This window comes from Cyanobium sp. Maggiore-St4-Cus (genome assembly GCF_024345615.1).
GTDB classification, from domain to species: Bacteria; Cyanobacteriota; Cyanobacteriia; order PCC-6307; family Cyanobiaceae; genus Cyanobium_A; species Cyanobium_A usitatum.
This window is the reverse complement of record NZ_JAGQBL010000011.1, coordinates 1-99951: the sequence shown is the minus strand read 5'-3', so window position 1 is coordinate 99951 and position 99951 is coordinate 1. Positions and strand designations below refer to the sequence as shown.

At 63.6% G+C, this 99951-nt stretch carries 108 protein-coding genes, 1 tRNA gene and 3 pseudogenes; 59 read left to right on the top strand and 53 right to left on the bottom strand.

What is annotated here, in order from left to right:
- Nucleotides 1-92 precede the first annotated feature (92 nt).
- Nucleotides 93-557: a hypothetical protein gene (locus KBY99_RS11260; protein ID WP_254999109.1), complete on the top strand. Its 465-nt coding sequence runs from the start codon at nt 93-95 to the stop codon at nt 555-557.
- Nucleotides 558-598: 41 nt separating this feature from the next.
- On the opposite strand, the gene KBY99_RS11255 is transcribed toward KBY99_RS11260, so the two are convergent.
- Entirely contained in the window at nt 599-1804 is a 1206-nt protein-coding gene (locus KBY99_RS11255; protein WP_254999107.1) for a phosphoglycerate kinase, read from the bottom strand.
- A 158-nt stretch (nt 1805-1962) separates the two neighbouring features.
- Here KBY99_RS11255 and KBY99_RS11250 point away from each other — a divergent pair, with 158 nt between their 5' ends.
- Genes KBY99_RS11250 through KBY99_RS11240 form a run of 3 tightly spaced genes read left to right on the top strand, consistent with a single transcriptional unit; the run spans nt 1963 to nt 4189 of the window.
- Nucleotides 1963-2337: a universal stress protein gene (locus tag KBY99_RS11250; RefSeq protein ID WP_254999105.1), complete on the top strand. Its 375-nt coding sequence runs from the start codon at nt 1963-1965 to the stop codon at nt 2335-2337.
- Entirely contained in the window at nt 2337-3248 is a 912-nt protein-coding gene (gene ylqF, locus KBY99_RS11245; protein ID WP_254999104.1) for a ribosome biogenesis GTPase YlqF, read from the top strand. The genes KBY99_RS11250 and ylqF overlap by 1 nt, the downstream gene beginning before the upstream one ends.
- Complete coding sequence (locus KBY99_RS11240) at nt 3245-4189, top strand: RluA family pseudouridine synthase (protein WP_254999102.1); 945 nt, start codon at nt 3245-3247, stop codon at nt 4187-4189. Before ylqF ends, KBY99_RS11240 begins: the two co-directional genes overlap by 4 nt.
- 6 nt (nt 4190-4195) lie before the next feature.
- On the opposite strand, the gene KBY99_RS11235 is transcribed toward KBY99_RS11240, so the two are convergent.
- A complete protein-coding gene (locus KBY99_RS11235) occupies nt 4196-5797 on the bottom strand; it encodes an ABC transporter ATP-binding protein (protein ID WP_254999101.1) in 1602 nt (533 codons plus the stop codon).
- A gap of 52 nt (nt 5798-5849) precedes the next feature.
- On the opposite strand from KBY99_RS11235, the gene KBY99_RS11230 reads away from it, so the two are divergent.
- Nucleotides 5850-8177, top strand: a complete 2328-nt coding sequence (locus tag KBY99_RS11230) for a RelA/SpoT family protein (RefSeq protein WP_254999123.1) — start codon at nt 5850-5852, stop codon at nt 8175-8177.
- Here KBY99_RS11230 and KBY99_RS11225 read toward each other — a convergent pair.
- Complete coding sequence (locus KBY99_RS11225) at nt 8174-8323, bottom strand: hypothetical protein (RefSeq protein WP_193486314.1); 150 nt, start codon at nt 8321-8323, stop codon at nt 8174-8176. The genes KBY99_RS11230 and KBY99_RS11225 overlap by 4 nt on opposite strands.
- Nucleotides 8324-8462: 139 nt before the next feature.
- On the opposite strand from KBY99_RS11225, the gene KBY99_RS11220 reads away from it, so the two are divergent.
- The 3 genes and pseudogenes from KBY99_RS11220 (at nt 8463) to KBY99_RS11210 (ending at nt 10710) form a co-directional block, all read left to right on the top strand.
- Nucleotides 8463-8651: a hypothetical protein gene (locus KBY99_RS11220; protein ID WP_254999100.1), complete on the top strand. Its 189-nt coding sequence runs from the start codon at nt 8463-8465 to the stop codon at nt 8649-8651.
- A gap of 96 nt (nt 8652-8747) precedes the next feature.
- A pseudogene (locus tag KBY99_RS11215) lies at nt 8748-8979 on the top strand (TGS domain-containing protein); the annotation flags it as partial.
- Nucleotides 8980-9240: 261 nt separating this feature from the next.
- Nucleotides 9241-10710 carry an alpha/beta hydrolase family protein gene (locus KBY99_RS11210; protein WP_254999122.1) on the top strand — a complete coding sequence of 490 codons (1470 nt, stop codon included), beginning with the start codon at nt 9241-9243 and terminating at the stop codon, nt 10708-10710.
- 38 nt (nt 10711-10748) lie between these two features.
- Here the strand turns inward: KBY99_RS11210 and KBY99_RS11205 are convergent, their stop codons facing one another.
- On the bottom strand, nt 10749-12044 hold the full coding sequence (locus KBY99_RS11205; protein ID WP_254999099.1) for an FAD-dependent oxidoreductase: 1296 nt from the start codon (nt 12042-12044) through the stop codon (nt 10749-10751).
- Between the two features lie 331 nt (nt 12045-12375).
- Between KBY99_RS11205 and mnmE the strand changes: the two genes are divergently transcribed.
- Nucleotides 12376-13788 carry a tRNA uridine-5-carboxymethylaminomethyl(34) synthesis GTPase MnmE gene (mnmE, locus tag KBY99_RS11200; protein WP_254999098.1) on the top strand — a complete coding sequence of 471 codons (1413 nt, stop codon included), beginning with the start codon at nt 12376-12378 and terminating at the stop codon, nt 13786-13788.
- A gap of 54 nt (nt 13789-13842) precedes the next feature.
- On the top strand, nt 13843-14619 hold the full coding sequence (locus KBY99_RS11195; protein WP_254999097.1) for a hypothetical protein: 777 nt from the start codon (nt 13843-13845) through the stop codon (nt 14617-14619).
- Here the strand turns inward: KBY99_RS11195 and KBY99_RS11190 are convergent.
- Entirely contained in the window at nt 14610-16181 is a 1572-nt protein-coding gene (locus tag KBY99_RS11190; protein WP_254999096.1) for an NCS2 family permease, read from the bottom strand. The genes KBY99_RS11195 and KBY99_RS11190 overlap by 10 nt on opposite strands.
- Nucleotides 16182-16253: 72 nt before the next feature.
- Between KBY99_RS11190 and nadC the strand changes: the two genes are divergently transcribed.
- The 5 genes from nadC to argS all read left to right on the top strand — a co-directional run bounded on the left by nadC (nt 16254) and on the right by argS (nt 21634).
- The gene (nadC, locus tag KBY99_RS11185) at nt 16254-17123 is read left to right on the top strand and encodes a carboxylating nicotinate-nucleotide diphosphorylase (RefSeq protein WP_254999095.1); all 870 of its coding nucleotides are present in this window, start codon (nt 16254-16256) and stop codon (nt 17121-17123) included.
- 73 nt (nt 17124-17196) lie between these two features.
- Nucleotides 17197-18213, top strand: a complete 1017-nt coding sequence (gene grrP, locus KBY99_RS11180; protein WP_254999094.1) for an extracellular substrate binding-like orphan protein GrrP — start codon at nt 17197-17199, stop codon at nt 18211-18213.
- 31 nt (nt 18214-18244) lie between these two features.
- Complete coding sequence (gene grrA / locus KBY99_RS11175; protein ID WP_254999093.1) at nt 18245-18643, top strand: GrrA/OscA1 family cyclophane-containing rSAM-modified RiPP; 399 nt, start codon at nt 18245-18247, stop codon at nt 18641-18643.
- Nucleotides 18644-18663: 20 nt separating this feature from the next.
- Complete coding sequence (gene grrM, locus KBY99_RS11170) at nt 18664-19818, top strand: cyclophane-forming radical SAM/SPASM peptide maturase GrrM/OscB (protein WP_254999092.1); 1155 nt, start codon at nt 18664-18666, stop codon at nt 19816-19818.
- A 40-nt stretch (nt 19819-19858) separates the two neighbouring features.
- The gene (gene argS, locus KBY99_RS11165) at nt 19859-21634 is read left to right on the top strand and encodes an arginine--tRNA ligase (protein ID WP_254999090.1); all 1776 of its coding nucleotides are present in this window, start codon (nt 19859-19861) and stop codon (nt 21632-21634) included.
- A gap of 39 nt (nt 21635-21673) precedes the next feature.
- Here the strand turns inward: argS and KBY99_RS11160 are convergent, their stop codons facing one another.
- From KBY99_RS11160 to KBY99_RS11150, 3 genes are all read right to left on the bottom strand, one after another.
- The gene (locus KBY99_RS11160; protein ID WP_254999088.1) at nt 21674-22480 is read right to left on the bottom strand and encodes a hypothetical protein; all 807 of its coding nucleotides are present in this window, start codon (nt 22478-22480) and stop codon (nt 21674-21676) included.
- A gap of 73 nt (nt 22481-22553) precedes the next feature.
- Entirely contained in the window at nt 22554-23564 is a 1011-nt protein-coding gene (locus KBY99_RS11155; protein WP_254999087.1) for a hypothetical protein, read from the bottom strand.
- Between the two features lie 83 nt (nt 23565-23647).
- Nucleotides 23648-24478 carry a glycosyltransferase family 32 protein gene (locus tag KBY99_RS11150; RefSeq protein ID WP_254999086.1) on the bottom strand — a complete coding sequence of 277 codons (831 nt, stop codon included), beginning with the start codon at nt 24476-24478 and terminating at the stop codon, nt 23648-23650.
- A gap of 39 nt (nt 24479-24517) precedes the next feature.
- On the opposite strand from KBY99_RS11150, the gene KBY99_RS11145 reads away from it, so the two are divergent.
- Entirely contained in the window at nt 24518-25630 is a 1113-nt protein-coding gene (locus KBY99_RS11145) for a pyridoxal phosphate-dependent aminotransferase (RefSeq protein WP_254999085.1), read from the top strand.
- A gap of 25 nt (nt 25631-25655) precedes the next feature.
- Here KBY99_RS11145 and KBY99_RS11140 read toward each other — a convergent pair whose 3' ends face one another.
- From KBY99_RS11140 to prfB, 7 genes are all read right to left on the bottom strand, one after another.
- A complete protein-coding gene (locus KBY99_RS11140; protein WP_254999084.1) occupies nt 25656-26060 on the bottom strand; it encodes a hypothetical protein in 405 nt (134 codons plus the stop codon).
- Between the two features lie 556 nt (nt 26061-26616).
- Entirely contained in the window at nt 26617-27354 is a 738-nt protein-coding gene (locus tag KBY99_RS11135) for an MBL fold metallo-hydrolase (protein WP_254999083.1), read from the bottom strand.
- A gap of 24 nt (nt 27355-27378) precedes the next feature.
- On the bottom strand, nt 27379-27996 hold the full coding sequence (locus KBY99_RS11130) for an anthranilate synthase component II (protein ID WP_254999081.1): 618 nt from the start codon (nt 27994-27996) through the stop codon (nt 27379-27381).
- Between the two features lie 23 nt (nt 27997-28019).
- A complete protein-coding gene (locus KBY99_RS11125; protein WP_241518315.1) occupies nt 28020-28457 on the bottom strand; it encodes a diacylglycerol kinase family protein in 438 nt (145 codons plus the stop codon).
- Nucleotides 28454-28987, bottom strand: a complete 534-nt coding sequence (gene ybeY / locus KBY99_RS11120; protein WP_254999080.1) for an rRNA maturation RNase YbeY — start codon at nt 28985-28987, stop codon at nt 28454-28456. Before ybeY ends, KBY99_RS11125 begins: the two co-directional genes overlap by 4 nt.
- A 1-nt stretch (nt 28988) precedes the next feature.
- Nucleotides 28989-29159, bottom strand: a complete 171-nt coding sequence (locus KBY99_RS11115; RefSeq protein ID WP_254999079.1) for a DUF3285 domain-containing protein — start codon at nt 29157-29159, stop codon at nt 28989-28991.
- Nucleotides 29152-30280 (bottom strand): peptide chain release factor 2 gene (gene prfB, locus KBY99_RS11110; RefSeq protein WP_254999078.1). Its coding sequence is split into 2 segments (ribosomal slippage): nt 29152-30204 and nt 30206-30280, totalling 1128 coding nucleotides; the frame shifts between segments, so codons are not numbered across the junction. The genes KBY99_RS11115 and prfB overlap by 8 nt, the downstream gene beginning before the upstream one ends.
- A gap of 189 nt (nt 30281-30469) precedes the next feature.
- Here prfB and grxC point away from each other — a divergent pair.
- Together grxC and gshB are read left to right on the top strand one after the other, a co-directional pair.
- Nucleotides 30470-30730, top strand: coding sequence for a glutaredoxin 3 (grxC, locus tag KBY99_RS11105; protein WP_254942413.1), 261 nt, complete (start codon nt 30470-30472; stop codon nt 30728-30730).
- 3 nt (nt 30731-30733) lie between these two features.
- Nucleotides 30734-31696, top strand: a complete 963-nt coding sequence (gshB, locus tag KBY99_RS11100; protein ID WP_254999076.1) for a glutathione synthase — start codon at nt 30734-30736, stop codon at nt 31694-31696.
- On the opposite strand, the gene KBY99_RS11095 is transcribed toward gshB, so the two are convergent.
- Complete coding sequence (locus KBY99_RS11095) at nt 31666-33123, bottom strand: isochorismate synthase (RefSeq protein ID WP_261352597.1); 1458 nt, start codon at nt 33121-33123, stop codon at nt 31666-31668. The genes gshB and KBY99_RS11095 overlap by 31 nt on opposite strands.
- 71 nt (nt 33124-33194) lie before the next feature.
- Between KBY99_RS11095 and menA the strand changes: the two genes are divergently transcribed.
- Genes menA through KBY99_RS11070 form a run of 5 tightly spaced genes read left to right on the top strand, consistent with a single transcriptional unit; the run spans nt 33195 to nt 36779 of the window.
- Nucleotides 33195-34142 (top strand): 2-carboxy-1,4-naphthoquinone phytyltransferase, encoded by a 948-nt coding sequence (gene menA / locus KBY99_RS11090; protein WP_254999075.1) that lies wholly within the window; start codon nt 33195-33197, stop codon nt 34140-34142.
- A complete protein-coding gene (menC, locus tag KBY99_RS11085) occupies nt 34139-35128 on the top strand; it encodes an o-succinylbenzoate synthase (protein WP_254999073.1) in 990 nt (329 codons plus the stop codon). Before menA ends, menC begins: the two co-directional genes overlap by 4 nt.
- Entirely contained in the window at nt 35125-36363 is a 1239-nt protein-coding gene (locus tag KBY99_RS11080) for an AMP-binding protein (protein WP_254999072.1), read from the top strand. Before menC ends, KBY99_RS11080 begins: the two co-directional genes overlap by 4 nt.
- The gene (locus tag KBY99_RS11075; protein ID WP_254999071.1) at nt 36347-36613 is read left to right on the top strand and encodes a TM2 domain-containing protein; all 267 of its coding nucleotides are present in this window, start codon (nt 36347-36349) and stop codon (nt 36611-36613) included. Before KBY99_RS11080 ends, KBY99_RS11075 begins: the two co-directional genes overlap by 17 nt.
- Nucleotides 36591-36779 (top strand): hypothetical protein, encoded by a 189-nt coding sequence (locus KBY99_RS11070; RefSeq protein WP_106632696.1) that lies wholly within the window; start codon nt 36591-36593, stop codon nt 36777-36779. Before KBY99_RS11075 ends, KBY99_RS11070 begins: the two co-directional genes overlap by 23 nt.
- On the opposite strand, the gene KBY99_RS11065 is transcribed toward KBY99_RS11070, so the two are convergent.
- On the bottom strand, nt 36776-37231 hold the full coding sequence (locus KBY99_RS11065; RefSeq protein ID WP_254999068.1) for an acyl-CoA thioesterase: 456 nt from the start codon (nt 37229-37231) through the stop codon (nt 36776-36778). The genes KBY99_RS11070 and KBY99_RS11065 overlap by 4 nt on opposite strands.
- Nucleotides 37221-38405: an NAD(P)H-quinone oxidoreductase subunit H gene (locus KBY99_RS11060; protein WP_254962066.1), complete on the bottom strand. Its 1185-nt coding sequence runs from the start codon at nt 38403-38405 to the stop codon at nt 37221-37223. The genes KBY99_RS11065 and KBY99_RS11060 overlap by 11 nt, the downstream gene beginning before the upstream one ends.
- Before the next feature lie 138 nt (nt 38406-38543).
- Between KBY99_RS11060 and KBY99_RS11055 the strand changes: the two genes are divergently transcribed.
- From KBY99_RS11055 to KBY99_RS11045, 3 genes are read left to right on the top strand one after another with little or no spacing between them, the layout of a single operon-like run.
- Nucleotides 38544-39146, top strand: a complete 603-nt coding sequence (locus tag KBY99_RS11055) for a hypothetical protein (RefSeq protein ID WP_254999066.1) — start codon at nt 38544-38546, stop codon at nt 39144-39146.
- A gap of 6 nt (nt 39147-39152) precedes the next feature.
- On the top strand, nt 39153-40037 hold the full coding sequence (rsmH, locus tag KBY99_RS11050) for a 16S rRNA (cytosine(1402)-N(4))-methyltransferase RsmH (protein ID WP_254999065.1): 885 nt from the start codon (nt 39153-39155) through the stop codon (nt 40035-40037).
- 52 nt (nt 40038-40089) lie between these two features.
- Nucleotides 40090-40311 (top strand): hypothetical protein, encoded by a 222-nt coding sequence (locus KBY99_RS11045; RefSeq protein ID WP_254999064.1) that lies wholly within the window; start codon nt 40090-40092, stop codon nt 40309-40311.
- 32 nt (nt 40312-40343) lie between these two features.
- Here KBY99_RS11045 and KBY99_RS11040 read toward each other — a convergent pair whose 3' ends face one another.
- The 4 genes from KBY99_RS11040 to KBY99_RS11025 all read right to left on the bottom strand — a co-directional run bounded on the left by KBY99_RS11040 (nt 40344) and on the right by KBY99_RS11025 (nt 44368).
- Nucleotides 40344-41003: a phosphatase PAP2 family protein gene (locus KBY99_RS11040; protein ID WP_254999062.1), complete on the bottom strand. Its 660-nt coding sequence runs from the start codon at nt 41001-41003 to the stop codon at nt 40344-40346.
- Nucleotides 41004-42749, bottom strand: a complete 1746-nt coding sequence (locus tag KBY99_RS11035) for an ArnT family glycosyltransferase (protein WP_254999060.1) — start codon at nt 42747-42749, stop codon at nt 41004-41006.
- The gene (locus KBY99_RS11030) at nt 42730-43314 is read right to left on the bottom strand and encodes a phosphatase PAP2 family protein (protein WP_254999059.1); all 585 of its coding nucleotides are present in this window, start codon (nt 43312-43314) and stop codon (nt 42730-42732) included. Before KBY99_RS11030 ends, KBY99_RS11035 begins: the two co-directional genes overlap by 20 nt.
- Before the next feature lie 286 nt (nt 43315-43600).
- On the bottom strand, nt 43601-44368 hold the full coding sequence (locus KBY99_RS11025; protein ID WP_254999057.1) for a hypothetical protein: 768 nt from the start codon (nt 44366-44368) through the stop codon (nt 43601-43603).
- A 324-nt stretch (nt 44369-44692) separates the two neighbouring features.
- Between KBY99_RS11025 and KBY99_RS11020 the strand changes: the two genes are divergently transcribed.
- Entirely contained in the window at nt 44693-47425 is a 2733-nt protein-coding gene (locus KBY99_RS11020) for a Calx-beta domain-containing protein (protein ID WP_254999056.1), read from the top strand.
- Nucleotides 47426-47501: 76 nt separating this feature from the next.
- Here KBY99_RS11020 and KBY99_RS11015 read toward each other — a convergent pair whose 3' ends face one another.
- Nucleotides 47502-48635, bottom strand: a complete 1134-nt coding sequence (locus KBY99_RS11015) for a cysteine desulfurase family protein (RefSeq protein WP_254999055.1) — start codon at nt 48633-48635, stop codon at nt 47502-47504.
- Nucleotides 48636-48654: 19 nt separating this feature from the next.
- Here KBY99_RS11015 and KBY99_RS11010 point away from each other — a divergent pair, with 19 nt between their 5' ends.
- Genes KBY99_RS11010 through KBY99_RS10995 form a run of 4 tightly spaced genes read left to right on the top strand, consistent with a single transcriptional unit; the run spans nt 48655 to nt 51531 of the window.
- Nucleotides 48655-49155, top strand: coding sequence for a hypothetical protein (locus tag KBY99_RS11010; RefSeq protein WP_254932172.1), 501 nt, complete (start codon nt 48655-48657; stop codon nt 49153-49155).
- Nucleotides 49156-49204: 49 nt separating this feature from the next.
- On the top strand, nt 49205-49933 hold the full coding sequence (locus KBY99_RS11005) for a response regulator transcription factor (protein ID WP_254999053.1): 729 nt from the start codon (nt 49205-49207) through the stop codon (nt 49931-49933).
- The gene (locus KBY99_RS11000; RefSeq protein ID WP_315857987.1) at nt 49923-50894 is read left to right on the top strand and encodes an RluA family pseudouridine synthase; all 972 of its coding nucleotides are present in this window, start codon (nt 49923-49925) and stop codon (nt 50892-50894) included. Before KBY99_RS11005 ends, KBY99_RS11000 begins: the two co-directional genes overlap by 11 nt.
- Nucleotides 50887-51531 carry an alpha-ketoglutarate-dependent dioxygenase AlkB family protein gene (locus KBY99_RS10995; RefSeq protein ID WP_254999051.1) on the top strand — a complete coding sequence of 215 codons (645 nt, stop codon included), beginning with the start codon at nt 50887-50889 and terminating at the stop codon, nt 51529-51531. The genes KBY99_RS11000 and KBY99_RS10995 overlap by 8 nt, the downstream gene beginning before the upstream one ends.
- Before the next feature lie 6 nt (nt 51532-51537).
- On the opposite strand, the gene bchM is transcribed toward KBY99_RS10995, so the two are convergent.
- Together bchM and KBY99_RS10985 are read right to left on the bottom strand one after the other, a co-directional pair.
- Nucleotides 51538-52251, bottom strand: a complete 714-nt coding sequence (gene bchM, locus KBY99_RS10990; RefSeq protein ID WP_254999049.1) for a magnesium protoporphyrin IX methyltransferase — start codon at nt 52249-52251, stop codon at nt 51538-51540.
- A 26-nt stretch (nt 52252-52277) separates the two neighbouring features.
- Nucleotides 52278-53447 carry an N-acetylglucosamine-6-phosphate deacetylase gene (locus tag KBY99_RS10985; protein WP_254999117.1) on the bottom strand — a complete coding sequence of 390 codons (1170 nt, stop codon included), beginning with the start codon at nt 53445-53447 and terminating at the stop codon, nt 52278-52280.
- A 26-nt stretch (nt 53448-53473) separates the two neighbouring features.
- Here KBY99_RS10985 and purE point away from each other — a divergent pair, with 26 nt between their 5' ends.
- On the top strand, nt 53474-54055 hold the full coding sequence (purE, locus tag KBY99_RS10980; RefSeq protein WP_254999048.1) for a 5-(carboxyamino)imidazole ribonucleotide mutase: 582 nt from the start codon (nt 53474-53476) through the stop codon (nt 54053-54055).
- The gene (locus KBY99_RS10975; RefSeq protein ID WP_254999047.1) at nt 54055-55167 is read left to right on the top strand and encodes an AI-2E family transporter; all 1113 of its coding nucleotides are present in this window, start codon (nt 54055-54057) and stop codon (nt 55165-55167) included. The genes purE and KBY99_RS10975 overlap by 1 nt, the downstream gene beginning before the upstream one ends.
- Here KBY99_RS10975 and cysC read toward each other — a convergent pair.
- Nucleotides 55124-55780, bottom strand: coding sequence for an adenylyl-sulfate kinase (gene cysC / locus KBY99_RS10970; RefSeq protein WP_254999045.1), 657 nt, complete (start codon nt 55778-55780; stop codon nt 55124-55126). The genes KBY99_RS10975 and cysC overlap by 44 nt on opposite strands.
- Before the next feature lie 133 nt (nt 55781-55913).
- On the opposite strand from cysC, the gene KBY99_RS10965 reads away from it, so the two are divergent.
- Together KBY99_RS10965 and KBY99_RS10960 are read left to right on the top strand one after the other, a co-directional pair.
- Nucleotides 55914-56156, top strand: a complete 243-nt coding sequence (locus KBY99_RS10965) for a type II toxin-antitoxin system VapB family antitoxin (RefSeq protein WP_254999044.1) — start codon at nt 55914-55916, stop codon at nt 56154-56156.
- On the top strand, nt 56153-56524 hold the full coding sequence (locus KBY99_RS10960) for a type II toxin-antitoxin system VapC family toxin (protein ID WP_315857986.1): 372 nt from the start codon (nt 56153-56155) through the stop codon (nt 56522-56524). Before KBY99_RS10965 ends, KBY99_RS10960 begins: the two co-directional genes overlap by 4 nt.
- A gap of 19 nt (nt 56525-56543) precedes the next feature.
- On the opposite strand, the gene KBY99_RS10955 is transcribed toward KBY99_RS10960, so the two are convergent.
- Entirely contained in the window at nt 56544-56888 is a 345-nt protein-coding gene (locus KBY99_RS10955) for a translation initiation factor (RefSeq protein WP_254999042.1), read from the bottom strand.
- Nucleotides 56889-56997: 109 nt separating this feature from the next.
- On the opposite strand from KBY99_RS10955, the gene KBY99_RS10950 reads away from it, so the two are divergent.
- Both KBY99_RS10950 and KBY99_RS10945 read left to right on the top strand, forming a co-directional pair.
- Complete coding sequence (locus KBY99_RS10950) at nt 56998-57234, top strand: AbrB/MazE/SpoVT family DNA-binding domain-containing protein (RefSeq protein WP_254999041.1); 237 nt, start codon at nt 56998-57000, stop codon at nt 57232-57234.
- An 8-nt stretch (nt 57235-57242) separates the two neighbouring features.
- Complete coding sequence (locus KBY99_RS10945) at nt 57243-57632, top strand: type II toxin-antitoxin system VapC family toxin (RefSeq protein WP_254999040.1); 390 nt, start codon at nt 57243-57245, stop codon at nt 57630-57632.
- Between the two features lie 41 nt (nt 57633-57673).
- On the opposite strand, the gene KBY99_RS10940 is transcribed toward KBY99_RS10945, so the two are convergent.
- Nucleotides 57674-58045 (bottom strand): diacylglycerol kinase, encoded by a 372-nt coding sequence (locus tag KBY99_RS10940; protein WP_254999038.1) that lies wholly within the window; start codon nt 58043-58045, stop codon nt 57674-57676.
- A 108-nt stretch (nt 58046-58153) separates the two neighbouring features.
- On the opposite strand from KBY99_RS10940, the gene trpB reads away from it, so the two are divergent.
- Nucleotides 58154-59425, top strand: coding sequence for a tryptophan synthase subunit beta (trpB, locus tag KBY99_RS10935; RefSeq protein WP_106632724.1), 1272 nt, complete (start codon nt 58154-58156; stop codon nt 59423-59425).
- A 16-nt stretch (nt 59426-59441) separates the two neighbouring features.
- Here the strand turns inward: trpB and KBY99_RS10930 are convergent, their stop codons facing one another.
- From KBY99_RS10930 to KBY99_RS10920, 3 genes are all read right to left on the bottom strand, one after another.
- Nucleotides 59442-59675: a hypothetical protein gene (locus KBY99_RS10930; protein WP_254999037.1), complete on the bottom strand. Its 234-nt coding sequence runs from the start codon at nt 59673-59675 to the stop codon at nt 59442-59444.
- 303 nt (nt 59676-59978) lie between these two features.
- Entirely contained in the window at nt 59979-60887 is a 909-nt protein-coding gene (locus tag KBY99_RS10925) for an HrcA family transcriptional regulator (RefSeq protein WP_106632723.1), read from the bottom strand.
- A 126-nt stretch (nt 60888-61013) separates the two neighbouring features.
- Complete coding sequence (locus KBY99_RS10920; RefSeq protein WP_106632675.1) at nt 61014-61370, bottom strand: rhodanese-like domain-containing protein; 357 nt, start codon at nt 61368-61370, stop codon at nt 61014-61016.
- Between the two features lie 30 nt (nt 61371-61400).
- On the opposite strand from KBY99_RS10920, the gene KBY99_RS10915 reads away from it, so the two are divergent.
- The 9 genes from KBY99_RS10915 to KBY99_RS10875 all read left to right on the top strand — a co-directional run bounded on the left by KBY99_RS10915 (nt 61401) and on the right by KBY99_RS10875 (nt 69089).
- Nucleotides 61401-63032: a DUF3352 domain-containing protein gene (locus tag KBY99_RS10915; RefSeq protein WP_254999035.1), complete on the top strand. Its 1632-nt coding sequence runs from the start codon at nt 61401-61403 to the stop codon at nt 63030-63032.
- On the top strand, nt 63032-63529 hold the full coding sequence (locus KBY99_RS10910) for a SixA phosphatase family protein (protein WP_254999034.1): 498 nt from the start codon (nt 63032-63034) through the stop codon (nt 63527-63529). Before KBY99_RS10915 ends, KBY99_RS10910 begins: the two co-directional genes overlap by 1 nt.
- Nucleotides 63530-63543: 14 nt before the next feature.
- On the top strand, nt 63544-64713 hold the full coding sequence (locus KBY99_RS10905) for a citrate synthase (protein WP_254999033.1): 1170 nt from the start codon (nt 63544-63546) through the stop codon (nt 64711-64713).
- Between the two features lie 24 nt (nt 64714-64737).
- Nucleotides 64738-65868, top strand: a complete 1131-nt coding sequence (nuoH, locus tag KBY99_RS10900) for an NADH-quinone oxidoreductase subunit NuoH (protein WP_254999032.1) — start codon at nt 64738-64740, stop codon at nt 65866-65868.
- Between the two features lie 80 nt (nt 65869-65948).
- A complete protein-coding gene (gene ndhI / locus KBY99_RS10895) occupies nt 65949-66545 on the top strand; it encodes an NAD(P)H-quinone oxidoreductase subunit I (protein ID WP_106632670.1) in 597 nt (198 codons plus the stop codon).
- Nucleotides 66542-67144 (top strand): NADH-quinone oxidoreductase subunit J, encoded by a 603-nt coding sequence (locus tag KBY99_RS10890; protein ID WP_254999031.1) that lies wholly within the window; start codon nt 66542-66544, stop codon nt 67142-67144. Before ndhI ends, KBY99_RS10890 begins: the two co-directional genes overlap by 4 nt.
- A 68-nt stretch (nt 67145-67212) precedes the next feature.
- Entirely contained in the window at nt 67213-67542 is a 330-nt protein-coding gene (nuoK, locus tag KBY99_RS10885) for an NADH-quinone oxidoreductase subunit NuoK (RefSeq protein WP_106632668.1), read from the top strand.
- A gap of 13 nt (nt 67543-67555) precedes the next feature.
- A complete protein-coding gene (locus KBY99_RS10880) occupies nt 67556-68491 on the top strand; it encodes an NAD(+) kinase (RefSeq protein WP_254999030.1) in 936 nt (311 codons plus the stop codon).
- Nucleotides 68492-68522: 31 nt separating this feature from the next.
- Complete coding sequence (locus tag KBY99_RS10875; protein WP_254999029.1) at nt 68523-69089, top strand: adenylate cyclase; 567 nt, start codon at nt 68523-68525, stop codon at nt 69087-69089.
- On the opposite strand, the gene KBY99_RS10870 is transcribed toward KBY99_RS10875, so the two are convergent.
- Entirely contained in the window at nt 69086-69367 is a 282-nt protein-coding gene (locus tag KBY99_RS10870; protein ID WP_106632665.1) for a helix-turn-helix domain-containing protein, read from the bottom strand. The two genes, KBY99_RS10875 and KBY99_RS10870, sit on opposite strands and share 4 nt — an antisense overlap.
- 50 nt (nt 69368-69417) lie before the next feature.
- Here KBY99_RS10870 and KBY99_RS10865 point away from each other — a divergent pair, with 50 nt between their 5' ends.
- Nucleotides 69418-70332, top strand: coding sequence for a methylenetetrahydrofolate reductase (locus tag KBY99_RS10865; protein WP_254999027.1), 915 nt, complete (start codon nt 69418-69420; stop codon nt 70330-70332).
- On the opposite strand, the gene KBY99_RS10860 is transcribed toward KBY99_RS10865, so the two are convergent.
- The 6 genes from KBY99_RS10860 to KBY99_RS10835 form a co-directional block, all read right to left on the bottom strand.
- Nucleotides 70329-71510, bottom strand: coding sequence for an NDP-sugar synthase (locus KBY99_RS10860; protein ID WP_254999025.1), 1182 nt, complete (start codon nt 71508-71510; stop codon nt 70329-70331). The two genes, KBY99_RS10865 and KBY99_RS10860, sit on opposite strands and share 4 nt — an antisense overlap.
- A 23-nt stretch (nt 71511-71533) precedes the next feature.
- Nucleotides 71534-72424: a segregation/condensation protein A gene (locus tag KBY99_RS10855; RefSeq protein ID WP_254999024.1), complete on the bottom strand. Its 891-nt coding sequence runs from the start codon at nt 72422-72424 to the stop codon at nt 71534-71536.
- A gap of 93 nt (nt 72425-72517) precedes the next feature.
- Nucleotides 72518-72907: a lipopolysaccharide assembly protein LapA domain-containing protein gene (locus KBY99_RS10850; RefSeq protein WP_254999023.1), complete on the bottom strand. Its 390-nt coding sequence runs from the start codon at nt 72905-72907 to the stop codon at nt 72518-72520.
- A gap of 79 nt (nt 72908-72986) precedes the next feature.
- Nucleotides 72987-74567, bottom strand: a complete 1581-nt coding sequence (locus KBY99_RS10845; protein WP_254999022.1) for an NAD(P)H-quinone oxidoreductase subunit 4 — start codon at nt 74565-74567, stop codon at nt 72987-72989.
- A 279-nt stretch (nt 74568-74846) separates the two neighbouring features.
- The gene (locus KBY99_RS10840) at nt 74847-76865 is read right to left on the bottom strand and encodes an NAD(P)H-quinone oxidoreductase subunit 5 (protein ID WP_254941391.1); all 2019 of its coding nucleotides are present in this window, start codon (nt 76863-76865) and stop codon (nt 74847-74849) included.
- 100 nt (nt 76866-76965) lie between these two features.
- The gene (locus KBY99_RS10835) at nt 76966-77667 is read right to left on the bottom strand and encodes an NnrU family protein (protein WP_254999113.1); all 702 of its coding nucleotides are present in this window, start codon (nt 77665-77667) and stop codon (nt 76966-76968) included.
- 140 nt (nt 77668-77807) lie between these two features.
- Between KBY99_RS10835 and KBY99_RS10830 the strand changes: the two genes are divergently transcribed.
- Complete coding sequence (locus tag KBY99_RS10830; RefSeq protein WP_254935567.1) at nt 77808-78782, top strand: LysR family transcriptional regulator; 975 nt, start codon at nt 77808-77810, stop codon at nt 78780-78782.
- 6 nt (nt 78783-78788) lie between these two features.
- Here KBY99_RS10830 and KBY99_RS10825 read toward each other — a convergent pair whose 3' ends face one another.
- The gene (locus KBY99_RS10825; protein WP_254999020.1) at nt 78789-79475 is read right to left on the bottom strand and encodes a DUF3172 domain-containing protein; all 687 of its coding nucleotides are present in this window, start codon (nt 79473-79475) and stop codon (nt 78789-78791) included.
- Nucleotides 79472-79864 (bottom strand): NAD(P)H-quinone oxidoreductase subunit M, encoded by a 393-nt coding sequence (locus KBY99_RS10820; protein WP_254999018.1) that lies wholly within the window; start codon nt 79862-79864, stop codon nt 79472-79474. Before KBY99_RS10820 ends, KBY99_RS10825 begins: the two co-directional genes overlap by 4 nt.
- A 107-nt stretch (nt 79865-79971) precedes the next feature.
- Here KBY99_RS10820 and pds point away from each other — a divergent pair, with 107 nt between their 5' ends.
- Together pds and KBY99_RS10810 are read left to right on the top strand one after the other, a co-directional pair.
- Nucleotides 79972-81345 carry a 15-cis-phytoene desaturase gene (gene pds, locus KBY99_RS10815; protein ID WP_106632657.1) on the top strand — a complete coding sequence of 458 codons (1374 nt, stop codon included), beginning with the start codon at nt 79972-79974 and terminating at the stop codon, nt 81343-81345.
- An 8-nt stretch (nt 81346-81353) separates the two neighbouring features.
- Complete coding sequence (locus KBY99_RS10810) at nt 81354-82259, top strand: phytoene synthase (RefSeq protein ID WP_396111988.1); 906 nt, start codon at nt 81354-81356, stop codon at nt 82257-82259.
- On the opposite strand, the gene KBY99_RS10805 is transcribed toward KBY99_RS10810, so the two are convergent.
- From KBY99_RS10805 to KBY99_RS10795, 3 genes are all read right to left on the bottom strand, one after another.
- Nucleotides 82247-83167 carry an alpha/beta fold hydrolase gene (locus tag KBY99_RS10805; protein ID WP_254999017.1) on the bottom strand — a complete coding sequence of 307 codons (921 nt, stop codon included), beginning with the start codon at nt 83165-83167 and terminating at the stop codon, nt 82247-82249. The two genes, KBY99_RS10810 and KBY99_RS10805, sit on opposite strands and share 13 nt — an antisense overlap.
- A gap of 65 nt (nt 83168-83232) precedes the next feature.
- Nucleotides 83233-83661, bottom strand: a complete 429-nt coding sequence (locus KBY99_RS10800; protein ID WP_106632655.1) for an RNA recognition motif domain-containing protein — start codon at nt 83659-83661, stop codon at nt 83233-83235.
- A gap of 68 nt (nt 83662-83729) precedes the next feature.
- Nucleotides 83730-85028 carry a CCA tRNA nucleotidyltransferase gene (locus tag KBY99_RS10795; RefSeq protein ID WP_254999015.1) on the bottom strand — a complete coding sequence of 433 codons (1299 nt, stop codon included), beginning with the start codon at nt 85026-85028 and terminating at the stop codon, nt 83730-83732.
- Nucleotides 85029-85056: 28 nt separating this feature from the next.
- Here KBY99_RS10795 and KBY99_RS10790 point away from each other — a divergent pair, with 28 nt between their 5' ends.
- Genes KBY99_RS10790 through KBY99_RS10780 form a run of 3 tightly spaced genes read left to right on the top strand, consistent with a single transcriptional unit; the run spans nt 85057 to nt 86598 of the window.
- Nucleotides 85057-85308 carry a Ycf34 family protein gene (locus tag KBY99_RS10790; protein ID WP_254941425.1) on the top strand — a complete coding sequence of 84 codons (252 nt, stop codon included), beginning with the start codon at nt 85057-85059 and terminating at the stop codon, nt 85306-85308.
- A 10-nt stretch (nt 85309-85318) separates the two neighbouring features.
- Complete coding sequence (gene tsaB, locus KBY99_RS10785; RefSeq protein ID WP_254999013.1) at nt 85319-85933, top strand: tRNA (adenosine(37)-N6)-threonylcarbamoyltransferase complex dimerization subunit type 1 TsaB; 615 nt, start codon at nt 85319-85321, stop codon at nt 85931-85933.
- Nucleotides 85933-86598 carry a YdcF family protein gene (locus KBY99_RS10780; RefSeq protein WP_409996563.1) on the top strand — a complete coding sequence of 222 codons (666 nt, stop codon included), beginning with the start codon at nt 85933-85935 and terminating at the stop codon, nt 86596-86598. Before tsaB ends, KBY99_RS10780 begins: the two co-directional genes overlap by 1 nt.
- On the opposite strand, the gene KBY99_RS10775 is transcribed toward KBY99_RS10780, so the two are convergent.
- The 5 genes from KBY99_RS10775 to rpaB form a co-directional block, all read right to left on the bottom strand.
- Nucleotides 86540-87253 (bottom strand): lysophospholipid acyltransferase family protein, encoded by a 714-nt coding sequence (locus KBY99_RS10775; RefSeq protein WP_254999012.1) that lies wholly within the window; start codon nt 87251-87253, stop codon nt 86540-86542. The genes KBY99_RS10780 and KBY99_RS10775 overlap by 59 nt on opposite strands.
- Entirely contained in the window at nt 87250-88143 is an 894-nt protein-coding gene (gene fabD, locus KBY99_RS10770; protein ID WP_254999011.1) for an ACP S-malonyltransferase, read from the bottom strand. Before fabD ends, KBY99_RS10775 begins: the two co-directional genes overlap by 4 nt.
- A gap of 38 nt (nt 88144-88181) precedes the next feature.
- Nucleotides 88182-89174, bottom strand: coding sequence for a beta-ketoacyl-ACP synthase III (locus KBY99_RS10765; protein ID WP_106632649.1), 993 nt, complete (start codon nt 89172-89174; stop codon nt 88182-88184).
- Between the two features lie 79 nt (nt 89175-89253).
- Nucleotides 89254-90585, bottom strand: coding sequence for a phosphate acyltransferase PlsX (gene plsX / locus KBY99_RS10760; protein WP_254999010.1), 1332 nt, complete (start codon nt 90583-90585; stop codon nt 89254-89256).
- A complete protein-coding gene (gene rpaB, locus KBY99_RS10755; RefSeq protein ID WP_254999007.1) occupies nt 90566-91336 on the bottom strand; it encodes a response regulator transcription factor RpaB in 771 nt (256 codons plus the stop codon). Before rpaB ends, plsX begins: the two co-directional genes overlap by 20 nt.
- A 112-nt stretch (nt 91337-91448) precedes the next feature.
- On the opposite strand from rpaB, the gene radA reads away from it, so the two are divergent.
- Nucleotides 91449-92918 carry a DNA repair protein RadA gene (gene radA, locus KBY99_RS10750; protein WP_254999006.1) on the top strand — a complete coding sequence of 490 codons (1470 nt, stop codon included), beginning with the start codon at nt 91449-91451 and terminating at the stop codon, nt 92916-92918.
- A gap of 6 nt (nt 92919-92924) precedes the next feature.
- Here the strand turns inward: radA and KBY99_RS10745 are convergent, their stop codons facing one another.
- Nucleotides 92925-93446 (bottom strand): photosystem I assembly protein Ycf3, encoded by a 522-nt coding sequence (locus tag KBY99_RS10745; RefSeq protein WP_106632645.1) that lies wholly within the window; start codon nt 93444-93446, stop codon nt 92925-92927.
- 38 nt (nt 93447-93484) lie between these two features.
- On the opposite strand from KBY99_RS10745, the gene KBY99_RS10740 reads away from it, so the two are divergent.
- From KBY99_RS10740 to KBY99_RS10730, 3 genes and pseudogenes are all read left to right on the top strand, one after another.
- The gene (locus tag KBY99_RS10740; protein WP_409996562.1) at nt 93485-95839 is read left to right on the top strand and encodes a heavy metal translocating P-type ATPase; all 2355 of its coding nucleotides are present in this window, start codon (nt 93485-93487) and stop codon (nt 95837-95839) included.
- Nucleotides 95829-96509 (top strand): dTMP kinase, encoded by a 681-nt coding sequence (tmk, locus tag KBY99_RS10735; RefSeq protein ID WP_254999005.1) that lies wholly within the window; start codon nt 95829-95831, stop codon nt 96507-96509. The genes KBY99_RS10740 and tmk overlap by 11 nt, the downstream gene beginning before the upstream one ends.
- Nucleotides 96506-97456, top strand: a pseudogene (locus KBY99_RS10730) (DNA polymerase III subunit delta'). The gene tmk and the pseudogene KBY99_RS10730 overlap by 4 nt, the downstream one beginning before the upstream one ends.
- Here the strand turns inward: KBY99_RS10730 and KBY99_RS10725 are convergent.
- The 4 genes from KBY99_RS10725 to KBY99_RS10710 all read right to left on the bottom strand — a co-directional run bounded on the left by KBY99_RS10725 (nt 97457) and on the right by KBY99_RS10710 (nt 99535).
- A complete protein-coding gene (locus KBY99_RS10725) occupies nt 97457-98182 on the bottom strand; it encodes a response regulator transcription factor (protein WP_254999004.1) in 726 nt (241 codons plus the stop codon). It abuts the pseudogene before it with no gap.
- 271 nt (nt 98183-98453) lie between these two features.
- A tRNA-Asn gene (locus KBY99_RS10720) sits at nt 98454-98525 on the bottom strand.
- 29 nt (nt 98526-98554) lie between these two features.
- Nucleotides 98555-99238 (bottom strand): ABC transporter ATP-binding protein, encoded by a 684-nt coding sequence (locus KBY99_RS10715; protein WP_254999003.1) that lies wholly within the window; start codon nt 99236-99238, stop codon nt 98555-98557.
- A 33-nt stretch (nt 99239-99271) separates the two neighbouring features.
- A complete protein-coding gene (locus tag KBY99_RS10710; protein ID WP_254999002.1) occupies nt 99272-99535 on the bottom strand; it encodes a hypothetical protein in 264 nt (87 codons plus the stop codon).
- A gap of 178 nt (nt 99536-99713) precedes the next feature.
- On the opposite strand from KBY99_RS10710, the pseudogene KBY99_RS10705 reads away from it, so the two are divergent.
- Nucleotides 99714-99951, top strand: a pseudogene (locus tag KBY99_RS10705) (photosystem II D2 protein (photosystem q(a) protein)); the annotation flags it as partial.

The following is a 99951-nucleotide window of genomic DNA, read 5'->3' as shown; positions in this document are numbered from 1 at the left end:
CCGCCGGTTTAGTCACATTTCAGTGAAAAGGAGCGTCCAGGATTCAGGGGTGTAGCCGCTTGGTGCGGATCCACCCCACCTCACTTACAGCCATGAACTTCTTGCACACCTTGTTGCCTAGAGCCCGACAGCGCCCTGCCTCCCTGCTTCTGGCAGGCGCCTTGTTAACCATGGGGGTGAGTGGGGCCGGTGCTGCGGCCTTCGCCGAAGGCACCGGTTACGGAAGGCGCCCCAGCCCTGAGCGCCGCGAAGCGATGCAACTGCAGCAGGCCGAGGCGATGGCCAAATTGAGCAGCCAGGAGCGCCAGGCCTATTTCGCCGCCCGCCGACAGCTGGAGCAGCGGGTTTCCGTCGAACGCCTGGACCAACTGAGCCAGGCTGAGCGCTGCATGGTGCCGGCCCGTGGCGTCGATGCCTTGCAGACCTGCCAGCGCAACCTGAAGGACCAGGCGATGGAGCAGCGTCGCCGCTGGATGAGCGAACGGGCCGAGCTTCAGCGCCGCTTTGGCTTGCCGGGCTGGGAAAATGACCAGCGCCAACAAAAAAAGGGGGCCTGAGCCCCCCTGTCGCGGTCATCCTGGATCAGGCCACATCCAGATCAGGCTTCATCTAGTGCTGCCACGCCGGGAAGAACCTTGCCTTCCAGCAGCTCCAGGCTGGCGCCACCGCCGGTGGAGATGTGGGACATCTTCTCGGCTACGCCCACCTTCTCTACGGCTGCCACGGAGTCGCCACCGCCGATGATCGTGCAGCAGCCCTTGCCGCTCAGGTCGGCCAGGGTGTGGGCGATGCCGTTGGTGCCGGCGGCAAACTTGTCGAACTCGAACACGCCCATGGGGCCGTTCCAGATCACGGTTTTGCAGTCGGCCAGGGCTTCCTGGAAGGCTTTGAGCGAGTCGGGGCCGATGTCAAGGCCCATCCAGCCATCGGGGATGGCGTCGATCGACACGGTCTGGCTGTTGGCGTCGGGGGCGAAGTTGTCGGCCAGCACCACATCGGTGGGCAGCAGTAGCTGCACGCCCTTGGCGGCCGCTTTGGCCTCGAGCTCCTTGGCCAGCTCAAGCTTGTCCTCTTCCACCAGGCTCTTGCCCACCGCTAGGCCACGGGCTTTGTAGAAGGTGAAAATCATGCCGCCGCCGATCAGCACCTTGTCGCACTTGTCGATCAGGGCCTCAAGCACGCCGATTTTGGAGCTCACCTTGGAGCCGCCCACGATCGCCGCCAGGGGGCGCTTCGGCTCGTCGATGGCGCCCTGCAGGTACTGCAGCTCCTTCTCCATCAGGTAGCCGGCCACGCTGGGGCTGAGCGCCTTGGTGACGCCCTCGGTGGAGGCGTGGGCCCGGTGGGCGGCGCCGAAGGCGTCGTTCACGTAAACATCAGCAAGGGCGGCCAGCTGGGCAGCGAAACCGGCGTCGTTCTTCTCTTCTTCGGCGAAGAAGCGCACGTTTTCGAGCAGCACCACATCGCCTTCGGCCATGGCTGCCACCTTGGCTTCGGCATCGGGGCCGATGCAGCTGTCGGTTTTCACTACGGGCTTGCCGAGCAGCTCGCTGAGGCGGGCAGCAACGGGGGTGAGGCGCATGGCTTCGTTCACCTGGCCCTTGGGACGGCCGAAGTGGGCCGCCAGGATCACCTTGGCGCCCTTGCTGCTCAGGTCATTGATCGTGGGCAGGGCGGCCCGGATGCGGGTGTCGTCGGTGATGGCACCGGCGTCATCTAGCGGTACGTTGAAGTCAACCCGCACCAGCACGCGCTTGCCGCGGAGCTCATCGGCCGAAAGGCTGGCCAGGGATCGCTTCGCCATGGGTTATGGAATAACTGAATTGCCGGGGGACATTAGCCCCCGCGGGCCCCAGCCAGCCCAGGCTTCGGATTCCCCCCTGCCATCCGCCCTGGCCGGGCGACGAATCGACCCCCAGACTGAAGCCAAGGGCTTGCATCTGCCCAGCCGCATTACGCCCCATGTTTGACACCGTTCTCTTTCCCATCGACCAGAGCCGCCAGGCGATGGAAACGGCTGCGGTGGCCTTGAAACTGGCCCAGCAGCACGACAGCAAGCTGGTGTTGCTGTCGGTAGTGGAGCCCGAGCAGGACGACCCAGCGGCGGTCGCTGCCCTGCTGCAGCAAGCCCGCGCTCGCTTTGAAGAGGCCGGCGTGAGCTGCCAGGTGATCGAGCGGGAGGGCAAGCCCGCTTTCGTGATTGGCGATGTGGCAGATGAGATCAACGCCGACGTGATCGTGATGGGCACCCGCGGCATTGCGATCGAGAGCGATCAGCAGAGCACCGCCGCCCGGGTGATCCAGCTGGCTCCCTGTCCGGTGCTGGTGGTGCCCTGATGCCCCAGACGCTTCCGCTCAGCGTCAACGCTCCAGCGATTCAGTGGTACCCAGGCCACATCGCTAAGGCGGAGAAAGCTCTCAGCGCCAATCTGGCCAAGGTGGACCTGGTGATCGAGGTGCGCGATGCCCGCATACCGATGGCCACCTCCCACCCGCGGCTGCAGCGCTGGATCGGCAATAAGCAACACCTGCTGGTGCTCAATCGGGTCGACATGATCCCGCCGCCGGTGCGCCAGGCCTGGACCGCCTGGTTTCGAGCCCAGGAGCAGACCTGCTGGTGGTGTGACGCCAAGGCCGGCACCGGCGTTAAGCAGCTGCAGCAGGCGGCTATCCGAGCCGGCATAGCCCTCAATGTTCGCCGGGCGGGGCGGGGCATGAAGCCACGGCCGGTGCGGGCGCTGATGCTGGGCTTCCCCAATGTGGGTAAATCGGCCCTGATCAATCGGCTGGTGCGTCAGAAAGTCGTAGACAGCGCCCGCCGTGCTGGTGTGACTCGCAGCTTGCGCTGGGTGCGGCTGGGCCAGGACCTCGACCTGCTCGACGCCCCCGGCGTGCTGCCGCCCCGCCTCGACGACCAGCAGGCAGCCCTTCGCCTGGCTCTGTGCGACGACATCGGTCAGGCGGCCTACGACAACGAGGCCGCAGCCCGGGCCTTCCTGCAGCTACTCACCCTGCTTGAAGCCGAGCCAGCTGCTGGCGTTCCGGCTGGGCTGGTGGGCAAGCGCTATGGCATCCCCCTGGGTGTGCTGCCCGGTGGCGGCCCGGATGTGGAGGGCTGGCTGGTGACCGCTGCGGAGCGCCACACCAGTGGCGACAGCCTGCGCATGGCCACCAAAGTCCTCGATGATTTTCGCTGTGCTCGCTTGGGTGCCATTGCGCTTGAGCTGCCGGTTTTGACTCCTCCATGAGCGAATTTGGCGAGGGCGAAGGTGAGCTGCTGACGCTCACCTATCCCAAGCCGCTGCCGATGCGGCTGGATCGCTGGCTGGTGGCCCAGCGGCCGGAGCAGAGCCGCGCCCGGATCCAGAAGTTTATCGAGGCGGGCTACGTGCGGGTGAACGGCGTCACGGGGCGGGCCAAGACGCCGCTGCGCCAAGGCGACAGCGTGGCGCTGTGGATGCCGCCGCCCGAGCCCCTTCCCTACCTGCTGCCCCAGGCGATGCCGCTTGATGTGCTGTTTGAAGACGCCCACCTGATCGTGCTCAACAAGCCCGCCGGGCTCACGGTGCACCCGGCCCCTGGCAACAAGGACGGCACCCTGGTGAATGGCCTGTTGCACCACTGCCCAGACCTGCCCGGCATCGGCGGCGAACTGCGGCCCGGCATCGTGCATCGGCTCGATAAGGACACCACGGGCTGCATCGTCGTGGCCAAGAGCCAGGAGGCCCTGGTGAAGCTGCAGGTGCAGATCCAGAAGCGCATCGCTTCTCGCCAGTACCTGGCGGTGGTGCACGGCCAACCGGCTGGCGACTCCGGCACGATCGTCGGGGCGATCGGCCGCCATCCCGTCGACCGCAAAAAATACGCCGTGGTTCACGACGACTCGGGGCGTCATGCCTGCACCCACTGGCGCCTGGTAGAGCGCCTGGGGGATTACAGCCTGCTGCGTTTCAAGCTCGACACCGGTCGCACCCACCAGATCCGGGTGCACTGCGCCCACGTCGGTCACCCGATCGTGGGCGACCCCACCTACTCCCGCTGCCGCAAGCTGCCGCTCGAGCTGCCAGGCCAGGCTTTGCACGCCGTGCAGCTGGGACTTGATCACCCGATCACCAAGCAGCGGCTGGTGTGCGAAGCGCCGCTGCCGGAGGCGTTCGAGCGTTTGCTGGCGGTGCTCAGGCGGCGCTAGGCAGGGTCACGCAGCTATGGGCAGTCGCGGGCAGGCTTCCACCAGGATTCGGGTGATGGCGGTCTGGGGATCGCTCAGCAGCCGGGAGCCGGGGCCCTCCTCCACGATCTTCCCCCCCTCCAGCACCAGCACCCGGTGGCAGAAGCCACTGGCCACCGACAGGTCGTGGGTGACAAACAGCATCCCCAACCCCAGGCGCTCCTGCAGCTCCCGCAGCAGGGCCAGCACATCTGCCTGCACCTCGGCATCCAGCATGCTGACGCTCTCATCGCAGAGCAGCACCTGGGGCTCCAGGATCAGGGCACGGGCAATCGCTACCCGTTGCTGCTGACCACCAGAGAGTGTGCGGGGCAGGCGGTTTTCAAAGCTTTCCGGGGGGGTGAGCCCCACCGCTGTCAGCAGTTCGCGGGAGCGTTGACGGGCCTGGGAGCGGTTGGCCAGGCCGTGGATCAGCAGGGGATCGGCAATCGCCTCACCCACCACCATCTGGGGGTTGAGGCAGGCCAGCGGGTCCTGAAACACCATCTGAATGCCGCGCCTGGCCTGGCGCAGGGCTCGGCCCCGCAGGCTGAGCAGGTTTGTGCCCTGCAGCCGCACCGTGCCACCCCGCACCGGCGCCAGCCCCATCAGGGCGCGGCAGAGGGTGCTTTTGCCGCAGCCGGAGGCTCCCACCAAGCCGATGGTTTCGCCCTGCTGCAGGCGCAGGCTGACGCCATCCACCGCCTTAAGCCAGCGGGCTTGCCAGGGCAGGGATGGCAGTGGATGCCAGCTGCGCAGCTGCTCGATTTCCAGCAGTAGCGGTGCTGGCGGTGGCGGCAAACTTTCGGCGCCCTCCCGCTCCCGTGCCTTGGCCACCAGCCGTTGGGCCAGGGCGGAGGCGGGGGCCATCAGCAACTGCCGGGCTGGCGCCTGTTCCACCAGGCGTCCCTGATCAAGTACGGCGATCTGGTCGCACCAGCGGCCCGCCATGGCCAGGTCGTGGCTGATCAGCAGCAGGGCGCTGCCCGCTTCGCGGCAGAGGTTGCTGAGCTCCGCCATCACCTGGCCGGCTACGGCCACATCCAGGCTGGTGGTGGGTTCATCGGCGATTACCAGCGGCGGCTCCAGGGCCATCGCCAGGGCGATCGCTAAGCGCTGGCGCATGCCGCCACTGAATTCATGGGGATAGCTGCCGTAGCGCTCCGGGCCGATGCCCACCCGGATCAGAAGGGTTTCCACCCGTTGCCGCACCTGGCGCCTCTGCCAGCGGGGCCGGTGGGCCGCCAGGGTGTCGGCCAGGTGATCGCCGATGGTCAGCAGTGGGTTAAGGCGGGTCATCGGGTCCTGGAACACCAGCCCCACCGCTTCACCGCGCAGTTGGCGCAGGGCCGGACGGGCCATTTGGCTGGGGTTCTGACCCGCTAGCAGGAGGGAGCCGCTGCACTGGCTGCCCGGGGGCAGTAGTTGCAGTACTGCTCGGGCCACGGTGCTTTTGCCGCAGCCGGAAGGACCCACCAGGGCCAGCCGATCGCCGGCCGCCAGGGTCAGGTTTAGGCCGTCGAGGGTGGGGCGCTCCGCTGCGGGGTAGCGCACCACCAGGTTCTCAATTGCGAGCACGGGGCTGGTCATGGCCACCAGCTTGGCCCCACTTGCCTACGATGGGGGGAACCCGCAGGCTGAAATGCTCAGGGCGGCCCCGAATCTGGATGCAACAGCCGTAGCTACTCGAGTGGCGGCAGCTCCAGCTCTGGTGCGCAAGCCCATTCGCACTCCTGCCGACTACGGCGTGCCCCTGCCGGACTGGTTGCAGCGCTGCATCGAGCATGTGCCGCCGGGACAGGGGGTGAGCTGCCCAACCGATGCCGAGGCCCTGCTGGCCTCTGCTTTTGACTTCGCCTATCAGCTGCACGAGGGCCAGTTTCGGGCCAGTGGCGAGCCCTACATCATTCATCCGGTCGCCGTTGCCGACCTACTGCGCGATATCGGTGCCAGCGCCGGCGTGATCGCTGCGGGCTTCCTGCACGACGTGGTGGAGGACACCGAGGTCACCGCTGAGGAGATCGAACAGCACTTCGGCGCCGAGGTGCGGGCGCTGGTGGAGGGGGTTACCAAGCTCGGCGGCATTCACTTCACCAACCACACCGAAGCCCAGGCTGAAAACCTGCGCCGGATGTTTCTGGCCATGGCCAGCGACATCCGGGTGGTACTGGTGAAGCTGGCCGATCGGTTGCACAACATGCGCACCATCGCGGCGCTCAAGCCCGAAAAGCAGTTGCGCATCGCCCGGGAAACCCGGGAGATCTATGCCCCCCTGGCCAATCGCCTCGGCATTGGCCGGCTGAAGTGGGAGCTGGAAGATCTGGCTTTCAAGATCCTCGAGCCCGAGGCCTACCGGGACGTCCAGCAGCAGGTGGCCACCAAGCGCAGCGAGCGCGAGGAGCGCCTGGCGGTCACGGTGCAATTGCTGCGCGACCGGCTTGCTGCCGTTGGTTTGGCCAATTACGAAGTGAGCGGCCGGCCCAAGCACCTCTATGGCATCTGGAGCAAGATGCAGCGCCAGCAGAAGGCGTTCCACGAGATCTACGACGTGGCGGCTCTGCGGATTCTTTGCCCCAACTTCGAGAGTTGTTATCGGGCTCTGGCGGTGGTGCACGACACCTTCCGGCCGATCCCGGGGCGCTTCAAGGATTACATCGGCTTGCCTAAGCCCAATGGCTACCAATCTCTGCATACGGCGGTGATCGGCCGGCATCGGCCGATTGAAGTGCAGATCCGCACCACCGACATGCATCAGGTGGCCGAATACGGCATTGCTGCCCATTGGAAATACAAGGAGGGCGGTTCACCTGCCGCATCTGGAGCCGATGCCGAGCGGTTCAACTGGCTGCGGCAGCTGGTTGATTGGCAGAAGGATGACGGCGGCACCGACAGCAACGACTTCCTGCGCTCGATCAAAGAAGATCTGTTTGACGAGGAGGTCTTTGTATTTACTCCCAATGGCGATGTGGTGGGTTTGCGTAAGGGTTCTACGGCCGTAGATTTCGCCTACCGAATCCACTCGGAAATCGGCAATCATTGCCAGGGCGTGCGTATTAATGATCGGCTATGCCCGCTCGCCACGCCTCTGCGGAATGGTGACTTCGTGCAGGTACTTACAGCCAAAACGGCACACCCAAGCCTCGACTGGCTCAATTTCGTGGCTACCCCCACGGCGCGCAATCGCATTCGCCACTGGTACAAAACCAGCCATCGCGAAGACAACCTCCAGCGCGGCACCGAGATGCTCGAGCGCGAGCTTGGCCGCGATGGCTTTGATGCCCTGCTCAATGGTGAGGCGATGGCCAAGGTGGCCCGCCGCTGCAATCTCACCGGCACCGAAGACCTGCTGGCCTCCCTCGGCTTTGGTGGGGTCACCCTGCATCAGGTGCTCAACAGGCTGCGGGAGGAAATGCGCCTGGCCAGCGAAGCCTCCGCTCCCGTGCTCAGCAATGAGCAAGTGGCGGCCAAGGTGGCGGCCCACGCCCAGGTGGAGCCCCAGGCTCCGGTGGGTGGTGCTGGCACCAGCTCAATCCTCGGCCTTGAAGGCCTCGATTACAGGCTCGGGGGCTGCTGCAGTCCCCTGCCCGGCGAGCAGATTCTTGGGGCGGTTGCTCTCGGCAACCACGGCATCACCATCCACCGCCAGGACTGCTCCAACGTGGCCCAGGTGCCGGCCGAACGGCGGCTGCCAGTGCGCTGGAATTCCGCCTCCGAGTCGCGGCCGCGTCGCTACCCGGTGCAACTGCGCATTGAGGTGCTCGATCGCGTTGGGGTTCTTAAAGACATCCTCACTCGCCTTTCGGATCACCGCATCAACGTCAGCGATGCCCGGGTGCGCACCAATCCCGGCAAGCCGGCCCGCATCGATCTGCGGGTGGAGCTCGACAGCGCCAGCCAGCTAGCCAGCACCATCAATCAGATCCGCTCCATGGCCGATGTGCTCGACATCGCCCGCACGGGGATTGGCTAGGGCAGGGTGAACCCCGAGGTGTTGAGGTGCTTGAGGTCGAGCATCACCAGCGTCAGCCACACCAGCAGGGCCAAGCCGCCGACGGCGCCGAAGCCAAGCAGCAGGGTCGACAGTGCTGAGCGCGCAGATCCCTTGCCGTTCGTCACGAGTGCCCCTGAATAGAAGTTGATTCTCTCACTGCTGGGGCGTTTGCCTGCATAGGCGCGGCTGGCGCGGTCGTGATGTCCGCTACAGCGTGCCTTTGAAAGCCCAGTTACAACCTGCCCATTCCCCGGATTCCCCACCATGACCTCCGAGCAGGCGGCCCAGCTGATAGACGACACCTTGGACTTGGTGCACCAGCGGCTCCAGGACCTGCAGGCCCAGGCCCTGCCCCGCGAGCAGCACGCCTTGGCCGAGGAATTCCGCGAATGGCGCCATCCCATTGGCGGCCATATCGATTTGATGGTGTTTCCCGGCCTGGCCAATCCCTGAGCCGGGTGCTCGATCTGCGGGTGCTTTGGCGCTGAAATGGGGTCATGCCAGACCCCGCCGGATTTGCTGACACCATCGCCGCCGTGGCCACCGGCTGTGGATTGGCAGAAAGATGACGGGAGCCAGGACAGCAGCGACTACCTGGCGTCGATCAAGGACGACCTTTTTCGATGAGGAGGTGTTTGTGTTCACCCTTAACGGCGATGTGGTTGGCCTGCATAAAGTCTCCAGAGCCGTGGATTTCGCTTACCGGAGCCACTCCGAGATAGGTAACCATTGCCATGGAGTCCGGATCAACGATCGGCTTTGCCCTCTGGCAACGCCCCTCAGCACCTGGTTGGACTGGACCTCCATGGAACTAAGGCTCAAGATGGCGGATCGTTCACGCAAGCCTCAAGTTGTGGCCAGTACTCGACAACGAATGATTGGCAGGAATGATCAGCCTGGTTGTGGGGAAATTGCCGGTACAGTCCATTGGCTCCGCAGTATCTATTGCCGAATGAATTGGGACTACGGAATGCATTGGAGCCCCCGGTTTCGTGGCCTCTTGGCTTATTTAAGTTGTCTTGGGGCGCTTTCTGTAACGGCCATGTCCTTGCCGGCACGGGCGATTGAAGTGGTGCAGGTCAAGTTTCCTTTTGATTTGGGTACCTATACCGTCAAGGTTTCGGAGCTTGCCAATTCGAAAGCCTTGCTTAATGGCACCAGTGATTTGGCAGAGCTTGACCGTGCTACTGATGGCAAGATTGGTCAACTGTTGGCCAAGGGATTTCTCACCCCCCTCCCCCTGAGCAAGGCAACATTTCAAGGAGGTGGCGGTACCGCCATCGTTGATCAGGTGATCGCAGGCTTGGCGGCTCTTGGCCAGCTTCAAGGGCTTACTTCCCAACAGCAATCACAGCAAGAATTCAAAGCAGCGATTAAACGGGCAGCGGAGGCAGGCCCCGTCACCTTGTCATCGATCCTGCAGCAGTTGCCAGGCCAGAGCGCCAGCTTTGATTTGGACAAGATGCTTGCCAACATGCAGCGAAATGTGGGATTGATGCGGGTGGCCAACCAATTGGTTGCCAGCCTTCCTCCGGCAACCACTGACCCCCAGCTTCAGAAGCCAGGGCCGCTGCCGATTGCCACGCGCCGGCCTCAGTTGGTTGTGACCCACCGGCAGGCGCCCGTTGAGATGGAGGTGATTGCCCCCACGCGGAACCCCAACGGCAAGCTTGTGGTGATCTCCCATGGATTATGGGATTCGCCCAATAGTTTTTGCGGTTGGGCTGAACACTTGGCCTCCCATGGCTACACCGTGATTCTTCCGGTTCATCAGGGGAGTGATAAAGGCCAGCAAGCCGCAATGTTGGATGGATCGGCACCGCCTCCTTCCCCTGCTGAATTACGACTCAGGCCCCAGGATGTGAAATCGATTCTCGATGCAGTGGCGGATGGACGTCTTGCTGGATTCCAGGGTATTGATACTAAAAATGTTGTAGCGATAGGCCATTCATGGGGTGGGGTCACTGCAGGCCAGTTGGCGGGTATGCGCGCCAACGGTGACTTACTGCGACTGCGTTGCCCCAATCGCAATGATCCTGACGAGAGTATTAGCTGGGTTTTGCAATGCTCCTTTGTCAATGCGATTGCCGATTTCAATATGTCTGATTCGAGGGTCAAGGCCATTGTTGTGGTGAGTCCACCGATTGGCTTGATAGCTGATCCTCGTATTGGTCAAGACGGTCTCCATGCGCGCATTCTCTTGATCTCCGGAACTCGTGATTTTGTTGTTCCTCCGGATCCCGAAGCGATAGGTCCCTTTGGGATGGCTCCTGATGATGGTCACCATCTTGTGCTAGCGAAAGGCGGTGACCATTTCAATTTGCGTGCCCCAAAAGGTGAGAAGTCGGTGGCTGTTCTCTCGCCAGTGATTTTGGCTTGGGTGAATGGAGCCTTTGCGGCGGGTGCCTCGGTAGCGCCAGGGCCCAATGCGCCTGATCTGCTTCCAGCCAAGGGTTGGGGCAGTCCAAGCATGGTTTTGGTGGATGTGCCGAGGGAGAAAGCCAAGCGATAGGCAAGTGGGCTTAAAGGGCAAGTCCCTTGCCCTTGTATCTAGCCGGGGATCAGCCAACGCAGGGGGCAAAAGCGCAATCTTCGCTCCCAAGTGCGAAATTTCATCCAAGCTTGTTGGTAGCTCAGTTCCTCCTTCTTGGAATTTGCCACCCCCGAATAGCCAAGAGCACCTGCTAGCAAAAGGCGCTTCGACGTGTAGCTTTTCGAAAGGTCCACGGTGAGGGCGATCTCCCGCAAGGCGTCTGCTTCCGGGGTCCATCGCGTCAGAAAGTGGTCCTGGGCCCGGGCCACAATGGCGTCAGGCTCAAAGCCCTGCTCCTGGGCAAGCGCTAGACATTGGTCAAGCACCATGGCGCTTTCCATTGCGGCATTCACGCCCTGGCCGATGGGGGGCACCGGCGCTCCCGCATCGCCGAGTAGCACCACCCGCCCACTGACGAGGGAAGAACAGCGCTTGGATTTGCCTGTGGCGATGCAGTCCCGCTGGCTGAACTCTGTGATGCGTTCTGGTGAGGCATAACGAAGAAGCAAAGGCTGGGTTTGCTGAAGAAACTTCTTTGCTTCATCTGCAGAGGAAAAACTACGAGATCCTGAAAATCCAAGCTGGCAAAACCATCGAGGATCCTTTGGCCCGTTTGGCCCATTGATGGCGCCGGTCACTGCCGCTACAGGGCGAACTGCATGCACATACAGATACTCAGGATTCAACTCGTCAAGATGTTGGTCTAGATGCAGCATGATTGAGTGATTCCCTAGGTCCATCGATGACACAGAAAAGGATGGATCAAGTTGTTGCAATGTGGAGCGGATTGCACTGCCGCCGCCATCGCAGCCAACGATCATGTCAAATGTTTCTTCATGGGAGCTCTTGCTGTCTGTTGACTCCAGAAGAAGGATGCCTTTTCTTGCGTTGATGAGATGCGCCTCTGTGTAAAAGAATAGGCGTGTGTTAGCTGAGCCCACTTGGGCTAGCTCAGCTTGAAGAACCCTGCAAATGTCACCCCGGCTTCCAGTCCAGCCTTGTCCTGGATAGGCCTCCGTCATGGTCCTTTTGGGCGCTCGATTTGTCCATGCAGGGAGTGCATATTTGAGACCACGAAATCGAATCAGCTCCTGGTCAAAGCGTTTGCTGGCTCCCACATGGTCTGCGGCTTTTTTCCCATGACCTGTGATATCTATTGTGTAGCTGCGATTGGGGTTGTAGGTGGCTGTCTCTAGATGATTGCCGCCCCTTTCAAAGATCGTGATGTCAACCCCACGTCTTGATAGTGCCAATCCACAGGTGAGTCCGGCAGGTCCGGCACCAATGATGGCTATTTTGAGAGGGGTTGGCATTTCGACGCTTTGCTTCCGCAATAGTTTAGGTGTTGTGAGGAGGGTGCTTTTGTCGATAGGGTCCGATAGGGGCCTTGGCTGTCTTGTGAACCTCTAATTTGTCAACCAATATGTTGTGCTTTTTTGACTTGTTTGCATCCAGCGTTGTGTGATTTTGACTTAAGTAGGGATTTGATTCTGGGCTTTGTTCTCCAGCAGGCTTCGCGAGCCCAGCCATGACCGCTGCGGAGATGACCCAACTGATTGGCACCACCCTCGACCTGGTGCACCAGGGCCTTGAAAACCTGCAGGCCCAATCCCTGGCTGGCCAGCTAACCGCTGAAATGGGGTGATGGTTTCTTCTATCGGCACCTACCACGACCATTCCCGCGATCACGGCTTCGACACCATCGCCGCCGTGGCCACCGCTGTGGCTCCAGGGGAGGGCAGTGTGGCGATCGTGCGGATTTCTGGCCCCGAGGCCGAGCCGATCGGCCATCAATTGTTTGTGGCCCCCGGCCAGCAGAGCTGGGAGAGCCACCGGGTGCTTTACGGCCATGTGGTGGATCCTGCTAGTGGCGAGCGGCTCGATGAGGCCCTGCTGCTGCTGATGCGGGCGCCCCGCAGCTTCACCCGGGAAGACGTGGTGGAACTGCACTGCCATGGCGGCCTGGTGGCGGTACAGCGGGTGATGGAGCTGGTGCTGGCGGCTGGGGCACGGCGGGCCCTGCCGGGGGAATTCAGCCAGCGGGCCTTTTTAAACGGCCGGCTCGACCTCACCCGCGCCGAGGCGATCAGCGAAATGATCACGGCCCGCAGCCGCCGGGCGGCCCAGCTGGCCATGGCTGGCCTCGATGGCGGCCTGCAGCTGCGCATCGGCGCCCTGCGCGAGCGGCTGCTGGATCAGTTGGCGGAGCTGGAGGCGCGGGTGGACTTCGAGGAGGACCTACCCCCCCTCGATGGCGCGGCAGTAACGGCCGAATTGGAGGCGGTGCGGCTTGAGCTGGAGCAGCTGGTGGCTGAGGCGCGGCAAGGGGAGTTGCTGCGCCGGGGCCTGAGGGTGGCGATCGTGGGCCGCCCCAACGTGGGCAAATCCAGCCTGCTCAACCTGCTCAGCCAGCGAGAACGGGCGATCGTGACCGACCTACCGGGCACCACCCGCGACCTGCTGGAAAGCGAGCTGGTGCTCGACGGCGTGCCGCTCACCCTGCTCGACACCGCCGGCATTCGCCCCACCAGCGACCGGGTTGAGCAGCTGGGTATCGAGCGCTCCCGCCAGGCCCTGGCCGCCGCTGATGCGGTGCTGTTGCTATTTGATCTGGAGGCGGGCTGGAGCCTGGAGGATCAGGCCCTGCGGGAGCTGGTGCCCGCGGGCGTCGTGCTGCTGGTGGCAGGCAACAAGGCTGATGGGGCTGGCCTGCCGGTGGGTCTGGTGCCCGCGGGGGATGGGGAGCCGGCAGATGTGCGCTTCAGCGCCATCACTGGCGCCGGCCGCGACGAGCTGGTGGCGGAGCTACTGCGCCGCTGCGGAGCTGGCTGCCTTGAAGGGGTGCAGGTGGCACTCAATGCCCGCCAACGGGATCTGGCGGCAGCGGCAGCCCTGAGCCTGGGGGCGGCCCTTGAGGCTGCGGCGCAGCGGCTGCCCTGGGACTTCTGGACGATTGACCTGCGCGCCGCCGTGCGTGCCCTCGGTGAGATCACCGGCGAGGCGGTGAGCGAGGCGGTGCTGGATCGGGTGTTTTCGCGTTTCTGTATTGGCAAGTAGGGCTCTAACCAAACTGCCTCTTGCCAAACTGCGACCACTTGATGAAGTGCATCGATGGCCAGCCCCCGCGCCCTCCTCGCTGCCGTGGCTATTTGCGTTGGCCTGGTGCCAGGGGCAGGAGCTGCTGAAAAGTCGGCCGCGGCGGGCCTGGCCCAGTGCAAAGCACCCGCGGCTGGCACCTTTGTGGTGCTCGGCAGCGGTCAGCAGCGGGGCGAACCCACGGCCCTGCTTATGCAGGAGCGCTGGTTTGCCGATGGCCGCATCGAAGGGGTGCGCTACCTGCGGGAGGGGCGCCGTTTTGCGGAAGATCGCTACAGCGGCCAGGTGAAAGCCGATGCCAACTGCTGGGCATTAGTTGAGCGCCAGGGTTCGGCCGGTGCCATGGCTGACGCGGTCGCCCTGGATGGCCTGGGCCGGCCCCGCACTTCCCTGGTGGTGGCACCAAGTGAGGTGTTGTCGTTGCGCTATGTGGCTCAGGCCCCAGGCGCTTGCCGGCCGGAGCAGCTCGATGGCCTGGTCACCAGCCAGCAGCAGGGCCAGAGCTGGCTGGCTGGCAGCTGGCAGCCAAATGCCGTAGTTCAGCGGGAGTGGTGGCAGGCAGGGGCGGTGCAGGGCCTGGCCGTGTCCAGCTATGCCGGCCGCCAGGACCGGGTCACCTACAGCGGCAATCTCAAGCTGGCTGCCAGCTGCCTGGGTTCAATGACCCAGAGAGATTCTGCGGGCGTCTCCTACAACTACAAAGTGGTGTTGCTCGCCAATGGTGGTGGCTACGTCTACCTGCAGACCGACCCAGACAACCTCACCCTCGGTTTGCTGCAGCATCAGCGCTGAGGCCGCAGACCCCAGCGGGCTGTCAGAAACACCAGGGCCATCACCCCGTAGCCGAGGGCCCAGCTGCGGCCAACGCCCCAGCCCAGCTGCAGCACGGTGTCGGAGCTGGTGAATTGCCAGGCGTGGATCACCCCAAACCAGGACAGCAGGGCTGCGATGGCCGCGCAGGCCGCCGCCGCCAGCAGGCGGGCCTCGATCAAGTACACGAGCATGCCCGCCAGCAGCATCGCCGTGATGATCTGGCCTTGCTCAAGGGCGAAGGCCCCGGCGGCCCACACATCGGCCTGGGCCAGGGGCGCCAGCATGGCTGGCCCAAAGGGGTTGGCGGCCGTGCCACTGCCACCGGCCCGCAGCCCCGCTTTCAGCATCAGGGCGCCCCAGCCGGCCAGCCCGGGCAGCAGCCCCAAGGCAACTGCCGGAGCATGGCGAGGCGGCGTGGCCTGGAAGGCCTGGGCAGCGATCACCAGGCCGATGTAAAGCACGATCGCCATGCCGGCTTCAATCGGCACCAGCTGGCCGACCACGCCAAACAGGCCCAGCAGGCAGGCTCCGCCCATCACCACCCCATTGAGCCAGGAGTAGCCGATGCGGGCGCCCATGGCCTTCCAGCCCGGGTGGCCGATGTAGATGGTGGTGGGAAAGCAGGAGCCCAAGGTGGCAGCGGCCAGGGTGCCGATGCCATTGATCAGCATCGAGCTGGGCACCGGATAGCTATCGCCGGCGGCTTCGGCGCTCTCCAGGTTTTGCAGCGAGCCGATCACATTGAAAAGTCCCATCGGCACGATTACCCCCAACCAGGGCACTAGCTGGCCGCGCGCCTGCCATAGGTCTGCCAGTTGCAGCTTGGGTATGTGCAGCCCAATCAGGGCCGTGCTGCTCTGCCACCGCACTGGATCTAGGTCGATCAAACCATTGGCCCAGGCCAGGGCTATGCCCAGCAGCACGGCCACCAGGCCGGCGGGCACCGGCCAGCGCACCGGCGCGTAGTAGCCCACCAGGATCACGGCCAGCACTGCCAGCCCCACCACCGGTTGGGCGTAGGTGCGTAGCAGGAAGCCCAAGGCGATGTAGCCGAGGGCAATGCCCGCCAGGGTGGAGAGCAGGGCTGCGCGAGGCAGCCAGCGCTGCAGGCTGTTGCCGATGAAGGCCCCGGAGCATTCGATCAACCCCGAACCCAGGCAGGCGATCAGCCCGGCTCGCCACGAGAGGGTTACCGCTGCGGCTGGATCCAGGCCCTGGCTTATGGCCGTCAGCTTCACCGGCAGCATCACCAGAAACACATAGGCGAACAGGCTCACCGTGTTGATCCCGTAGGGGAGGGCGGTGCGGTCGTCGCGCCCCTCGCGCTGGTCGAGCTGAAAGGCCTGGCGGGCGTAAGCCAGGTTGCCCACCACCAGGCTGATGCCAGTAGCAGGCAGGATCGCGCCGAAGATCAGGCTGTCGGGATAGCCGAGTACGCCGCGGCAAAGGGCCACGATCAACAGGATCTGGATCAGGTTGTCGAGCCCAAGTCCGAGGAAGCCATCGAGGTCACCGGCGGTCCACCAGCGGGGTTTGGTCATGCCAGCGCTCTGATGCGAACTGCCCATCAGACTGGCACCACCCATCATGGGAAGGCCTGCCCCGGAGGGGTAATGCCTGCTGCCCATCTGCCTTTTACCCCCGAGCTGGAGCTGCAGCTGCGCGCCTGGCTGGCAGAAGATATTGGCCGTGGCGATCTCACGGCTGTGGCGCTGGCTGGTCGCCCTGGCCGGGCCCACTGGCTTGCCAAGGCGCCAGGGGTGTTTTGCGGCGGGGTGCTGGTGGAGCCGCTGTTCCGCTTGCTGGATCCGGCGCTGCGGCTGCAGTTGCTGGTGGCTGATGGTGAGCCGGTGGTGGCAGGCCAGCGCCTGCTGGAGCTGGAGGGTGGGGCCGCTGCCCTGGTGGCCGGCGAGCGCACGGCCCTAAACCTGGCGATGCGGCTCTCCGGAATTGCCACCGCCACTGCCGCCCTGGTGGCCGAGCTCGAGGGCACGGGCGTGCGCCTTGCCGACACCCGCAAAACCACGCCAGGCCTGCGCCGACTTGAAAAGTACGCCGTGCGCTGCGGGGGCGGCAGCAATCACCGCCAGGGCCTCGATGACGCCGCCATGCTCAAGGAAAACCACCTGGCTTGGGCGGGTGGGGTGGCAGGTGGCTTGGAGGCGGCGATCGCGGCGGTGCGGGCCAATGGTCCATGGCCGGCCGCGGTGATTGTGGAGGCGGAAACGGCGGCAGAGGCGGCGGCGGCGGTGCAAGCGGGCGCCGATGGGGTGCTGCTGGATGAATTCCCGCCGGCCCAGTTGCGGCAGCTGGTGCCCGAGTTGCGCAGCCTGGCCGGCGGCCGCCGGCTGGTGCTGGAAGCTTCCGGCGTGCAGCCCGAGCAGCTAAGCGACTACGCCAGCAGCGGCATCGACCTGATCTCCACCAGCGCGCCGATCACCCGCAGCGCCTGGCTTGATCTCAGCATGCGGTTTGATTTTTGAGCCCAGTTGGCAGAGCAGCGTTGGCAGTGGCGCCGAGCCTCTGCATACTTCTGATAGTTCATGTCGAGGTTGGGTGGCAGCACCAAAGCGCAGCTTTTCCAAGCGCAGCCCTCGCTTAGCTGGCCTTGGTCGCCAGCTAGCTGCTGGCGTGGGAGCTCTCGGACTGCTGGCCGCAATGCCGGCGGCGGTCCAGGCCCAATCCCAAACCAAAACCCCGGCCCAACCCCCGGCCAAGCCCCAGCTCGAGGGGGCGGTGCAGCGGGCAGCTCGCAGCGGCCAGCTGGTGCTGAGTGGTTTCGCCGACGTCCCACCTCTAATGATGCTGAGCCCCCAGGGCCAGCCCTCCGGCTACGGCATCTTGGTGGCTGAACGCATTGCCGCTGAGCTCAGCCAGGCCGTGGGCCGTCCTGTGAGTGTCCGCTTTGCGCCGATCAGCGATCCGGCCAGCCTGGTGAACAGCATCACCAGCGGCAAGGCGGATCTTGCTTGCGGTCTGCCGTTCAGCTGGGCGGTGGACATGCAGGTGGATTTCTCCCTGCCGATCGGCCTTTCCGGCGTGAGATTGCTGGCGCCCACCGGGCGTTTTGATGGCAGTCCGGCCGCTCTGGCGGGACGGCGGATTGGGGTGGTGCGCCAGTCCCTTGGTGAAACCGAACTGCGGGGCATGCAGCCCAAGGCCACGCCCGTTGCCTTCGACAGCCTCAAGGCTGCCGTTGCCGCGATGCAGGCCGGCACCGTGGAAGGCGTAATTGGCGACACGATCGTGCTGGCGGGGCTGGTGCGCCAGCAGGGGCTGCCAGGCTTACAGCTCAGCCCGGATTTGCCTTACGAGGCCTATGCGGTCAGCTGTGTGCTTGCCGAAAACGACTCGGCCTTCCGCAACGTCGTCAATCTGGCGATTGCCCGGCTGCTCCAGGGCTACCTCGATGGCCAGCCAGATACGGTGACCGCCGTGAACCGCTGGCTCGGTCCGGCGAGTGCGCTGGGATTGCCTGAGTCTGCGATCCGCGCCAGCTTTGAGGCTGTGCTGTTGGGGGTTGAGACGATTCGCCCCGTTCTTGAAGGTCAGGCTGCTTCGACCGGTCGCTGATCCCCTCGCTGAAACCCTTTTCGCAGTTGTTATGGCGTTCTTGAACCGCTCCCATCTCTTCGGCCTGTTGCTGCTGGCCTCCCTGCCCCTCGATGGGGCGGCGGCCCTGGCCTTGGCCAGCGCCCAGCATGAGCCTTCAGCCCAGGACCAAACCGCAGCTAAACCAACCTCCCTCAGCATTGAGGAGCGGCTGAGCCGAATTGCGGCGGCAGTGCAGGAGCGCGAAGGCACCGAAGCCTCTGGCTTGCCCGATGACGCCGTCTCCTATGTGTTCGTCAACGGCGGGGGCATGGGCTGGGGCAACGGCGGCTTTCGCAACGGCGGCTTTTATAACGGAGGTTTCAATAACGGAGGTTTTTATAACGGGGGCTTCCGTAATGGCGGCTTCCGCAATGGGGGCTTCCTAAATGGTGGTCGCTACTGGCGCTGATCGCTCCCCGGGCTGCTGAATTGGAAAGCCAGGCTTACGGCCCCGTGCGGCTGCTGGTGGTACAACCCACCCCCTATTGCAACCTCGATTGCGATTATTGCTATCTGCCCGATCGGGGTGATCGCACCCAGCTCTCACTTGAGCTGCTGGAGGTGGCGGTGGAGCGGGTGCTCGATAGCCCCTATTTCGAGGGGCAATTCACCCTGCTCTGGCATGCGGGCGAACCGTTAATGGCGCCAATCGCCTTCTACGACCAAGCCAGTGCTCGCCTGCGCCAGCTGCTAGAGCGGCGCGGCCTGCCCGCCAGCACGATCGTCCAGTCGCTGCAGACCAATGCCACCGTGATCAATGGGGCTTGGTGCGACTGCTTTGAGCGCAATGACATTCATGTGGGGGTGAGCATGGACGGCCCTGCCTTCCTGCATGACGCCCACAGGGTGACCCGCACCGGCTTGCCCACCCATGGGGCGGTGATGCGGGGGATCGACTGGCTGGTGCGGCGCCAGATTGCTTTTCAGGTGATCTGTGTGCTCACCGCCGACGCCCTCGACCATGCCGATGGCCTGTTTGATTTCTTCCTCGAGCACGGCATCACCGACGTGGGCTTCAACATGGAGGAAACCGAAGGTGAAAACGCCGCCTCCAGCCTCAAGGCCCCCCGCGCGGAGCAGGGCTATCGGGTGTTTTTAGAGCGGTTTTGGCAGCGCTGCATGGAGCAGCCAGGGAGCCTGCGCCTGCGGGAATTTGACGGGATCGTGAGCCTGGCCTGCAGCAATGCCCGCATGGCCCAAACCGACATGAATGCGCCCTTCGCGATCGTCAATGTGGACGCCCGCGGCAATGTGTCGACCTTTGATCCGGAGTTGCTTTCGGTGCCCACCGCCGAATACGGCGATTTTGCTTTTGGTCATGTGTTGCACGACAGCCTGGAAGCCATCGCCGCCACTGACAAATTGCAGCGGGTGTTGCAGGAAATTCGCTCCGGTGTGGAACGCTGCCGCCAGGAGTGTGAGTACTTCGGGCTGTGCGGGGGTGGTGCGGGCAGTAACAAATACTGGGAGCACCGCAGTTTCGACTGCACCGAAACCCAGGCCTGCCGCTATCGCATCAAGCTGGTGGCCGATGTAGTGCTGCAGGGAATGGAGTCAGACCTGCAGCTGGCTGGAGAGGGATGATCAAAGCAAGTGCCTGCCGCCACTGCGGCCCACCGTTGCCATGCTGACCGTTCTCCACGCCCTGCAGGGCCAGCTCCTGGCAGCGATGCAGCGGGCCTTCCCGGAGGCGGGCCAGCCCCTCGATCCCCAGCTGGCGCCGGCGTCTAAGCCGGAATTCGGCGACTTCCAGGCAAATGGGGCCCTGCCCCTGGCCAAACCCCTGGGCCAGCCGCCCCGGGCTATTGCCACGGCGATCGTGGCGCAACTTACGGCCGATCCCGCCTTTGCCGAGCTCTGCCTGGAGCCCCAGATTGCAGGGCCCGGCTTCATCAACCTCACCCTGCGGCCCGAGCGGCTGGCGGCGGAGCTGCAGGCCCGCCTTGGCGATCCGCGCCTGGGGGTGCCAAAGGTGGAGCTGCAAGCCCCGGTGATTGTGGACTTCTCCAGCCCCAACATCGCCAAGGAGATGCATGTGGGGCACCTGCGCTCCACGATCATTGGTGATGCTTTGGCGCGGGTGCTGGAGTTTCGCGGCCACCCGGTGCTGCGGCTCAACCATGTGGGCGATTGGGGCACCCAGTTTGGGATGCTGATCACCCACTTGAAGCAGGTGGCGCCAGAGGCTCTCACCATGGCGGATGCGGTGGATCTGGGTGATCTGGTGGCCTTCTATCGCCAGGCCAAGGCCCGCTTCGACGACGACGAAAGCTTCCAAAACACCTCCCGGGAGGAGGTGGTGAAGTTGCAAGGGGGCGATCCGGTGTCGCTTAAGGCCTGGCGATTGCTGTGCGACCAGAGCCGCCGCGAATTTCAGAAGATCTACGACCAGCTCGGCATCCGTCTCACCGAACGCGGCGAATCCTTCTACAACCCCTACCTGCAGGCTGTGGTTGACGACCTCAGGGCTGCCGGGCTGCTGGTGGTCGATGCCGGCGCAGGTTGTGTGTTTCTTGAGGGTGTGAGTGGCAAGGACGGCCAGCCCCTGCCGCTGATCGTGCAGAAGAGCGATGGCGGCTTCAACTACGCCACCACCGACCTGGCGGCGATTCGCTATCGCTTCGCCCCTGGGCCGGGCGGCGATGGAGCCAGCCGAGTGATCTATGTGACCGATGCGGGCCAGGCCAGCCACTTCGCTGGCGTATTCCAGGTGGCCCAGCGGGCGGGCTGGATTCCCTCCCACTGCGGTGTCGAGCACGTGCCCTTCGGTTTGGTACAGGGCGATGATGGCAAAAAGCTCAAGACCCGCTCCGGCGACACGGTTCGCCTCAAGGACCTGCTCGATGAGGCGGTGGAGCGCACAGAGGCTGATCTGCGTCAGCGCCTTGCCGATGAGCAGCGCAGCGAAGACGAGGCCTTCATCCAGCAGGTGGCCACCTCCGTGGGCTTGGCGGCGGTGAAGTACGCCGACCTCAGCACCAATCGGATCACCAACTATCAGTTCAGTTTTGATCGGATGCTGGCACTTACGGGCAACACGGCGCCCTATCTGCTCTATGCGGTGGTGCGCATCGCCGGCATCGCCCGCAAGGGCGGCGATCTGGGGGCTGGCACCGTTGCTTCACTCACCTTCAGCGAAGCGCAGGAGTGGGCGCTGGTGCGGGAGCTGCTCAAGTTTGATGGGGTGATTGCTGAAGTGGAGCAGGAGTTGTTGCCGAATCGGCTTTGCAACTACCTGTTTGAGCTCAGCCAGGTGTTCAACCGCTTCTACGACCAGGTGCCGGTGCTCAAGGCCGAGGAGCCGGCCCGCTCTTCCCGCCTCGCGCTCTGCCGTCTCACCACCGACACCCTCTCCCTGGGACTTGGCCTGCTGGGTATCCCCACCTTGGAGCGGATGTGAACACTTGGATGTAAATGATTGAAGAAAATTTCTCGATATTTAACGTAAATCCCCTTCTAGCTGATTGTATTTCATTTTTAGTCCGCCGGTAAGCGCAGCAAATCTTGAGAATTCAGATGGTACAGATCGCAGCAGAAATCCGCATTTTGAGAGTGCGAAAAAATCAGTAATCATGTCGTCTGAATTGGTTTGGCGAAGCCTGTCACTGTTATATGAAGCGGAGTTGTGAATAACCCGTAGATCAGTATTCGCCGTGATTATATCGCTCCATATATTTCTTGCTTCTAGGCTGTCGCAAGCAAGATAGACATGGCTGCAGCCATTGAGCGTGGATAAGTTATTAATCGCTTCAAGCATTCTTCCTGTCACGTCTTTTGGCGCGTGACTGGGGCTATTTGCATGAATAGAGTCGGTCGTTCTAATGTGAACCCCAATGCAATGGGCCCCAAGGGGCATTGAATCAATTTTTGTTTTTACTACAGGGGATTTTGGCTTTATCTTTTTCATGCCCTCATAGCCAAATTTCTTAATGATTGTTCCCTTGGCGCTATTATGATTAACCTTGAGAAAAAATGAGCCATCTGCGCTGTCTTCGCCTTGAATAAAGCGAATTCCTTTGATTTCAATTAGATCAGTTATGTTCCAGGGGAATGCATCGCTGCTTTTCTCTTCATAGTAAAAACAATCAACCTTGTATAATCTCGATAAAAACATTAATAGTGAGATTCCGCGAAGGCGGTCGCCGAAGCCAGTTGTGCCAACTTCTTTAAAGTGAATAACTCTATTTGAGCCGAAAAATTGCGTTAAAGGTGGAAGAATTTTGGCTATTTCAGTCAATGCGCGCATGCAAGAGCTCTTCGGCAAGCGGGGCTATCATAGTACTTGTTATGGCGAAGCATGATAGCTGGTCAGGCTGAATCTATAAATTTAGCCATTGGAGCTTGGCTATGTTTGAGAGCCATCTCTTAAGCCGCATGATTGGCTTCTTAGAAATATAATCATTTATAATTTCTGATGGAGGTGTGCAAGGCAACTCTGCAAGGAGCAATGGGAGGTCAGAATGCTTTATTGCATCTTTGGGTAGATCAAGGCTGTCAGCAGGAACAATAGCCCAGATTTCATGATGCGCTTCTTTGCGAAAAAGCGAGGATCTATCTCTAATTAATTGGTGCACGCTTGATGGCTGTGCTGTTTGTATTTTAGCTTCTTGATGAGAAAAGCTTTTGAATTTATTTGCCAAGGAGCTGTCGTTGCCTAAGTATGAAAAGTGCCAGCCGCCATGAGTGATTCGTTTCCTGACCAGGCTGTGATCGAATAGATGCCTATGCTTGCGCCCTTGCAGATTTCTGCCAGTTACTCGCATGCCTGCAGTGCTAACTTTGTGCCCTGCTTTGATTGCGGTGGTTCCGAGCCAAGGTAATTTTTTAGAGTAAACTAGCTCGTAATTGAGGCGGAAGTAAAAAAGCCTTTGCTCGAAAACTGCAAGTAGCTTGTCGCTGCTGCTTTGAATCTCTTCAATTGCACGTCCAATTGCTTTGGGGGAAGGTATTTCGTCAACGTCTGATAGCAGAATAATGTCTTGGCTATGGGTGGCTAATGCCTGGGCTGTAGTGTAAATAGCCTCACGTTGGTAATTTTCCCTCTCCCATGCCGAGTCGCAGTGGCAGGGAAGGTCAATTATTTTTATGGTTACCTTGGGATTGCTTGCAATGTCGTGGGCACATTCTGTATCTAGGATGCACTTTTTGGGAAGGCCCGTGAATGTTTGCCTGGCTTCGACTATCACAAAATGGTCTACGTATTCGCCTAGAATTCTTATTCGTAGCCTAAGTAAGTCAAGCTCATTGAAAAAAATTGAGCAGTCGATAATTTTGAAATCTGACTTGCCCTGGAGGTATTGTTGGGTGCTTCCGGGTTGAATGTCATTCAAGATCTTGCCTCTTTTGATTTGGGCTGGCTGCAGCTGATTGTTTTGTGAAAGCAGGTGGAATGCTGCTCACCTTGTTAGGGCCTTCATTGCTTGGGCTGAACAACGCGGCGACGTTTCTGCTCTTGTGTCCAGCATCCTTGAGGCTTGTCAAGGTACTGGAAAAACTTGTTTGAGAGGTTTCCTTGCAAGCAGGTATGTTGAGCTAGGCGCCAAGCGTGACTCTTGTTTGCAAGAATATCTTGAAAGGGGGATGGGCCTGTTATCTCGTAGACATTGTTGCTTTGTGAGGTTTCGATTCGATAAAGTACCTCATCAAGCAATGACTTAATGTTGGGATTTGCGGCAGCGCTTGCAATAAAGTAGTTGGTAGCATCTTTGCTTTTGTAGCGTAGAAACATTTCAAGTGTCCCAGCTTCGATGAATCGATCCAGTGGCCAGATTAAGTGAGAGTCAATATCCATGTAAATGCCACCGTGCTTGTAGAGCACCATTAAGCGCCAGACGTCGTCTTGGGCGGCCCCAATGGTTAGCCGCTTGTAAAGTTCTGTGGGCTTGCCAGGAAAGTTTTGCTCTACAAAAGCATGACGATCTTCGGTAGAGTGGAAGCAGTATTGGTAGCTTCTAGAGAGAAGCCGATTCCAGCGCCAAGCAGCCTTGATGGGCAGGCCAACTTTATTTGTGTAGTTAGTTTGCCAGATTATTTTAGGGATCAGTGTCGCAGTTGATTGGCGATTGTCATTAATTATTTTTCCTGGGCTGGTTGATATGGCCGCGCTATTTTCTAGTTTGAAGCGTTGTTGCGGTAATAGCCAGTAATGGAGATAAAAAAGAGGGCGCATCGCGTTGGCTACTAGTTTGACCATGCGACCTGCAAGGAAGGCTGCGAAGTCATCGAGTTTGGATTGCCGAGACAAAAGTTCATTGCTTATGCTGCTAATTCTACGGGCAGTTCTATGTTGATTCCAGGCCTTCCCCAGGCGCGCCCGGAGGTTGAGAGCCTCCATGCCTACAGCGCTCCACTTGAGGGCCGCCGGGGCCTGCTTCGGCTCGACTTCAACGAGAACACCGTGGGGCCGAGTCCGCAGGTGGTGGAGGCAATCCGCGCCATCCCCCCCGATCAGTACGCGGTCTATCCCGAGTACGACGGCCTGCGGGAGGCGGTGGTTGCCAATCTCACTGCAACTGGCCTCGGTCAACCGCTCACCCCAGAGCAGATCGGCCTCTTCAACGGCGTAGACGCGGCACTTAATGCCATTTTTCATGCCTATGGCGACCGGGGCGACACGCTGCTGACCACATCGCCCACTTTCGGCTACTACACCCCCTGCGCCCAGATGCAGGGCATGGCGATTGAGGCCATCCCCTACCGGCTGCCGGATTTTGGCTTCCCCCTGGAGGAACTTCGGGCCGCATTGCTCGGGGATGGGACTCCCGCTTGGCAGCCACCCCGCATCCTGCTGATTTGCAATCCAAACAACCCCACCGGCACCCGGCTAGCTCCGGAGCTGATCCTTGATCTAGCGGCCTCGGCGCCGGGCACTCTTGTGGTGGTGGATGAGCTCTATGAGGCCTTCACTGGCGACAGCGTCCTGCCATCGGCCGATTTCGCTGCCACCCCGAATCTGCTGGTGTTGCGCTCACTCGCTAAAACGGCTGGCCTGGCGGGGCTGCGCATTGGTTTTGCCATTGGGGCGGCGCCGGTGATTGATCGCATCGGGCGCGTCACGGGGCCTTACGACATCAACAGCTTTGCGGTGACTGCCGCCCATGCGGCCTTGGCGGACCAGGCCTATGTGGATAGCTATGTGGCCGAGGTGCTGCGGGCCCGCGACTGGATCGTTCAGAAACTACAGGCGGCTGGGGTGCGCCACCACGCCGAAGGGGGCAACTACCTGCTGATCTGGCCCGAAAGCCCAGCTGCCGAGGTGGAGAAGCGGCTGCGGCAGGCGGGCATCCTGGTGCGCCCCATGACGGCAAAACTTCTGATCGACGGCTCCTTGCGGGTGAGCATCGGCACCACCGAACAGATGCAGCGCTTTTGGAAGACCTACATACAGACTTATTAAAGAAGGACGATCCGCTTGGATATATCTATTTCTTCCTTAATGGCCGGGAGAGCTCGTAAATGAGTTTTGCTTTTATCATCAAAAAGAAACAGGTTAATGTGTCTTCTTTTCCGCGAGCGTGGCGCACCATTAAAGCTTTGAATATTCCGTGATAATGGATAAACTTTGCTTGCACGAGGCGGTTGTTTGTATCGTGAGCATATGCACGAGTATCTTGAAATGATAGTTTTTTCCATTTTTTTACCACACCTAGATGGAAGGCGGAATGTGTAAATCCTTCTGTACGGCCGACTGAGGGATCAAAGTAGCTATTTTTCGAAGGTTGTTCTTCGTATATGGCCAGCTTAAAGTGTGGGTTTTCCTGGCTCCATTTCCAAAAAAGTAGCATGTCGCATATCCATGTTCGGCCTCCGCCTGCAGAGCTTTCCATCGATAATTTTTTGAGTCGGGATTGGTTTTTGTATATCTCTACGGCAAATGTGCAAAAAGATTCTAGCGCGTCTCGCCTTTGTATAAGGTTAAAGTGAGGTAAGAGCATTTTTTGATCCCATCTCCCGAAGCTCATTGCGAGCCCTGGGATTTCGTTAAGGATGTCTTGCGCCCCACTAAAAAATAGAACGTCAGAGTCAATTGCGCAGCATGTCTCGAGGTCGAGGTATACCATTAAATTGCGGATAAGGAGCCAGCGCTCTATGCAAAATCTCTCAAATGAACTGCTTAGGCCTGATCTATGTGTATAGAGCCTTCTAAAGGCGGCGACGTCTTTGAGTAGGGGCGAATTCTCACAGTCAATATTATAGTGAATCTGCGCGAGGTCGCTATTGGAAGTGTCTCCAATGAGAATTATCGCGCTATTTCTATTGTGCTGCTTGGCTTTGCTAATGCAGGCCTTCAAGTAATCCTGGCGACCCCTGTGGACGATGACAATGGGGACTCCCTCCGTTTTGTGGGAGGTCATCTTGGTTATGGCGGCAGTTCCTTTGGTCTCAGCGCATCACCTCGATCACCATGCCATCGCCGAGCTTGCCCGGCAGGCTGAGGGTGCGGCCAGGTCGCTTCACCGGGGTGCCGGCCATTGCATCAAGGAAAGGTTGCAGCGTGGTTTGGTCGCAGTCCTTGGGGGTTTTGCCGCTGACAAATTGCACCGGGATCACGCGGCGGGGCTGGAGCTCGCGCACCACCTCGGCGGCTTCGGCACCCGTGTACACCTTGGCGCCGCCACCCACGCCGATGATCAGCACGTCTGGGCGACCCAACATCACCTTGTCGGCGGGGCTGAGCCGGGCCGCGGTGCCACCTAGGTGGGCGATGTCGAGGCCGCCCTGCTTCCAGCGCCACAGGGTGGATTGGCCGAAGCGGCGCCCACCAACGCGATCGTGGGGGCCGGCAATGCCTTCGATTGAAAGGCCACTCACCTTGAAGGAGCCTGGATCCACCAGCATCTTGCCCTTGGCCACCGGGGCACCCTCATCCAGTAGTCGGCTGCTGGCCAGGATCACCGTGGCACTCACCCGGGGTTCGGCCAGTCCGGCGGCACAGGCCACTGCTTTAAAGGGGTTAACCAGCACGCTGGCCCCGCCACCACTGATCAAAAGGGCGCTGTGGCCGTAGCTGGTGATCGTGACGCCGCTGCCTGCGAGGGCGGCTGGGCCAGTAGCCAGCAATGCGGCGCCCAGGCCGAGCGAACTCAAGCTGAGAGCAGCGAAGGTGGGCAGCGGGCGCATGGAGAAGCGGCAATCGCTGTGAAGCTAACCCAACTGACTTGCTGTGGCTGGCTGGCTGGCCTGGCGCAGGAAGTTGGCCAGCAGGGCGTGACCCTCTTGGGTGAGCACGCTTTCGGGGTGGAACTGCACCCCCTGAATGTGGGGGAATTCGCGGTGGCGCAGGCCCATGATCGTGCCGTCGTCGAGCCAGGCGGTGATCTCGAGGCAGTCGGGCAGCGATTCGCGCTCGGCGATCAAGCTGTGGTAGCGGGTGGCGGTGAGCGGGTTGGGCAGCCCCTCAAACACGCCTTGGCCGCTGTGGTGCACCGGCGAGGTCTTGCCGTGCATCAGCTCTTTGGCGCGCACCACCTTGCCGCCATACACCTGGGCGATCGACTGGTGGCCCAGACAAACCCCCAGGGTTGGGATGGTGGGGCTGAGCTCCCGCAGGACTTCAAGGCACACCCCCGACTGGTCGGGGTCGCCGGGACCCGGTGAAATCAAGATCGCGGCGGGGGCCAGGGCGCGGATCTGCTCCAGGGTCAGGGCGTCATTGCGCTCCACCCGCACCTCTGCTGCAATCGGGTGCTCGGCGGCCAGCTCGCCTAGGTACTGCACCAGGTTGAAGGTGAAGCTGTCGTAGTTGTCGAGAACGAGAAGCATCGCCGCGCCAGGCCTGCCCCCATTCAAAGGCCCAGCCGGCTCAGCAGCGGCGGCACAAGCAGCAGCAGGGCGATCATCAGTGACGACAGGGCCGCCACCAGCACCGCCGCCGCGGCGCAGTCCTTGGCAATCCTGGCCAGGGGGTGGAACTGGCGGCCGATGGCCAGATCCACCACCGCTTCGGTGGCGGTGTTGAGCAACTCCAGCACCAGCACGGCCGCCACGGTGAGCACCAGCACGGCCAGTTGGGCCGTGGGTAGTTGCAGCCACAGCCCCAGGCCAAAGACCACCGCCCCGGTGATCACATGGATGCGGAAGTTGCGCTGGCTGGCAAAGCCGTAGGCCAGCCCTTGGGCGGCATAACGAAAACTCGCCGGCAGGTCACTGGCCACAGTCCAGGCCCGGGCCCTGAGGCGGCGCCCACGAGTTTCTGGGGTCGGTAAGGGGCGCAGGTTGATCATGGCTCCGCCGGCACCTTAACCAGCCTTTCCTGGCGCGCCAGCATGGCGGCGAGGCTGGTTTCGTCGGGGTGGTCCCAGCCCAGCAGGTGCAGCAGGCCATGGCTAGCCAGAAACAGCAGTTCCTGCTCCAGGTCGTGGCCATGCTCCGGTGCCTGGCGGGCTGCCGTTTCTATGGAGATGACGATGTCGCCCAGCTCCAGGGGCTCCGCCTCCCCGGATGCCGGCATTGGCGGGGCGCCATCGGTTGCTTCGTCCTGGGCGGCGAAGGCCAGCACGTCGGTGGGGCCTTCCTTCTGGCGCCAGTCGGCATTGAGCTCGGCGATTTCGGCGTCAGTCACCAGGCTCAGCCCCAGGCTGTAGGCGGGCGCTTGCAGGGCGGCGGGGAGTTCCGGGGCCAGCTGGTGTAGCCAGGCGCTCAATCGTGTCTGCCACTGATCGGCATCTAACAGCAGCGGGGCCACTTCCAGATCGGGATCGGCCAGATCGGGATCAGCGCTAAAGGCCAGGTCGAGATTGGTCGAGGTGGCCATCTCAGCCTCCGGGTAGTTGGGGGCGGCCGAGCCAGGCGATGAGCACCAGGAAGCCCGTGAGCCCGATGGCGGTGAGGCCGAAGTGAAACAAGCTTTGGCGGCCCTTGCGCACCATGTTGCGCATCGCCAGCTTGATGAAGCTGGGGTTTTCGCTGGGTTGGGGATCAGTCATCGCTGCCGCCTCCAGCTACCTCGACGCCCGCATGCAGCAGGCTCTGGATAAAGGGATCGAGATCGCCGTCCATGACGCCCTGCACGTCGGTGGTTTCCTGCTGGGTGCGCAGATCTTTCACCATCTGATATGGGTGAAACACGTAGTTGCGGATCTGGTTGCCCCAGGCCGCTTCCACAATGTCGCCGCGGATGTCGGCGATTTCGGAGGCCCGCTGCTCCTGGGCAATCACCAGCAACTTGGCCATCAGCAGGGCCATCGCCTTCTCTTTGTTTTGCAGCTGGGAACGCTCCTGGGTGCAGCGCACAAACAGGCCGGTGGGGATGTGCAGGATGCGCACGGCCGTTTCCACCTTGTTGACGTTCTGGCCGCCAGCGCCGCCGGAGCGCGAGGTGGTGATCTCCAGGTCCTTGTCGGGGATGTCGAGCTTCACGTCCTCATCGATCTGGGGCATCACCTCCACGCCGGCGAAGCTCGTCTGGCGTTTGTCGTTGGCGTTGAACGGCGAGATCCGTACCAGCCGGTGGGTGCCCTTCTCGTTGCGCAGGTAGCCGTAGGCATAGCGGCCCTCGATCTCGATCGTGCAGCTCTTAATGCCGGCTTCTTCCCCTTCGCTGAGCTCGTCCACACTCACCTTCATGCCGTGGTCTTCGGCCCAGCGGGTGTACATCCGCATCAGCATCAGGGCCCAGTCCTGGGCGTCGGTGCCGCCGGCACCGGCGTTGATGCTGATCACGGCGCCCTCCTTGTCGTAGGGGCCGCTCAGCAGGCGCTCGAGCTCCCAGCGATCCAAATCGGCTTTGAGGGACTGCAGGGCCTGGTTGGATTCGGCCAGCAACTCCTCATCGGGCTCGAGGTTGTAGAGCTCCACGGTGGCCTCCCCGTCGGAGACGCTGGCCTGCCATTTCGCCAATTGCTCAAGCTGAGCCTTCACCTCGTCGAGCTGGCGCATCTTGACCTGGGCCTGCTTCTGGTCGTCCCAGAAGTCGCCCTGGGAGGCCAGCTGCTCAAGGTCCTGTTGGCGGGCTTTCAGGGCCGGTACGTCAAAGACAGTCCTGGGCGTTGCCCAGGCGGTCAGTGAGTTCGGAGAGGTCGCGCTTGAAGTCGGTGAGATCGAGCACCGGTGCAGCTGGATAGTTGCTTGACGGTATCAGCGCCGGCCAGCTCCGCCGCTAGGGGGCGGGGCTGGGGGAGCGGTTTTGTTGATTGGCTAAGTCATGGCTTAGCTAATCGATATAGGTGTGAGGCTCCCGGGCCCGCGCGCCCGGGCCCGCTTCTACGATCAACAAAACCTGACCGGAGCCGTCTAAATGGCCGCCACCGTTGAGATCTACACCTGGCGGGCCTGTCCCTTCTGTGTGCGCGCCAAGGCCCTACTCGACCGCAAGGGAGTGGCTTACGCCGAATTTGCCATCGATGGCGACGAGTCGGCCCGCTCGGCGATGGCGGCTAAGAGCGGCGGGAGCCGCAGCGTGCCCCAGACCTTCATTAATGGCCAGCACGTGGGTGGTTGCGACGATCTGCATGCCCTCGAGCGCTCCGGCCAGCTCGACGTTCTGCTGGCGAGCTGAGCGGTGGCATCCCAACTGTTTGTGATCGATCCGATCGCCCGGCTCAATCCAGCCAAAGATTCCAGCGTTGCCCTGATGCAGGCAGCCCAGCGAGCAGGCGAGCAGGTGTGGGTTTGCACCATCGCCGATCTTTCTGCCGCCGCGGTGCCAGGAGACCCCCTGCAAGGCCCTCCCCCGCAAGGCCATGGCGCCTGGGTGGTGGCCACCCCCGTGAATTGCGAGCCCTGGTTTGAACTTGGCGATCCCCAGCTGCTGCCCCTCACCGCCTTTCCGCGGGTGTGGATGCGCAAGGACCCCCCGGTGGATGAGGCCTATCTCTATGCCACCCATCTGCTGGAGCTGGGGGAGCGTCAGGGAGTGCGGGTGCTCAACCGGCCCGCTTCGCTGCGATCCTGGAACGAAAAACTCAGTGCCCTGCGCTGGAGCCAGCTGATGGCACCCACCCTGGTGGCTAGCCGGGTGACGGCGCTGGCCGCTTTCACCGCCGAGCACGGCGAGGTGGTGCTTAAGCCCCTGGGGGGGCGGGCTGGCCAGGGGGTGGTGTTTGCTTCTGCAGCAATGCCGGGGTTGCGGGCCCTGCTGGAGCTGGTGACTGGCCAGGAGCAGCTGCCGGTGATGGTGCAGGCCTTCCTGCCCGGGGTGAGAGCTGGTGATAAGCGCATCCTGCTGGTGGATGGCGAGCCCCTGGGGGCGGTGAATCGCATCCCCGCCGGTGGCGAGTTCCGCAGCAACCTGGCCGTGGGCGGTGCTCCGGAGGTAACGGAGCTCACGGAGCCGGAGAGGGCTATCTGCGCTGAGTTGGCGCCAGCGTTGCGGGCTGAAGGTTTGTTTTTTGTGGGCATCGATGTGATCGATGGCCGCCTCAGCGAGATCAATGTGACCAGCCCCACCGGCGTGCGCGAGGTGGAGCGGCTGGCCGGGATTCCCCTGGCGGATCAGACGATGGCGCGGCTGCTGGCTGCTTGATGGTCGGTGGCGCAGCTGAGCTGCTGCTGCAGTACGCCCAGTTTCAGGGCCACCTCCTGCAGCTCCCGCTCCACCGTTGAACCCCGCACTAGGCCGGCACCGGCTGTGAGCTCAAGCCGGTCGCCCCGCAGGGTGCCGCTGCGGATCGCCACCCGCAGGTCGGCGTCACCGGCGCTGTCGATCCAGCCGATTGGGGCGGCGTAGTGGCCGCGCTCGAAGGGCTCCAGGCTGCGCAGCCAGGCCATCGCCTCGCGCCGCGGCAGGCCCGCCACAGCAGGGGTGGGATGGAGGACGGCGGCGATGCTCAGGGGCTGGTGCTGGCCCAGGGCTGCCGTGATCGGGGTGTGCAGATGCACCAGTTGGCCGTGGCGGGCAAGGCGCGGATGGCGCGGTCGCCGCGGGTTGAGGCCCGCTCTGGCGAGTACGGCGGTGATCGTGTCCACCACCAGCTCATGCTCATGGCGATCTTTGCAGGAGTGCAGCAGCCCTGCGGCCTGCTCTCCAGCTGGGGCGGTGCCCGCTAGGGCATCACTGCGCAGTTGCCCCTGGCGCACCGTGAGCAACCGTTCGGGGGAGGCGCCGATCAGGGCAGTCCCGCGGGCCTGTTGCCACAGAAAGCGGCAGCTGCCGCTCTGGTGGCGCCGTAGGGGGGCCAGTAGGGCCAGGGGATGGGGCGCGGCCTCAAGCTGCAGCTCCTGGCGCACGGCCAGCACCACTTTTTCCAGCTCGCCCCTCTCCACAAGCTCCAGGCCCCGCTCAACCGCGGAGCGGTAGCTCTCCTGCCATGGCGAACTGCGGTGGATGGCGATTCGACTGAGAACCCCCGGCTCCAGCCCGTCTTGTTGCACCAGGCGCTCCAGCCGGCGGGCCTGCTCCCACAGCTCTTCGGCTAGCTGACGCGGCGTCACGCCGCCGCCGAGGCTGCGCTGCAGCCGCAGCCAGCAGTGCTGGCCCTGGCGGCTCAGCTGCCAACGCGGCAGCACGGCCTGTACGCCAGGGATGGAGGTAGGCCCCGGCAGCAGGGACGCCTCAAAGAAACCGAAGGCCAACAGCACCCGCGGCCGGGCCAGGGGCGGGCCGCTCTCCGGGGTGGCTAGGCGGCTGAGGCAGGCGCTGGCAAAACGCTGGGCCAGCTCAAAGCGGCGCGGACCACTGAGCTCGAGGCTGTTGGTGCGGCCGGCGGCGGCGATGCAGAGCCCCGGTGCCCCGTCCCACAGGAAGCGGAAGCTGTCGCCGCCTGGAGCCAGGGCTTCATCCTCGGGCTCCAGATGGGGTAGCAGCAGCATCGGGTCGCCGCCGGCCAGGGGCAGGGCCAGGCTGAGGACGCCCTCCTCCTCCAGCTGGCGCGCCCGCTCGTTGGCGGCGGCAAGCAAATTGGTGAATGAATCACCCGTTGAATCGGTGAAGGAAGAAGGGGCCTGCACCAGGAAGGGCCGGGGCCGCGACGAAGAGCTGCTCAAATGTATGGGCCCTGCAGTGGCTGCCGCCTGCGGCCCCCATGACTGAGCCCAAGGTCGTCGCAAGCCGTTACGCCAATTCCGTCGATCGCCGCCGCCTGTGGCAGGCGGCGATCAAGTGGCCGATGTACGCCGTGGCGGTGATGCCGGTGCTGCTGGCCGCCGGCTGGCGCCTAGGCCAGGCCCTGCCGGTGCGGTTTGACCAGCTGCTGCTGTTTCTGTTGGCGGCGGTGCTGCTGCTGGCCTGGGAAAACCTGGCCAACGATGTTTTTGATGCCGATACCGGCGTGGATGCCGACGGCAAGCCCCATTCCCTGGTGAATCTCACCGGCCGGCGCGATCGGGTGGCCGGGCTGGCCAACGGCTGCCTGCTGCTGGGCCTGGCTCTGATGGCGCTGGTGGCCTGGCGCAGCAGCCCGGCGGTGCTGGCTTTGGTGCTGGCCTGCTGCGGCCTGGGCTACCTATATCAGGGGCCGCCGTTTCGGCTGGGCTATCGGGGCCTGGGTGAGCCCCTCTGCTGGCTCGCTTTCGGCCCCTTGGCCACCGCCGCCGGCCTGCTGGCCCTGGCGCCAGCGGGGGCCAGCGGGGTGCCCTGGCGCATCGCCCTGGCCCTTGGCAGTGGCCCAGCCCTCGCCACCACCCTGGTGCTGTTCTGCTCCCATTTCCACCAGGTTGATGAGGACGCCGCCCATGGCAAGCGTTCGCCGGTGGTGCATCTGGGTACGGCGGCTGCCTCGGGGTTGGTGCCCTGGTTTGTGGCCGGCTGCCTGGCCCTGCAGTGGGCGCCGGTGCTGCTGGGCCAGTGGCCGCTCACGGCCCTGCTCGGCGTGATCGGTCTGCCGCCGGCCCGTCAGCTGATCGCCCTGTTGCAGCGCCACCATGGCGAGCCTGGGCGGATTAGCGGCAGCAAATTTCTGGCCCTGCGCTTTCAGGCGCTCAATGGTTTGGGTTTGGCCCTGGGCCTGGCCCTGGGGCGCTTCACAGGATGAGCCATGGGGGCCTGCTGCAGTTGCAGTGGCGGCCCTTCGGCTTCGCCCTGCCCCAGCCCCTGGTTACGGCTGCAGGCACCGTGCAGCAGCGGCGCGGCTGGCTGCTGCGCTTGCAGAGCCCCCAGGGCGATCTGGGCTGGGGCGAGGCCGCCCCCCTCGATGGCCAGCTGGAGCAATTGCCGGCGGCCCTCGCTGCTTTGGATGCCAGCTATGGCTCAGCCGAACTGGAGAGGTTGCTGCAGGCGGGCCAGTTGCCCCCAACCCTTGCCTTTGCCCTCGGGGCTGCCCTGGCCGAGCTGGCCGGCTTGCCGCGTCGTCGCTGGCTGCCGCCGCCGCCTGCGGCCCGGCTGCTGCCGGCAGGACCAGCCGCCATTGAGGTTTTGGAGCAGCTTGAGCCCGAGCTGGGGCCGGCTCCGGTGTTCAAGTGGAAGCTGGCTGTTTGCGCCGATGGCTTGGAGCGTGAGCTGCTGGAGCAGCTGCTGCAGCGCCTGCCAGCAACCGCCCGCTTGCGCCTTGATGCCAATGGCGGCTGGAGCCGGGCCACGGCGGCGGCCTGGGCAGCGCGTTTGGCGGGCGAGCCGCGGCTGCAGTGGCTGGAGCAGCCCCTAGCCCCGGCCGACCAGGCGGGCCTGGAGGCCTTGGCGGCCCAGGTTCCCGTGGCTCTGGATGAATCGTTGCAGTGCGACCCGGGCCTGCGCAGCAGTTGGCCGGGCTGGCAGGTGCGCCGCCCCAGCCAGGAGGGGGACCCTCGAGTGCTGCTGGCGGCCCTGGAGCGGGGCAGGCCGCGGCTGATGCTCAGCACAGCCTTTGAAACCGGCATCGGCCGCCGCTGGCTAGAGCATCTGGCAGCCCTGCAGGCCGAGGGCCCCACGCCGGCGGCGCCGGGCTTGGCGCCGGGTTGGCAAGCCCCCGGAGCCCTGGCCAGCGCCGATCCGGCAGCGGTGTGGGCTGCCGCCGCCCAAATCAGCCGAGATCAGCAGCCATGACGCCCGAGCAGTTGCAAAAGCTCTGGGATGCCGGCCGCCTGGTGGCCTTGGCGGGCCCGGCCGCCAGCGACCAGCAGGCTTTGGCGGCGGCGATCGGGCCCGATGGCCTTGGCTCTTTGGAGAAGTGTTGGGGGCCGGGGGTGGTGCTGGGCAGTGGCGGCAGCACGGGCGGTCGCCGCTGGTGCCTGCAGCCCCTGGCCCACCTGCAGGCTTCGGCGTCGTCTACTGGCCGCTGGCTGGAGGGGTTGGGGCTGGATCCGGCGAGCTGCCTGCACCTCAACTCCCTGCCTTTGCATCACGTCAGTGGGCTGCTGCCCTGGGTGCGGGCCCAGCACTGGGGTGCCGGCCACCAGCGCCTTGATCCGGCCTGGATGCGCGATCCGGCCCTGTTGGCTGCGGCTGCCCCGCTGGATCCAGGCCGTCCGGCCTTGCTTTCCCTGGTGCCTACCCAGCTGCAGCGGCTGCTGGCTGCTGCCGAGGGCGTGGCCTGGCTGCAGCGTTTGGCCCTGATCTGGGTGGGTGGGGCGCCGTTGCCGCCGGCGCTGGCGGAGCGGGCCAGGCTGGCAGGGTTGTGGCTGGCCCCTTGCTACGGGGCCACGGAAACGGCGGCGATGGTGTGTGCCCTGGCGCCCGAAGCTTTCCTGGCGGGCGCTTCGGGTTGCGGCGCCCCCTTGGGGGACGTGGAGCTGCGGCTAGGGGCGGAGCAGGCCGTTGAGGTGCGCTGTGAGCGGCTCAGTCCGGGCTGGCTGGAGGCTGGCCGGCTCCAGCCCCTGCCGCGCGCGGCCGATGGCTGGTGGCGCAGTGGTGATGCCGGCCGGCTGCGTCCATCGGGGCTGGAGCTGCTGGGACGCCTCGATGGAGCCATTCACAGTGGCGGTGAAACCGTGTTCCCCGAGCAGCTGGAGCAGCGGCTGGCGCAGCTGGCCCAGGCCGCTGGCTTGCGACTGGAGGCGCTTTTGCTGCTGCCAATCGATGATCCCAACTGGGGCCAGCGACTGGTGGCCCTGGTGCGGCCCAGCTCGACACAGCAGGGTTGGGAGGAGCTGCAGTTGGCGTTGCAGCAGATTTGTGATTCCTGGCCACCGGCCGAGCGGCCGGGTCGGTGGCTGCGCTGCCCCGAGTTGGCGCCAGCGGAGCTGGGCAAATGGCAACGAAATCATTGGCGGGCCTGGGTCGATCAGCTAGAAGCTGTTGAGGTCGTCTCTCCCGCGTCAGTCGATGTCGAGCCTGTCTGAGACCGAAATCAGCAATAAGAAGCTGGCGGCGGGTCTCACCGGAATCTTTCTGGGCGCCTTTGGGGTGCACAAATTCATTCTTGGCTACACCAAGGCGGCGGTAATCATGCTGGTGGTATCGCTTCTGACCTGCGGGGTGGGCTATTTTGTTTTTCAGGTCATTGGTATTATTGAGGGCGTCATTTACTTGACGAAATCCAATGCAGAATTTGAAGCCGAATACCTAGATGGCCAAAAAGATTGGTTCTGAGCTCTTAGCCCGGGCCCCGGTTTTATTGCTTTTGTCTGGAGCTGGTGCCCTCAGTTTTGGCCTGGCTGCAGCTATTCCCCACGACGGCTTGCATCCGCTGGCTCTGATGGCGGCCCTGCTGCCCCTGCAGTTGGCGGCGCTGCTTTATGTCTTCAGCCGGCCCTAAAGCGGCTGGATGCCCTGGCCCAGGCTCGATGCTTCCAGCCAGCGCTGCAGCCCAGCTGGCAAGGGGCAGCGCCGGCGGCTGGCCGTCTCGATCGCCAGGTGCCTGGTGAGTGCCTTGGCTGCGGCCCTCTCGCCGCTGCGGAAGTTGTAGTGCACCTCAAAGCTGCCGGAATCCAGGCGCCGGGGTTCCAGCTGGATTGCTAGGGGGTCGCCGCAGACAAGGGGAGAAAGGAAGTCTGCGCTGCAATGCACTAGCGGCAGGGCAATGGCGGGTATGTGCCCCGGGGTTGGAAAGATTTCAGCGGCAGGCAGGCCATAGAGCTCCAGGCTTTCTTCGTAAGCCTCGTGGCACCAGCGCAGTAGCTGGTGGAAATGCATCACCCCGGCGGCATCGGTGTCCCCGAAGCGCACGGTGCGGCATAGCAGCAGCCAGCTGCTGGAATCAGCGATCAACCGATCCCATGATCACGTCGATTGAGCCGAGGATGGCCATGATGTCGGCCACCTTGGCCCCCTTGAGGATGTGGGGCAGGATTTGCAGGTTGTTGAAGTCGGCGGCGCGGATCTTGAAGCGCCAGGGGGTGACGTCGTTGTTGCCCTGCAGATACACCCCGATTTCGCCCTTGCCCGATTCCAGGCGGGTGTAGAGCTCACCTTCGGGAATCTTGAAGGTTGGGGCTACTTTCTTGGCCACATATTGGTAATCAAAGCCGGAATATTCGCTGCCCTTGCCCTCCGCCATGCGGCGGGCTTCCAGGTGCTCGGTGGCTCCACCGGGAATCATGGCGCAGGCCTGGCGCAGGATCTTGAGGGATTCGCGCATTTCCTTGACGCGCACCCGATAGCGGGCATAGCAGTCACCCTCCTGTTCGCAGACCACGTCCCAGTCGAAGTCGTCGTAGCACTCGTAATGGTCGACCTTGCGCAGGTCCCAGGGCACCCCTGAGGCGCGCAGCATCGGGCCCGACAGGCTCCAATTGATCGCCATCTCGCGGCTGATCACACCTAGACCCTCAATTCGCTTACGGAAGATCGGGTTGTTGGTAATTAGCTTTTCGTATTCATCTATCTTGGGACCAAACCAGTCGCAGAAGTCGAGGCACTTTTCCAGCCAGCCGTAGGGCAGATCAGCCGCCACCCCGCCAATGCGGAAATAGTTGTTGTTGATCAGCCGCTGGCCGGTGGCCGCTTCCCACAGGTCGTAGATCATCTCCCGCTCGCGGAAGATGTAGAAGAACGGGGTCTGGGCGCCCACGTCAGCCAGGAACGGGCCAAGCCAAAGCAGGTGGTTAGCGATGCGGTTTAGCTCCAGCATCAGCACCCGGATGTAGCTGGCGCGCTTGGGCACGGGCACATTGGCCAGCCGCTCCGGCGCGTTCACCACAATCGCCTCATAAAACATGCCAGCCGCATAGTCCATGCGGCTCACGTAGGGCACGAACATCACGTTCGTGCGGTTCTCGGCAATTTTCTCCATGCCGCGGTGGAGGTAGCCGATCACCGGCTCGCAATCCACCACGTCCTCGCCATCGAGGGTCACCACCAGCCGCAACACCCCGTGCATCGAGGGGTGGTGGGGGCCGAAGTTGACCACCATCGGTTCCGTGCGCGTCTCCAGCTGCGTCATGGGGCCGAGGGGTTAAGCGCTTTGCGGTGATCTTAGGAAGGAAGCGCCCGCTAAACGATCTCTGACGAAGAAGATCGCACCAGCGGCCCCGGATAGGGCTCCTAAGCTTGCTGGGGCCGTGTTGAATCCGCGCAAACCATGGGTCAGCACCAGCAAGCGCCTTTGCGAAGGATCACGGCACCGGCAGCCGCAACCCTCTCGCGCTGGCTGCTGGCTCCACACCAGCTCCGGGCGGCCCGCCAGCGCCAGCTGCTTATTGACAGCCTCAGGGCAGTGCTTCCCACCGCGGAGGAGAGCAGCCAGGTGGGGTTGGCGATCCTGCAGGGCGCCCGGGCCCTCAGCCTGGCTGATGGCGATTTTGACCAGGAGGAATGGGAGCTTTTTTACTTCTGCATGAAGAGCCTGCGCCTCAGCGATGTCCAGCGCCAGAGCGCGGATTTGCATGGCCCACCCGATCCCAAGCGGATCAGCGCCAGCCTTGCCGCCATCGCAGATCCCGTCCAACGGCTAGCCATTGCCCGCTGCTACTGCCTGTTTGCGGCGGCGGATGGCCAGGGAAAGGCGGCGGAACTCGGTCTGTTGCAGACCCTGCTCCAGGTGCTTGGTCACCCGGAACTGGAGCGGGAGCTGCCCGAGCTCTGCCGCCGCTTTCGCCCTGCGCCCAGCTGGTGGGGTCGCTTTCGCCATGGCTTGGGCCAGCGGCTAGCCCGTTGGGCTTCTCCCCACCGCCGCCGCCGCTGAATGGCCATGGCTGATCCCGCCGGCAGCGGCTTGTTTGAACATGTGCCCGTGCTGGCCGAGGCGGTGCTGGCGGGCTTTGCTTGCCTGCCAGCAGGCCTGCTGATCGACTGCACCCTCGGCGGCGGCGGCCATAGCGCGCTGCTGCTGCAGGCCAATCCCGGCTTGCGACTTGTGGGGCTGGACCAGGACCCAAGCGCCCGTGCCGCCGCCGCCGAGCGCCTCGCCCCATTTGGCGATCGGGTCACAATCGTGGCAGCCAACTTCGCCGATTACATGCCTGCCGAGCCGGCGGTAGCGGTGCTGGCCGATCTGGGGGTGAGCAGTCCCCAGCTGGATGTGGCGGCCCGGGGCTTCAGCTTCCGGCTCGAGGGGCCGTTGGATATGCGCATGAACCCGGAGCGCGGCGAGACGGCTGGGGAGCTGCTTGATAGTGCCGGCGAGAGTGAGCTGGCAGACCTGATCTACGCCTACGGCGAGGAGCGGCTGTCGCGCCGTATCGCCCGCAAGCTCAAGGAGCAGGGGCCCTGGGCGCAGCGCCATACCGCCGAGCTGGCCTACCTGGTGGCCGGTTGCTACCCACCGGCGGCCCGTCGCGGCCGCATCCATCCAGCCACACGCACCTTTCAGGCCCTGCGCATTGCCGTAAACGATGAGTTGGGGGTGTTGGACAAGCTGTTGCACAACGCACCCAACTGGCTGGAGCCAGGCGGGCTGCTGGCTGTGATCAGCTTCCACTCCCTCGAAGATCGGCGGGTGAAAACGGCCTTTCTGGCCGACGATCGGCTGGAGCGGGTAACCCGCAAGGCGATTAAGGCCAGCCCCGAGGAGGCCGAAGCCAATCCGCGCAGCCGTAGCGCCCGGCTGCGGGTGGCACAGCGGCGCAGTGAGTAGCTGGAGGATGACTAGATGCTATGTAAGGACGTTTGAGGAATTCAATTTGCCCATGGAAGAGAAACAAGCAAATTCGCTGGCGCTTGCCACATTCGTGATTGGATCCGCTATGGGGGGCGCACTCAATGCCACTCTTATGGGCAATATTCAGTATGAAGCAGGTATTAACGAGATTTACCACTGCGCGCGTAGCTATCAATCCCAAGCGCTCTCGATGGATCAGCTCGAAAGATGCCGCGTAATTGCTCGCAAGCTGCGCGATCCTGATAGGTAACCTATTGAATCTATTATTGATTTAAAACACTTTTATTTGCTTGTCCGATTGTGCTTCCATGATTCTCTTCTTAGCCAAAGCCCTGCAAGATAGTTAGCAAAGCAGCCGACCAAGGCTCCAGCTGCTACATCGGTTGGGTAATGGGCGCCGCTGCTGATTCTTGTGAATCCGCAGCCAATCGCCATCCCCAGTGCGGGCCATCGCAGGGTTGGGAAGATTGTTATCAAGGCGAGACTTCCACCAAAAGCAACTGCGGCATGTGAGCTCGGCAGTCCTAGTCCACTTGTTGACCAGGCTCGTTCGGAGAAGGCCCGGAATACATAAACTTCTTGATCAATCGGACGCTCTCTGCGAATAATCAGTTTCAAAAATTCTGCAATAAGCCCTCCTAGGCCGGCGCTAAGACAGATCGATATGGCAGCCATTTTTAATGATACGCTTCCTCTCTCAACCCTAAGTCTTAAAGGAGACGCAGAATCTGACCGGGGAAATGCCAGTGCTATCGAAGCTGAAATCAATAACCATGTCCACATACTTCCACCAATCCTGAGAAGATAGTAAACGTCTCCTTTTAGGACCCAGGCATTCGATTTAAAGAAGGATAGGATCTTGAAATCGCCAACCGCAATGATAATTCCAGCCAACAAGCAGGAGAATAGTATTTTTCTTATAGTTGCGTCTTGGTCGCCCATTTATTTAGATTTATCTGTTTTGATCCAATCACTTTTTAGGACTGAAAGATTGATAGGCTTCCCTTTGGAATAATTAAATCCGCTATATGTTCCCAGGCTGAATACATTGCTAATGGGCGAAAGTTGTTCTCTCGTTTTATCGACGTCTTTTGATTCAACTATTAAAATGGATGATGGATGTTTTGCGGCATGCTGCATTATCCCATCAAGATCAGTCAATGTTGTGTCTGTGCCCAGATTGAAGACCAAGCTTGGCTCGTGGTATGAGGCCGCGGCGACGGGCAATGTGCCAAAATTGTTGGAGTCAATAATTGATTTAATTTGTTCTGCTGGCCAAACATTATTTAGGTTTGGCAGAAAAGCTTCAAAAATAAGCCCAAAAACAACGACTGCAGATAGGGCTGAAGCATATAGCTGTCTTTTGGGGGTCTTGATTTTCCCTAATGCCAATACGCTGAAGATGCAAGTCAGAGCTATTAGGAGTGCGGCAACGGTTACTCTGCCGCTAGCCCAAATGCTTAGTAGGGGTATGCCAATAGCGAGAGCTAAGCCCGAAGCTATCCAGGCAAACATCCCAACCCTTTGTGGCCATTTAGAAAGCCTAAGCAAAGTAACATCTTGCAGTCGATCGGGTTGAAAGATGCCAATGCCTGCCAGAAGGCATAGAGGTGGGATTAGTGGTAATACATAGTGAGGCAACTTTGTGGGTACTAATTCAAATATAATCCAGGCTGGCACGAGCCAACCGCACAGGAATTGTGTTGTACGGCTAAGGGCTTCTGAAGATCTCCGTAGTCCTGCCCAAGCCTTGGGAAGCAATAGCCAGGAAGCAGGCCAGAGCAAAAATGGTGTGATTAACAGATATGTTCCTGGTGGGGCACCATGGCTTTCCTGGCCACTGATAATTTTGCTAAAAAAATCCTGGTGGATAGAATCTTGTACAAATTGCCCATCGCTAAGTGCCTGAATGCTGAAAAGCCATGGGCTAATTAATATTAAAGGGAGTAGTAGCCAGGGCCATGGTTGTATTTTTACTAAGGTTGAGATGCTGCGATCTTTCCAGCAGATCCATGCCAAGGTGAGTGAGGCAAGAACGGGTGCGACCGGCCCTTTTATCAATAATGCGACACCGAGACCGAGCCAAAAGAATATGCGTGCGCGCAGAAGCTTATGATCCTTAGGCATGCAATAAATCTGTGCGAGGCCTGCCTGCATGGCAACTATGGCAGCCAGTTGCATTGCATCAGTTTTTGCAAGATGAGCCTCAACTACGATTAAAAGGCTGCATGCCAGTAGAACTGCGGCGCAAAATGACTGGAGATTGCCGACTATTTTTCTAAATCCCAAATAGAGAAGCAAAACAGCGCTTGTTGCTCCAATTGTGGAGGGCAATCGATAGGGGCTGCGCTCAGTGGGGGCTATTCCTATTTGTTTGGCCATTTTGCTGGCAGTTGCTTGCAGCCAGTAAATGCCCACCGGCTTTTTGTATCGTGGTTTGTCTTGAAAGCGAATATCGACTACGTTTCCAGTCGCCACCATTTGCTTTGTTGCTTGCATGTATCGGGATTCATCTCGATCTGTGGCTGGTAGGCTTGAGATACCTGGAAGGTATAGAAATAAACACAGTAAAACCAGTATTAATGTAGCGGTAATATCATTAGCCTGGATTTTGACCCTGATCCAGTTGTGAATCTTTTGAAATAAAATCTTCATTTGTATTGCCGGCTCATTGGCCTCGGTCAGCATGATTGGGTGCGGGAGCAAAAACTAACGCCCCCGCTATTCCTATTGCTGCGCCTATGCAAATATCGCTCAGGAAATGTGATAGGCTGTTTATTCTCTGAAATGATGCAAGTATTGCAAGGGCTATGAATACTGATCTGCCTCTTGGGTAAAACCAGCAGAGTGAAACTGCAAGGCCTGCCGCTACTGCCGCATGCCCTGAGGGAAAGCTCATTAGGGCAGATCTGCTAACGGAATCCGGTTTGAGTAATTCTTGCCCGAAAGTGTCGAGAAAGCTGGTTCGTAGATTAAGCAGTGCTGAATGGGGCCTTACACGGTTTATCGTTAGCTTTAGAAGGTCAACTATTAATGCCCCAAGGTAGCTTCCGGCGATTAGTTGGCAGGCAATTAATCGGTCCCTCTTTTTGCGCCAGTTGATTTGCTTTATCGCTAGAGCCGCAATGAGAATCATTGCTGCACCAGTGCCGTGGCCTCCTATTTCTGAAAGGCGGAGGATATTGCTTATCTCTTTCGGGAGGGGGTGTGTTGAGGTAAGCAGGGCAATCGGTACGTCAATCGTGAATGCCAAAAGCCCAACGCATACCAATAAAACGACGAGCCTTGCTGCTCGTTGACGCAGAATTGATAAATTTAAGGGGGGTACCCGTGGGCCTATTATTAAATAATTGAGATATTTTACTTGTGCTTTTAGACTGCTGGCAATCGGAGGCACCGATGGATCTATAGCTAAGTCTTATTGTGGTAGCAAGGGTTTCGTCGGGATTGTGCTGTTGAGCACAACGAGCCTCTTTTTGCCGACCCTTAAGGTCGCCTTAAATTTGAGGGCTAGATGTGCTCTTGCTGAATTTTTAAATTCAGCCGATCAGGCCGGTGCGGTCTTCGGCGCCAAACAGCTGGCGGAAGGCGGCGGTGGAGATGCACAGCACCAGGGGCACCACCACCAGCAGGCCGCCGTAGCTGAACAGGCCGCCGATGGTGTGGACCACGCCCTCGATGATTCCGAGCCACAGCACCATCCACCAACTGGGATTCACCACGTTCATGCCAGAACCAATGGTTTTGGTGGGATTAGCGGTGCCCAGCAACGAAACCTGAATCAGGAACTTCTGGGTGACCAGCAGCCAGATGTAGAAGATTGCCACCACGATCATGGGGATCACGCTGAGGGCCTCGTTGAGCTTGCCCAGGCCTGCCCCGATCAGGGTGGCGATGGCACCGGCCACGGCTATGACGATTGCCAGCAGGATGCCGGAACCGAGCAGGCGGGCGCTGGCGGGACGGTCCCAACGGGTGAAGTCGGCGAAGCAGGGCTTGCGGCCCTCCAGGCTCAGCCAGGCGCCGCGGGTCAGGCCAATCACGGTCCACAGGGCAATGATCACGTAGCCGATCACGCCCACGATCAGGGCGGCCCAGGCGCCCGTGGGGTGCACAGCCATCACCTCATTCACACTGGCTAGGCGGGCCCCGCCTACGGCGGCCAGGGCGGCGAAGGGCAGCAGGATCAGGGCGGAGAGGGCCTCAAACAGCAAAAAAGCCCAGGGGGCGCGGCAAAAAGCAGCCCAGCCGTCTTCTACGGCCTGGAGCACGTGCAGTTGGCTGTCGCTGGAAGGGGTGAGGGCCATGATCAAGGGCATATGGGCCGGACGGTAGCTATGAAGACAGCAGGGCGCATCCCAGTTGTGGGGATTTGATGCAACTGGTTCTGCTGAGCTGGGTAATCAATAAGCTGATAAGCAATTCAAATTCTTCTCAGGATCTCGATGGATAGGGCCCAATCGGCACATCTTTCTTTCCTTGAAGAGCTACTAGGGCAACTCTCGGGCCGCCAACGTCGACCGGGATCGACCCTCGAGCCAAGCGCCAGACGCGGCTCGACCGCGGCGTCCAGTGCCCCCGACGGGGCTTTCACCGGCCTGCAGCTGGCTGCGATAGATCGGCCATCCTCCTTGGCCTCTGCACCGCTCACCCTTTCCCCAGCAGCGGAGTCCTCTCTGGAGCTTCGCAGTGAGCTACTTCGTATTGATGGAACCTCCAGCCTGGTGCATGAGCTTCTCGGCGCTGGCCCCGCGGCAGCGGAGCCGACCGTTTGCCGCTGCCCGGCTTGCTCCCAGCTGTTCGTCACCAGCACCACCGTTGCCTCCGGTGCAGGTGTGGCCGCGGCGGCTTTGGGCCTTGATCTCACTTTTAAGCTGCACAGCAACCCCTGGGCCAACCACCGGATCTACCTCGATTTCGATGGCTACTCGCTAGCCAGTTCCCAATGGGAGAACGGCCGGGCACTGCAGGTAGGGGGCTTCTACCAGGGAGGCTTCACCGATGTAACCCAGCAGGCGATTCAGGACATCTGGCGCCGGGTTGCCGAAGACTTCTCGCCCTTCAATATCGACGTCACCACCGAGGAACCAAACAGCGAAGACCTGAAGAAATCTGGCACCGGTGACAACCGCTGGGGAATCCGGGTGGCCATGACCACAAACAAAAACCTCGTCACCCAAGCAACGATCTTCAATGCCGGCGGTGGTGGTAGCGCCTACCTGGGCAGCTTCAACTGGGCCACCGATGAAGTCTGTTTCGTGTTCAACGGTTACAACGGTACCGATGCCGCCTCCATCTACGCGGCGGCGGAAACCGTGAGCCATGAGGTTGGCCACAGCCTTGGCCTGAGCCATGACGGCGGCAGCTACGGCAGCAATTTCAGTTATTACGAAGGTGACAACCTCACCGGTGTCACCAGCTGGGGCACGATCATGGGGGCCCCCTTCATCAATAACGACGAGAACGTCACCACCTGGAGCAAGGGTGACTACATCGGTGCCAACAACAAGGAAGACGATCTCGGCATCATCACCGGCAGTGTGACCAACGCCTACGTCCCCTCCGGCAATGGCTTCACCTACCGGGTCGACGACTACGGAGACAGCGCCAGCACCGCCTACACCCTTAGTGGAACGGCCCCCAGCAGCTTCGGGATTATCGAGCGCAGCACGGATATCGACTGGTTTCGCTTCAGCACCGGCAACGGCTCCATCTCCCTCAGCATTCGCAATGCCTGCCGGGTGTTCAGCCCCAATGGCGATGGGACCTTCAGCACCCAATACCTAGATGCCCTGGGGCCCAACCTCGACATCTCCGCCAACCTCTACGACGCCTCCGGCTTTCTCGTCGGTAGCAGCACTCCCCCCGATCGGCTCGATGCCAGCTTCAGTCTGGCTCTCGCGGCTGGTGACTACTACCTCAGTGTCGAAGGGGTGGGCTTCGGCAACCCTCTCGCCAATCCGCCCAGTGGCTACACCGACTACGCCAGCCTGGGTCAATACCTGATCAGTGGAACGTTGATCAATCCGATCCCCGTGCCGGCTCTGATCGTCACCCCCACAACCGGGCTCACCACCACGGAGGCGGGCGGCACGGCGAGCTTCAGCGTCGTACTCGCAACCGCCCCCACGGCCGATGTCAGCATCGCCATCGCCAGCAGCAACAGCAACGAGGGCACCCCCAATCCATCCACTCTCACCTTCACCGACGCCAACTGGAGCATCGCCCAGACAGTGACGGTTACGGGAGTTGACGATGACGTCGTGATCGATGGCTCCAAGGCCTATGAGATGAGCCTCACTAGCGCCTCCATCGATTCCGCCTACCAGGGGCTCAGCAGCAGCGTCAGCCTCACCAACCTCGACAACGACCTGCCAATACTCAGCATCAGCGCACCCCAGACAGTGGTGGAGGGGCAGAGCACCAACGTGACCTACACGGTGACCATGAGTGCGGCTAGCCCGTTGGCCGTGTCGGTGGCCTACGCCACAGCCAATGGCACCGCCGCTGCGGGCTCGGACTACACAGCCAGCAGCGGCACCCTCAGCTTTGCCGCCGGCGAAATCAGCAAAACCATCACCATCAATCTGCCCAACGACACCCTCAACGAGGCCGACGAAACCTTCAACCTCAGCCTCTCGGCGCCCACCAATGCCACCTTGGGCAGCCCCAGCAGCGTCATCACCACGCTCACCGACACCCTGGTGGCGACGTCGTCGACGGTTTTGCCTACGGGCATCGAGAACCTGCGGCTCGACGGCACCTCGGCCATCAACGGCACGGGCAACAGCGGCGCCAACCGGATCACGGGGAACAATGGCGCCAATGTGCTGAAGGGCGGTGGCGGCATCGACACCCTCACCGGCCTCGATGGCACCGATAGCTTCGATCTCAGCGGGATCAACAGCGCCGCTAACCGCTGCACGATCACCGACTTCATCACCGGAACGCAGGGCGAGAAGATCCTGCTCTCCGACAGCTTTACCAGCCGCATCGGCACCACCCCACTCCTGGCCGTGGTCAACCAGGGATCCCGAGTAAGCCTGAACACCACCAACTCTGATGTGTTCTCCTTCAACTTCAATAACACCGAGGCCGATGTCAATCTGGCCAACAGCACCAACGGCTCCGCCCTACTGGATGGGCTCAATGCCGCCAACGGCAGCGCCAGCCTGAGCACCAGCAGCCGCGGTGGCAGTGGGTACATCGTTGCCTATGACAACGCCAATGCCTACCTCTACAGCTTCAACGCCGGTAGTAACAGTGCCGTGATCGCCAGCGAGATCGCCCTGATCGGCATCCTCGACAGCAGCAATCCGATCACGGTGGGTGCGCTGACGGCCAACAACTTCAGCCTCGTTTAGATCACTTCTGCTGATGGGCGGGCCACCTCTGGGGGAGGTGGGCTTCATCTGGCTCACCCTTGGACGGGTTGCGAGCTCAGCGCAGCTCCCGCACCGCGGCCGCAACTGTTTCTATGGCCAGCGTGATCTCGGCATCGCTGCTGCCACGCCCCAGCCCGAAGCGGATCGAAGCGGCGGCCTCGGCGCGGCTGCGGCCCAAGGCCGCCAGCACGTGGGAGGGGGATCCCTGGCTGCAGGCCGAGCCACTGCTCACGGCGAGCCGCTGGCGGAGCAGTCGGTGCAGGCGCGTGCCATCCACCCCTTGCACCGTCACGTTCAGGTTGTGGGCTAGCCGCGGCGCTCCGGCGCCGTTGAGCTCGATGCCGCCGAGGGCTTCCAGCCCTGCCCAGAGCTTGTCTCGCAGGGTTCCGAGCCGCCCGGCCCGCTCCTCCCGATCAGCCTCAGCTCGCAGCAGCGCCTCGCCTAGCCCCACCACCAGGGGCACCGGCAGGGTGCCGGCCCGGCGGCCGTCCTGCTGGCCGCCGCCATGGAGCTGGGCAGCGAGCTTGAGCCCCGGGCGCACCAGCAGGGCCCCTATCCCCTTGGGTCCATAAAACTTGTGGCCACTGAGGCTGAGCAGGTCGATGCCCAGCTTGTCGATGGCAAGGGGGATGTGGCCGGCGGCCTGGGCCGCGTCCACGTGCAGCAGCACTCCCCGCTGCCGGCAGAGGGCCGCGATGGCGGCTAGGGGCTGGAGCACACCGATTTCGTTGTTGGCGGCCATCACGCTCAGCAACAGCACGTCGTCGCCGAGGGCCACCTCCAGCTGGGCTAGATCCACCAGGCCATCGGGCTGGATGGGCACCAGGCTCACCGGAAACCCATGGCGGCCCAGATAGGCCAGAGGGTCGAGCACGGCCCGGTGTTCGCTCACCAGGCTCACCAGTCGCCGCCGGGGGTTGCCAGCTGCCAGGGCCGCTTCGCATACCCCCTTGAGAGCCAGGTTGTTGGCTTCGGTGGCGCCGCTGGTGAAGATCACGGTTTCGGCGCTGCTGCCCAGCACTCGGGCCAACTGGCCCCGGGCCCGCTCCACGGCGGCGGCAGCTTCCAGGGCCGGGCGATAAAGGCGGTTGGCTGGATTGGCGCAGTGCTCGCTCCACCAGGGCGCCATCGCCGCCACCACCGCCGGATCGCAGGGAGTGGTGGCGTGGTGGTCGAGGTAGGCGAGCATGGGGTGCTTGCAGGCTTCCATGTTGCCAACCAGAACCCTATTGCTGGTGGCCCTTGCAGCAGCGCTGGCGCCACCCAGCTGGGCGGAGGGCGGCGGGGTGCGGCCCGAGGATGCCCGGCCGCCGGGACTGCTGCTGCTGCAGGAGCGCCCCGGCCTGGGCGGCAAGCAGGCGATTGGTATTTATGGGGCTGTAGCCGATGCCAAGACCCCCGGCCTATGGCGCATCAAGCTCTGGGATGAGCAGCCCAACGACGTCAAGGTGCGCAGCGAAACCATCCGCTGCACCCCTTCGGCGCCGATGCGGGTTACTAGCGATGGCCCCAACCTCTACATCCGCGAGCTGAACCCGGGCGGAGCTATCACGACCGCCAATCGCATCGACCACCTGGTGTGGTGGGCCACCTGCTTCCCCGAGCAAGCCGGCAAGGATCCAGCTGGCCTGGGGCCCCTGGCCCGCCAGCTCGGCTACAGCGGCAGCCTGCGGGAATCCGAGCAGATCGTGCCTGGACGCTCCCGCTGAGCGCCTGCAGACTGATCCATGCCGACTGGATACTTGCAGAGTGGCCGCCATGAACCCAGATCTGACCCCGGCCCAGGAAGCTGAAGCGACGCCCGTGCGCTTGCTGCTGGTCGACGATGAACCCGGCCTGCGCACGGCGGTAAAGGCCTATCTGGAAGATGAGGGCTTTGCGGTGACCACCGCCAACGACGGTGAGGAGGGCTGGGCCGTGGCCCAGGAGATGCTGCCCGACGTCATCCTCAGCGACGTGATGATGCCGCGCCTCGATGGCTACGGCCTGCTCCAGAAGTTGCGGGCCGACGAGCGGCTGGGAGGCACGCCGGTGATCTTTCTCACCGCCAAGGGCATGACTGCTGATCGCGTCACCGGCTTCCAGGCCGGCTGCGACGACTACATCCCCAAACCTTTTGATCCTGACGAGCTGGTGGCCCGGGTCCACAACGTCGTCAAGCGCCAGCAGCGGCTGCTGGCGGAGGCGGCCCGCTTCGCCGATGCCGACATTGGCCAGCTGTCCAAGCAGATCACCGAGATTCGCTCCCTGCTCGCCACGGGCAGTGCCAAGAAGCCAGCCAGCGCGCCCGAGCATGTGTTCACGCCGCGGGAGGCCAGCGTGTTGCAGCTGGTGGCCGAGGGGATGATGAATAAAGAGATCGCCCGGCGGCTGGAAACCTCGATCCGCAACGTCGAGAAGTACGTCAGTCGGCTGTTCATCAAAACCGGCACCGCCAGCCGCACCGAACTGGTGCGCTACGCCCTCGAGCACGGGCTTGTTGACTGAGCCAGGCTGGCTAGGTCCCGCCCTCAATGGCGGCTTCGCCTACGGGGATCGCATCGCCCCCAGGGCCGCCGGCCAGAGCGTCAGCGCTTTTTACGCCGGTTGCTATCGCCATTCAACGCCTACCGATTGGCTGCAGCGCCTCGCCGCCGGGGAGATCTCCAGGAACGGCCAGCAGCTCCAGGCCGATGGGGCCCTCGCAGCCGGAGATCAGCTGATCTGGCATCGGCCCCCCTGGCAGGAGGCGGCCGTGCCGGTGTTGCCCAGCCCCCTGTTCGACGACGGCGACCTGCTGGTGTTCAACAAGCCCAGCGGCCTGCCGGTGCTGCCGGCCGGCGGCTTCCTGGAGCACACCTTGCTGGCCCAGCTCCAGGACCGCTGGCCCGAGGCCCGGCCCGTGCACCGCCTAGGCCGCTTCACCTCCGGCCTGCTGGTGTGTGCCCGCCGCCCCGCCAGCCGCGCCTGGCTCAGCGCCCTGCTGCGGGAGAGCACGGCGCAACGACCCTGCTGCAAGACCTACCGGGCCCTGCTCCAGCCCCCGGTCCCCGAGTCCCCCTTGCTGGCGCTGGAGCCCGACCAAAAGCTCAGCCTCACCACGCCGATTGGTCGCTCTCCCCATGTCCGGCTGGGCACCATATGGGCCGCGGCTCCGGCGGATCCGGCTGCCCTGCCGGCCCGCAGCGAGTTGCGCCTGCTGGAGCGAGGCGAGCGGGCCTGGCTGGTGGAGGTCACGATCGCTACGGGGCGGCCCCACCAGATCCGTATCCACACCGCCGCCGCCGGGGCGCCCCTGCTGGGCGATCCGCTCTACGTCCCGGGCGGGTTGGCCTCGGAGCAGGCTCTGCCGGGGGACGGTGGATACCACCTGCACGCCCACCGGCTGCGGTTGGTCTGCCCCGATGGCGACCTGCTTGCGCTGGAGGCGCCGTTGCCCGAGGCCCTGCGCGGAGCTGCCGATGGCTGAAGTTCAAGCTCCGGGCCTGCACCTGCGCCACTGGCCGGCCTGGCTGGCGCCCAGCGCCGCGGCTGAGCTGCTGGAGCGCCTGCAGCTCGAGGTGCCCTGGAAGCAGGAGGCGATCACGCTCTATGGCCGCCGCCACCTGCTGCCGCGGCTCACCTGCTGGATGGCCGATCCCGGCTGCGGCTACAGCTACAGCGGCCTGGCCAACGTGATTGAGCCCTGGTCGCCGGCTGCCGCCGAGCTGCGCGAGGCCCTGCATGTGCTCACGGGCTGGCGCTTCAACTCCCTGCTGCTCAATCGCTACCGCGACGGCCGCGACGCCATGGGCTGGCATGCGGACGATGAACCCGAGCTCGAGCCCACCGCCCCGATCGCCTCCCTCAGCCTTGGAGCCCCCCGCGACTTCCGCCTGCGGCCCCAGCCCAGCCCGCGCAATCGCGCCGCTGTCGCCTCCGGTTCCTGCCAGTTGCCTGCTGGTTTTGACGACTGCACCCCTTTCAACATTCCATTGCAAAACGGCGATTTGCTGTTGATGGAACCCCCCACCCAGCTGTGGTGGCAGCACGCCCTGCCGCGCCGGCTGCGGCTGCAGCAGCAGCGCCTCAACCTGACGTTTCGGGTGGTGCGGGCCCTTGCCTAGGGCTGCTCAGGCCCGCTCGAAGGCGATCAGCCTTGAGAAGTAAAAGGGCGCCTTGTTGAGGCTGCGGCGCATGGGCTTGAAGCCGGCTTTGGCCGCGGCGGCCACGATGCCCGCCTCGCGCAGGGTGTAGGCCCGGGTGGTCTTGCTGGGGCCGGGGAACAGCTGGCCGATGCCCTTGAGCAGGGCCAGCAGCGGCGTGTAGGGGGCGAAGCTCACGATCAGGTGCCGCTCCGCCATCGAAGCCAGGTGGCGCACCATCTCCTCGGCTGGGGCCTGGGGGTAGTGGATGAACACATCCAGGCAGATCACCGTGTCGTAGCGGCCCTCCAGGCTCTCGAGATCGGAGGCCAGGAAGCTGATCTGGCCGGGCTTGACGCCCAGCTCACCAGCGCGGCGCTCCGCTTCTTGCACCATCGCGGCGGAGAGGTCGGAGGCGGCGATTGAGCCCGCACCCAGCTGGGCTAAAGGCAGGGTCAGGCTGCCTACGCCGCAGCCGGCATCACAGAAGCTGCGCTGCTCAAGGTTGCCCTGCTCCTGCAGCCAGGCCAGCACGTTGTCCACCGTCTTCTGGTGGCCGATGCGGATGTTGCGCTGCACCCGGTTGACGTCGTCGCTGTCGCTGTAGATGCGATTCCAGCGCTCAAAGCCGGTGGTTTCGAAGTAGCCCTTCACCTCGAGTTTTTCGGCCTGGTTGGCTTCCAGTAGCTGGTCGGGGGCCATGGGGATATCCGGTCGTGGCGCGGATCCTAGGGAGTGACTTCTGCTCCGGGCCGCTGCCAGCTGAGTCCGGCGGGCCCCTCCTGCCAGCGCAGGCTTTCCGCCAGGGGCATGCCCAGCAGCATCTGGTCGAGGCTGCGGTCATCGCCCAGCACCCGCCGGGGCAGCACGGTGGCCGCGGCGATGGCCCGGGCCGGCTCACCGGTCCACTGGGCCAGGCGCCGCACCCCCTCCAGCAGGGGCAGGGTGACGCCGGCCAGGGTGCCGTCTTCCAGCCGGCAGCTGCCGTCGGCCACGATCAGCAAGCGCTCATCCCAGCGGTGCTGGCCTTCGCCGAGGCCGTAGGGGGCCAGGGCATCGCTCACCAGCACCACCTGATCAGGCGCCAGCCGTTGCAGCAGCACCGCCATGGTGGGGGCCACGTGCACCCCATCGGCGATCAGGCCGATTGCCACATCCCCCCGCAGGGCGGCAGCCGCCACCGGCCCAGGCGCGCGCCGGTGCATGTCGGGCATGGCGTTGAAGGCGTGGGTGAGCATCGTCACCCCGGCAGCGAAGGCGGCGTGGCTCTGGGCTTCCGTGGCCGCGCTGTGGCCCAGGCTCACCACGATTCCCCGCTCGGCCAGGGCGGTGATCACGGCGCCAGCCCCCTCCAGTTCCGGGGCCAGGGTCACCAGATCGATGTCGCTTTCAAAGCCGTCGATGCGCTGCAGCAGGGCGGCCAGGCTCGGGGCGGCCAGGTGCTGGGCGGGATGGGCGCCCCGGCGACTGGGCTCCAGGAAGGGACCCTCCAGGTGGGCGCCCAGCAGCTGGCAGCGGCCCGGTCGGTGGGCTGCTCGCGCCTCGGCCAGCACGGCCAGGGCCTGGCGCAGGGGTGCAACTCCGCAGGTCACCAGGGTGGGACAGATCGCTTCGACACCATCGCGCCAGAGCAGCTCCAGCAGTGCTTCCAGCTGGGGGAGATCGGCCGGTGTGAGCTCCGGAAAAGCCAGGCCCAGGCCGCCGTTGATCTGCAGATCCACCCCGGCCGGGCTGAGCCAGTCGCCGTGCCAGTCGTCACCGGCGGCCCGGCTGCCGGCGGGCAAAGGCTCCACCAGGCTGATCAGATCGTCGTCATCAAGGCCGATGCGCCAGCGCTGGTTGGCGCCATGGCTGCAGCGCTTGGCCTGGGGCAGTCGCACATTGCTGAGCCAGCGCATGGGCAGAAGGGCCGCCAGACGGGACAATGCCATTCTCCGCCTGCGCCTGCGTGGTTGCCGTCCCCCCTTCCGATTTCCCCGCGGCCCCCGGTGTTCCCAGGGTCGCGGTGGTGATGGGCAGCGACTCAGACCTGCCCACGATGCAGCCGGCGGTGCAGGTGCTGGAGCAGTTTGGAGTGGCGGTAGAGGTGCGGGTGCTCTCTGCCCATCGCACTCCCCTGGAGATGGTGGAATTTGCCCAGATGGCCCGTGGGCGCGGCTTCAAGGTGATCGTCGCCGGCGCCGGCGGCGCCGCCCATCTGCCCGGCATGGTGGCCGCCCTCACCACCCTGCCGGTGATCGGCGTGCCGGTGCAAAGCCGGGCCCTATCGGGTGTGGATTCGCTCCATTCGATCGTCCAGATGCCCGCTGGTATTCCGGTGGCCACGGTGGCGATCGGTAATGGCCTCAACGCTGGCCTGCTAGCGGCGCAGATCCTTGCCACCGCCGATCCCCGCCTCGCCCAGGAGATCTCGGACTACCGCGATGGGTTGCACGGCCAGGTAACGGCCAAGGACACCCGCCTGCAGCAGCTGGGCAGCCGGGCTTACCTGGAGCAGATGGGCTGATGCTGGAACGGCTCGTTCTGCCCCCCTGGCTCAAGGCCGGCCTGGCCCTGCCCTTGCTGGTGCTCAACCTCTGGGTGCTGCGCCAGCTGCTGCTGCCCCTGGCGCCCTTCCCGGCCCTGTTTGTGGCGGCGGCCCTGATCGCCTTCCTGCTGGATTTGCCCAGCCGCTGGCTGATGGGCCGCGGTCTACCGCGCTGGCTTGCCTACGCCCTGGTGGTGGGGGTGAGTGTGGGCCTGATCGGCCTGGCCGCCGTCTGGCTGGTGCCGCGGCTGGTCGAGCAGTTGGGCGAGCTGATCACGGCCCTGCCGGGCTGGTTGGCCCAGGGGGAAACCCTGTTGCAGCAGCTGCAGGCCTGGGCGGTGGCGCGGGGTCTGCCCACCGATTTCGGCGACCTCAGCAGCGAGCTGCTCACCCGCACCAGCCAGCTGGCCCGCCAATTCAGCCAGCAGCTGCTCAGTCTGTTGGGCACCACCGTGGGCCTCACGGTCAACACCGTGATCGTGCTGGTACTGGCGGTGTTTCTACTGCTGGGAGGGGAGGGCATCAGTTCCGGCCTGGCCCAGTGGCTTCCCCTACGGGCGCGCAGCCTGGTGGTCACGACTTTGAACCGCACCTTCCGCGGCTACTTCGCCGGCCAGGTGTTGCTGGCCCTGATTCTCAGCGTTGCCCAGATCGTGGTGTTCACCCTGCTGGGCATTCCCTATGGAGTGCTGTTTGCGGTGGCGATTGGCTTCACCACCCTGGTGCCCTACGCCAGTGCCCTCACGATCGTGGCGGTGAGCGTGCTGCTCGCCCTGGATGATCCCCGCACGGGCCTCGAAGTGCTGGCCGCAGCCATCAGCGTTGGTCAGGTGGTGGACCAGGTGATCCAGCCCCGGCTGATGGGCCGGATTGTGGGCCTGCAGCCGGCCTGGCTGCTGATCAGCCTGCCGTTGGGTGCGCGCCTGGGCAGCCTGCTGGGCCTGGGGGATCTGCTCGGCCTGGTGCTGGCGGTGCCGGTGGCCAGCTGCGCCAAAACCTTTCTTGATGCTTGGGGAGAGCAGCTGCGCTCCGGTGAGGTGCCGGTGTTCAGCTCCCCTGCGGGATCACGCCCTGAGCTGCCAGGTAGCTGAGCACCACGGCCACCGAATCCTCCAGGCTCTGGGCGCCGGTATCCACCCGCAGCTCGGGCTGCTCGGGGGCCTCATAGGGGCTGGAGATGCCCGTGAACTCCTTGATTTCGCCGGCCCGAGCCTTGGCATAAAGGCCCTTTGTGTCGCGCCCCTCGCACACCTCCAGGTCAGCTGCGCAGTGGATTTCGATGAAGTCGCCGGGGTCCACCAGGGCGCGGGCCTTGTCGCGGTCGGCCTTGAAGGGCGACACGAAGGCCGTAAGCACCACCACCCCCGCATCTAGAAAAAGCTTGCTCACCTCGCCAATGCGGCGGATGTTTTCCTCGCGGGCAGCATCGGAGAAGCCCAGGTCCTTGCAGAGGCCGTGGCGGATGTTGTCTCCATCCAGCACGTAGCAGCTGAGACCTTGTTCAAACAGGGCCGAATTCACGGCGTTGGCCAGCGTGCTTTTGCCCGAGCCGCTGAGGCCGGTGAACCAAAGGATGGCGCTGCGGTGGCCGCGCTGCAGGGCCCGGCCAGAGCGATCCACCGAGGTGTGGTGCCAGGCGATGTTGGTGGAGGCTCCCTGGGTGGTGACTTCGCCGTAGGTCGGGTTGGTGGGAGCGGCGGACATCGGCGCAGGGCGTTGGGACGGATGGGGCCATTCTCCCCTGTGCTTCGCGCCAGGCCTTTGGGAGGTGCTTTGTTGTTTGGTGCCCGAGGGCTGATTTTGATTCTAGAATTGAGGTCTATAAATGCTCTCCGCAATGGCTGTCAGCATCAAGAGCCCTCGGGTTGACGCCCTGCTCGAGCAGCTGCGCCAGCTCACGGGCAGAGGGTCCACGGAGATTGTGCGGGATGCCCTGGAGCTGGAGCTGCAGCGGCAGCGCTGTCTGAGCCGGCGCAGGCGCCTCGCTGCCGAGTTACCCGTTCTGCAGGAACAGGCCCTTGAGACGGCCCAACCTTTCGATCCCGATTCGCTTTACGACGAGCAGGGCTTGCCGTCGTGATTCTGGATACTTCTGTGCTGCTGGCAATTCTTCAGCGAGAACCTGGGTGGGAGCGACACCAGCAGGCGCTCGAGCAAGCTGAAGTCCTACGCATGTCCGCAGGCACCCTGCAGGAGCTGCTGCTGGTTGCTCACTGCCGTCGTGTACTCGAACCGATGCGGACGTTGCTGAATCTCATTGACCCCGATCTGGTGCCGGTGGATGCGGATCTGGCAGAGCGCGCTCTCGGCATCTTCAAGCGTTTTGGCAAGGGCCAGGGCCATCCCGCCCAGCTCAACTTCGGGGATTGTTTTGCGGCGGCCCTGGCTGAGCGTGACCAATTGCCCCTTGGCTATATCGGCGACGATTTCAGCAAGGCCGGCTTCTGAGGTTCGTGGCGCTTGCCTTTCAGCCCCCCGCCTGCTTGGGCCGGTAGCCCTCCTTCTCCAGAGCCGCGAGCGCTGGAGCCACCTGGTCGCCCTGCAGCTCGATCACGCCGTCTTTGACGGTGCCGCCTGTGCCGGCAACGGCCTTGAGCTGTTTGAGCAGCGTTTTCAGCTCGGCTTCCGGCGCCTCAAGGCCCGTGATCGCCGTCACCAGTTTTCCGCCTTTGCCTGCCTTGGTGCGCTGCACTCGCACCCGTTGCTGGGCCTTTGGGCTGGGTGCGCCCGCCGGGCCGGCCCCAGCGGCAGTGGGCCTGGCCGTGCTTGCGGCGTTGCTGCTGAATTCCTGCCAGCCGCCTTTCCTTGCCATGCCGAACCCTGCGCCTTAAGCCTGAGTTTGATGGGCGCTACCTCCCTTTGCATCGCGCTAGCTCCGGTAAGATTCTTACTGCTGTTCTGGATCGGCTGCCGCTGCCACCATGCGTATCACCAGTAAGGGCCAGGTCACGATCCCCCAGGCGATTCGAGAGCAGTGCGGGCTGTTGCCCCACACCGAGGTGCGCTTTGAGCTCGAGGAGGGGCGGCTGCTGCTGGTGAAACAGGACTCACCCGGTGGCCGAGGTGAGGAGGGATTGCGCCTGTTGCGGCAGGCCCGCCTGCGCACCCGCCTCAGCACCGATGAGCTCCTGGCCCTTTGCCGGGGTGAGGAGCTGTAGTGCTGTTTGTGGATTCGAACGTGATCCTCGACGTGATCACGGCAGATCCCCACTGGGCCGCCTGGAGTGCCACCCAGCTCGCCCAGGCCCTCGATGCCGGGCCGGTGCTGATCAACGCCATCGTTTACGCCGAGATCGCCTTTGCCAGCGACGCCATCGAGGCGGTGGATGCGCTTCTGCCGCAGCACCTTTATGCCTATCGGCCGATCCCCCGCGAGGCCTCTTTCCTCGCCGCCATGGCCCACGCCGACTACCGCCAGCGCGGTGGCCAGCGCTCAATGATTCTTCCGGATTTTCTGATCGGTGCCCACGCCCTGTTGGAGTCCACGGGTCTGATCACCAGGGATGGGCGCCGCTATCGCCAGGCATTTCCCGGTTTGAAATTAATCCTGCCCTGAGGGCCGACTCCATAGATGACCACCACCGATAGAACGAGGTGTTAGGCCCTTGCCAGCAGCAGGCGCCAGCCCTCGATCAGCATCACGATCACCCAGGCCCCCATGCAAATGCTCACGGCGGCAGCGGCGATGTCCTTGGTGGCCCCGATCTGGGGTGCGCGCTCCGGCTGCACGTAGTCGCACAGCTCCTCGATGGCGGTGTTGAGCAGTTCGGCTGAAAGCACTAGCGCCGTGGTCACCAGCACCAGCCCGAAATCCAGCCAGGCCCGCTGGGCGAAGGCGATCGCCAGGAGACCCACTGCCAGCACCACCTTGTAGGCCACTGCCTTGTCGCGCATGGCCAGACGCAGGCCGTGACAGATCACGCGCATTTTGCGCAGTGGCTCGTAGGGCCTGGGGGTGGTGGTTGGCATCAGTCCATCATCCACCCGTCAGCTTGAGCAGGCCCGTGAGCTCTCTCACCTCTTTGCGCCCTTGGCCGTGGCCGCTTCTTACGCTGAGTTGATATTGCTCCGCCACCGGTGACAAGCACCGTCCCTCCCATCTCCGCAGCCAGCGGCGTCGATCCAGCGGCCCTGGAGCGCGCAGCCCGCCCCAACAGCCTGGGCCGCTACGGCCAGTTCGGCGGCCAGTATGTGCCCGAAACCCTGATTCCCGCCCTGGCGGAGCTGGAGCAGGCCGCGGCTGAGGCCTGGAAGGATCCGGCCTTCACCGACCGGCTCAACCACCTGCTGCGCACCTATGTGGGGCGCCCCAATCCCCTCTATGAGGCCGAGCGGCTAACGGAGCACTACCGCCGGCCCGAGGGCGGCCCCCGCATCTGGCTGAAGCGAGAAGACCTCAACCACACCGGCGCCCACAAGATCAACAACGCCCTTGGCCAGGCGCTTCTTGCCCTGCGCATGGGCAAAAAGCGGATCATTGCCGAAACCGGCGCTGGCCAGCACGGCGTGGCCACGGCCACCGTGTGCGCCCGCTTCGGGCTGGAGTGCGTCGTCTACATGGGTGCGGAAGACATGCGCCGCCAAGCCCTCAATGTTTTCCGCATGCGGCTGCTGGGGGCAACGGTGCAACCTGTGACTGCCGGCACTGCCACCCTCAAGGACGCCACCAGCGAGGCGATCCGCGACTGGGTGACCAACGTGGAGAGCACCCACTACATCCTCGGCTCGGTAGCTGGGCCCCACCCCTACCCGATGCTGGTGCGCGATTTCCACGCCGTGATCGGTGAGGAAACCAAGCGCCAGTGTCACGAGGCCTTTGGCCGCAATCCCGATGTGCTGGTTGCCTGCGTGGGCGGTGGCTCCAATGCCATGGGCCTGTTCCATCCCTTCGTGCAGGACACGGACGTGCGTCTGGTTGGGGTTGAGGCCGCCGGCGATGGCGTGGCCACCGGCCGCCATGCCGCCACCATCACCGAGGGCCGCGTTGGCGTGCTGCACGGCGCCATGAGCCTGCTGTTGCAAGACGAGGAGGGCCAGGTGCAGGAGGCCCACTCGATCAGCGCCGGCCTCGATTACCCCGGCGTGGGCCCCGAGCACAGCTACCTCAAAACCATCGGCCGGGCTGAATACGGCGCCGTGACAGACACCGAGGCACTGGACGCCCTGCAGCTTCTGTGTCGCCTGGAGGGCATCATCCCGGCCCTGGAAACGGCTCACGCTTTCGCCTGGCTGGAGAAGCTCTGCCCCACCTTGGCCCCCGGCACTGAGGTGGTGCTTAACCTCTCGGGCCGCGGCGACAAGGACGTGAACACCGTGGCCGAGAAGCTCGGCGACAAGATGGGGGGCTGATTCAAGCCTGTTGGGATCAGCCCAGAACTGGGAAGTCGAAGCGATTGCCGAAAAGTGAAAAGAGCACCTGCCACAGGTTGGGGTGCTCCTTGATCTCCTCTGCTGCCTCGCTCTCGATCGATTGCAGCTGATCGGGGCTTAGCTCAAGGCTAGTGCCAAGGCGGGAAAGGATCGCGCGCTCTTGCTCGCAGATGAATTCATCGTCCTGCTGCTGTCTTGATGCGGAAGCCACCATCACGGCGGTTTTCATGGCCAGTTCCCGTTGCTCCGGATTTATCAAGGCAGCCAGCTCCTCGATGCAAGCTGGATCAGATAATTGCTCCTCCCAATTAATAATTTTGGCCTGAAGTTTGTATTGTTTGCTCAGAGAGTCCAAGAGGTTCTCCTCTTCAAGAGATACCCCGCCATCTGCAAGGGCAACCAGATTGAGAATTCTCAGGATCACTCCTGCTGATTGGAGGTCCATTAACTGGATGAGCTGATGTTTGAAATCAGTTTACCGGCTTTAGCTGAGGAAATATTTGGCATTGCAGTTGAGAGCTAAGGGCCCGATCTAGCGCAAAAGCCTTTCCAGCGCCTGGGCCACCGAGCCCACGGCGGCTCGGGCCGTGGCATAGGCCATGCGCATCGGCCCCACCAAGGCCACCTGGCCCACGCCGCCGTCGCCGCTGCGGTAGTTGGCCTGCACCACGGCGCACTGGTGCAGGGCCCGGTGGGGATGCTCGGCGCCGATCCAAATGCCCGGCTGGGGTAGGAGCTGTTGAGGTGCATCCTCCACCAGCTCCACTAAGGGGCGCAGGCTGAGGGTCTGGCTGAATTCCGGCTGGGCAAGCAGGCCAGCGAGGCCCATGGCTACAGCGCCTTCGCCCTCCAGCTGGCGCGACTGCCCATGACTAGCCAGCGCTTGGCGCAGCACGGCGCCGCTACTGGTCAGGTGGGAGGGCAGGGCGGCCCAGTCGATGCTGCCGCCCTCAAGTTGGACCGCGACCCAGCGCTCAAGGGACGCCAGTTCCGCTACTGCAAGGCAGGGCAGCCGCAAGTTGAGGCTGCTGGCTGTGGAGCCCCCCTCCACCAGGAAAACCAGCAGGCGTTCACCACTGGCCACCAGTCGGAGGGCCTGCAGCTGGGACTGCTGGCGTTGGGGCCTGGTGATCAGGCTGAGCAGGCCCGTGAGATCTGCCAGGCGCCGGCTCAGATGCAGGAGCAGATCGTCGAGGGCTGCCCACTGCAGGCTGAGTCCGGTGAGTTCGCGCTCCAGCTGCAGGGCGGCCGCGCCTGGTGCGGGCAGCAGCTGATCAACGTAGGTGCGATAGCCCTGCTGGCTGGGGATTCGGCCAGCGGAGGGGTGGGGCTGGGTGAGCAGGCCACGCTGCTCCAGCGCCCCCATGGCTGAGCGCACCGTCGCCGGGCTGGCCTGCAGGCCAAAACGGCGCACCAGGGTCTGGCTGCCCACCGGCTCCATCGTGTCGACGTAGTGGCGCACGGCGAGCTGCAGTACTTCCTGCTGCCTGGCGGGCAAGGGCCTGGGTGAGGCGGACTGCAAGCGGGCGCCGCTGGAGTGAGGCGATCGTACGCAGCCCTGCGGGTGTCAGTAGCGGGGTACGGCCGGATCTACCTCCACACTCCAGGCGTCGATGCCCCCTTGCACGTTCCAGACGGCACCAAAGCCGTGTTCCTGCATCAGCCAGCAGCCCAGATGCCAGCTGCGCACGCCGGCGTGGCACAGCACGGCTACGGGGCGGTCGCGGTCGAGCAGCTGGTTGAGCTGGCCAATCCACTCGTTAGATCGGCCCAGGGGCAGATGCACCACGGCATGGGGCAGGCGGGCCAATTCCAGTTCGGTGTCTTCGCGCACGTCCACCAGCTGGATCGCCTCGCCCCGCTCCAGCCGCTCTTGCAGGTCGCGGGCCCGGATTGTCTGCGGTGTCGTCTCGATAGGTGCCATGGCGGGCAGACGGGGTGGCTTGGGGTCAAGATGGTCCCATCCTGCGTGGGGCGCATGAAGGCCCGCCCGTTTTTGGCGGTCGTGCTGGCGGTGACATTGCTGTTGCTGAGCCTGGCGGCGGGTGGCTGGTGGCTGGTGCTGCAGCGCTCCCCCCTGCAGCTACAGCACCAGCAGCTGGTGTCGCCCCGGGCGGCCCGCTTTGTGCCCCGCCAAGCCGCTCTGAGCCTCTATTTACTCAGCGATGGCGAGCAGCCGGTGGGCTACGCCCGGGCGGTGGCTCCCCCCCGCCAGCGGCGCCAGGCGGCTGAGGCGGTCGCCGGCCTTAGGGATGGCGCTTTCGCCGCCGCCGGCCTCGACTATCCCGGCGAGCTGGCCCCCTGGTTGGGCCGCGAACTCGGCTTTGCCCTACTGGCCTCAGAGCCTGGGGCGGCGCCCGATGGCTGGTTGCTGGCCCTGCGCAGTCGCGACGCTGACGGCGCCCGCCGCTTTCTGCAGCGCTTCTGGCAGACCCGCAGTTTGGCGGGCACCGACCTGCAGATCAGCAGCTATCGCGGCATGGGCTTGATCAGTGGCCGTGGTGCCCTGGTGGGCACCAGCCCTGTGCCGATCGCTACGGCGCTGATCGACGACGACCTGGTGTTGATCGCGTCGGGACGGGGGGTGCTGGAGCAGGCCCTTGACGTCTCCCAGATCGATGAGCTCAACCAAGCGGCCAGCCCCCGCTTTAAGCAGGCGGTTCAACGCCTTGAACAGGGGGCGCTGCTGCTAACAGCCCGGCCAGAAACCCTGGGGCCCTGGTTGGGGTTGCCAGGTGAGTTCACGGCGCCTGGGGTCGTGCAGGAGCTCGTGGCCAGCCTGCGCCCCCACAACCGCTCCTTGGAGCTGGATGCCCTTCTGCAGTTCGCTGCAGATGCCGCAGTGCCGGCTCCCTCGGCGGATGGCATTGGGGAAATTGACCCCACAGGAGCAGCCTTATTAGCGGCCCTGCAGGGCCCCTCAGAGAGCTTGGCCCTGGTGCAGCGCCCCGCCGCTTGGCCGGTCTACTGGCAGCCCCTGCTGGCGGCAGTGCTGCAGGCCGAGCCGGGATCGTTCCCGGCCCTGGTGGCTGCCGCCGCCGATGGCCCGCTGCTGCGCAGTGAGGCAAGTGAGGGCTGGCTGCTGGGCACTGGCGCCGACCAACCGCAGCCGGAGCTCCTCGCTGGGGTGCTGGCCGCCGAGGGATTGATCGCCGCGCCGCTGCCGGTGGAAGGGGATCCCGACCTGCGGGTCTGGACCAGGCTGGAGGCTGGCCAGGCTGGAGGCCGATTCGCCCGCGGCGATGCCAACCAGCTGCAGGCCAGCCTGGAGGGCGCCCGTTCCAGCCAGGGTCGCCTGGCCTGGTGGGGTCAGACCCTGGCGGTGCTGCAGGAGCAGCGTGACTCCCGCAAGCCGCCCCGGCTGCGGCTGGAGCAGCTCGCCGGCCTCGATCTACCCCAGGCTCCCCTGCAGTGGGCTATGGCGGCGGGCCGGGCCCAGCCCTTGCTGCAGCGCTGGAGCACCTGGCAGCTTTTGTCGGCCCTGGCAGGCCAGCCCCTGGCCCCGGCCGTGCAGAGCCTGAGCCTGGGCTGGGAAGCGCAGCCTGATGCCAACCTGCACCTCAAGGCCCGCCTTGAATTCGGTTGATGGCTAGTGCTGAGCGCGAGTTGCTGCTCTGGCGCCACGGCATTGCCGAAGATCGCCATCCTGATCGCCCTGATCAGGAGCGGGCCCTTACGGCTGAAGGCCGTCAGCGCACTGCGACCGTGGCGGCGGAGTTGTGTCGCTTGCAGCTCCACTGTGATCGCCTGCTGAGCAGCCCCCTGCGGCGGGCGCTGCAGACCGCTGAAATTGGCGTGGCGGCTGGTCTGGCGCCGGCGCTGGAGTTGGAGGATCGCCTGGCGCCGGGTGGTGATCCGCGGCCGCTGCTGCAGGTGGGCCCTTGGCGGCGCCTTGGCCTGGTGGGCCATGAGCCAGATCTGGGCGAGCTGGCCTCGAGCCTGCTGGGGTTGCCGGCGGGCTCGATTTCGGTGCGCAAGGCAGGCATCGTGCTGCTGCGCCTGGGCCCAACCGGCGCCAGCCTGGAGGCCCTAATTGGCCCACGGTTGCTGCGGCTACGGCGGGATGGCCAGCGGCAGCCGTAAGTTCGCCTTACTGAGTGCGGTGGAGAAGCTTGGTAGTAACAGGAGCGGCGACCCCAGCCCCATTTCGGCCGGGTTTGGAGGGGGTGCCGGCTACCCAATCGTCGATCTGCGACATCGATGGCCAGCGGGGGGTGCTCACCTATCGCGGCTACCCCGTAGACCAGCTGGCATCCAGCAGCTCCTTCCTGGAGACGGCCTACCTGCTGATCTGGGGCGAGCTACCCACCGCTGAGCAGCTGCAGGAGTTTGAGCAGGAGGTGCAGATGCACCGCCGGGTCAGCTTCCGCATTCGGGACATGATGAAGTGCTTCCCCTCCGGGGGGCATCCGATGGATGCGCTGCAGAGCAGCGCCGCCTCCCTGGGCCTTTTTTATTCCCGTCGAGCCCTCGACAACCCCGAATACATCGTTTCGGCGGTGGTGCGGCTGATCGCCAAGATCCCCACGATGGTGGCGGCCTTCCAGCTGATCAGAAAGGGTCAAGATCCGATCCAGCCCCGCGACGACCTGGCCTACGCCGCCAATTTTCTCTACATGCTCACGGAGCGGGAGCCCGATCCGCTGGCGGCCCGCATCTTTGACGCTTGTCTAATCCTGCACGCTGAGCACAGCCTCAACGCCAGCACCTTCAGCGCCCGGGTGACGGCCAGCACCCTCACCGACCCCTATGCCGTGGTGGCGTCAGCGGTTGGCACCCTGGCGGGCCCCCTGCACGGCGGTGCCAATGAAGATGTGCTGGAGATGCTCGGCCAGATCGGCAGCCCAGATCAGGTGGCGCCCTGGCTGGATCGGGCGATTGCCGGCAAGCAAAAAATCATGGGTTTTGGCCACCGGGAATACAAGGTCAAGGACCCCCGGGCTGTGATTCTCCAAACTCTGGCGGAGCAGCTCTTTGACCAGTTCGGTCACGATCCGATGTACGACCTAGCCCGCAAGCTGGAGGAGGTCGCGGCCGAGCGCCTGGGGCCTAAGGGGATTTTTCCCAACGTCGACTTCTATTCAGGCCTGGTGTACCGCAAGCTCGGCATCCCTGAAGACCTCTTCACGCCCATTTTTGCTATCGCCCGCACGGCTGGCTGGCTGGCCCATTGGAAGGAGCAGCTGGGGGCTAATCGCATCTACCGGCCCTCCCAGATCTATACCGGCCAGCCCTCCCGTGACTGGCAACCCGTGGGGGCCCGCTAAGTTGACCCCATCTAAGCTGCCGCCATGCTGACCACCACGGCTCCGGGCCTGGATCTAGAGGCCAGTTTTGAGCAGGCCCTGCAGGGCTTCGGCCTGAGTCCTGCCGCCGCCCACCTGTTGTGGCTGCCCCTGCCCATGGTGCTGGTGCTGGTGGCGGCCGTGGTGGGCGTGCTGGTCAACGTCTGGCTGGAGCGCAAGATCTCAGCAGCGGTGCAGCAGCGCATTGGTCCTGAATACGCCGGCGCCCTCGGGGTGCTCCAGCCGATCGCCGACGGCATGAAGCTCGTCTTCAAGGAAGACATCATCCCGGCCCGGGCTGACGGACTGCTGTTCACCCTCGGCCCAGTGCTGGTGCTGATTCCGGTGATCCTCAGCTGGTTGGTGGTGCCCTTCGGCCAGCACCTGCTGATCAGCAACGTCGGCATCGGTATCTTCCTTTGGATCTCGCTGAGCAGCATCCAGCCGATCGGCCTGCTGATGAGCGGCTACGCGTCCAACAACAAGTATTCGCTGCTGGGCGGTCTGCGGGCGGCGGCCCAGTCGATCAGCTACGAGATCCCCCTGGCCCTGGCTGTGCTGGCCGTGGTGATGATGAGCAACTCGCTCAGCACCGTTGACATCGTCAACCAGCAGACCGGAGCTGGCATCCTCAGCTGGAACATCTGGCGTCAGCCGGTGGGCTTCGTGATCTTCTGGATCTGCGCCCTAGCCGAATGTGAGCGCCTGCCCTTTGACCTTCCTGAGGCGGAAGAGGAGCTGGTGGCTGGCTACCAGACCGAGTATTCGGGCATGAAGTTCGCCCTCTTCTATCTCGGCAGCTACATCAACCTGGTGCTCTCGGCCCTGCTGGTGTCGGTGCTTTACCTAGGCGGCTGGGGTTTCCCCATCCCCGTGGAGTGGCTGGCCAGCTGGCTGCACCAGCCCATCGATGCACCATTAGTTCAACTGATCACCGGCTCTGTAGGCATCGTCATGACGGTGCTCAAGGCCTATCTGCTGGTGTTTCTGGCGATCCTGCTGCGCTGGACCACGCCGCGGGTACGCATCGACCAGCTGCTCGATCTGGGCTGGAAATTTTTGCTGCCGATTGCCCTGGTCAACCTGCTGATCACCGCAGCGCTCAAGCTGGCTTTCCCGACTGTGTTTGGCGGCTAACCGCGCCTGAACCCAGCTTTTCTCAAGACCAGCCATCATGGGCTGACCCACTCAGACCGCCTCCCCCCAGAGCCAACTCCATGTTCGGGTTTCTCAAGAAAGTCGGTGACTACACCCGCGATGCGGTGGGTGCGGCCAACTACCTGACCCAGGGTCTGGCGGTGACCTTTGATCACCTGCGGCGCCGGCCGATCACCGTTCAGTACCCCTACGAGAAGCTGATCCCCTCGGAGCGCTATCGGGGCCGCATCCACTACGAATTCGACAAGTGCATCGCCTGTGAGGTGTGTGTGCGGGTCTGCCCGATCAACCTGCCGGTGGTGGATTGGGTGATGAACAAAGCCACCAAGAAAAAGGAGCTGCGCAACTACTCGATTGACTTTGGGGTGTGCATTTTCTGTGGCAACTGTGTGGAGTACTGCCCCACCAACTGCCTGTCGATGACCGAGGAATACGAGCTGGCAGCTTTTGATCGCCACAGCCTCAACTTCGACAACATCGCCCTTGGTCGCCTGCCTACCAGTGTCACCAGCGATCCGGCCGTAGTTCCCCTGCGGGAGTTGGTCTACCTGCCCAAGGGAGTACTAGATCCTCACGATGTGCCAGATACGGCGCCGCGGGTGGGCAAATTGCCCGAGCAGGTGCTCGAATCCCTGCCTAGCGGAGACGCGTCATGACTATCTCCTCCATTGCCCAGCTGATCTGCTTCGTTGCTCTCTCCGCCACCTTGGTGCTGGGAGCCCTCGGGGTGGTGTTGCTGCCCAACATTGTTTATTCGGCCTTCCTGCTGGGCGGAGTATTTCTTTCGGTGGCTGGTCTCTACTTGCTGCTAAACGCCAGTTTCGTGGCAGCGGCCCAGGTGCTCGTCTACGTGGGCGCCGTCAACGTGTTGATCCTGTTCGCGATCATGCTCGTCAATAAAAAGGAAAACCTGGCGGCCATTCCCGGGCTTGGTCTCCGGCGTCTGCTCTCCGGCGCTGTCTGCGGTGGCTTGTTTCTGCTGTTGATTCGGGTGGCCTTCACTACCCCTTGGCCCCTACCTGGCCCAGAACCCGTGGGCGAGGAGGCCACGATTCGCATTGGCGAGCACCTCTTCAGTGACTACCTCCTGCCCTTTGAGCTGGCTTCGGTGCTGCTGCTGATGTCGATGATCGGCGCCATCGTTTTGGCCCGCCGCGATGTGCTCAGTAGCGATGTAATAACAGGAGAGGCAGTCGATCAGGGCCTGATCGAGAAGGAGCGCACCCCCCTGTTGCTGGAAAACGCTCCTCGCTAGCGGGCGTTTCCGCGCCCTCTCAGCCTCACTGCCACCGCCATCACTGCCACCGCCATCATTGCCACGCCATGGAATTCACCATCCCCACCACCATCCCCCTGCAGGCCTACCTGGCCCTGGCGGCGGTGTTGTTTTGCACCGGTGTCTGGGGATTGATCAACAGCCGCAATGCGGTGCGCGTGCTGATGAGCATTGAGCTGATGCTTAATGCCGTCAACATCAACCTGATGGCTTTCTCCAACTATCTCGATGGCCAGCTGATCCGTGGCCAGGTGTTTGCCATCTTTGTGATCACCGTGGCCGCGGCTGAGGCGGCCGTTGGTCTGGCGATACTGCTATCCCTCTACCGCAACCGCGAAACGGTTGATATGGAGCGCTTCAACCTGTTGCGCTGGTAGCCGTCTTTTAGCAATGCGGCTTGAGCGGGTCTGGCTGATTTCTAGGTCTGGTAGCCAGGCGGCCCACCGCCAGGCCAAGCGCTGCGCAGAAGACCTGGCGGCCCAGGGGGTGCACGTGGTGGTGGCCTCCAGTGGCCTGGCCCGCAATCCCTTTCCCGGCTTGCTGGCCACGGAAGCCGAGCTGCCCGATCTAGCCCTGGTGCTGGGGGGCGATGGCACCGTGCTCGGTGCGGCACGCCATCTGGCCCCCCTCGATGTGCCGATCCTCAGTTTCAATGTGGGCGGCCACCTCGGCTTCCTCACCCACGATCGCCGTCTGCTGCGCCTGAGCACCGACGCCCTCAAGAGCGAGGAGCAGAGCCTATGGGATCGGCTGCGTCAAGACCGCTTTGCCTTGGAGCGGCGCATGATGTTGCAGGCCCATATCGACCGGGGAGACGGCGTTGATGGCTCAGAGATCGCCCATCTGGCTCTCAACGACTTCTATTTCCGGCCCTGCCTCGATGAGGTCTCCCCCACCTGTGTGCTGGAGCTGGAGATCGATGGTGAGGTAGTGGATCAATACCGCGGCGACGGCCTGATCTTCGCCACTCCCACCGGCTCCACTGGCTATTCCATGGCTGCAGGTGGGCCGATCCTGCACCCGGGCATCGAAGCGATCGTGGTTAATCCGATCTGCCCAATGAGCCTCTCGAGCCGGGCTGTGGTGGTGCCGCCCAGGGCCCAGCTTTCGGTCTGGCCCCTGGGCGAAACCAGTCGCCGGGTCAAGCTTTGGAAAGATGGTGCCCACGCCACCGTGCTTGAACCCGGCGATCGGGCCTTGGTGGAGCGCAGCCCCCACCCGGCCCTGCAGGTGCTGCTGGAGCAAAGCCCCTCCTACTACCGCACCCTCACCCACAAGTTGCATTGGGCTGGCAGCCTCACCGCCATCGAGCCCTCCCACAACTAACCCCCCTGCTGCCCCCGCCCCAAATCGCCCCATGGCCCTGGAAATTGAACGCCGCTTTCTGGTGCAGGGGCTGGACTGGCGCCGCCATATCTGCTGGCAAGCCCAGCTGCAGCAGGGCTACCTGGTGGCGAGCGCCGATGGCTTCACCGTGCGGGTGCGCCGTGCCAGCGGTGAAGAGGCCGTAGCCGGTGCCTGGCTCACCCTCAAGGCTCGCACCGAGCAGCTTCTTGAAGCCCCGGGCCTGCTGCCGGAGGGATTGGTGCGCCAGGAATTCGAATACGCCATTCCAGAGGCGGATGCTGCTGCCCTGCTGGCGTTAGCGCCCCAGCGCCTTTGCAAAGTGCGCTACGGCCTTGATCTGCCAGGTGGGGAGTGGGTGCTCGACGTCTTTGAGGGTGCGAATGCACCGCTGGTGGTGGCCGAGGTGGAACTGGAGCCGCAGGGGCTGGTGCAAGGTCTGGCCCTCCAGCCGCCCGCCTGGTGCGGGCGTGAGCTAACTGGGCGCCATGAGCTAAGCAATGCGGCCCTGGCCCGCCGGCCCCTGGCTCTCTGGCCAGAAGCGGAGCGCTTGGCCCTGTTCGAGCCTGCAGCTAGCTAAGACTTGCCGGGTTCAATCGAGCAGCAGTTGAAGCCGTCACGGCAGATTTTTCCGTGGTCCATGGCCCAATTCAGCAGAGCTACCCGGTTCTTGGCGCCTGTTTTGGTGAAGACGTTGCTCACGTGGTTGTCCACGGTGCGCTTGCTGATCGTCAGCGATTCGGCGATCTCCTGGTTGGTTAGGCCCTTGGCCACTAATTCAATGATCTCAATTTCTCGCTCCGAAAGCTCATGGCGCACCTGGCCTAGGGAGCCTCCCGTGGCGTGATTGGAATCCATGGGCCCAAGGCGAGCACTTGTCAGCACTGTAGGCAGGGCGCTGTTCCATGATGGTCCCAAGTGGCGCGATTGGTTTGTTGCTTCAACGGGCCCTTGCTAGCGGGCAGCCAGCTCTCACCGCAGAGGTGATGCCACCTAGGGGAGGAGATCCCTCGCGCTCATTGGCGGCCGCAGGGTCCCTGCGGGGCTGGGTCCATGCGGTAAACGTCACTGATGGCAGCCGCGCCGTGATGCGGATGAGCAGCCTGGCCCTATGCCGCCTGCTGCTTGACGCCGGCATCGAGCCGGTGCTGCAGCTGGCCTGCCGCGATCGCAACCGCATTGCCCTGCAGGCCGAATTACTCGGTGCCCATGCCCTGGGCGTGCGCAACCTGCTCTGCCTCACCGGCGATCCCGTGCGGGCCGGCGACCAGCCCGGGGCTCGTCCCGTGAATGAGCTGGAGGCGGTGCGGTTGTTGCAGCTGGTACAGCAGTTCAATGGCGGGCAGGATCCGGTGCAAGGTGAGCTGCCCGATGGACCCACCGACCTATTTGCCGGTGCAGCTGCCGATCCCCAGTCGGCTAGTTGGAGTGGTCTCAAGAGCCGGCTGCTGCGCAAGAAGCAGGCCGGTGCCCGCTTCATTCAAACCCAAATGGTGATGGACGCCGAAGCTCTCAAGCGCTTTGTTGGTGATCTCGCCGCACCGCTTGATCTGCCCGTGCTGGCGGGTGTGTTTCTACTCAAATCGGCCCGCAACGCCGCCTTCATCAACCGGGTGGTGCCCGGGGCCAACATTCCCCAGGCCGTGATCGACCGGCTGGCTGCGGCGCCAGATCCAGCGGCTGAGGGCGTAGTTATCGCCGCGGAACAGGTGGGCTCCTATCTCCAGATTGCCCAGGGGGTACATCTGATGGCCATTAAGGCTGAGGAGCGAATTCCGGCGATCCTGCAGCAGGCTGGCCTGAAGCCCCTAGCGCTGGGCTAGTTGGAGTTGCTCAGGGCCAGATCGGTGCCCAGTAGTTCGGCCATCGCCTTCTGCTGCGGCGATGGCGACAACACATCCTGCCGGCGTACATCGGTGATCAGCCAGTCGAGGGCGGCCTCCTGTAGGTCGAAGTGGTCGCCGTTGCGGTCAACGCAGTAGCGGCCAAACACCAGCTTCTCAACCAGACGCACTCCAGCCCCGATGCGGGAGTAGTCAAAGATGATCGAGTTGTCGATTGTGGCTCCTTCGCAGATGTGGCAATTGGGGCCAATCATCGCCGGGCCAATGATTGTGGCGCCATTTTCAATGCGAGTCATGCCGCCCACATAAATGGGGCCGGTGATATTGATCTGATCCCAGTCAGCAGCCACGTTGAGGCCGGCAAATACCCCTGGCCGCACTTCCTTGCCAGGGATCTGCACCTGACGCACCTGACCCTGCAAAACGCTGCGGATTGCCTGCCAGTAATCCGGAACCTTGCCGATATCAACCCATTCAAACTCCATCGGCAGGGCGTAGAAAGCTGCGCCGGCCTCCACCAGTTTGGGAAATAGGTCGGAGCCGATATCGAAGGGCTGGTTGCTTGGCACAAAGTCGAGCACCTCTGGCTCGAAGATATAAATGCCGGTGTTGATCATGTCGCTGGCGGCCTCATCAACCGCCGGCTTTTCCTGGAAGGAACGCACCCTGCCGTCATCGTCTGTGACGACCACGCCATAACTGCTCACCTGATCCTTGGGAACTCGCTTGGTGATCATGCTGGCCATGGCGCCCTTGGCCTTATGGCGACGCACCGCTTCGCTCAGATCAAGGTCGATCAGGGCATCACCGCAAAGCACCACAAATGTGTCGTCGAAGAAGCGCTGGAAATTCTGGATCTTCTTCAGCCCTCCTGCCGATCCCATCGCGTCGCCGATCAGCTCACCGTCTTCGATGCGGCCTTCAAAGCTATAGGCGATTTCAACACCGAAGCGCTGACCATCGCGGAAGTAGTTCTCGATCTCCTCAGCCAGGTGGGAGACGTTCACCATGATTTCGGTGAACCCGTGCTCCCGCAGCAGCTCCAGCAGAAACTCCATCACGGGTTTCTGCAGGATGGGGATCATCGGCTTGGGGATCGTGTGCGTAATGGGCCGCACCCGTGTTCCCTTGCCAGCAGCCAGGATCATCGCCTTCATGGGCGCCAGCCTAGACCCACCGCTTAAGCCGCCAGCGCCTGCTCCGCCGCACCGAGGGCTGGCACTAGGGGTAGTTGGCGGGTCTCGCCAGGATGGAGCAGGCGCCGCAGGTGCAGAGGGCCAAACAGCCCGCCCTGCTGGTCGAGTTCCACCTTGCCCTGGTGGCAGAGAAACAACAGAGCCCAGAAAACCCCCACCCGGTCCCGGTCCAGCTCGGCGTCCGCAGCCTTGGCTTCCACGTGGGCAGCCCAGTCCTGCACCAGCTCGTTGAAGCCGGCCCAGTCGTGGGCTGGATCCCAGCTAAGTAAAAACTGGCTGAGAGCAGCGGTGGTTTCCGGTAACTTCTCGCGGTGCGCCAGGGCCGCTACCTGCTCAATCGCGGCCCTTTCGCTGTATCGCTTGGGGCGGTGGCGCGGCCGAATCCGACCCTCGTCCGCTTCGAGTCGCTCGGCGATGTCCTCGAGCTGGCGGATCAATTCCCCCAAGGTCACCGGTCGTTGCAGGGGTGGCGGCGCTACGGGCCGGCGCCAGAGGTGCCTTTCCGGTCGCTGAGGCAGGGCCAGGGCGGGGTTTACCAGCCAGCCTTGGCCATCGGCATCGAAATCAAAGCCGATGTCGTCCTGGTCTGGCGCTTCCTGCGCAAAGGTGGCCGCTTCCAGCACCTCGGCTTTGAGGCTCACCAACACCGAGGCCGCCAAAAAGGCCTCACTGGTTTCAGCCAGGTCCTGTTCGTAGCTGCCGCCCCGGCTTGGAGCGTTTGCTACCACCAGGCGGGGCACCTCAATGCGCTGGCGCAGCTGGTCGAGAAAACCATCCACCACGGCGATCACGTCCACATCCCATGGGTCGATTTCGCCCCGCTCTGCCGCATCCTGGAGCAGGCGTATGGCCAATCTTGCGCCTCCTTCAGCCAATCGTGCCCCGAGGCCTCCGCTGAGTCATTGGCAGCACGCTACCGGTGTTGGCCATTTCGTACCAGCACCCCTGCCAAAGCACCACCGCTGGGGTCAGCCAACTGACACGGTCACGGCTTCGTTGGCATCGGGATTGGCGGGAGCCGAGCTTTGCCCGGCCGCTGGCAGCAGCCCCAGCTGGGCATCCACCGTGGCTCGGTAGCGCTGCAGGTCGTTTTCCAGCTCCTGGATGCGCACCTGTTGGGCGGCGAATTCGCCCTGGCTCTGCACCGCTTCCACCTTGCGCAGCACCCCGGTCCACACCGCAAACACCCAGGCAGCGGTGGCGCCGATGCCGCCAACTAGGAGCAGCAGGGCGGCTAGGGGCAGGGTGCCGCTCAGTCCTGGCAGGAAGTGGACCGTGGTGGGTGCTGTGTTCTCCAGGGTGAACATCACCATGGCTAGGCCAAAGCTGAAGATCAGCAGAAAGTTCAGCTGTTTCATCTCAGGAGCGTAATTAGGCCAACCCAGCGGTGAACTCACAGCGGGCTATCTGCACAGTTTTGTTACCCAGGGCGGCGGATCAGGCCGGCAGGGCTGGCGCCGAAAGCAGCGGTTGGCGAATCAGATCGCCCGGCGGCGGCTGAATCACCTTGGCCAGGGCGGTGGTCTCCCGTTGCACAAGGGCTTCGATCGAAGCCCGGTAGGTGTCGGTCATCACCCGGGGGTAGAGGCCGATGCCCACGATCGGCACCAGGAGACAGCTGATCACGTAGATCTCCCTGGGCTCCGCATCCACCAGGTGGGTGTGAGAGGCGAGCTCAGCGTTTTCCTTGCCGAAGAAGATTTCCCGCAGCATCGAGAGCAGGTACACCGGGGTGAGGATCACTCCCACCGCCGCTAGAGCCGCCATCACGATGCGGAAGCTGAGCGAATAGGCCTCGCTGGTCACGAAGCCCGTGAACACCATCAGCTCGGACACGAAGCCGCTCATGCCTGGTAAGGCAAGGGAGGCCAGGGAGCAGATAGTCCACAGCGCAAACATCTTGCGCATTTTCTGGCCAACCCCGCCCATGTCGTCGAGCTGGAGGGTGTGGGTGCGGTCGTAGGTGGCGCCCACAAGGAAGAACAGGCTGGCTCCGATCAGGCCGTGGCTGATCATTTGCAACATGGCGCCACTGGTGCCCAGGGCACTGAAGCTGCCGATGCCGATCAGCACGAAGCCCATGTGGCTGATCGAGCTGTAAGCGATCTTGCGCTTGAGGTTGCGCTGGGCAAACGAGGTGAGAGCTGCGTAGATGATGTTCACCACCCCCAGTACCACCAGCAGCGGCGCAAATTGGGCATGCCCCTCGGGGAGCAGCTGCACGTTGAAGCGCAGCAAGGCGTAGCCCCCCATCTTCAGCAAGATGCCTGCCAGCAGCATGTGCACCGGAGCCGTGGCCTCGCCGTGGGCATCGGGCAGCCAGGTGTGCAGGGGCACGATCGGCAGCTTCACCCCAAAGGCGATCAGCAGGCCTGCGTAGGCGAATAGCTGGAACTTCGTTGAGAAGTCCTTGGCCATCAGGTCCGTGTACTCAAAGCTGGGGGTGCCACCGCCGTAGAAGGCCATCGCCAGGCCCACCACCAAAATGAACAGGGAGCTACCGGCTGTGTAGAGGATGAATTTGGTGGCTGCGTACTGACGCTTTTTGCCGCCCCAGATAGCCAGCAGCAGATACACCGGCAACAGCTCCAGCTCCCAGGCCAGGAAGAACAGCAGCATGTCCTGCACGGCGAACACGGCGATCTGGCCGCCATCCATGAGCAGCAGCAGGAAATAAAAGAGCTTGGGCTTGAAGGTCACCGGCCAGGCCGCCAGAGCCGCCAGGGAGGTGATGAAGCTGGTGAGCAGGATCAGGGGCATCGAGATGCCGTCCGCCCCCAGCGACCAGGCCAACCCCAGGCTGGGTAGCCACTGAACCCGCTCCACCAGCTGCAGTCCTTCGACCGCCGGGTCATAGCCGTTGAGGTAGGCCCCCACGGTGATCAAGAAGGTGATCAGGGTGATGCCAAGGGCATACCAGCGAATCCGCTTGCCGTCGCCGGCATCGGGAATGAAAGGAATTACCAGGGCCGCTGCGATCGGGAAAAGGATCGACGCGCTCAACCATGGGAAGGGCACGAACCAGGCCTCACCGTTTGCTCGGAGTGTAGAAATGCAGTCGGGCCCGGCACTCTGCTGATGGTGGATGTCACACAGAGTTATGCGTCCTGCCCCCTGCTTCGCTGATCCCCTGGCACGCGCTTTGCGCTAACGCCAGGGGATCAGCGAAGCAGCGGCAGGCGTTGTCGCGAGGCAGGGAAGGCTCTGGTGCGGCAGGGTATGCCTGCGGTGTTCGGCTCGCTGGGCTGAGCGGCCGAGGCCGTGTTGCCCGCGTAGCGGGCGTAACGGCCGAACCGATCAGCCCAGCGAGCCGAATAAAACCACTAGGGCGATGACACCGCCAAACACGATCAGGGCATAGAACTGGGCCCGGCCGGTTTCGAAGTATTTGAGACCCTCGCCGCTGCCCAGGGTCACCAGGCCGGTGAGGTTTACGACCCCATCCACAACTTTGGAATCAACCTCCAGCACCTGGCGGGCCAGTTTGCGGCTGCCCTGCACGAACAACTTGTCGTTGATCGCATCGAGATACCACTTGTTGGCCAGGAAGGCATTGAGGGCGGGGAAGCGAGCGGCTACGGCTTTGCCCAGATCGATTTTGTGCAGCGCGTAGGCCAGCACAGCAACGGTTATACCGGCGATGGAGATGCCGACTGAGGCTCCGGCTAGGGGCAGGAATTCACTCCAACTGAAGTGTTCGGCCACCTCGGCCGCCTCCTTGGGGTCGAGCAGGTTGCCAAAGCGGCTGTTCCAGGGGGTGCCCAGCAGGCCTACCAGCACAGAGGGCACGGCCAGTACAGCCAGGGGCATGGCCATCTGCCAGCCGGATTCATGGGGATGGCTGGCGTGGCCATGGTCGTCGCCGTGGCTATCGCCCTGGTCATCAGTGGTTTTGCCTGCTTCAGCCAGCAGCTGGGCCCGCATGGCCTGATCATTGCCGCGAAACTCCCCCTCAAAGGTGAGGAAGTAGAGGCGGAACATATAAAAGGCGGTCATTCCGGCGGTGATGAAGCCAGCCACCCACAGCACGGGGAATGAACCAAACGCCACGCCGAGGATCTCGTCCTTGCTCCAGAAGCCAGCCAGAGGGGGAATGCCGGCGATGGCGACGCAGCCAATCAGGAAGGTGCTGCTGGTGATCGGCATGTGTTTGCGCAGCCCACCCATTAACCGCATGTCCTGGGCGAGCACGGGCTCATGGCCCACCACCTCTTCCATGGCGTGGATCACCGAGCCGGATCCCAAAAACAGCATCGCCTTGAAGAAGGCGTGGGTCACCAGGTGGAACATGCCGGCCACCGGAGCGCCGCAGCCCATGGCCAGCATCATGTAACCCAACTGGGAAACGGTGCTGTAGGCCAGACCCTTCTTGAGATCCATCTGGGTGAGAGCAATCGAGGCTCCCAGCACCAGGGTGATGGTTCCCACGACGGCGATCGTGGCCTGCACAGCCGGGAAGGGTTCGTAAACGGGTTGCAACCGGGCCACCAGGAACACACCGGCGGCCACCATGGTTGCCGCGTGGATCAGGGCGGAAATGGGGGTCGGGCCCTCCATCGCATCCGGCAGCCAGACGTGAAGGGGGAATTGGGCCGATTTCGCCATCGGTCCCATGAACACCAGCAGGCACAGCAGGATCGCCGCCGCGTTGGAAACACTGCCTCCGGCCACGGCCTCCTGCAGCCGGCTGCCAATTTCCTCAAAGCCGAAGCTGCCGGTGGCCCAGAACAGACCCAGGATTCCCAGCAGCAGACCGAAGTCGCCAACCCGGTTCACCACAAAGGCTTTTTGCGCTGCATTGGCGGCGCCATCGCGGTCGTACCAGAAGCCCACGAGCAGGTAGGAGCACATGCCCACCAGCTCCCAGAACACATAAATCTCCAGCAGGTTGGGGCTGATAACCAGGCCCAGCATCGAGCTGCTGAATAGGGCTAGGTAGGTGAAAAAGCGCACATAGCCCTTGTCATGGGCCATGTAGCCATCGGAATAAACCATCACCAGCACGGCGATGGTGGTCACCAACGACAGCATCACGGCGCCGAGGGCGTCCACCCGGAAGCCCATTTGCAGGTTGAAGGTGCCGGCGCTGGCCCAGTTGAACAGCACTTCGGTGGGCGGTGCACCCGCCAGTTGCTGGGCCAAAACGGCGTAGCTCAGAACTGCAGCCGCTCCCACGCAGCTGATCAGTAACCAGGCCACGGGTTTGCGCAGCCGATTGACGGTGCGGTTGAAGCTGATCAGCCCCAGCCCGGTAATACAAGCCCCTACCAGGGGCAGCACCGGAATCAACCAGGCGAGTTCGGCGGCTGACGGCATGCGCTGCAAGCTGGTTGGCGCAAGTGTAGGCAGCCAAACAGGTGCATATCCAGGCCTGTGCGGGCTCGCCCATGGGCGGGGGCTTCGCGGCGAGCCGTACTCAGCCCAGCAGGTGGGCCAAGCCTGTGCGAGCGAAGCTCGTTGCGCCGAGGCCGATGAAGCGATGGGCCCACCAAAACACCCCTACGGCAATGGCAATGCCCAGCTGGGCTGGCCGTAGAAATTCGCTGGGAACCAGCTGCTGGCGGCCGGTCAATATCGCCCTAAAGGGAAGGATCGAGGTGCTAGCCCTCAGCTCCTCAAAGGCGCTACCGAAGCGCTTGGCCAGGCGCCGGTCGCCGTTCCAGATAGCGAAGAGATGGTGGGCGATCAGGCCGGCGCAGGTGGCCACCATGAAGCTGCTACCGATCCAGAGCAGGTGGGTGGCGCACCAGAGGACCTGGCCCACCGCCTGGGGATGGCGGCTGATGCGGATGATGCCGGTGGCATAAAGCCGCACCTGGGGCTTCAGCACCGCCGGAATTTCCAGCAGGTTGTAGGTGGCGGGATAAAGAAACAAAAAGCTGATAGCGGTTCCGGCCCACACCACGGGCACGATCCAGGGCTGGTCCTGGAGATTCCAGAGGCGCACCCCGTCGTAGCGATGGGCCAGGAAGTAGCCGATCACCACCACGGCTGAGGGGATGCTCACCGCGGCAAACAGCAGCCGCCAGGCCCGTTCGCCAATTTTTGCTGCGCCCCACACCCGCAGCGAGGCTCCGCCGCTGTGAACTACGGCGAAAGCCAGCAACAGGGCGAGCATTACCCAGCTGCTGTGGTGCGAAGAGCTGGGGGGCACGGGCCGGATGGGGAGTTGTGAAGCTCTCGATTCTCGCTGCCAGGCTTCCCCCTTAGAGTTTTGAACTCGCCAGCTGGCAGGCTCCGGCCGATCCAGGCAACCCAATGGCAGACCTGCCTTTCACTCTTGATCAGCTCCGCATCCTGCGGGCCATCGCCTCTGAGGGGAGCTTCAAGAAGGCCGCAGACAGCCTTTATGTGACCCAGCCGGCGGTGAGCCTGCAGATTCAGAATCTGGAGAAGCAGCTCAGCGTCAGCCTGTTTGATCGGGGCGGGCGCAAGGCCCAGCTCACCGAGGCCGGCCACCTGCTGCTCAGCTACTGCGACCGAATCCTGAGCCAGTGCCAGGAGGCCTGCCGGGCTCTAGAAGACCTGCACAACCTGCGCGGCGGCTCGCTCATCGTTGGCGCCAGCCAGACCACCGGCACTTACTTAATGCCGCGAATGATTGGTCTGTTTCGGCAGAAGTACCCCGAAGTGGCGGTGCAGTTGCAGGTGCACAGCACCCGCCGCACGGGTTGGAGCGTGGCTAACGGCCAGGTGGATCTGGCGATCATCGGCGGCGAGCTTCCAACGGAGCTTTGTGAGCTGCTGCAGGTGGTGCCCTATGCCAGCGATGAGCTGGCCCTGGTGCTGCCGGTGAAGCATCCGCTGGCCCGCCTGCCCGAGCTCACGAAAGACGACCTCTACCGGCTGGGCTTTGTCTGCCTTGATGCCCAGTCGACCACCCGCAAAATGGTCGATCAGCTGCTGGCCCGCTCCGGGCTGGATGTGGGCCGGCTCAAGATCGAGATGGAGCTCAATTCCTTTGAGGCGATCAAAAACGCCGTTCAGTCGGGGCTTGGGGCTGCCTTCCTGCCGGTGGTCTCAATTGAGCGGGAGCTCTCGGCTGGCAGCCTGCATCGCCCCCAAGTGGCCGATCTGCTCGTGCGCCGCCAGCTGAAGCTGATCACCCATCCAGCCCGCTATTGCTCCCGGGCTGCCGATGCCTTCCGCAAGGAGGTTCTGCCCGTGTTTGCCAGCCCCGATAGCCCCCTGCGCCGGCCGTTGCAGCAGCAGGAGGCTCTCACTCAGAACTGATCGGCTTCAGAATTGATCAGCTTCAGGCGTGACTCCCACCGTGTCATCAGCCACGCCCTTGGTAAGGAATTTGTTTTGGCTGGTGTCTGTTTGGTAGACGCAGCGCACGATTGGCTTGTCTTTCACTGAGCCGATGTAGGCGAAGGTGTTCATGCGCTGCTTGCACTGGCGCATCTGTTCGTTGGTTACGGCTCCTTCCTTCTGCAACACGCTCCAGTTTTCCCGCCGAATAACGCAGCCGGCCTTGAGCTCCGGCTGGGTCACGAAGCTGGAGCTGGGGTTCATGGTGGTGTAGAGCTCCACGTCCATCACGAAGGCACTGGCGCCCCACTGGCGGCAGAACTCCGGATCGGGTACCGCCATGTCCAGTTGCTGGCTGCTGGCGATGTTGCCCTGGTCGCCCTGGGTGGTGCTGGAGATGGCGGTGCCGATGCCGATGCCCACCACCAGCACCCCAGCCAGGATCGCCAGGGTGCCCACGTTGAACTGAAAGGGGCCTGTGCCGCCAGGACCACTTCCGCCAGGACCACTGCCACCGGGGCCGCCTTTATTGCCGCCCCCGGCCGGCCGCCTGGGCTCATTGCGGCGACCGCCCCGCTCATAGGCATCATCTGCGTACCGCCCTCCGGGGGGACGACCCTCATCCGGGCGCTCACCGGCGTAGCGATCTGAGCTGTAGCGGGAGCGGCTCACAGGCTTTCGGTGCTGCGGGGCAGGCCCATGGAGTAATTGAGCACCCGGGCATCCGGGTTGTAGCGAAGCTCGCCGGCTTGGAGCAGCTGGCGAATTAGCCCTTCCAGCTCCGAACCGATCTGGCGCAGGTTGTATTCGGTGAGGTCGGCGCCGGCTTGGGCGGCCACCAGCTGGCGGAAGTGGTCTTGCACCTTGGCCAGCACCGGGGCGTCCCAGAGGAACTCGTTATCGGGATCCACATCCATGGTGAGCTGGCTGGGATCAGGCAGCAGGTTGCCGTCCTCCACCCGGGCGGTGAACAGCCGCACATGGCGGGTGGTGGACTTCAGCAAGGTCTCTGCAGGGCGGGATTCGGCAGGGAGTGAGTCAGCGAGGCGAGGGTCAGCCATGGGGAGGGGATTGCGGGCACCCGATGCACCAACTCTAGAAACCCCCCCCCCAGCCGCAGGGGTCAGGCGCCCCCTTTAAGGTTGCATCTGGATTTTTGAAAGTTGGTATGCGCGTCGTCATTGCCGGAGCAGGGCTCGCCGGGCTGTCGTGCGCGAAGTACCTCTGTGATGCCGGCCATACGCCGGTGGTGGTGGAAGCCCGCGATGTGCTGGGCGGCAAGGTGGCGGCCTGGCAGGACGAAGACGGAGACTGGTATGAGACCGGCTTGCACATCTTTTTCGGCGCTTACCGCAACATGCGCCAGCTCTTTAAGGAGCTGGATATCGAAGACCGTCTGCAGTGGAAAAGCCACTCGATGATTTTCAACCAAATGGAGACGCCAGGCACCTACAGCCGCTTTGACTTCCCCGACATCCCCGCCCCCTTCAATGGTTTGGCGGCCATTCTCAGCAACAACGACCTGCTCACCTGGCCCGAGAAGATTGCCTTCGGCATGGGCTTGGTGCCGGCAATTTTGCGCGGCCAGCAGTATGTAGAGGAATGCGATAAGTATTCCTGGACCGAGTGGCTGAGGCTGCACAACATTCCCGAGCGGGTAAATGACGAGGTGTTCATCGCCATGGCCAAGGCGCTGAACTTCATCGATCCCGATGAAATTTCCAGCACGGTGGTGCTCACCGCCCTAAATCGCTTCCTGCAGGAGGGTGATGGCTCCAAGATGGCCTTCCTTGATGGCAACCCACCGCAGCGCTTGTGCCAGCCGATCGTCGATTACGTCGAAGCCCGTGGCGGGGAAGTTCACCTGAATTCCCCGTTGCGCCAGATCGAGCTCAATGCCGATGGCACGGTGAAGGCTTTCCAGATTGGTGGCATCAAGGGCCAGGAGCCCCGCACGCTTACGGCTGACGCCTACGTGAGTGCCATGCCGGTAGATCCCTTCAAGCTGCTGCTGCCTGAGGCTTGGAAGGAGATTCCCTATTTCAAGAAGCTCGACGGCCTCAATGGGGTGCCGGTGATCAATATTCACCTCTGGTTTGATCGCAAGCTCACCGATATTGACCACCTGCTGTTCAGCCGGAGCCCGCTGCTGAGCGTCTATGCAGACATGAGCAATACTTGTAAGGAATACGAGGATCCGGAGCGCTCGATGCTCGAGCTGGTTTTTGCCCCAGCCAAAGACTGGATTGGTCGCTCTGACGAGGACATCGTGGCCGCCACGATGGAGGAGCTCAAGCGCCTATTCCCGATGCACTTCACCGGCAACGACCAGGCCACTCTGCGCAAGTCGATCGTGGTCAAAACACCGCTGTCGGTTTACAAAACCGTGCCTGGCTGCCAGCAGCTGCGGCCCGATCAAGCCTCGCCGATCCCCAACTTCTTCTTGGCCGGCTGCTACACCATGCAGCGCTACCTGGCCTCAATGGAGGGGGCGGTGCTTAGCGGTAAGCAGTGTGCCCAAGCGATTGGTACGGCGGTCTAGTCGTGGTGGTGTCCTCGCTCCCAAATTTGGAGAAGGCTTATGAGGCCTGCCGGCAGGAGACGGCCGAGTGGGCTAAGACCTTTTATCTGGGCACCTTGTTGATGCCGCCGGCCAAGCGTCGGGCGATTTGGGCGATTTATGTGTGGTGCCGCCGCACAGATGAGCTGATGGATAGTGCGGAGGCCCAAGCCCGTCCTGTGGCAGAGCTGGCAGATCGCCTAGATGCCTGGGAGGAGCGCACTAGGGCCCTGTTTGCTGGCGAGGTTTGCGATGGCCTTGATCTGGTTATGCGGGACACGATGGAGCGTTACCCCCAGCCCTTGCAGGCTTATTTAGACATGATCGAGGGGCAGAGGATGGATCTGCGCCTGCACCGTTACCCCACCTTTGAAGATCTAGAGCTCTACTGCTACCGGGTGGCAGGCACCGTTGGCCTGATGACTCAGGAGGTGATGGGATTGGATCCTGCCTACACAAGCGCCCCTTGGAGTGATCGGCCGGATACTTCCCACGCAGCTGTAGCCCTCGGCATCGCCAACCAGCTCACCAACATTCTTCGCGACGTGGGCGAAGATCGTTCTAGAGGGCGTATTTACCTTCCCCAGGAAGATCTGGAGCGATTTGGTTATAGCGAAGCCGAATTACTTGCCGGCACTGTTAACGACAATTGGCGTGCTCTGATGCGATTTCAGCTAGAGAGAGCTCGAATGTGGTTTGCCCGCTCAGAGGCGGGAGTGCGCTGGCTTGCTCCCGACGCTCGATGGCCCGTATGGGCATCGCTGCGGCTATATAGGGGCATTCTTGATGTAATTGAGGAGCACCACTACGACGTTTTTAACAAGCGAGCCTTTGTGCCTAGGGCTGGCAAGCTATTCGATCTACCTTTTTCCTATCTGGTCGCTCAGGTGCGCTGAGTAGCGCCGCCTTTAATCCACTCCAGCAGAATTGAATTCACCAGCTCAGGTGCTTCGTCGTGGGGGCAGTGTCCAAGCCCCGGCAGCACGCGTAGATCCTGAATACAGGAGTATTGATCTGCCCAGCGGCGTGCCTCAGCTGGATCCTCCCAGGGATCAGCTTCCCCCCAGATCATGCGAACCGGCAGCGGCGGGATGGCGGCACTTAGGTCGGCCAGCAGCTCGGGGGCTAGGTGGTCGTTAAACAGGTTGACGAAGCCGCGAAAACTTTCCGTGGCACCTGGATCGGTGCTGGGTCGGTGCAGCAGGGCTACCAGCTCGTCGTCGATGTGGGCACCACTCGGGTAGGCCCGCGCCAGCACGCTGCGAATGAAGGCCGGCTGAGCCAGTAGGCGAAACAGGGGTGCGATCACCCAGCGCTGCCGCACCAGCTGCTTCACCAGAGGGCGACTGGCCCGTTCCCAGCCCGGCAGCTTGGCCGCCCGTTTGTCGTCGAGGGTGCGCTGGGCGCAGTCGATCAGGATCACCTGAAAGGGTGGGAAACCCTCTGCCAGTAGCAGCCTGGCGGCGGTGAGGGCCACCATCGCGCCGATCGAGTTGCCCACCAGGTGCACGCGGGGCTGGGCTGGGCCGCTGCCAGGTTCGGTCAGAAGCAATTGCCGCACCGTGTCGGCTACCTGGCGGCCCCAGAGGTCGAAGCAGTACTGAACAGCGCCCTGCCTTGGCGGCTCTTGAGCTAATCGCGAAACAGGCTTATCGCTGGCGCCAAAGCCCAGCAGGTCGAGGGCGATCACCCGGGCATGGGGAGCGAGGGCCGGCAGGTTGTGGCGCCAATGGCCCACAGACGCCCCAAAGCCATGGATAAGCACAACCCGGTCGGTGCTGATCGGCGACCCCGCTGCAAGCAAGTGGATCCGATGTCCCTGCCAGTTCCAGTCTCTGGGGATCGGATCCGTATCAGTAAGTGCTTGGCTCAGACCGCAGCCTTCTGGTTAGCCAGCAGGTCCTTGAGCTTGGCCAGTTCGCCGGCCCAGCGTGGATCGGGAGCTTCGCTATCGACGTTGTCTGCGTGCACAACCTTGTTGACGGCCTTGCGGGCAGCGGTGGGAGCCGCGCCGCCGGGGCGACGCTCGCCGGGGGCAGGGCTGCGGCTGTCCTTGCGCTCAGAGATTTCGATGCGCATGGCATTGCCACCGAAATCCTTGCCGTTGAGCTGCTCGATCACCGTTTCGGCAGTCTTTTGATCTTCGACATTTGCAAAGCCGAAGCCGCGGCAAGCGCCGGTGTCGCGGTCGTTGACGGCCTTGAAACGCACTCCTTCACCCACGGCACTGAACAGAGCCTCGAGCTCCTTGGCATCAAAGGTCTGCGGCAGGTTGCCGACGTAGAGGCGAATGCTCATGGGGAAGGGGGAAGAAAAACTTTCTGCAGGCGAGGAGAAGCCTCTCGAAGCGCCTTTACATCAGAAAGTTAATCACGCCGCCGGTCCTCGCCTCCCTCCCATGCGTGTTGCTGCCACCAGCTTTGTGCCGCCGCCAGCACTTCTGCGCGGGCTTCAGCATGGGCCTCGGGCCCTGCAGCTAGGCGCCCGAAAGCTCGCTCGAGGGTGAGGTGTGCGAGCAGGCGCCCCAGCAGGCGCCCTGGGGGAATCGCAAGCTCCTGCTGCAGGCTGAGGCCATCTAGGGGCGGTGCTGGATGGAATAGGGGGTCGCTTGGCAGGCGCCAGCGCTCCAGTAGGCCCGCCGACTGGGGAAGCAGCAGCAGCAGGGCGGGCAGATCGGTCTCCAATTCGCTGCATAGGGCCAGGCGTCCAGCCTCCGGCAGCCCATCCCAGCCACCCACTGAGCCCAGCTCCTGGCGCCAGTGGCGCAGGGCCCGGCAGCGTTGCTGCAGCCTGCGGCTGCTGCGCAGGCCGGCCAGGGCTTCGGGGGGCAGCAGGGCAGTTAGGCGCGCAAGAGGCAGGGCCCAAGAGATTTCTTCGGCTTCCAAGCCCCGATCCTGGGCTTGATTCAGGCCCAGTGCGCTTAGGGCGGCGGCACCCGTCTCAGTTGTACCGCTGATAGTGGCATCGGCGCCCCAACTCCCTAGTAGGCCGCATTCCAGGGCCAGGGCCAGGCCCGTTTCTCCGTAGGCAGCGCAGGCCAATTTCTCCAGCTCCGCCAGCACCCGTTCGCCGGCTACCTGGGCGAGCTGGCTGGCATGGGATTCAATCCAGCGGCGGCTGGTGGGGTCTAGTTCGAAGTTCAGGCAGCAGGCCAGGCGGATGCCTCGCAGCAGGCGCAGGGGGTCGGCGAGCAAATTTGCTTCGCTCACCGCCACCAGCTGGCGGCTGCCCAGGTGATTGAGACCGCCGGTGGGGTCCACCAGGGCTGCCGCGGCGGTGCCGGCGGCGGGCACGGGCAGGGCGATGGCGTTGATTGTGTAGTCGCGGCGCCCCAGGTCTGCTTCCAGGCTTGAACCTTCCTGGCGGGCCAGGTCGAGGCTCCAGCCCCCCAGCACCAGCCGGGCGATGCTGCGCTCCGCATCCAGCACCACGCAGGTGCCCCCATGGTCCCTGGCCAGCTGGCGGGCCAGGGCTACGGCATCTCCGGGCACCACTACGTCCAGGTCCGGCTGGCGCTCCAGGCTCCCCAGCAGACCATCGCGCACGGCGCCGCCCACCAGGGCTGTGCCAGGCGGTAGGGCTTCTCGGGGAAGGGGCCAGGGCTCGGCCAGCAGGCGCTGCCACAGCTCTTCTTCTACCTCGCCAGTGGGGCGGTGAGCCGTCACAATGGGTTCCTGGCTCAGCCTGGGCAGCATGTGCATCTGCGTGGATTGCCACTGGGTCGACCGCTGTCAGGCCTACCACGCGGTGGAGCGTCAGCACGGTGCACCCCACCTCTGCCTGGAGCCCGATCTCAGCCCGACCGAGCCACGCATTCACGTGCAGGTGCAGGATCTTCCCGCAGGTGGGGTGGGAGTGGAGTGGGACGTGCGCGCCTGCGGCAGTTTTCAGCGGGATGCGGGCCGCTGGCAGCGTCTCTGCCCAGGCGCAGCCCTGCCGCGATGAGGACAAGCTGATGGCTGCTGTTTTGGCCTTGCACAGCTCCAGTGAGGTGCTCGGTGTAGGGGTTCGCTGGCTTGACTCGCCGAGCGCTCTGGCGGGCCGCACTGTGGTGCGCGCCTTTCCCCTCGGCCGCGAGCTCTCCAATCAGCTGTTCAGCTGCATTGAGCAGCTATTGCCTGCTGAGCAGTGGCCCCAGCTCAGCCGCCTGGCGGTGGCCACTGGTCCAGGCGGGTTCACCGGCACCCGGCTCACGGTGGTGCTGGCCCGCACCTTGGCCCAGCAGTTGCAGTTGCCCCTCGACGGGGTGGGCAGCTTTTTACTTGTGGCAAGGCGGCTGGGGATTGGCGAGCCAACCTGGTTGGTGCAGGAGCTGCCGCGCCGCGGCGTGGTGGCTGGGCTTTATGCCCCTGCTGGCTCAGATCGCGCCATCATCGAGTTGCAGGCGCCCCGACTGTTTGCCCCAGATACGCCCTTGCCGCCGGGTCCCCAGCTGTCCGCCGCGGCCCTGCTGCCCAACGACGTTGAGCAATTGCTTGAGCTAAGCGTGCAGGCGGCAGATCAGGGCCTGGCAGCCCCCTGGCAGCCCGTGTTGCCCTCCTACCCAACTTCGCCGGTTGCGGGGCTCTGATGGTGTCCCAACCCGATCCACGGCAGCGCCCTCCCCTTCGCCCTGTTCAGGGGCGCTCCCGCAAGCGGCGCTCTCGCCGGCCTCGCCCCAGCCCCTGGGGGCTGGTGGCGCTGCTGCTGGCAGGTGGTTTTCTTTGGCTGTCGCGCGGTTGGTGGTGGCCGGCGCCCCCGCCAGCCCAGATGATCCTGGTGCTGGGCGGCGATCTGGCGCGGGAGCGGGAGGCGGCGGCTTTGGCGGCCCGCCGGGGGTTGCCGGTGGTGGTCAGTGGCGGCAGTAATCCTGAATATGCCCACTGGTTGTTTGAGCAACGCCAGGGCTTGCCTTCCCACCAGGTGCAGCTCGACTACCGAGCTCGCGACACCCTTTCCAATTTCACCTCCCTGGTGGACGATCTGCGCCAAGCCCGCATCCGCCATGCCCTGCTAGTAACCAGCAGTGACCACATGGACCGGGCTCTGGTGGTGGGAAGGATCGTGGCCGGCAGCCGCGGCATCCACCTCACTCCGGTGCCGGTTTCCTGTGGTGATCGCTGTCAGCCGGAGGGGCGGCGCAAGGTGTGGGGCGATGGACTCCGGGCTGCCTTGTGGGTGCTGAGTGGCCGAGACCTCAAGGACTGGGCGGCAGCTCGCCTGCCGGAACAGCTTGGCCCAGCTGACGGCCATTGATCAAACCCTGGTCGAGCAGAGCATTGATCTGGGCCTGACAGGCGGCCGTGGCGACGTCGAGGTCGGCTCTCCGCCGTGAGGCGGGTGGTGCAATTGGCGTGCCAATGCGGATGTGAATGGGCAGTAGCCGTGCCCCCGCTTGCCCAGGCCCCAGGGCCCGGTGGCTGTTGATGATCGCCACCGGCAGCAGGGGCACGCCGGCTCGGGCCGCCAGCAGGGCGGCGCCAGCCTGGGGATCATTCACCCGGCCATTGCTCTGGCGGGTGCCGTCGATGAATACGCCGGTGGCCCAACCCTCGAGCAGGCGGTTGGTGGCGGTGCGGATGGCCTCGCGGTCGCTGGCACCTCGGGACACCGGGTAGGCGCCGCAGGCCCGGATGATGGCGCCGAGTATCGGCACCCTGAACAGCTCTGCCTTGGCCATGAAGGCCACTGGCCGGCCAAGGGCGTGGCCTAGTAGGGGGGGATCAAGGTGGGAGCCGTGGTTTGCCACCACCACCAAAGCCCCTTGCCTTGGCACGTTGCCATTGCCAGCGGTGCGCCCGCGAAACAACAACCGGTAAATCGGAAACACCAGCAGATAGCTGATCAGCCGGTAGGTGATGCTCGGCGGCGGTGTGCGGATCAGGGCCGGCGGCTGGCTTGATTGGTTCATAGCGCCAGGTCGGCGGCGCTGCTGATCTGGGCGGTTTGGATGCCCGGGCAGCTGCGTTTGATTAGGCCGCTGAGCACGGCTCCAGGTCCAATCTCCACAACGATATCGATGCCCAGAGCCCCGAACTGCGCCATGGTTTCGCGCCAGCGCACGCCGGTGGTCATCTGACGCACAAGGCGGGCCTTGAGCGCGGCGGCGTTGGTTTCGGGGCTGGGATCGGTATTGCTGAGCACGGGGATCGCCGCATCGGCGAAGGCCACCGATTCCAGCTCGGTGGCAAAGGCGGTGGCTGCTGCCGCCATGAAGGGGGAGTGGAAGGCACCGCTAACGGCCAAGGGAATCGCCCGTTTGCACTTCAAGTTGCTGCTGACGGCTGCCACCGCCTCGGCGCTTCCGGAGAGCACCACCTGGGCGTCGCTGTTGTCGTTGGCAACAACCACCCCTTCGGTGGCTGCCACCAGGTCATCCAGTTCGCTCCGCTCGAAGCCCATCACCGCCGTCATGGCGCCGCCGCCGGCAGCGGCCATCAAGGTGCTGCGGCTTTTCATCAGCTGCAGACCGGTGGCGAAGTCGAACACCCCCGCCACATGCAAGGCGACCAGCTCGCCCAGGCTGTGGCCAGCTACTAGATGGGGCACCCGTCCCTGGGCCTGCAGGGCTTCTGCCAGCAGGCTTTCAATCACAAATAGGGCCGGTTGGGTGTTGCGGGTGTCGTTGAGATCGCTTAGGTCGCCGCCACCCCCCGTGCCTGAGCAGATCGCCAGCAGGTCCCGGCCCAGCAGGGCTGAGGCTTGCTCGAAACGCTCCCGGGCGCCAGGCAGCTGCAGCACCGGTTCTGCCATGCCCACTTTCTGCGAGCCCTGGCCAGGAAACACCCAGGCAATGCCCATGCCTTCACCCTCAAACTAATTCGGCAGGAGATTAGGTCTCAGTCGGTGGGGCCCTGCCAGCGCAGGAGAGCTGCACCCCAGCTAAGGCCGGCGCCAAAGCCGCTGCTGGCCAGCAGATGGCCAGGCTGCACCCGCCCGTCCTTGACGGCTTCATCGAGCATCAATGGAATCGTGGCGGCCGAGGTGTTGCCGTAGAGGGCCAGGTTGCTCAGCACCTGGCTGTGGTCTATGGCGAAGCGGTCGGCAACGGCGTCGAGGATGCGCTGGTTGGCCTGGTGCAGCAGCAGCCAGTCGAGTTGCTCGGGGGCGGTGCCGGTGGCTTCCAGCAACTCGCTGAGGATTGCCGGCACCTCTCGCACCGCAAATTTGTAGACCTCTTGGCCGTTCATCTGGATCGGGGCAAAGCCGCCCCGCTGGGCCGTGAGCTCCCCGAGCAGGGGTGCGTGTTTATCCAGCTGGGCAAGAGTTAGGCAGCCGTTGCGGCTGCCGTCGGAGCGCATGCGGAAACCCAGTAGGCCGTTGTCTTGCGCTCCGCAGGCCTCCACTGCCACGGCGCCGGCACCATCGCCAAACAGCACGCAGGTGCTGCGGTCGTCCCAGTCGACCCAGCGACTGAGCTGGTCGGCGCCGATCACCAGAGCCCGCTTCATGGCTCCGCTGCCCAAATACTGGCTGGCGGTGATCAAGGCAAACAGAAAGCCGCTGCAGGCGGCGGTGAGATCGAAGGCCACCGCGCGTCTGGCGCCTAAGGCCCCCTGCACCCGCGGTGCCGTGCCGAATAAGTCGTCGGGGCTTGAGGTGGCCAGCAGGATCAGGTCGACATCGTCTGGGCTCCAGCCGGCATGGTCGAGGGCGGCTTGGGCGGCGCGGCTGGCTAGGCAGGTGAGGGATTCGCTGGGGCCTGCGATCCGGCGGGCGCCAATGCCAGTGCGAGTGCGGATCCACTCGTCATTGGTGTCAACCCTCTCGCTGAGTTGCTGATTGGTGATGCTGGCGGCTGGCACTGCGCTGCCGCATCCAACTAAGGCCATGCCCAGCAGGCCCGTTGCGTTTAGCTCTGGTGTGTTGACTCCGCCGAGCGACACCGGGAAAGGCTCACAGTTGGCTCAGTCAATCACAGGCGACTGGCGCTTCGGGGCTGCCCGCTTCGCTGAGGGCGTGGAGGTTGGCCATCACACCGTGGCTGGCGGCGGAGTGGGCCAGGCGCAGGGCGCTGAGCACAGAGAGAGCCTTGCTGCTGCCGTGGCCGATTACGCATATCCCATTGACCCCGAGCAGTAGGGCTCCGCCATGTTCGGCATGGTCGAGGCGTTTTTTAATGCGGCGCAGGTTGTTGATCAGGAAGGCCGAGCCCACCTTGCCGCGGCGGCCCCTGGGCAGTTCCTCTTTGATCACATCCAGCAGCACGCTGCCCACGGATTCCAGGAACTTCAACAGCACGTTGCCGGTGAAGCCGTCGCACACCACCACGTCGAACTGGCCCGAGAGGATGTCGCGCCCTTCGCAGTTGCCGGCGAAGGTGAAGCGCTCCTCTGCTGCCAGCAGGGGGTAGGTGCGCAGGCAGAGCTCGTTGCCCTTGCACTCCTCTTCGCCGATATTCACCAGGCCGATGCGGGGCTCGGCCACCTGCAAGACATCGCGGCTGTAGATGTGTCCAAGCAGCGCCCACTGGTGCAGGTAGGCGGGCTTGCAATCCATGTTGGCGCCCACATCGAGCACCAGTACCTGCTGTTCTGTGTCTTTGGTGGGGAATAGGGCGCCGATGGCTGGGCGATCGATGCTCTTGAGTCTGCCCAGCCGGAATATCGCCGCAGCCATCACGGCGCCGGAGTTGCCAGCGGAATAGACCGCCGTGGCCTCGCCCTGCTTCACCAGATCCATGGCTTTGTTGATGCTGGCGTCGCGCTTCTTGCGCACCACCGTGGCCTCTTCGTTCATGCCCACCGAGGGGCCGCTGGCCACAAGCTCGATCAGGCCGCGAGCCACGGCTTCGTTGAGTTCGTCCTGGAGGCCCATGGCGGTCACGGCGGCCTGTAGCAGGGCCGTTTCGGCCACGAAACGCACCCGCAGGGGCAACAATTCCACGGCCCGCAGGCAGCCCTCCAGAATTGGCCCAGGGGCGTGGTCCCCACCCATGCCATCCACCGCTACCCAGAGGCGGTCGGAGTCGTTGATCGGAGTGTCTTCACCCGGTCCGCCCAGGCCCCGTTGCAGGCGGCGTAGGGGGTCGAACACCAGCGGCTGCAGCACCGTGTTGGCCATGTTGCCGGCCACGCTGGTGGCGGTGCCTGCCACATTGCCAGCAGTGTTGGCGGCGGAGCTGGCGGCAGAAGTGGCGCTATCCACCAGGCTGGTTACCGCCGCGTTGCGGCGATACCAGATCACCAGCCGGCGGATGGCCCGGCTGGGCTTGGCGCGCTTTTCAGGTCCCTTCGGAGGCAACGGCGTCAACGATGCGTTGGAACAAATAACCGGTGCCGCGAGCTGTGAGGATCAACTCGGGGTTGGCCGGATCATCCTCCAGTTTGGAGCGCAGACGGGAAATGTGGACATCCACCACCCGGGTATCTACGTGACGCTCGGGGGTGTAGCCCCACACATCCTTGAGAATTTCACCCCGGCTGAAGGGTTCGCCGCTGCGGCTCACCAGCAGCTCCAGCAGGCTGAACTCCATGCCGGTGAGGCGGATGCGCTCATTATCTCTATACACCTGACGCTTGTTGGTGTCGATGCGCAGTTCGCCCACCGTGATCACTCCGGAATTGGGAGAACCGGCGATGGAGTCCTTCTCCACCCGGCGCAGCACGCAGCGGATGCGGGCTTCCAGCTCCTTGGGGCTGAAGGGTTTCACCACGTAGTCGTCGGCGCCGAGCTCGAGGCCGGTGATGCGATCTGCCACATCGCCTAGGGCGGTGAGCATGACGATCGGCACATCCGATTCCTTGCGCAGCTCCTGGCAGACGCCATAGCCGTCAAGCTTCGGCATCATCACGTCGAGCACCACCAGATCCGGCTGAGTGGTCTTGAACAATTCCAGGGCCTCGATGCCGTCGCAGGCTGTGACCACCTGATAACCGATCATCGATAGCCGGGTCTCCAGGATCCGCCGGATACTGGCTTCGTCGTCGACGACAAGGATTGTTTCCTTGCCGTGATTGTTCCCGAGGGTGGTGGTTGGGGCGGATGCCGTCATCACTGCAGCCGGGCTGCTACATCAGATAGCCCCCACTGAAAAGGCGGGAGGGGGCGAAATTTATTCAATGCCACCTTTCTTCATACAGCCCTCTCTCCTCAGCCCTTAGTTCGTGGCCAAGCCCAGCACTTTTTTTGTTTGCACTAGCTGCGGAGCCCAGGCCCGCCAGTTTTTTGGCAAGTGCGCCAGCTGCGGTAGCTGGAACACCTTGGTGGAGCAAAAAGCTGCTCCGGCGGCCGACAGTCGGCGTCGGCGGCCGGTGGCCGAGGCTGCTGCCGCTGAAGCCGTTTTGGCCGGCCAGCCGCGACGCTCCGAGCCGATCCAAGCGGTGGGCGAGCGGGCCTTGCAGCGTCTTAGCAGCGGCTACGGCGAATTCGATCGGGTGCTGGGCGGTGGCCTAGTGCCCGGCTCCCTGGTGCTGGTGGGCGGCGACCCGGGAATTGGTAAGAGCACCCTGCTGCTGCAGAGCGCCCGCGCTATGGCGGGTCGGGCGTCGGTGCTCTATGTGAGTGCGGAGGAGTCGGCCCAGCAGGTGAAGCTGCGCTGGCGTCGCCTGGCCGAGGCGTCTCCTGTTCAACCAGAAGCTGGCGAACTCGAAGCTGGCGAATCCAAAGCTGGGGCTGATTTTCAGCTGCTCGCCGAAACCGATCTGGAGCTGGTTCTGCAGGAGCTGGAGGCGTTGCGGCCAGCGGTGGCGATCATTGATTCCATCCAGGCCCTCCATGACGCCGAACTGGGTAGCGCCCCTGGCTCGGTGTCCCAGGTGCGGGAATGTGCCGCCGCCCTAGCCCGCATCGCCAAGCGCCAGGACACTGCCCTGCTGCTGGTGGGCCACGTGACCAAGGAGGGCGCCCTGGCGGGTCCGAAGGTGCTCGAGCATCTGGTTGATGCGGTACTGACCTTTGAGGGCGACCGCTTTGCCAGCCACCGGCTGCTGCGGGCGGTGAAAAACCGCTTCGGCGCCACCCATGAGCTGGGCGTTTTCGAGATGCGTGATCGGGGCCTGGCCGAGGTGACCAACCCCAGCGAGCTATTTCTCGGCGGCGATGAACCCAGCGCCGGCACCGCCACGATCGTGGCCTGCGAGGGCACCAGACCCCTGGTAGTGGAAATGCAGGCCCTGGTGAGCACCACCAGTTACGCCAGCCCGAGGCGCAGCGCCACCGGCATCGCCGTTAATCGCTTGCACCAGATCTTGGCCGTGCTCGAAAAGCACCTGGGCCTGCCCCTGTCGCGTTTTGACTGCTACCTGGCGGTGGCCGGTGGGTTGGAGGTGGAGGAGCCCGCGGCGGATCTCGGCGTGGCCGCGGCGGTGGTGGCTAGCTACCGCGATCTCACCCTGCCGCCCGGAACGGTGCTGGTGGGGGAGCTGGGCCTGGGCGGCCAGCTGCGGCCCGTGGGGCAGCTGGAGCTGCGGCTGCAGGAGGCGGCGCGGCTGGGCTTCACCAGGGCGGTGGTGCCGAGGGGCACGGGCCTGGCCAAGGCGGCCGCTGGGTTTGGTCTGCAGCTACTGGAGGCCGGTGGCGTGGCTGAGGCGCTGGTAGCCGCCCTGGGGGTGAATCCGGCCGACGACCGGGGTTAATCCGGTTCAGAAATACACGTCGACGCTGCCGCGGCCACTGGTTTTGAGCCAGTTCTGGGCTTCGATGTAGTTGTTTGGTGCCAGCCGGATCGCCTTGCCCCAGAAGTCGGCTGCCTGATCGAAACAGCGGTCAGCTTCATCGGCATCGCCGCTTTCCTCGGCAATTGAGCCCAGGTGGTGGTGAATCACAGCCATGTTGTTAAGGGCCTGGGGCATCTTGCTGTTGAGATCCAGGGCCTGGCCGTAGAAGTCAAGCGCTTTGGCGTGGTCACCGTTTGAGGCAAACACCAACGCCATGTTGTAGAGGATGAAAGCCTTGTCGTTGGGGTCGTCCTCGAGGGTTAGCGCCTCCTCGTAGTTCTCAAGGGCTTCTGCGTATTCGCCGTCGGCTTGGGCGCTCATGCCGTCGCGGTAGTAGGCGAAGGCCTCCTTGGCGCGACGGTTGGTGGGCAGCACTTTGAGGATCAAGTCGGCCATCACCGTGAAGCTCTTATCGATGAAGTTGTCGTTGCGCTGACTGCGGGGCACGGGCTGGGTCTGCGGACTTCGTGGGCCCATCCTGGCGGATGTCCCTAGCCTGGGCCGACTCCTTTACCTGCTTGGCCTTGCACTCGCTCCAGGAGCCGCCTCTGCTGGAGCCCCTCCTGCTGGAGATCGAGGGGATGAAGTGCGGTGGCTGCGTGCGGGCCGTGGAGCAGCGCCTGCTGGATCAGCCCGGGGTGCGCCAGGCCAGCGTCAACCTCTTAACCCGCACTGCCTGGGTCGATCTCGCCTCTGCGGAAGCGGATCAAGGGAACCTGGTTGAGGCCTTGGCAGAGCTGGGTTTCCAGGCGCGACTGCGCTCCACTGAAATCGAGTTTTCGAGTCGTCGGGAGCGCTTGCGGGCGCGCAGCTGGTGGCAGCAGTGGCGCCAGCTGGTGGTGGCCCTAGTGCTGCTGCTGGTGTCCGTGCTCGGCCATCTGCCAGGGGCGGGGCTAGGTGCCCTCTGGATTCACGCCTTGGTGGCCACTGCAGCATTGGCAGGGCCCGGGCGGCCGATTTTGGCGCGGGGAATCCAGGGAGCTCTGGCCGGCTTGCCCAGCATGGACACCCTGGTGGGGCTGGGGGTATTCAGTGCCTATGGGGCCAGCTTGGTGGCCTTCCTTTGGCCCCACACCGGCTGGCCTTGCTTTTTCAATGAGCCGGTGATGCTGCTTGGCTTTGTGCTGCTGGGCCGCTTTTTGGAGGAACGGGCCCGCTTTCGCACCGGCCGTGCCCTCGAGCAGCTCGCTGAGCTCCAACCTGACACCGCCCTGCTGCTGCTTGGTGATGGGCCTCCGCGTCCGGTGCGCGTTGGCGGCCTGCGCCCCGGTGACCGCCTTCGGTTGCTGCCCGGAGACCGGGTGCCAGTTGATGGCGTGGTGCTGGAGGGCTGCTCGGCGGTGGATGTTTCAGGCCTTACCGGCGAACCGCTGCCCCTGCAGGCCGCTGCCGGCAGCGAGCTCGCCGCCGGCAGCCTCAATTTGGAGGCGCCCCTGGTGCTGGAGGTGAGTCGCTGTGGGGCAGATAGCGCCATTGCCCGGATTATCCATTTGGTCGAGCGGGCCCAGGCGCGTAAGGCGCCAATTCAGGCCCTCGTGGACCGGATCGCCGGGCGTTTCACCCTGGTGGTGCTGGCTCTAGCGGTGGCGACGCTGCTTTTTTGGTGGCTGCTAGGCACCGAGATCTGGCCCCAGGTGCTCAACTCCCCCCATGCCGCCGGTCATGCCGGGGGCCACGCCGGCCATGGGGTGCTCGGCACCAGCGCCGAAACTCCCTTTGCATTGGCCCTGCAATTAGCTATTGCGGTGTTGGTGGTGGCCTGCCCCTGCGCCCTGGGCCTAGCTACCCCCACCGCCATCACGGTGGGCACCGGTAGGGCGGCCCGGGAGGGTTTGCTGTTTCGCGGTGGTGATGCGATTGAAACCGCTGCCCGCCTCCAGGCTGTGCTGTTCGATAAAACCGGCACCCTCACCTTGGGGCGTGCCTTGGTGGCGGCGGTGGAGCCTCTCGCTGATCTTGATGCCGATCGGCTGGTGCAACTGGCTGCCAGCCTTGAAGCGGGCAGTCGCCATCCCCTGGGCCAGGCCTTGCTGCAGGAAGCCCAACGCCGTGATCTGGCGCTGTTTGAGCTGGGTGATTCCCACACCACAGCCGGTGAAGGCGTGGCGGGCTTGGTTGAGGGCAGGCGGTTGCGGGTTGGACGGCTGGCCTGGGTGGAGCCGGCGCCCTCAGCCCCATTGCTTGCCCGCCAGGCTCTGCTCGAGTGTCACGGTGCCAGCGTGCTGGCCGTGGCCGACGACCAGCTGGGCCTGCTCGGATTAGTAGCAATCAATGATCAGCCCCGCCCGGACGCGGCGGCGGTGCTGGCAGCGCTGCGGGGCATGGATCTGGAGCTTGGCCTGCTCAGTGGCGATCGGCGTGAGCCGGTGCAGCAGCTGGGCAGCAGGTTGGGTCTGACTGAGGCCGAGCTGGCCTGGGAACTGCGGCCCGAGCAGAAGCTGGAGCGCATCTTGAATCATCCGGCCTACGGCGCCCTGGCGATGGTGGGTGATGGCATCAACGACGCCCCTGCCCTGGCTGCGGCAGACCTTGGCATCGCCGTCGGCACGGGCACCCAGATCGCCCAGGACAGCGCCGATTTGGTGGTGATGGGCGAGCAGCTCGACGGCATTGTGCGGGCCCTGCTGCTGGCCCGCCGCACCATGGCCAAGGTGCGCCAAAACCTTGCTTGGGCCTTTGGTTACAACCTGATCGTGCTGCCCCTGGCGGCCGGCGTGTTGCTGCCCGGCTTTGGGGTGCTGCTCACCCCGCCGCTGGCTGCCCTGCTGATGGCCCTTAGCTCGATCACGGTGGTGGCAAATGCCCTGTTGTTGCAGGACGGGAGGGACCATGACAGCTGATTTCCAGGTGTCAGAGCCGGCCGTGGCTCCCCAAGGCCGGTTCGTGGTGCTTGAGGGCATCGATGGCTGTGGCAAGAGCACCCAGATCGAGGCTCTACGCCGCTGGTTGCCCACCAGTGGCTTGCTGGCACCCGGGGCCGAGCTGCTGGTGACCCGGGAGCCGGGTGGCACTGCCCTGGGGGCTGCCCTGCGTCAGCTGCTTCTGCACCCCCCGGGTGAGGCGGCGCCGGAGCCAATGGCCGAGCTGCTGCTCTACGCCGCCGATCGGGCCCAGCATGTGGAGCAATGCATTCGGCCGGCTCTGGCGGCCGGCCATTGGGTGCTGAGCGATCGCTACAGCGGCTCTACGGCGGCCTATCAGGGCTATGGCCGCGGCCTCGACCTGGCCCGTATCGCCCAGCTGGAGGAGCTTGCTACGGGAGGCCTGTCCCCCGATCTCACCCTGTGGCTGGAGTTGCCCCTGGCCGAATCCCTGCGCCGCCGCGGTGAGCGCACTGCCGACCGCATCGAGGCCAGCGGCGAGGCTTTTCTGCAGCGGGTTATCGAGGGTTTTGCGGCCCTGGCCGCAGGGCGGGGCTGGCGGCGGGTTGATGCCACCGGGGCACCGGAGCAGGTGGCGGCAGCCTGTTGCGGCTTGCTTGCCGAGCTTGCGGCTGGTTCGCCCCCATGACGGCCCTGTTTGAGGACCTGCTTGGTCAGACCAGGGCCGTAGCCCTGCTCGAGGCCTCCTTGGTTAAGGGGCGGCTGGCGCCGGCCTATCTGTTTGCCGGCCCAGATGGCGTCGGGCGACGGTTGGCGGCGTTGCGCTTTTTGGAGGGTGTGCTGGCAGGGCTTCAAGGCGATGCCGGTATCCGCCGGCGTCTGCAGGAGGGAAATCACCCCGATCTGCTCTGGGTCGAGCCCACCTATCAGGACAAAGGCCAGTTGGTGCCCGCTTCCAAGGCCGAGGAGCTGGGTTTGGCGCGGCGGGCTGCACCCCAGCTGCGGCTTGAGCAGATTCGCGACGTTTCGCGCTTTTGATCCCGCCGGGCCGTGGAAGCCAGGGGCTGTGTGGTGGTGCTGGAGGACGCCGAGGCGATGGCGGAGGGGGCAGCCAATGCCTTGCTCAAAACCCTGGAGGAGCCCGGTGAGGGCCTGTTGATCCTGATCGCGGCGAAGCCAGAGCAGCTGCTCACCACGATTCGCTCCCGCTGCCAGCAGATCCCCTTCACCCGGCTCAGCTCCGAGCAGCTGGCGGTGGTGCTGGAGCGCTGCGGTGAGCCCGCCCCAACGGCCGATCCCCCTGAACTGCTGGAGCTGGCTGCAGGTTCGCCGGGGGGCCTGCTGCGTTGCCGCCAGGCCTGGGCAGCCCTGCCTGAGGGGCTGGCGGCAAGGTTGCTGGATTTGGCAGCAGCTGCGGAGCCCCTCCAGGCCCTGGCCCTGGCAAGGGATCTGGCCGAGGCCCTTGATGCTGAACAACAGCTATGGCTGCTTGGCTGGTGGCAGCTGGCGTTATGGAGGCGGCAGGCCCCGGTGGCCCAGCTCCAGCGTCTGGAACTCCTGCGCAGCCAGCTGCGCGCCTACGTGCAGCCGCGGCTGGCCTGGGAAGTGGCCCTGCTGGAGTTGGCCGGGATCTGATCAGCTGGCCTTGGCTTGGCTTTCGCTGGGTAGCTCCAGGCAGTAGCCGGCGCCATACACCGTTTTGATGAAGCGGGGTTTACGGGGATCGGGCTCGAGCTTGGTGCGTAGGTGGCGCACGTGCACCCTGATGGTCTCGATGTCGTCGTCAGGTTCGTAGCCCCACACCTCCTTGAGGATCAGGGAAGGGGCCACGGTTTGGCCGTGGCGCTGCAGCAGGCAGTGCAGCAGTTCGAATTCCAGGTGGGTGAGGCGCACCGGCTTGTCAAACCAGATGGCTTCAAAGCGCTCCGGCACCAAGGTGATGCAGCCGTAGCTGAGGATTTCGTTGTGCTTGGTGGATAGGGGGGCATGGTCGCTGCGGCGCAGCAGCGCCTTAACCCGCACCATCAACTCCTCGAGATCGAAGGGCTTGGGGAGATAGTCGTCGGCGCCGGAATTGAAACCGCTCACCTTGTCTTTGATGCTGCCGAGGGCCGTGAGCATCAGGATCGGGATTTTGGCGGTCCGCTCATCGCGCCGTAGGCGCTGGCAGAGGGTGAGGCCGTCCACCTTGGGCAACATCAGATCCAGCAGGATCAGATCAGGGCTGTATTGCAGGGCTAGAGCCTGGCCCTTGATGCCGTCTTCGGCGCGCTGTACGTCGAAGCCGCCATGCTCCAGGTGGCCTGCCACCAGCTCGCGCATGTCGCTGTCGTCTTCGATCAGCAGGATGCAGGGCTTCATGGAATCAGGTAGAGGAGCAATCGCTACCGCCGCAGCGAACTTCAGCGCATTTTCTCCGTTTTTGCCCGGATGGGTGAGCTCCGGCCGCTGATTGAAGGTTTGCTGAAACGATTCTTTTGGGCTGATCGCGCCCGTTCGCCTGACTCAGGCCAGTGGGGGCAAGCCCTGCAGCTGTCATCTTTGGCCGGATCTTCAGGATTTCTTCCTGGTTTTTTGTTGCGGCGCGGGCAATAAAAAACCGCAACCCAAGGGCTGCGGTTTGGTGAATAAGCTCCCCGGGCGGGATTCGAACCTGCGACCAATCGATTAACAGTCGATCGCTCTACCGCTGAGCTACCGAGGAATAAGCCGGATCAAACCGGTTCGAAGACCTTACCCTTCGGCCCTGCCGCCCTGCAAGGGGGCCAAGCGCTGGGCTAGCTGCTGTCCGTTCTGCCAGCTCCCCACGGAGCCGTGCTCCATCAAGGCGGCGCCATCGCAGTGCTGCAGCTCCTCAAGCCGGTGGGTGATCCAAAGGGCAGTGAGTGGGGCTGCGGGCCGGTGGGTGAGCTGCCAGAGCAACTGCAAAACCCCGTTTTGGCTGTCGGGGTCTAGCAGGGCGGTTGGTTCATCCAGCAGCACTAGGTCGGCGTCGCTGGCAAGGGCGCCGGCTATGGCCAAGCGCTGCTTCTGGCCGCCGCTGAGGGTGTGGATCGGCCGCTCCTCAAAACCGCCTAACCCCACTTGGGCAAGGGATTCGGCCACTCGCGAGCGCCGATCATCGTCGCCTAAATCTGCTGGCAGGCCTAGTTGCAGGTCGCTGGCGCAGCTGGGCAGCAGCAGCTGATGGTCTGGGTTTTGAAAAACGAGTGCGGCCTTGCCAGCAGCGTGAATGCGGCCGCTGCGGGGCTCCAGTAGGCCGGCGATCAACCGCAGCAAAGTGCTTTTGCCGCTGCCATTGGTGCCCACCAGCATCCATAGCCCTGGCCTCGGGATCTGCAGGTTGCAGTGACTCAGGGCCGGGCGGCCATTGGGCCAGGTGAAGCTCAGGCGCTCAACGGTGAGAGGCGGGGTCATGACCGGGTGGCTCCAGCGCGATGCCGTGGCAGCTCAGCTTTCGAAGCTGAAACCGGGGCGCTTGCCGCCACTACCCGTGGCTGATTTCTCGTACAGCTGCACCGCAACCACTTCACTGCAAAGCAAGGTGATCCGCTTTTCCTCCTCCTTCTCGCAAGTGAGTTCCAGCAGTCGGGGGCCATCGCCTTCGAGGACCTGCCGCACCTGGTTGTAGAGGACCTGGGCATCGTTCAACTCCTTGCGCTGAACGGCAACAGGCATGGGGCTGAGCTTGAGGGAGAGCTCGACTACGTACATGGAAGGGGGTTGGGCTGGCCCCACTGTGGCGAATCCCGTCCCCCATGGTGCAAGAAGCGACTTGGGCAAAACGCAACTGGCGGCCCCTAGGTAAATCTGCTCAGCGTTGCGGTGGGTTTGCGCACCTGACGGTTGTGACCCGTAGTATTCCGATGTAACGCTTCATGAAGCCGCTCTCATGACGATCGCCTTAGGCCGCGCGCCGCAGCGGGGATGGTTCGACATCCTCGATGACTGGCTCAAGCGCGACCGCTTCGTATTTGTGGGGTGGTCTGGTCTGCTCCTGTTTCCCACGGCCTATCTGGCCCTGGGTGGCTGGCTCACCGGCACCACCTTTGTCACTTCCTGGTACACCCACGGAATTGCCAGCTCCTACCTAGAGGGCTGCAACTTCCTCACCGCCGCCGTCAGCACCC

Excerpts from the sequence above, each read along its gene's own strand:
- grrA (WP_254999093.1), top strand. The coding sequence starts at position 18,245 with ATGGCGTTCTTGAACCGCTCCCATCTCTTCGGCCTGTTGCTGCTGGCC.
- bchM (WP_254999049.1), bottom strand. The coding sequence starts at position 52,251 with ATGGCCCCCGACCAGCTACTGGAAGCCAACCAGGCCGAAAAACTCGAG.
- KBY99_RS11035 (WP_254999060.1), bottom strand. The coding sequence starts at position 42,749 with ATGCTGACCGAGGCCAATGAGCCGGCAATACAAATGAAGATTTTATTT.
- KBY99_RS11045 (WP_254999064.1), top strand. The coding sequence starts at position 40,090 with ATGGAAGAGAAACAAGCAAATTCGCTGGCGCTTGCCACATTCGTGATT.
- ybeY (WP_254999080.1), bottom strand. The coding sequence starts at position 28,987 with ATGGCCACCTCGACCAATCTCGACCTGGCCTTTAGCGCTGATCCCGAT.
- KBY99_RS11255 (WP_254999107.1), bottom strand. The coding sequence starts at position 1,804 with ATGGCGAAGCGATCCCTGGCCAGCCTTTCGGCCGATGAGCTCCGCGGC.
- KBY99_RS10820 (WP_254999018.1), bottom strand. The coding sequence starts at position 79,864 with ATGGCTGACCCTCGCCTCGCTGACTCACTCCCTGCCGAATCCCGCCCT.
- KBY99_RS10890 (WP_254999031.1), top strand. The coding sequence starts at position 66,542 with ATGACTATCTCCTCCATTGCCCAGCTGATCTGCTTCGTTGCTCTCTCC.
- KBY99_RS10995 (WP_254999051.1), top strand. The coding sequence starts at position 50,887 with ATGGCTGAAGTTCAAGCTCCGGGCCTGCACCTGCGCCACTGGCCGGCC.
- KBY99_RS11205 (WP_254999099.1), bottom strand. The coding sequence starts at position 12,044 with ATGCCAACCCCTCTCAAAATAGCCATCATTGGTGCCGGACCTGCCGGA.
- menA (WP_254999075.1), top strand. The coding sequence starts at position 33,195 with ATGACTGAGCCCAAGGTCGTCGCAAGCCGTTACGCCAATTCCGTCGAT.
- KBY99_RS11190 (WP_254999096.1), bottom strand. The coding sequence starts at position 16,181 with ATGACCAAACCCCGCTGGTGGACCGCCGGTGACCTCGATGGCTTCCTC.
- KBY99_RS10710 (WP_254999002.1), bottom strand. The coding sequence starts at position 99,535 with ATGTACGTAGTCGAGCTCTCCCTCAAGCTCAGCCCCATGCCTGTTGCC.
- cysC (WP_254999045.1), bottom strand. The coding sequence starts at position 55,780 with ATGTCCGCCGCTCCCACCAACCCGACCTACGGCGAAGTCACCACCCAG.
- KBY99_RS11145 (WP_254999085.1), top strand. The coding sequence starts at position 24,518 with ATGTTGATTCCAGGCCTTCCCCAGGCGCGCCCGGAGGTTGAGAGCCTC.
- KBY99_RS10790 (WP_254941425.1), top strand. The coding sequence starts at position 85,057 with ATGTGCATCTGCGTGGATTGCCACTGGGTCGACCGCTGTCAGGCCTAC.
- KBY99_RS11210 (WP_254999122.1), top strand. The coding sequence starts at position 9,241 with ATGTCCTTGCCGGCACGGGCGATTGAAGTGGTGCAGGTCAAGTTTCCT.
- nadC (WP_254999095.1), top strand. The coding sequence starts at position 16,254 with ATGCCTGCTGCCCATCTGCCTTTTACCCCCGAGCTGGAGCTGCAGCTG.
- pds (WP_106632657.1), top strand. The coding sequence starts at position 79,972 with ATGCGCGTCGTCATTGCCGGAGCAGGGCTCGCCGGGCTGTCGTGCGCG.
- KBY99_RS10920 (WP_106632675.1), bottom strand. The coding sequence starts at position 61,370 with ATGGCACCTATCGAGACGACACCGCAGACAATCCGGGCCCGCGACCTG.
- KBY99_RS11140 (WP_254999084.1), bottom strand. The coding sequence starts at position 26,060 with ATGGAAAGCTCTGCAGGCGGAGGCCGAACATGGATATGCGACATGCTA.
- KBY99_RS10840 (WP_254941391.1), bottom strand. The coding sequence starts at position 76,865 with ATGCCGTCAGCCGCCGAACTCGCCTGGTTGATTCCGGTGCTGCCCCTG.
- KBY99_RS10955 (WP_254999042.1), bottom strand. The coding sequence starts at position 56,888 with ATGGCAAGGAAAGGCGGCTGGCAGGAATTCAGCAGCAACGCCGCAAGC.
- KBY99_RS10875 (WP_254999029.1), top strand. The coding sequence starts at position 68,523 with ATGGCCCTGGAAATTGAACGCCGCTTTCTGGTGCAGGGGCTGGACTGG.
- fabD (WP_254999011.1), bottom strand. The coding sequence starts at position 88,143 with ATGGGCATTGCCTGGGTGTTTCCTGGCCAGGGCTCGCAGAAAGTGGGC.
- KBY99_RS10880 (WP_254999030.1), top strand. The coding sequence starts at position 67,556 with ATGCGGCTTGAGCGGGTCTGGCTGATTTCTAGGTCTGGTAGCCAGGCG.
- KBY99_RS10870 (WP_106632665.1), bottom strand. The coding sequence starts at position 69,367 with ATGGATTCCAATCACGCCACGGGAGGCTCCCTAGGCCAGGTGCGCCAT.
- KBY99_RS11025 (WP_254999057.1), bottom strand. The coding sequence starts at position 44,368 with ATGGCCCTCACCCCTTCCAGCGACAGCCAACTGCACGTGCTCCAGGCC.
- KBY99_RS10775 (WP_254999012.1), bottom strand. The coding sequence starts at position 87,253 with ATGAACCAATCAAGCCAGCCGCCGGCCCTGATCCGCACACCGCCGCCG.
- KBY99_RS10715 (WP_254999003.1), bottom strand. The coding sequence starts at position 99,238 with ATGACCCCGCCTCTCACCGTTGAGCGCCTGAGCTTCACCTGGCCCAAT.
- KBY99_RS10725 (WP_254999004.1), bottom strand. The coding sequence starts at position 98,182 with ATGAAGCCCTGCATCCTGCTGATCGAAGACGACAGCGACATGCGCGAG.
- KBY99_RS10930 (WP_254999037.1), bottom strand. The coding sequence starts at position 59,675 with ATGAAAACCGCCGTGATGGTGGCTTCCGCATCAAGACAGCAGCAGGAC.
- rsmH (WP_254999065.1), top strand. The coding sequence starts at position 39,153 with ATGGCTGATCCCGCCGGCAGCGGCTTGTTTGAACATGTGCCCGTGCTG.
- KBY99_RS10925 (WP_106632723.1), bottom strand. The coding sequence starts at position 60,887 with ATGGAGCCGGTGGGCAGCCAGACCCTGGTGCGCCGTTTTGGCCTGCAG.
- KBY99_RS11055 (WP_254999066.1), top strand. The coding sequence starts at position 38,544 with ATGGGTCAGCACCAGCAAGCGCCTTTGCGAAGGATCACGGCACCGGCA.
- KBY99_RS11240 (WP_254999102.1), top strand. The coding sequence starts at position 3,245 with ATGAGCGAATTTGGCGAGGGCGAAGGTGAGCTGCTGACGCTCACCTAT.
- tmk (WP_254999005.1), top strand. The coding sequence starts at position 95,829 with ATGACAGCTGATTTCCAGGTGTCAGAGCCGGCCGTGGCTCCCCAAGGC.
- grxC (WP_254942413.1), top strand. The coding sequence starts at position 30,470 with ATGGCCGCCACCGTTGAGATCTACACCTGGCGGGCCTGTCCCTTCTGT.
- nuoH (WP_254999032.1), top strand. The coding sequence starts at position 64,738 with ATGCTGACCACCACGGCTCCGGGCCTGGATCTAGAGGCCAGTTTTGAG.
- KBY99_RS10800 (WP_106632655.1), bottom strand. The coding sequence starts at position 83,661 with ATGAGCATTCGCCTCTACGTCGGCAACCTGCCGCAGACCTTTGATGCC.
- KBY99_RS10860 (WP_254999025.1), bottom strand. The coding sequence starts at position 71,510 with ATGAAGGCGATGATCCTGGCTGCTGGCAAGGGAACACGGGTGCGGCCC.
- KBY99_RS10985 (WP_254999117.1), bottom strand. The coding sequence starts at position 53,447 with ATGCGCTGGCTCAGCAATGTGCGACTGCCCCAGGCCAAGCGCTGCAGC.
- ylqF (WP_254999104.1), top strand. The coding sequence starts at position 2,337 with ATGCCCCAGACGCTTCCGCTCAGCGTCAACGCTCCAGCGATTCAGTGG.
- KBY99_RS10975 (WP_254999047.1), top strand. The coding sequence starts at position 54,055 with ATGCTGGAACGGCTCGTTCTGCCCCCCTGGCTCAAGGCCGGCCTGGCC.
- KBY99_RS10940 (WP_254999038.1), bottom strand. The coding sequence starts at position 58,045 with ATGCCAACCACCACCCCCAGGCCCTACGAGCCACTGCGCAAAATGCGC.
- KBY99_RS11075 (WP_254999071.1), top strand. The coding sequence starts at position 36,347 with ATGTCGAGCCTGTCTGAGACCGAAATCAGCAATAAGAAGCTGGCGGCG.
- KBY99_RS10910 (WP_254999034.1), top strand. The coding sequence starts at position 63,032 with ATGGCTAGTGCTGAGCGCGAGTTGCTGCTCTGGCGCCACGGCATTGCC.
- KBY99_RS10835 (WP_254999113.1), bottom strand. The coding sequence starts at position 77,667 with ATGCTCGCCCTGTTGCTGGCTTTCGCCGTAGTTCACAGCGGCGGAGCC.
- KBY99_RS11250 (WP_254999105.1), top strand. The coding sequence starts at position 1,963 with ATGTTTGACACCGTTCTCTTTCCCATCGACCAGAGCCGCCAGGCGATG.
- KBY99_RS10765 (WP_106632649.1), bottom strand. The coding sequence starts at position 89,174 with ATGGCCTTAGTTGGATGCGGCAGCGCAGTGCCAGCCGCCAGCATCACC.
- KBY99_RS10850 (WP_254999023.1), bottom strand. The coding sequence starts at position 72,907 with ATGAAACAGCTGAACTTTCTGCTGATCTTCAGCTTTGGCCTAGCCATG.
- KBY99_RS11160 (WP_254999088.1), bottom strand. The coding sequence starts at position 22,480 with ATGCGCGCATTGACTGAAATAGCCAAAATTCTTCCACCTTTAACGCAA.
- nuoK (WP_106632668.1), top strand. The coding sequence starts at position 67,213 with ATGGAATTCACCATCCCCACCACCATCCCCCTGCAGGCCTACCTGGCC.
- mnmE (WP_254999098.1), top strand. The coding sequence starts at position 12,376 with ATGGTTTCTTCTATCGGCACCTACCACGACCATTCCCGCGATCACGGC.
- tsaB (WP_254999013.1), top strand. The coding sequence starts at position 85,319 with ATGGCTGCTGTTTTGGCCTTGCACAGCTCCAGTGAGGTGCTCGGTGTA.
- KBY99_RS11080 (WP_254999072.1), top strand. The coding sequence starts at position 35,125 with ATGACGCCCGAGCAGTTGCAAAAGCTCTGGGATGCCGGCCGCCTGGTG.
- KBY99_RS11060 (WP_254962066.1), bottom strand. The coding sequence starts at position 38,405 with ATGACGCAGCTGGAGACGCGCACGGAACCGATGGTGGTCAACTTCGGC.
- KBY99_RS11130 (WP_254999081.1), bottom strand. The coding sequence starts at position 27,996 with ATGCTTCTCGTTCTCGACAACTACGACAGCTTCACCTTCAACCTGGTG.
- KBY99_RS11070 (WP_106632696.1), top strand. The coding sequence starts at position 36,591 with ATGGCCAAAAAGATTGGTTCTGAGCTCTTAGCCCGGGCCCCGGTTTTA.
- KBY99_RS11125 (WP_241518315.1), bottom strand. The coding sequence starts at position 28,457 with ATGATCAACCTGCGCCCCTTACCGACCCCAGAAACTCGTGGGCGCCGC.
- purE (WP_254999048.1), top strand. The coding sequence starts at position 53,474 with ATGCCATTCTCCGCCTGCGCCTGCGTGGTTGCCGTCCCCCCTTCCGAT.
- KBY99_RS11220 (WP_254999100.1), top strand. The coding sequence starts at position 8,463 with ATGACCTCCGAGCAGGCGGCCCAGCTGATAGACGACACCTTGGACTTG.
- ndhI (WP_106632670.1), top strand. The coding sequence starts at position 65,949 with ATGTTCGGGTTTCTCAAGAAAGTCGGTGACTACACCCGCGATGCGGTG.
- KBY99_RS11195 (WP_254999097.1), top strand. The coding sequence starts at position 13,843 with ATGGCCAGCCCCCGCGCCCTCCTCGCTGCCGTGGCTATTTGCGTTGGC.
- KBY99_RS10965 (WP_254999044.1), top strand. The coding sequence starts at position 55,914 with ATGGCTGTCAGCATCAAGAGCCCTCGGGTTGACGCCCTGCTCGAGCAG.
- KBY99_RS11115 (WP_254999079.1), bottom strand. The coding sequence starts at position 29,159 with ATGACTGATCCCCAACCCAGCGAAAACCCCAGCTTCATCAAGCTGGCG.
- KBY99_RS10915 (WP_254999035.1), top strand. The coding sequence starts at position 61,401 with ATGGTCCCATCCTGCGTGGGGCGCATGAAGGCCCGCCCGTTTTTGGCG.
- KBY99_RS11010 (WP_254932172.1), top strand. The coding sequence starts at position 48,655 with ATGTTGCCAACCAGAACCCTATTGCTGGTGGCCCTTGCAGCAGCGCTG.
- KBY99_RS11235 (WP_254999101.1), bottom strand. The coding sequence starts at position 5,797 with ATGACCAGCCCCGTGCTCGCAATTGAGAACCTGGTGGTGCGCTACCCC.
- KBY99_RS10950 (WP_254999041.1), top strand. The coding sequence starts at position 56,998 with ATGCGTATCACCAGTAAGGGCCAGGTCACGATCCCCCAGGCGATTCGA.
- KBY99_RS11135 (WP_254999083.1), bottom strand. The coding sequence starts at position 27,354 with ATGCGCCCGCTGCCCACCTTCGCTGCTCTCAGCTTGAGTTCGCTCGGC.
- KBY99_RS11260 (WP_254999109.1), top strand. The coding sequence starts at position 93 with ATGAACTTCTTGCACACCTTGTTGCCTAGAGCCCGACAGCGCCCTGCC.
- KBY99_RS10780 (WP_409996563.1), top strand. The coding sequence starts at position 85,933 with ATGGTGTCCCAACCCGATCCACGGCAGCGCCCTCCCCTTCGCCCTGTT.
- KBY99_RS11040 (WP_254999062.1), bottom strand. The coding sequence starts at position 41,003 with ATGGGCGACCAAGACGCAACTATAAGAAAAATACTATTCTCCTGCTTG.
- KBY99_RS10865 (WP_254999027.1), top strand. The coding sequence starts at position 69,418 with ATGGTCCCAAGTGGCGCGATTGGTTTGTTGCTTCAACGGGCCCTTGCT.
- argS (WP_254999090.1), top strand. The coding sequence starts at position 19,859 with ATGCTGACCGTTCTCCACGCCCTGCAGGGCCAGCTCCTGGCAGCGATG.
- KBY99_RS11230 (WP_254999123.1), top strand. The coding sequence starts at position 5,850 with ATGCTCAGGGCGGCCCCGAATCTGGATGCAACAGCCGTAGCTACTCGA.
- KBY99_RS10740 (WP_409996562.1), top strand. The coding sequence starts at position 93,485 with ATGTCCCTAGCCTGGGCCGACTCCTTTACCTGCTTGGCCTTGCACTCG.
- KBY99_RS10830 (WP_254935567.1), top strand. The coding sequence starts at position 77,808 with ATGGCAGACCTGCCTTTCACTCTTGATCAGCTCCGCATCCTGCGGGCC.
- KBY99_RS11015 (WP_254999055.1), bottom strand. The coding sequence starts at position 48,635 with ATGCTCGCCTACCTCGACCACCACGCCACCACTCCCTGCGATCCGGCG.
- KBY99_RS11005 (WP_254999053.1), top strand. The coding sequence starts at position 49,205 with ATGAACCCAGATCTGACCCCGGCCCAGGAAGCTGAAGCGACGCCCGTG.
- rpaB (WP_254999007.1), bottom strand. The coding sequence starts at position 91,336 with ATGACGGCATCCGCCCCAACCACCACCCTCGGGAACAATCACGGCAAG.
- menC (WP_254999073.1), top strand. The coding sequence starts at position 34,139 with ATGAGCCATGGGGGCCTGCTGCAGTTGCAGTGGCGGCCCTTCGGCTTC.